Origin of the sequence: Flavobacterium chungnamense, assembly GCF_039539165.1 — a bacterium.
Classification (GTDB): domain Bacteria; phylum Bacteroidota; class Bacteroidia; order Flavobacteriales; family Flavobacteriaceae; genus Flavobacterium; species Flavobacterium chungnamense.
In genome coordinates this window covers 57,672-173,014 of record NZ_BAABCS010000020.1, presented here as the reverse complement: position 1 = coordinate 173,014, position 115,343 = coordinate 57,672, and the positions used below count along the sequence as shown (strand labels likewise).

Genomic DNA, 115,343 nt, shown 5'->3' with positions numbered 1-115,343 from the left:
CAATATTTATGAAGCACCAAGAGATTTAATTCAAAAATTGGATGCCGAATTGGTTGAAATGAAACGTTCTAAAGCCAACGGACTTTGTTGTGGAGCAGGTGGTGCTCAAATGTTTAAAGATGCCGAAATAGGAAATAAAGAAATCAACATTGAAAGAACAGAGGATGCTCTTGAAACCAAACCAGATATTATAGCAGCAGGTTGTCCTTTTTGCAATACTATGATGACTGATGGAGTTAAAAACAAAGAAAAAGAAGCTGAAGTAAAAGTTCTTGACATTGCCGAATTAATAGCAAACGCTCAAGATTTATAAATTTCAAAATTGTCTCACAGTTCCAAAAATTTGGGAGTTCGAAGTGCTAATATCTAAAATCTGAATTCTAATATCTAATATCAATCATGTACATACCATTTGAAAATTTACCTCAAGAATCTAGAATTTGGATTTACCAATCCAATAGAAAATTTTCTGATGAAGAAGTTGCTGAAATTGAAAAACATTTGATGCAATTTATTGAAAATTGGTCAGCTCACGGAACTTCACTAGAAGCTTCCTTCACTATTAGATACAATCGATTTATAATTCTCTCAGTCAATCAAGAATTTCATCCTGCAACTGGATGTTCTATAGATTCATCGGTTGGATTTATTCAAAATTTAGAACAAAAATACAGTGTAGATTTATTAGATAAAATGAATGTTGCTTTTAAACAAGGTGAATTTATCACTTACAAAACACTTTTAGAATTTAAAAAACTAGCAAAAGATAAATCGGTTTCTGAAAACACAATAGTTTTCAATAATCTCGTTAATACTATTGAAGAGCTCAATGAAGGTTGGGAAATTCCTGCATGTGAAAGCTGGCACAGTAGATTCTTTTAATCTTTATCTCCTTTCATGAAAAATATAAGTAAGCTACTTTTATTATTTGTAATAATAACTTTTGTAACCAACTGTGGACCTACAAAGGGAAAATCTTCTGTTGGTGTAATTAAAAAACCTGAGTTAGTAATTGAGGAAGACCTTTATATTCCTGTTCCAAAATCAGAGCGTAAAAATTATTTTAAAGAAACTTCATTAGAAACAAAATGGGTTGATAGTATTTATACTCAAATGACTTTTGAAGAAAAAGTAGGACAATTGTTTATGGTTGCTGCTTATTCTAATAAAGATACTGTTCATTTTAATGCAGTTGAAAAGCTAGTTACTCAGAATAAAGTTGGTGGTTTAATCTTTTTTCAAGGTGGTCCAGTTCGTCAAGCCAAATTAACTAATCGTTTTCAATCAAAATCAAAAGTGCCTTTGTTTATTGGAATTGACGCTGAATGGGGATTGAGTATGCGTTTAGATTCCACTTACAAATATCCATGGAATACGACACTTGGAGCAATAAAAGATTTACGACTTATAGAAAAAGTGGGTAGGAATATGGCTCAAGAAGCCAAACGAATTGGAGCTCATTTCAACTTCGTTCCAGTTTTAGATATTAATACCAATCCTAAAAATCCTATCATTGGACACCGTTCTTTTGGTGAAAACAAAGTAAATGTTACTGAGCACGCCATTGCTATTATGGAAGGAATTCAAAGCGAAGGTGTATTTTGTACAGGAAAGCATTTTCCGGGACATGGTGATACTGCTTTAGACTCGCATTATGCTCTGCCTTTGGTGAATTTTACAAAAGACCGATTAGAAAAAGTTGAATTGTATCCTTACAAGAGAATGTTTGATGAAGGATTAGTTTCTGTTATGGTAGCCCATTTGAACATTCCAAGTATTGAGCCACGAGATAATTTTCCGACTTCTGTTTCGTATAATGTTGTAACTAATTTGCTTCAAGAAGAATTGGGATTTGACGGTTTGATTTTTACCGATGCTTTAAATATGAAAGCGGCAAGTAAGTTCATGAAACCTGGTGATATTGATTTGGAAGCTTTTATGGCTGGAAATGATATTTTACTTTTTGCAGAAAATGTTCCTTTGGCTTATCAAAAAATTTCAGAAGCTTATAATAACGGATTAATTACAGAAGAACGTTTAGCAAAATCGGTTAAAAAAATATTGGCTCATAAATTCAAAATCGGTTTAAACCACTACAAACCAGTTGATATAAAAAATATAGCACCTGATTTAAATACTACTTTTAAAGATGCGCTACAATATCAACTTTTCGAACATGCTACAACGGTTTTAAAAAATAAAGATAATGTCCTTCCAATCAGAAATCTTGACCAGAAGATTGCTTATGTAAAGTTGGGTGATGATGTTAATTCTTCTTTTGTTTCTACATTAAAAAAATATACTGAAATAACAGAAATTTCAGAAGATAACATTGACTCACTTAAAGTAAGACTTAAAGACTATAATACTGTCATAGTAGGTTTTCACAAATCGGATAGAGCTTGGAAAAAGCATGATTTTTCTGAAACTGAATTGGTTTGGCTTCAAGAAATTTCTAAAAATAATGTAGTAATTTTAGATGCATTTACTAAACCATATTCTTTGTCTGCAATTACGAGTTTTGATGATATTGAAGGTGTGGTAATGTCTTATCAAAATGGTGATATTGCTCAAGAAGTTAGTGCTCAATTACTTTTTGGAGCTTTTGAACCTCAAGGAAAATTACCAGTATCAATCAACGAAGAGTTTAAAGAAGGTTTCGGATTGAGAACTGAAAAATTAAATAGATTAGGATTCACTGCACCCGAAAATGTTGGGATGAGTCCAAGTATTTTATCAAAAATTGATACTTATGCTAAAAAAGCTATTGATGGTAAAATGGCTCCTGGAATGCAAATTTTAGTAGCAAGAAGAGGTAAAGTTATTTTTCAAAAATCCTATGGTTATCACACTTATGATAAGCAAACAAAAGTATCGAATTCAGATATTTACGATGTTGCTTCGATTACGAAAATGGTTGCTACTTTGCCTAACGTAATGCAACAATATGATAAAGGAATAGTAACTTTAGATTCTAAATTAGGAGATATGTTGCCAATGTTTCAAGGAACCAATAAGCAAGATATTATTTTTAAAGATTTGCTTTCTCATTATGCAAAATTGCAAGCGTGGATTCCTTTTTACAAAAACACTTTAGATGCTGAGAAGTGTCCTTCTGATAAAATATATAGCTTATATAATAAAGAAGGATTTAATTATCAAGTTGCTGAGAATCTATACATCAGAAATGATTATCAAGATAGTATTTTAAAACAGATTGCCGATAGTAAACTTTTGGACAAAAAAGAATACAAATACAGTGATTTTACTTTTATTATTTTAAAAGAATATCTCGAAAAAGCGACTGGAAAAACTCTTGATAAATTAAGTACAGAGAATTTCTATAAAACTTTAGGCATGAATAATACCATGTTTAATCCACTTAGAAAGTTTGATTATAGTGTAATTCCTCCAACAGAAAACGATAACTATTTTCGTCATACTATAATTCAAGGTTATGTTCATGACATGGCAGCTGCAATGCAAGGTGGTGTCGCAGGGCATGCAGGAATTTTTTCAAATGCTATGGATATTGCCAAAATGATGCAATTGTATCTTCAAAAAGGTAATTATGGAGATAAACAGTATTTTTCTACAACAACATTTGATACTTTCAACACTTGTCATTTCTGTTCAGAAGGAAATAGGAGAGGTTTAGGATTTGATAAACCTCAATTAGGAAAAGAAGGACCAACTTGCGGATGTGTATCCATGTCGAGTTTTGGACATACTGGTTTTACAGGCACTATTGCTTGGGCAGATCCAGAAACTGAAATTGTATATGTGTTTCTGTCAAACAGAACCTATCCTGGTAATACAGAGGTTAATAAACTTTCTAAAGAAAATATTAGAGAAGATATTCAGAAGATTATTCAAGAAGCTATTTTAGATAAATAGATTTTTAATTTTTTGTTAACGAATTTCATTAGGATTTTCAGTAACTTCGTACTTCTAAAAATCAGCAATGAAAATAGCAATCGTTTGTTATCCAACTTTTGGTGGAAGTGGCGTAGTAGCTACAGAACTAGGCCTAGAATTAGCACATCGCGGACACGAAATTCATTTTATTACCTACAAGCAACCAGTTCGTTTGGCACTTTTAAACTCTAATGTGCATTACCATGAAGTAAATGTTCCTGAATATGCTTTGTTTCACTATCAACCATATGAATTGGCTCTTTCGAGTAAATTGGTAGATATGGTAAAGTTGTATGGAATTGAATTATTACACGTTCACTATGCAATACCTCACGCTTATGCAGGTTATATGGCTAAGCAAATGTTGAAAGATGAAGGAATTAATATACCAATGGTTACGACACTTCATGGTACTGATATTACCTTAGTAGGAAAACATCTATTTTATAAAACGGCTGTTTGTTTTAGTATAAATAAATCGGATGTAGTTACTTCTGTATCACAAAGTTTAAAAGAAGATACCTACAAACATTTTGATATAAATAAAGAAATTCATGTTATTCCTAATTTTATCGAGTTAGAAAAGCATCGCAATGAACCCTTGATATCTTGTCAACGTTCTGTCATGGCAGAAAAACATGAACGTATTATTACTCATATAAGTAATTTCAGAAAAGTTAAGAGAATTCCAGATGTGGTTAAGATTTTTTATAAAATTCAACAACAAATTCCAGCCAAATTAATGATGGTAGGTGATGGTCCAGAACGTGAAATTGCCGAAAAAATATGTTATGATTTAGGTATTCAAGAAAAAGTAATTTTCTTTGGCAATAGTAACGAAATAGATCAAATTCTTTCTTATTCCGATTTATTTTTATTGCCTTCTGAAACCGAAAGTTTTGGTCTAGCAGCTTTAGAAGCTATGGCTTGGTCGGTTCCTGTTATTTCAAGTAACTCTGGAGGTTTGCCAGAAGTCAACTTTGATGGAGTCTCAGGATATTTGAGTAATGTTGGCGATATAGATGAAATGGCTGAAAATGCTATAAAAATTTTAAGCAATATTGATACCTTAAATACGTTTAAAGAAAATGCTTTATCGGTAGCAAAACAATTTGATATAAAAAACATATTGCCAATTTATGAAGAAATCTACCATAAAGCAATTGAAAAATCTAAACAAATAAATTTATCATGATAAAAAAAATCGGTGCAATTTTATTAGTTATAACACTTTTTTCTTGCTCTTCATCAAAACCTCCAATGATTTCAGAACCCATGTATGATGTGCTTTTTGGAAGTGATTATGGTGGAGCCTCATTTCAATTTTACGAAATTGTTTCTGATGAAAGAGAATTTAATATTCTTCTTACAGATGATATGATAAAACCTTATGTCAAAAAGGAAGATATAGAAACTTGTAATTTTATATTAGTTAACATGGGAGAAAAAAAATCAGGCGGTTATACACTTGAAGTTCAAAAAGTTGAAGAATTAGCTGACAAAGTTATTGTCACTTTAAAAGAAATTGAGCCTAAAGGAGTAGCCACAATGGCAGTTACTAAACCATGTTATGTAATAAAAATAAAATCTAAAAAACCTATAGAAATAAAATAAAAAAATCCCGATTGAAAAATCGGGATTTTTTTTATTAGAATTTGTATCTAATTCCTAAGGCTAAATCTGGACCAAAATTATCTTCTCTATAATTATCAGAATTAAAATAGAGTTCAGGTCTAATGTCTAAAGATAATTGAATAGGCACTTCATTAAAGTTATATTCAATACCTAAATCACCAGCTACAAAAACAAAGGTTCCATTGTCTTTGTATTGATTTCCATTAGCTCTATAATCATAACTCCAACTTCCTAAACCACCACCAACACCAGCATACCAGTTAAAACCACCATCAATATTCCATACCCATTGATAAACACCTGTGAGTTTAAAGGCATCTACATCATTACTATTTCTAAAACCCAAATCAAGCTCTAAACGATTGTTTTTAGATAAACCTCTTTGATACGAAACTTCTCCACCAAAACCATCATTGTCTCCAAGTCGCAAACCTAATGCGTTTTTTGAAATGTCTTGTGCTTGTGCAGTAAATGCTAATCCAATTAACATCAGCGCTGATAGAATTACTTTCTTCATAATATTGTTATTTAAAGTTTATATTATAACAACCTTAAATGGTCAATTATTGTGCCGTTAGTTGTTAAAACATTCTAAATGTGAGTTTGTATTCATTAAGTCATTGGTTATAAGACAAAAAAAGTGACAAATTGGAATAGCCTATTTGTCACTTTATCTAAAATTTTAAAAGAATTCTTAGTTTATAAGAAACGATTTTATGCTTTCTGTTTGCGTTTGGTTGAAAGTTGAAGGAATCGGTAAAGTAACATTTGGGATACTATTCAATTGATAATTCAAAACAGTATTTGCATATATCATACCAACATTTTTACTATAATATTGATTAGAAACAATTACATCTTGTGCAGGCATAATAGTTATAGTTACAGGTATTCCAGAAACAGTTTGTACCGTTGTAATTTTTAAATTTAATACAATTTTTGTTTTTCTAATATCTGCATAATCATCTCCATTAGGAAAAAGATAAGATGCTTGGCTACCATTATATACCGATTTTAAGGTATAATCAATTGTTAAAGGATAAGTTTGGACTGTTTGGTTGATTGTACCTGAAGTAGTACTTAAAACTTGACCAACAATAGCACTTTCTTTAAAGAAAATAAAATCTGTTACATTTAAACTGATAGGTGAAGTTAATCCAAAATCAAAACTAAAATTCCCAGTCATAAGTAATTTACTTCCGTCAATTTTTATTCCATTATTTCTTAAAGTCGAACTGAAAAAACCAGTTGGTATATTTAATGTTTTTAATTTTTTATAGGTTACCGAATTGATTAATGTATCATTAGCAACATAAATTGAATCTCTTGTTAAAGGGTTAGTAGTACTACTTAAATCACTATCAATATCATAAGTCCAATAATTATTGTTTTTTAATGGTAAAAACTCCGTTGGTGATTCATTTCCATTGTCAGAATTATTATCGTTATCACTTGAACAAGATGTTAAAAAAATCAGTAACAATGATGTAATTAAAAATTTAGTTTTCATATCAAAATTTATTTATTTGGGCTAAAATAATAAAAAAGTTTTTATCTTTCATAAATATATAAAATCATTTAACAAATAGAATTCTTACTTAAATTTAAACTGTAAACTTTTAAACTTTAAACTAATCGACTATATTTGTTCAAAACTAATATAAAAATGGCTGGGAATAGCTACGGAACACTTTTTAGGGTTACAACTTTTGGAGAATCTCATGGTGATGCTCTTGGTGGTATAATTGATGGATGTCCTGCAGGAATTGAATTAGATTTTGATTTTATACAAAATGAAATGCAACGCAGAAAACCAGGACAATCCTCTATCGTTACTCAACGTAAGGAAGAAGATGAAGTTCAATTGTTATCAGGCATTTTTGAGGGAAAAACTACCGGAACTCCTATTGGTTTTATGATTCCAAATACTAATCAAAAATCAGATGATTACTCGCATATAAAAAATTCTTATCGACCAAGTCATGCCGATTATGTATATGAAAAGAAATACGGAATTCGTGATTATCGTGGAGGCGGAAGAAGTTCAGCAAGAGAAACAGCAAGTAGAGTAGTTGCTGGAGCTATTGCTAAACAAGTTTTAAAAGATTTTAAAATCAATGCTTTTGTTTCATCGGTTGGTGAAATTTTTATTGATAAACCTTATCAAGACTTAGATTTTTCTTTAACCGAAACCAATGCTGTTCGTTGTCCAGACCTAGCTTCAGCTGAAAAAATGGAAGCCTATATAAAAGAAATAAAAAAACAAGGTGATACTATAGGTGGAACAATAACATGCGTTATTCAAAATGTTCCAATCGGATTAGGTGAACCAGTATTTGACAAACTTCATGCTGAATTAGGAAAAGCAATGTTATCGATTAATGCAGTAAAAGGATTTGAATTCGGAAGTGGTTTTTGTGGCGCCAAAATGAAAGGTAGCGAACATAACGATTTGTACAACGACGATGGAACTACAAAATCAAATCTTTCCGGTGGAATTCAAGGCGGAATTTCTAATGGAATGGATATTTATTTTAGAGTTGCTTTCAAACCAGTGGCAACTTTAATTCAAAAGCAAGAAGTGTTAACTAACCAAAATGAAATAATTGAGCAACAAGGCAAAGGCCGTCATGATCCTTGTGTTGTGCCAAGAGCAGTTCCAATTGTCGAAGCAATGGCTGCTATCGTTTTAGCCGATTTTTATTTACTAAACAAAATTTATCAAGCAAAATAATGACATCACAAGTAGAACAAAAAAAATCAATTTTATCAAATCTTACAGTTCAAATATTAATTGCTGTTGTTTTAGGAGCAATTTTAGGAGTGTTTGTTTTTAAAAATTTTGATGAAGCATTTAGAACAACGTTTAGTAAAAACATAAAATTGTTGGCTACAATATTTATTAGATTAGTTCAAATGATAATTGCTCCATTAGTTTTTACAACATTAGTTGTTGGAATTGCTAAGCTAGGTGATATTAAGTCAGTTGGTAGAATTGGTGGTAAAGCTTTAGGATGGTTTTTTACAGCTTCATTTATATCTCTTTTGATTGGAATGTTTTGGGTAAACATATTAGAACCTGGTAAAAATATAGTATTGACTGATGTTAATGTTGAATCCGCATCAGAAATAGTTGCAAAAACCGAAGGATTTTCAGCACAAAATTTTGTTGAGCATATTATACCAAAAAGTATTTTTGAAGCAATGGCAACTAACGAAATATTACAAATTGTAATTTTTTCAATTTTCTTTGGATTGGCTGCCGCTTCTATAGGAGATCATGCTAAGCCTGTAGTAAATGCTTTAGATAAAACTTCACATATTATACTTAAAATGGTTACTTATGTAATGAAATTTGCTCCATTCGGAGTTTTTGGTGCAATTGCAAGTGTTTTGGCATTAATTGACTTTTGGGAATTAATCAAAACTTATATATACTTTTTTGGATCATTTTTAATTGGTATTGCTTCTCTTTGGGTAGTTTTGTTACTTATAGGTTTTATATTTCTGAAAGGAAAAATGATAGTTTTGCTCAAGCACATCACTTCTCCAATGGCAATTGCATTTGGAACTACAAGTAGCGAGGCTGTTTTCCCAAAATTGACAGAAGAATTAGAACGATTTGGCGTAAAAGATAAAATTGTTTCATTTATGCTTCCACTTGGATATTCATTTAATCTTGACGGAAGTATGATGTACATGACTTTTGCAAGTATTTTCATCGCACAAGCTTATGGTGTACCTTTAGATTTGGGAACTCAAATGACGATGCTTTTGGTTTTAATGCTTACAAGTAAAGGAATTGCTGGAGTTCCAAGAGCTAGTTTGGTGGTAGTTGCGGCTACTTGTGGAATGTTTGATATTCCAACTTTAGGTATTGCATTAATTTTACCAATTGACCATTTTTGTGATATGTTTAGAAGCGCAACCAATGTTTTAGGAAATGCTTTAGCTACGTCTGTAGTAGGAAAATGGGAAAAAGAAAGTTAAAAAATTAAAAAATTAAAAATTAATAACTAAATTTGAATTCGAAAAAAACTTTAAATCATTTTTATGAAAAAAATTACTTTATTATTTGTGTTATTGCTCTCTGCAATTTCTACAGAAATTTATGCTCAAACGGATTACTTGCCAGTAGGTGCTGGTAATAGTTCAACACAAGTTCGTGGACCTCAAGGTACTAATAGATACCATAGAAGTGTTTGGATTTTGACTGCTGCAGAAATGACAGCTGCAGGATTTACAACAGGTAATACTATCAATGCTTTAGGATTTAATTTTATTAATGGTCTTGATATTGCTACTACTGGTAACATTCAAATTTATTTGCAAAACTCTACGGATACAGCAAATACAAAAGGTACTGCATGGACTTCGGTTATTACCGGTATGACAAGTACATACAATGGTTCAGTTACTTTGCCAACAGCTTCAGGAGATTTCTACATGCCACTTTCAACAAATTTTAATTATACAGGTGGTTCTCTTTATGTTGCTTTTGATTATCAAAATGCTGCAGGTAATCTTGCTACTGTACCAAGTACTATTCCTGCAAATACTGCTGTTGCTAGTGGTACAAGAACAGCAACTAGTGCTACTGCTGCTCCAACTACATTAGGAGCTTTTTCAACTTTCAGACCACAAACTATTTTAGGAAAATTAGTTGATTGTGCTCGTCCATTGGATGTAGCTGTACCAAGTACAACTTTAAACTCAGCAAATATTACCTTTACTTCAAGTAATCCTGTTAATATCCAATATGGAGCTTATGATTTTGATCCAGCAACAACTGGAACTTATGCTAATGGAGTTTCTTCTCCTTACACTTTGAATGGCTTACAACCGAGTACAGCTTATGAAATCTATACTAAGTCTGATTGTGGTGGGTTTTTAGGAACTAGTGCTAATACAGTACCAGTATCATTTCATACTACTTTCCAACCAGCAACTCCTAGCTACAACACAAGTTTTGAAATAGATAATCACCCAAATATTGGATGGGTAGCTGATGAAGAACCAAATGGTACTGATTGGTTTATGGTTTATGGAGGAACTGGAAGTGCTTTAGTTCAAAATGGATTATACTCATGTGTTTCTCTAGGAAGTGCAACAGCTCAAGCTTCAGGAATTATGTATTCAAGAGGTATAAATTTACAAGCAAGTGGTAATCCAGTAACGATTACATTTCAAGCAAGTAATTATCAAGCTACTGGAGCAACAAACACTTCAACTTTTACTATAACTGCAGGAACTAGTCAAACTGCCGCTGCTCAAACTATTGCAGTTGGTACTGGAACGGCAACAACTTCTGCTTTTGCTTTGAAAACATTTACATTTACTCCTCCAACAACTGGAGTATACTACATTGGTGTTAGAAATACATCTCCTATAAATGGTGTTGCAAACTCAACTCACGCGTTAATCATTGATAACTTCACAGTTTCTCAAACATTAGCTAATAATGAAGTGTTAGAATCTAAATTCTCTACTTATCCAAATCCAGCTAAAAACGTAATTAACGTTGCTAATACTACAGATGCTTTAATTTCTGGAATTGAAATTACTGATATCAACGGTAGAGTTGTTAAAAACCAACAATTCTCAAATGTAGCTGAAGTTCAAGTAACTGTTTCAGATTTAGCTCAAGGTATGTATACAATGAAAATAGTTTCTGATAAAGGAATTGTTACTAAAAAAGTGATTAAAGAATAATTACTATTCTTTACTAAATAAAAAAAAGACTAAGCAATTTGCTTAGTCTTTTTTCTTTTTATCACTTCCCATCATGAGGAAAACGGCTCCAACTAATCCAATGATAACTAAAGAAAAGACTCCAATCATAATGAAAGTTCCATTATCATGAGAATAAAGAGGTAACAATAAGTTGTTCATGATTTCAATTGTTTAGGATACTCAAAAGTATTTCAAAAAAGTTAATTGAAATATGACAATTATCATACTAAAGGAATTTTGATTTCAACTCTGGAGTTGGTATCATGCAGCTATCTTTTTTGCCATACCATTTGTATCTATTTTTTGCAACAAAATCATATCCAAAATTTTTTATAAAATTTGGAAGTATAGAGAGGTAACTTGTAAAACTAATCAATCCTCCTAAATCTTTCGCAATATTAAAAGCTGCATCCGCTTTTACAAAATAAGCCATACCAGGAATATAAAGAATGATACTATCCGTTTGAGAAGTATCAACCTTAATGTAATCAATAATTTTTTGACCAAGTTCAGATTGTATAGCAACAAATCTAAAGACATCATTAACATCCTTTTTTATCACATATTGTACAGTGGCATCACACAAATTGCATACACCATCAAAAAGAATAATTTTTTTATCTTTTGGTAATTCTTCCATATTATTTTGGTCTTTCAACAAATTCTAAAGCATCCAAACTTACTTTTGATGTAAATACTCCATAATTTACAGTTGCTTTGTTTTTTTCAATACCATCAAGTGTTCCAACTGCTTTACCATCAAACATTCTAACTCGATCACCAATTTTAAGTGCAATTTTAGGTTTTTCTGGAACTTCTTTTAATTTTAATTTTTTCTCTTTCTTTTCTTGTCGAATTTCCTCAACTTTAACTTTAACTTCTTCAGCAACCTTTTTTTGAATAACTTCTTTTTCCTTTAACTCTTTGGCTGTTGCTTTTTTCCGTTTGGAATTTTCAATTTCTACCACTTTTAAAAATTCACCAATAAGTGTTTTTCTGTCTTTATTGTTAAAATAAGTAGAAGAAATTTCATCAATCTTTTGTCCCATATAAATCAATCGCTGATTGGCATCATACAATTCTTGGTAACGTTCTAATTTATCTTTTATCTTAGCATTAATAGATTCCATTTTTTTACTTTCCTCGCGTGCTTTTGATTCTTCCTCTTTCAAATTTAAAGAAGTTTTTTCCATTTTGGAGCGTTCTTTTTGCAAAGTAGCTATGGTTTTATCAAATCTTACTTTGCCACCTTCAATTTTCTTTTTGGCTCTGTTAATTAACCCAAATGGGATTCCATTTTTTTGTGCCACTTCAAAAGTAAAAGAACTTCCAGCTTGTCCTAAATGCAACTTATACATTGGTTCGAGTGTTCTTTCATCAAATAACATATTGGCATTTGTGGCATTGGGTAATTCATTTGCCAATATTTTTAAATTAGTATAATGCGTTGTAATAATACCAAAAGCTTCTCTATGATAAAATTCTTCCAAGAAAACTTCTGCCAAAGCGCCACCTAAATCAGGGTCGGAACCAGTACCAAATTCATCTATTAAAAATAACGTTTTAGAGTTACATTTTTTTAAAAAGTAATTCATGTTTTTTAAACGGTAACTATAGGTGCTTAAATGATTTTCAATAGATTGATTATCTCCAATATCGGTCAAAATTCTGTCAAAAAGAAAGGTTTCGCTACGTTCATGAACTGGAATCAAGATACCACTTTGTAGCATTAATTGAAGTAACCCTATTGTTTTAAGTGAAATTGTTTTTCCTCCTGCATTTGGTCCAGAAATAACTATAATGGTACTCTCAGGATTCAATTCTATTGTTTGAGGATGAGTAATTTCATTTTTTAATTTATTATTCAAATATAGTATAGGATGGTAGGCATCTCTAAAATACAAACGTTTTTTATCGGAAATATTTGGTAGAATTCCATTGATTTTATTGGCATATTTTGCTTTAGCAGCAATAACATCAATATCACTTAAAAACTCTTGATAGCTAACAATTAATTCATGAAACGGACGAATATCATTGGTAAGTTGTTTCAAAATTCGTGTAACTTCTTCTTTTTCTTCATATTCTAAGTTATTCAATTCTCTAGAATATTTTAATGTAGCTTCTGGCTCAATATAGGCAATACTTCCTGTTTTAGAACTTCCTAAAATCGAACCTTTTACTTTTCTTCTGTACATTGCTAAAACAGCTAAAACTCTTCTGTTTTCTACAAAGCTTTCTTTGATGTCATCCAAATATCCTAAAGAATTGTATTGGCTCATTGCCATACCAAAGCTTTGATTTACTTTTCCGCGAACGACATTCATATCACGCCGAATATTCAATAAATCTGGCGATGCATTATCTCTTACTTCACCATGTTTATCAATTACTTCATCAATATATTTGACAATCTCTTTGGTAACTTGAATTTGACTAGCTTTCTCATTAAGTTTGGAATAATATTCTTGAAATTTCTTGAAAAATAAAATCAAAGTATTTGCGGTTTCTGAAACCGTTGCTATTTTTCTAAATCCAGAAACTTCTAATTGACTTCCATCAATGGACAAAAACTTTAACTCATTATTTATAGAATCAAAACCATGATTTGGAATAGCATTATTATTTGAGTAGGAGGAAACGTACTCAGAGGTTTGCAACAAATTATTCATCAAAAGATTTTTCTCTTTAAATGGAGTAATTTCAAGTGCTTTTATTTTGCCTAATTCGGTATTACATCGCTCTGATATAGTATTTAGTATAGTGTCAAATTCTAAATCCTGAAGCGTTTTATTGGTTATTGAAATCATTCTAATATTTTGTGAATTCAAAGTTACGAATGTTGACAAGCATATTGCAATAGATTTTTATATTTTTGGTAAAAAATTAAGATATGTTGATTGAAATTAGCTCGTCATGGAAGGAAAAATTGAAAGATGAGTTCGATAAGAGCTATTTTGTCAATTTAGTTGAATTTGTTAAAAATGAATATGCAACTCACACATGTTTTCCTAATGATAATCTAATATTTTCAGCTTTCGATTATTGTCCTTTTGAGGATGTAAAAGTTGTAATTATTGGTCAAGATCCTTATCACGGATTTGGTCAAGCCAACGGATTGTGTTTTTCTGTAAACGATGGCGTAATTTTTCCTCCATCACTAATCAATATTTTTAAAGAAATTGAACAAGATTTGAAATTACCAATTCCAATATCAGGAAATCTTGAAAGATGGGCTAGTCAAGGAGTACTTTTGCTAAACGCAACCTTAACAGTTAGAGAGAGTGAAGCAGGAAGTCACCAGAAAAAAGGTTGGGAAGAATTTACGGATGCAGTTATCCAAAAAATTTCTGATGAAAAAGAAAATGTTGTTTTCCTTTTATGGGGTGGGTTTGCCAAGAAAAAAGGAGCAAAGATTGATAGATATAAACATTTGATTTTAGAAACCGGTCATCCATCTCCGTTGAGTGCAAATAGAGGTTTCTGGTTTGGAAATAAACATTTTAGTGCAACAAATTCATTTTTAAAAAGTAAAAATTTTAAAGAAATTGAGTGGTAAAATAAATCCATCACTTAGGATGAATTTATTATTTTAATTTACGGTAAAGTTATAATAACCCTCACCATCTAAATTACTTACATTAGAAAAAATGGTAAGAGATATGCTTTCAGAACTACTATTGGAACGTAATTCAACTTGACTTGTAGAAGAACTATTGTAACCAAAACTTAAACGATATTGACCTGAAGAAGGTAATTTTATTCCACATAAAAATTCATATCGATCATTGGCAACATTAAATTCTGCTGTGGCATTATAAAAACCACCTGTTACAAATTTACCCAAATTTAAATCAATATTTGGAAAGCTTGCATCAACTAATATCCATTCTTCTCCAACTTTTTTTTCTAATAAATAACTAAAAGCAAATGAAGGCGCATTGTTGGTCGTTTTTCTAATATCTAATAAATTTGTTTGATTAGGTTCAGCTAAAAGGCGATTGATATAAGAATTTACATAAAGATAATCACCAACATTATAATTAGCTTGAGTTTGAATTGAAACTAAATTTGGAACAGAAATATATTCTGTATTATAAAAATCATCATCATTTGTATCACATGAATTGAATGTCGTTACAAATAAAATTAATAGCGCTATTTTTTTAATTGTTTTACTCACAATTTTAAAATTGTTTTTTTGGTGTTCGTGAATCGTTGATTTCATAATGCTATTGTTTTAAAATCTATAACCTAAATTAATTCCAACTCGTGATATTACATTAGGGCTTTGCTCTCTTTTTGTCAAGTTAGAGCCAAAACCAACTAAAAATTCTAATGCCCAAGATTCTTTAAAATACATTTTATATCCTAAACTTCCACCAAGTCCAAAATCGGTATATTTTGATTTTTTTATAGTATAAAATCCATTTCCATTGGAATCGGTATCCCTTATTATTTCTTTGAAATCACCACCATTGGTAGAAGCAAAAATTTCAGCAAAATAATAACGCGATTTACTTTTAGACAAAGCATATCTTACATAAGGATTGATTTCATATTTGGGTAAGTTATTTCTAAAACCATCATTAAAATCGTCTTCAATTTTTTGGCTATTAGAAAAATTAGTATTCACTCCAACAGAAAAATCTTTTCCAAGAAAACGTTCGTAACTAAAACTCAATTTTCCATAAGCAATAGCTGATAGCACATCAACACGAAATTCATTTTTTTTATGGTCAAAAGGACTACTTTCTTGTGCAGAAACAAAAAATGTTCCTAACAAGAATAAACCTATTATTTTTTTCATAGAATTCTGATTTTAAATAGCTAATATACTATTTTATTTGATGTGTTTTGAAAAATTAATTTAAAGTAAGTGCACTCAAAATTTCTTCATTCATGAATGGTCCTCCAGGATATTTAGCTGTATAATCTAAATTTAGCCAAATATTGCCACGCTCATCAATATGATAATGCAATGATTTTCCTTTACTTTCTTCAGGAAAAAGTACTTTTTTTATTACATAATTGATGGTTTCTAAATCGACTTTATTTCCAATTAATATTTCTGGATAAATATGTCCGTCAGTGTGAATAAGTCTTGGTATTCCACCAATAGAACGAATACAGGCTGCCATTAAAATTGAATGATCATCACAATCTCCAGACAAATACTTTACTGATTCACTTGCACTAGAAATATATTCTCTGCCTTTTGGATCACTAACATAATTCCAATTATTATTTATTTCCTTAAATACTGAAAAACATTGAATTATAGTTAAATAATCATTGTAACCTTTAGCATCTTTAAAATGTTTATTAACTGCCATTAAGGAAAAATTTCTAACTTTAGGATTAGTATAATCTATTGCATTTGTAACTTTTGATTTATTTGGAAAAGGGAGTAATCTATCAATAATAATATCTTGAGGATAAGGATTATAACTCATTGTGTAAAGCATTGATTGATAATCTTCAAAAACAGTTTGAAAACCATAACCGCCAAAAAGAGTCCCATAAATTAAAGCAATTAAATAGAGAAAAATACTTATTAATGTAATTTTTCTCATGGCTCTCAGTATAAGTTGTATTAAAACTAACAAAACAATAAAAAGAAGTATTCTATCTATGTGCAAAGACCATTCTAATTCAATAATATTTTGATGTAAAATGATAAAAATTGGTATGGTTATAAGTACATTCAAAACAAAAATAATTACCATATCCCACGGTTTTTTTACCGTAAGTTTGTCTTTTAAGTACAAATAATAAAGTTTTGTTTTTTCTATCATTTTAAGAATTTGCAAAAAGCTAGATGGCCTTTACAAGTTCTGCAAAAGTACCTTTTTTCTCAATAATTTTGAGGTCAAACAGTTGATTTTGAATTTTGTTTAACATATTTTCTGATAATGGCTTTTGGGACCATTCTGTTAAACGCAACCATTCTTGAATATCTTCTATTTTTTGATGGTATTTTGTTGCTAAAGTTCTATCAATACTCGGAATTTCTTTGAACTCTTGCGTTGTGATGTTTATGATTTCAAGAATTTGCGCAATGGTGTTTGGATGTTTTTTCAAAATTTCTTCACGAATAGCAATAACAAAACATGGCCAAGGCGTTGGACAATCGGCAACTTTTCTAAAAATGCCTTTGTCTACCAATGGTTTGGTCATGAATTTTTCCCACATAAAATAATCAGATGTGCCTTTTGACAAACTTTCAACAGCACCATCAAGGGTATTTACAATTTCAAATTCTAAATTATCGGTATTCCAACCTTGATTATTAGCATTTACATACGCCATTAATTGCGAACCCGAACCCAAACGTGAAATAGCAACTTTTCCATGTTCTAAATCACTTAAAGTTTCATATTTCGATTTTGCATCGACATGAATTCCCCAAATCAATGGACTTTCAACATAAACCTGAACTATTTTAGAAGGATTTCCAGCATTGATGTCCTTTACAATTCCTTCCGATAAAATTACAGCAATATCCGTTTCGCCATCTCGAAGCATTTGGCACATTTTTCCAGTTCCTTCAGGAACATCAGTCCATTGTAAATCGATTCCAACGTCTTCAAACGCGCCATTTTCTATACACAAATGCCAAGGAAGATTGAAATGCTCTGGAACGCCTGCTATTTTTATAGTTTTCATTTAGTAGTATTAAGATTGGAGTAGTAAGTAGTGAGTCTATTCAGAGAGTTTTTGAATACATTGTTCTCTAATGTCCCAAATTTCATCAAAGGTATAATTTTGATTGGTTTCTTCAATCCATTTTTTCAAGAAAACTTTGTGATAGTCAACTTTAAAATCACTAACCTGTTTAGGAATTATCTCGATTTCTTTTAGGATTTCCTCTTTTATTCTATCGTAAAATGATTCCGAAGTTGTAACATCTAACGGAGTGCCATTAATCGTTAAATAACAATGCGCCTCTGGAAGGTAATCTATAGCATTTTTTGAAAGTAAATCTTCTAATTTAGGCGTATTTACTTCGTTCATTTTAAAAATTCCAATGTATAATTTTACGTTTTCAATGTCATTTTTATCTGCAAAATCCTTTAAAAAAGCATGTTTTGAGCTACAAGTTCCTTTATTTTCAGTTAAGATTAATGAAAAATCATACCTATTAGAATTTCTTCCATAAGGAATATGCCTTACTTTTTCTATTAGTTCTTCAAAATTCATTTTTACTTCATACTTCTATTTTCATATTTCGTACGTTCCAATTGCCACCATTTCCAAATAACACCATCTTTGTCTGGGTAATCTTCAATGAATTTCATGCCTACTTTTTGCAAAACATGATTGGATGCGCCATTTTCAGCATGCGTATAGGCATTCATTTTATCAATGTTCATATCTTTGAAACCATAATCTAGCCAAGCAATAGAAGCTTCGGTTGCAAAACCTTTATTCCAAAACTTCTCATCTAATCGATAACCATAATCATAGAAATTGGTATTGCCGTTTTCTACGTGATCGTTGATGTATTTGATTCCTGTCCAACCAATAAATTCGCCAGTTTCTTTTAAGATGGTTGCAAAACGACCAATGTTGTTGTCAACATATTGTTTTTGAACCATTTCAATTATTTTGATGGTTTCTTCAATAGTTTGAGTTGGTGTTTGCCATAAATATTTATGCACAATCGGATTGTTATCCATTGCAAACATGGCTTCAGCATCCGATAATTCTAACGGACGAAGAATAAGACGTTCTGTTTCTAATATTAAATCCATTGTTTTTATTTTTATGAACACAGATTGAAGAAATTAAAATAATTTAAAAAATTTCTCCAATTTCTCAAATTTCTCAAATCAGTGTTCCATAATTTAACTTAGCTACTATTCAAATATTATTTTTTATGAACACAGATTGAAGAAATTAAAATAATTTAAAAAATTTCTCCAATTTCTCAAATTTCTCAAATCAGTGTTTCATAATTTAACTTAGCTACTATTCAATTATTATTTTTTATGAACACAGATTGAAGAAATTAAAATAATTTAAAAAATTTCTCCAATTTCTCAAATTTCTCAAATCAGTGTTCCATAATTTAACTTAGCTAATATTCAATTATTATTTTTTATGAACACAGATTAAAGAAATTAAAATAATTTAAAAAATTTCTCTATTTCTCAAATTTCTCAAATCAGTATTCCATAATTTAACTTTATGTAATGTTAAAATGCGATATAACAATCCCAAACCCATCAGGATCCAAAAACTGAATCCCATTTTCGCTCCAATACGGATTTTTAGAGATCACAAATTGAACGGAATGGTGTTCTAACTTCTCTTTAAGCAAGTCAAACTCCAATTTACTATTCGGATAAAAAACCAAAAGATCATCGTCATCAAAAGTATGATTCGGAACTTCATCAGATTGTGTAAATTCTAAATGCCAATTCTCCTCTTGTTTTCCAATAAAAACACCATCATAACCATTATGATTTTCAAAACCACCAAGCAATTCCAATCCCAATACATCAATGTAAAAAGATTTTAATTGCTCTAAATTATTGGTATGTCTAGCGTATCTGAAGGTCATTTTTTTATTTTTTTTATTCAAAATACTCAATTGCCATTATAATGAAAACAAAGACAAATATTCCAAGCACAAAATTCTTCTTGTTAGAATCCATTCCACTATTGTCTGGGGTCTCAGCTTCAAATAGATAATACCCAATATTTTTTTCGTAATTTTTATCAAAAAAAATATTCATAAACATATAATAAATCCATCGAGCAAAACCTCCTAAAGCGAAAAATAATTTTTGAATTAAATGCCCCATAAACTACTCCGCCAATTTATCTAAAGCATATGCAATCAATTCATCAACAGCTTTATATGGATCTTCACTGAAAGTTCCTGTTGCACGATTGGCAATAATGGCATTCAATGATAAACATTGGTGTCCAAGTAATTTTCCTAGACCATAAATAGCTCCAGTTTCCATTTCAAGATTAGTCATTTTGATGCCATCGAATTCAAATTTGTCCATTTTACTGTTCAATTCTGAATCTTGAATGTCTAATCTTAAAACTCTTCCTTGCGGACCATAAAATCCGCCAGCCGTTCCTGTAAATCCTTTGTAGATTTTGTCACTTTCAAAACGTTTTTCAAGAATTTCACTTCCTTTGATTACGTACGGACGACCTTTTTTCATATCCCAATCGGTTTGTTTGATGAACGCATCTTCCATTTCGGTTTCAGAAATTTCATCAATCAAATAGGAGCGAAGCATGTTGTCTAATCCCAATCCGTATTGACTCATTACAAAACTATCGCAAGGAATATCTTCTTGTAACGAACCTGAAGTTCCGATTCGGATAATGTTCAACGAAGTCAATTCTGCTTTAATTTCACGAGTTTCCAAATCGATGTTCACCAACGCATCCAATTCGTTCATCACAATATCAATGTTATCCGGACCAATTCCAGTAGACATTACAGTAATTCTTTTTCCTTTGTAAATTCCAGTTTGCGTTTTAAACTCACGTTTTTGTTGTGAAAACTCAATGCTTGAAAAATGTTTAGTAATTTTCTCGACACGATTTTGATCACCAACAAAAATAATGTCGTGCGCAATATGTTCGGGTTTCAGATTTAAGTGATACACACTTCCGTCTGGGTTTAATATTAATTCTGATGATTGTATCATTTGTTTTTTTGTTTAAAAGTTTAAAGGTTTAAGAGTTTAAAAGTTTACTCCACATCTCGTACCTCGTACCTCGTACTTCGTGTTTCGTACTTCGTGCTTCGTACCTCGTTTCATCCTCCAACACGTTTTGTTTTAAATCCTTTCTCCTGCAAAAGTTTCATAATCCTATCGCGGTAATCGCCTTGAATAATGATTTCGCCATCTTTAAAAGTGCCACCAACAGCGAGTTTATTCTTCAATTCTTTGGCTAATAGTTTGAAATCTTCATCTTCGCCTTCATAACCAGAGATTATAGTAGTTGGCTTTCCTTTTCGTTTTTCAAATTTACAAATCATTGGTTCTTTTTGAACGTATAATTCGTGGTCTTTTTCCTCAACAGCTTCTGGTTGGTTAGAAACTACATGGTCTGGGAATAGGTTTTTTAATTGGTCTTGTAGGTCCATTTTTTATTTTTTTGAACGCGGATTTTAAATATTTTTTTTGAACACAGATTTAAGAAATTGGAATAATTTAGAAAATTTCTCAGATTTCTCGAATTTCTCCAATCAGCGTTCCTTTCTAATTATTTTTTTTGGACACAGATTGAAGAAATTAGAATAATTTTAAAAATTTCTCAGATTTCTCGATTTCTCCAATCAGCGTTCCTTTCTAATTATTTTTTGGACACAGATTGAAGAAATTGGAATAATTTAGAAAATTTCTCGAATTTCTTCCATCAGCGTTCTTAATTCCTTATTTATTAAAAGAAAATTTAATGTCTGTTATGTTTTTTGAATTCGTTAGTAAAAATTTTTCTAATGAATTGCGGGTCTTTTCCAAAATTCAACAATAATCCTACTTCACAATCGGTTGCTTTTAAATAATTTAATAATTGGCATTCGTGAGCTTCTACAAAATATTCAACACATTTTAATTCAATAATCACTGAATTATTAACTATTAAATCTGGAAAATATTCACCAACTATTTCATTTTTAAAAAAGACATTTAGTTCCTTTTTACTTTCAACTTCAAATCCTCTTGATTTTAATTCTATTATCATTGAGTTTTGGTAAACTTTTTCTAGAAATCCATAACCTAATTCGTTGTATACATCATAGTAAACTCCGATTAATGCTTTTGTTAGTTCTTGGTGCGGAAAGTTTTTCATATTTTTTTCTGTTTGGCGTTTAATTTATTCTAATTTATATTTTTGAGGAAAGATTTTAAAATTTCTTTGATTTCTCGAATTACTCCAATCTGCGTTCCTTTCTAATTATTTTTTTTGAACACAGATTAAATTAATATAATTTCTCCAATCAGCGTTCCTAAACCAAAAATCCAAACCCCAAAATTAATTGGAATTTGGAATTTATACAGTTTGAATTTCATTCCTTTATTTCTTAATCAATCCCAAATCAACCAATCGTTCATACAAGAATTCTCCTGCCGAAATATCATCATATAATTTTGGATTATCTGCATCAATACAATTCTCTAAAACGTCCAAACGCATATCGCTTACCGGATGCATGAAAAACGGAATAGAATAACGCGATGTGCCCCAAAGTTCTCTTGGCGGATTCACCACTTGATGTATCGTAGATTTCAATTTATTATTAGTGTGACGCGACAACATATCGCCCACATTAATCACCAATTCGTCTGGTTCTGCAATAGCATCAATCCATTCGCCATCGTGGTTTTGAACTTGCAAACCGCGACCTTGCGCACCCATTAAAAGAGTAATCAAATTGATATCACCGTGAGCAGCAGCACGAATAGCATTCTCAGGTTCTGAAGTAATTGGCGGATAATGAATCGGTCTCAAGATAGAGTTGCCTTCTTTACCGTAATTATCAAAATAAAATTCGTCCAAACCCAAGTGCAATGCCAAAGCACGCAACACATAAATACCTGTTTTTTCAAGCATTTGATAGGCTACTTTTCCAACTTCGTTAAAACGAGGTAATTCTTTTACTTCTACGTTATCAGGATATTCTGCAGCGTATTTGGAATCTTTGTCTACGTACTGACCAAAGTGCCAAAACTCTTTCAAATCGCCTTCTTTGCGACCTTTTGCATGTTCTTTTCCGAAAGAAACATAACCACGCTGACCTCCAATACCTGGAATCTCATAGCTGTATTTTGTTTCTAAGGGAAGAGAGAAGAAATTCCTAATTTCTCCATACAATTCATCCACCAATTTGTCATCCAAAAAATGACCTTTTAGCGCCACGAAGCCAATATCTTCGAAAGCTTTTCCGATTTCATTTACAAATTTTTGTTTACGTGTCGGTTCATCCGACAGGAAATCACGCAAGTCAACACTAGGAATGTTTTGCATTGTACTAAAACTTTTTTGTTAATAACTAAAATTGGATAAATACCAATCATATCTACAAATGTATGAAAATTTTATTTTGTTGGTATGGAAGTTATTAACAAATATTTTATCCAATTAGAAAAATTGTTTCAAATAATTCAATGAATTTTTAAAATTATTTTAATTTCTTCAATCTCTTTTCTGAGAAAAACGTTTCATTTTGCGCAATTCTTGAAAAACTTTAAAAACCGCAAACAATTCCGCAAAAAGTATAGTACAAACGTGTTCTTTTTTTATATTTTTGCAATCGTAAATAAACAATCTCATGAACTTTGATAGAAAAGAATTATCCAATATTCAATTATTAGATTTATATAAAAGACTACTAAAACCAAGGCTTATAGAAGAAAAAATGCTTATTCTTCTGCGTCAAGGAAAAGTATCCAAATGGTTTTCTGGAATTGGACAAGAAGCCATTTCGGTAGGAATCACAGCCGCTTTAGACCAAGACGAATACATTTTACCAATGCACAGAAATTTGGGTGTTTTCACCGGTCGTGACATTCCGTTGCACCGTTTGTTCTCACAATGGCAAGGCAAGAAAACCGGATTCACAAAAGGTCGCGACAGAAGTTTTCACTTTGGTACGCAAGAGTTCCACATCATCGGAATGATCTCGCATCTTGGTCCGCAATTAGGTGTTGCTGACGGAATCGCATTAGCAAACAAATTAAAACAAAACGGAAAAGTAACCACAGTTTTCACTGGAGAAGGAGCAACCTCTGAAGGTGATTTTCACGAAGCATTAAATATTGCTGCTGTTTGGGAATTACCAGTTTTATTTGTAATTGAAAACAATGGTTATGGACTTTCAACACCAACTAACGAGCAATATCGTTGCGAAAACCTTGCTGATAAAGGCATTGGTTACGGAATGGAAAGTCATATTATTGATGGAAATAACATCTTAGAAGTTTATACTAAAATTGCCGAATTGAAAGCGTCTTTAGCTGTAAATCCGAGACCAGTTTTATTGGAATTCAAAACCTTTAGAATGCGCGGTCACGAAGAGGCGAGTGGTACAAAATATGTTCCGCAAGAGTTAATGGACATGTGGGCAATTAAAGATCCTATTGCAAATTATAAAGAGTATTTGGTAAATGTAGGCGTACTTTCGGAAGAATTGGACACCGAATATAAAGCAAAAATAAAAGATGAAATTGACGAACATTGGGCAATTACACAAGCCGAACCAGATATTATTGCAAATTTAAGCGAAGAGTTAAATGATGTTTATAAACCGTATCAATTTGAGGAAGTTAACCCTTCTGATGAAGTAGAAAATATTCGTGTGGTGGATGCTATTTCTCATGCGTTGCGTCAGTCAATGGAACGTCACGATAATTTGGTTATTATGGGACAAGACATTGCCGAATATGGTGGTGCATTCAAAATTACAGAAGGTTTCGTAGCACAGTTCGGAAAAGAACGCGTTAGAAATACGCCTATTTGCGAAAGTGCCGTAGTTTCTGCCGGAATGGGATTATCAATTAACGGACACAAAGCGATTGTTGAAATGCAGTTTGCCGATTTCGTTTCTACAGGATTCAATCCGATAGTGAATTTATTGGCAAAACAACACTACCGTTGGAACGAAAAAGCGGATGTAGTAGTAAGAATGCCTTGCGGTGGTGGCACACAAGCTGGACCATTTCACTCGCAAACGAACGAAGCTTGGTTTACCAAAACACCAGGTTTGAAAGTCGTTTATCCAGCATTTCCTTATGACGTAAAAGGACTTTTGAATACTGCCATTAATGATCCAAATCCGGTGATGTTCTTTGAGCACAAACAATTGTATCGTTCGGTTTATCAAGATGTTTCTAAAGATTATTACACCATTCCGTTTGGAAAAGCGTCGTTGGTTAAAGAAGGAACTGATGTTACTATAATTTCGTTTGGAGCTGGAGTGCATTGGGCTTTAGAAACTTTAAACAAAAATCCAGAAATCAAAGCTGATTTAATCGATTTAAGAACCTTGGTTCCAATGGATACCGAAGCGATTTTGGCATCAGTTAAGAAAACAGGAAGATGTATTATTTTGCAAGAAGACACTATTTTTGGTGGAGTTTCAAGTGATATTTCATCGTTCATCATGGAGAACGCCTTCCAATACCTTGACGCACCAGTTAAACGCGTAGGAAGTTTAGAAAGTCCGATTCCATTTGTGAAATCATTGGAAGATCAATATTTGCCTAAAGTTAGATTTGAAGAAGCCTTGAACGAATTGTTGGCGTATTAAATTACAGCATTGAAGATTTGGAACACAGATTGGAGAAATTAGAGAAATCAAAGAAATTTTTATAATTATTCCAATTTCTTAAATCTGTGTTCAAAAAAACAAAAGGAACGCATATTAAAGAAATCAGAGAAATTTCTAAAATTATTCCAATTTCTCAAATCTGTGGTCAAAAAAATAAAGCTTTAAAATGAAATTGAAACCTTTAACCGAAAAATTGTTGTTGGAAGATGCCACTGTTCACAAAGTTCAATTTGATAAAGAATGGTTTTACAATTTGGACGATATGAAATTTTATTTAAACGAAGACTTGTCGGCAGTGGAATACATCCATTTACCAATGTTAGTTTTCGGTGAAGAAGAAATTGTAAAGTGCTGTACTTTAGAAGATATTTTGCGTGGTAGAAAGGAAAAAGAATAGTTAGATGTTTTCTACCAACTTTTTGAAATTATTAAGAATAGCTTGCCAACCAAATTGTTGTAATTCAACTGTGTTTTGAGTTTCTGCTTCAAAAGTCTCTACAATCTCAACCATATCTCCAATAGCGATAAAATCGACGCTGACTTCTCTTTCATCGTCTAAAACATATTTGATAGATTTGTTTTCTATTACTTCAGTGTAAGTTCCTTCAAAATCAAAACTAAAACTTCCATCTTTAGCTGCCATAGTATACAAAAAGCGTCCGCCAACTTTTAAATCATTACTAGATTTTGGGCAGTACCAATCATCTGAAGCGTTATTCCATAACATTATTTGCTCAGGTGTCGTCCAGTAATTCCATACTTTATCTATGCTACTTTTGATAGTACATTCTACGGTTATTTTTGTTTTATTTTCCATTTATCGAAACTAAAAATTAACTATTGTTTGAGCAAATTTAGAAAAATTACTATCTAGATGGGTTTTCTCATTAAAAAAATAGTTTTTGTTTTTAACAATTAGCTTATATTTGTTTAAAATAAAATTGCTCGTTTGTGAATCCTACCAATAAACTCAAGATATTCAATGATCCAATCTACGGATTTATAACCATACCAAATACCTTAATTTACGATTTAATTCAGCATTCTTATTTCCAACGTTTGCGACGTATTTCTCAAATGGGAATGTCGTATTTGGTTTATCCAGGTGCACATCATACTCGTTTTCATCATGCTTTGGGGTGTATGCATATAATGCAAAAAGCCATTCAAACACTTCAATTTAAAGGTATTGAAATTTCAAAAGACGAAGAAAATGCTTTGCTAATTGCTATTTTATTGCACGATATTGGTCATGGACCTTTTTCGCATGCTATGGAAAATAGTATTGTAGAAGATGTACATCATGAGGAAATTTCATTGCTTTTTATGAATGAATTGAATGAAGAATTTGATGGTAAACTGTCATTAGCAATTAAAATATTTAAAGGAGAGTATCATAGAAAATTCATGTATCAATTGATATCAAGTCAGTTGGATATGGATAGAATGGATTATTTGCGTAGAGATAGTTTTTATAGTGGCGTTGCTGAAGGAAATATCAATAGCGAACGTTTAATTCAGATGATGAATGTTCAAGATGATTTTTTAGTAATTGAAGAGAAAGGAATCTATTCAGTAGAAAAATTTTTAGTAGCCAGACGATTAATGTACTGGCAAGCTTATTTGCATAAAACAAGTGTTGTTGCCGAAATTATTTTAATGAAAATTTTAAAAAGAGCTAAAGAATTAACTCAAAAAGGAATTCAATTGGAATGTAGCAAACCACTTTTGTTTTTTATGGAAAATAAAATTTCATTAGAAATATTTGATAAAGAAACGATTAAGACTTTTGCTTTGTTAGATGATCATGATGTAATGGGAGCAATAAAAGCATGGCAATTCAATGATGATTTTGTTTTGAGTTCTTTGTGCAAGATGATAATTAATAGAGATTTATTGAAAATTCAAATGTCTGATGAAAAACCTGAAAAAGAGAATTTGGTAGTTTTGAAGCAAAAATTCATGAAATTACATCCAATTTCTGAAAAAGAAGCAGATTACTTTATTTTCAAAGGAAAACTTAAAAATCAGGCTTATAGCAAATCAAGTGAGCCTATTCGAATTCTAAAAAAAGACAGAACAATAGAAGATGTTGTAGAAGCTTCAGATCAATTGCATTTGAAAGCATTGTCAAAACCAGTGACCAAATATTTTATATGTTTTCCAAAAGTGTTGCTAGATACATAGTATTTCATTAAAATTTAATATTTTTGCAGCAATGAAATTTACAGCTGAACAAATTGCAGGTATTCTAGAAGGTGAAGTAATAGGTAATCCTAATGCTGAAGTTTTCAAATTGTCCAAAATAGAGGAGGGAACTATTGGTTCGCTTACATTTTTGTCCAATCCAAAATATCAAAATTTTATCTATTCCACAGAAGCATCTGTTACAATTGTAAATAAAACTTTTGAACCAGAGCAAGCTATTTCAACGACATTGATTAAAGTTGAAGACGCTTATCAAGCATTTTCTAAATTGTTGGAATATTACAATCAGGTAAAGTTAATGAAGTCCGGTATTGAACAGCCTTCTGTGCTTTCTGAAAATGTTACTTATGGTACTGATTTGTATTTAGGAAGTTTTTGTTATGTTGGAAAGAATGTCAAAATTGGAAATAATGTAAAGATTTATCCAAATACCTTTATTGGCGATAATGTAGTTATTGGTGATAATTGTGTGTTTTTTGCAGGAGTTAGAGTTTATTCAGAAACAGAAATTGGAAATAATTGTGTAATTCATTCTGGAACTATTGTTGGTTCTGATGGATTTGGTTTTGCTCCACATGAAGATGGAACTTACAGCAAAATTCCACAAATCGGAAATGTAATTCTTGAAGATAATGTTGAAGTTGGTTCGTGTACTACAATTGATAGAGCAACAATGGGTTCAACAATAATAAGAAAAGGAGTGAAGTTGGACAATCAAATCCAAATAGCTCATAATGTTGAAATCGGAGAGAATACTGTAATTGCCTCTCAAACAGGTATTGCTGGTTCTACTAAAATTGGTAAAAATTGTATGATTGGCGGACAAGTTGGTATTGTTGGACACATCACAATTGGAAATAATGTTAGAATACAAGCTCAATCTGGAATTGGAAAAAGTATTGGAGATGGAGAAGTAGTTCAAGGAACACCAGCCTTTAATTATGGTGATTTTAGCAAATCGTATGTGCATTTTAGAAATTTACCTAAAATTGTTTCTGACATAGACGATTTAAAAAAGAAAATTAAATAACAAACATAAACTAGATTGAATATTATGGTTAAGCAAAAAACCATCAAAAGTGAAATTTCACTTGTAGGTGTTGGATTACACACAGGAAAAGAAGTTAAAATGACTTTTAAACCTGCGCCTATAAACAACGGTTTTACATTTGTAAGAGTTGATTTAGAAGGAAGTCCAATTATTGAAGCAGATGCTAATTATGTAGTCAATACACAAAGAGGTACAAACTTAGAAAAACTGGGCGTTAAGATTCAAACTTCTGAGCACGTTTTAGCTGCTTTTGTAGGTTGTGATGTTGACAATGCAATTATAGAATTAGATGCTTCTGAGCCACCAATTATGGATGGTTCATCAAAGTATTTTGTAGAAGCAATTGAAAAAGTAGGTGTTGAAGAGCAAGATGCTGAACGTAAATATTATGTTGTAAAAGAGGTTATTTCTTTCGCAGATGAAGCTACAGGAAGCGAAATACTTGTAATGCCAAGTGATGATTATCAAGTAACAGCAATGGTTGATTTTGGAACCAAAGTTCTTGGTACTCAAAATGCTACAATGAAAAATCTTTCTGAATTTAAAACTGAAATTGCCAATTGTAGAACTTTTAGTTTTCTTCACGAGTTAGAAAGTTTATTGGATAATGGTTTAATTAAAGGTGGTGACTTAAATAATGCTATTGTATATGTAGATAAAGAGATTTCTGCAAATACAATGGAGAACCTTAAAAAAGCATTCGGAAAAGATTCTATTTCTGTAAAAGAAAATGGAATTCTTGATAACTTAACGTTGCATTATCCAAACGAAGCTGCACGCCATAAACTATTAGATGTTGTAGGTGATTTGGCTTTAGTCGGAATTAGAATTAAAGGTAAAGTTATAGCTAACAAACCAGGGCATTTTGTTAATACTCAGTTTGCTAAGAAATTATCAAAAATCATTAAGATTGAGCAAAAAAATCATGTTCCATGTTATGATTTGAATTTACCACCATTGATGGATATTCATCAAATTATGAATATTTTACCTCACAGACCACCATTTTTATTAATCGATAGGATTATTGAAATGTCAGAAACACATGTGGTAGGTATGAAAAATGTTACAATGAATGAAAACTTCTTTGTTGGACATTTTCCAGATGCTCCAGTTATGCCAGGAGTTTTAATTGTGGAGGCTATGGCTCAATCAGGAGGAATATTAGTTTTGAGTACTGTTCCAGATCCAGAAAATTACCTTACTTATTTCATGAAAATTGATAATGTAAAATTCAAGCATAAAGTGTTGCCTGGAGATACCTTATTATTCAAATGTGACTTAATTTCACCAATTAGAAGAGGAATTTGTCACATGCAAGCCAATGCTTATGCTAATGGAAAGTTAGTTGCAGAAGCTGAATTAATGGCACAAATAGCTAAAAAGCAATAAAAATATAAAGTATGAATCAACCACTAGCATACGTACATCCAGGAGCAAAAATTGCAAGAAATGTTGTAATTGATCCTTTCACAACTATTCACAATAATGTTGAAATAGGAGAAGGAACTTGGATTGGTTCTAATGTTACCATAATGGAAGGAGCAAGAATTGGCAAAAATTGCAATATTTTTCCTGGCTCGGTTATTTCAGCAGTTCCACAAGATTTAAAATTTGGAGGTGAAGAATCACTTGCAATAATTGGAGATAATACTACTGTAAGAGAATGTGTTACAATTAATAGAGGTACTGTAGCTTCAGGTCAAACTAAAATTGGAAAAAATTGTTTGATTATGGCAACAGCTCACATTGCTCACGATTGTCATATTGGTGATAATGCAATTATTGTTAATGGAGTTGCTTTGGCAGGTCACGTTATCGTTGGTAATTATGCCATAATAGGTGGATTGGCTGCAATACATCAATTTATTCATATTGGTGATCATGCCATGATTTCTGGTGGTTCATTGGTTAGAAAAGATGTTCCTCCATACACTAAAGCTGCAAAGGAGCCTTTATCTTATGTTGGAATCAACTCAGTTGGTTTAAGAAGAAGAGGTTTTACTTCTGAAAAAATTAGAGAAATTCAAGATATTTATAGAATTTTATATCAAAAAAATTACAATACTTCTCAAGCGGTTGGAATCATTGAAGCCGAAATGGCTGCATCTCCAGAACGAGACGAAATATTAGATTTTATAAGAAACTCATCACGCGGAATCATGAAAGGTTATTCAGGTTCTTATTAATTAAAAATATAAATAAAAAACAATAAAAATGGCATCTACATCAGATATTAGAAACGGATTATGTATTAAATTTAATCACGATATTTATAAAATTATCGAGTTCCTTCACGTTAAACCAGGCAAAGGTCCAGCTTTCGTGAGAACTAAATTAAAAAGTTTAACTAACGGAAAAGTTTTAGACAATACTTTTTCTGCAGGTCACAAAATTGAAGACATACGTGTTGAAACTCAAACATTTCAATATTTATATGCTGAAGGTGATCAATTTCACTTCATGAATACTGAATCTTACGAGCAAATTACTTTAGATAAAAAAATCTTAGACGCTCCAGATTTATTGAAAGAAGGAACTAATGTTATGGTTCAAATTAATACTGAAACTGACATGCCACTTTCAGTTGATATGCCAGCTTCAATTGTTCTTGAAGTTACTTATGCTGAACCAGGAGTTAAAGGAAATACAGCTACAAATGCTACTAAACCTGCAAAAGTAGAAACAGGTGCTTCTGTAAATGTTCCTTTATTTATTAATGAAGGAGATAAAATCAAAATTGATACAGCTACAGGTTCTTATATGGAACGTGTAAAAGAATAATTTTAGTGAACAAAACCAGGTAAAACTGAACACTGAATACTGAACACTAAAAATATGAAGTTTTCAAAAACACATACTCTTAAAGAAATTGCAGAAATCATTGGTTGCCAATATGTTGGTGCCGATGATTTTCCTGTTTATGGCATGAACGAGATTCATGTGGTAACTTCAGGCGATATCGTATTTGTAGATCATCCAAAATATTATGATAAAGCATTACAATCAGCTGCAACAATTGTTTTAATTAACAAAGAAGTTGAATGCCCATTAGGTAAAGCATTATTAATTTCTGATGATCCGTTTAGAGACTTTAATAAATTAACCAATCACTTTATACCTTTTACTTTTGCAAATGTTTCTATTTCGAATTCTGCAATAGTTGGAGATGCAACGGTTATTCAGCCCAATTGTTTTATTGGCCACAATGTTCAAATTGGTAAAAATTGTATAATTCATTCTAATGTTTCAATTTATGATAATTGTATCATTGGTGATAATGTAATTATTCAAGCAGGAACTATTCTAGGAGCAGATGCATTTTATTATAAAAAACGTCCAGAAGGTTTTGATCAATTACTTTCTGGAGGAAGAGTTGTTATAGAAAATAATGTTGGAATTGGAGCTCTTTGCACTATAGACAAAGGAGTAACAGGTGACACAACTATTGGAGAAGGTACAAAAATTGACAATCAAGTTCATGTAGGACACGATACAGTAATTGGTAAAAAATGTCTTATTGCTGCTCAAACTGGAATTGCAGGTTGTGTAATTATTGAAGATGAAGTAACACTTTGGGGACAAGTTGGAACAACAAGTGGAATAACGATAGGAGCAAAGGCAGTGGTTCTTGGGCAAACAGGTGTAACAAAATCAATAGAAGGTGGAAAATCCTATTTTGGTACTCCAATTGAAGAATCTCGAGAAAAATTGAAGCAATTAGCTAATATAAAACGTATTCCAGAAATAATAAAAAATCTAAAGTAATGACAGCTAAAGAATTAGTATTGGATTTTTATAAGAATGATTTGCTTTTACATAAATCAGAAGTTAATGAATTTCTACACGAAGATTTAATCATCGAGTGGAATAGTAGCAAAGGTTTTGTTCAAATGAAAAAGCAAGATGTACTAAATTTATCAGATGAATTGAGTAAAGCCTATGTACGTTCTAAAATGAGAATTACACATGTAGTTGAAGAAGGAAATATGGTTTCTATACGCTATTCTCATTTTGTGAAAACAATTGAAAATCCTAGAGAAGAAATGCTTTTAGCACACTTTTTTGTAATTTGGGAAATAAAAGACGGAAAATTATATCGAGGTTATCAAATGAGTCAATTCTCATAGATGAATGTAATAACTAATTTGAAAGTAAATCTTATTCTTAAAATAACAATATTTTTTTGGTTAGTAACTAAAATAATATCCTTTAAATTATGGACTTCCGATAGATTATTTCCAGTAATACCAACATTTAATTTTTTAGAAAATTGTCCAAATTGGTTTCATTTAACATTATACTTATTTGGAATTTGTACTTTGGTTTTTGTATTTTTTTATCCAAATAAAAAAAACATTATCGGATTAACTATTCTTTTAGAAATAACATCTTGTTTATTAGACCAAAATAGATGGCAACCTTATCAATATCATTTTATTTTAATTTTTTGTTTTGCCTTTTTCCTAAGAGATAATAAAAACTTTATAAACTATTTTATTTTTTTACTTTTTGTAATTTATGTAAACAGCGGATTGCATAAATTAAATGGAGGTTTTTTATATTATATTTGGGAAAATTTAATGTTAAAACAGTTCTTTGGATTAGAAAATTATCAAATTAATAATATTATCATCCATTATTTAGGATTATTCATAGGATTGTTTGAGTTTTTCTGTGGATTAGGATTATTGTTTTCCAAGTTTAAAAAAATTGCTGCCGTTCTTTTAATAGCAATGCATTTCTTTATTATTATATTGCTTTCTCCTATTGGCATTGCACACAACTATGTAGTTTTACCTTGGAATTGTGCAATGATATTATTTTTATGGGTTATCTATTTTTCCAATATAAATAATACTTTTAATTTTTGGGTATTAGTCAAGGGTTATCATATCATCTTTTTTGTCCTTATTGGATTAATGCCAATATTTAATTTTTTTGGTTTATACGATAATTATTTATCTTTTAAATTATACTCAGGAAATTTGCAGAAAATGTATATTTGTGTACATAATGATAAGGATGCATCTAGGTACAAATCTTATTTCTTAAAAGATAGAAAAGAAATTAATTGTCAAAATATCATTTCAATCTCCTATTGGTCTTTGAAAGAAATGAATGTTTTAGTCAATCCAGAAAAAAGAGTTTTTATAAAAATTGCACAAAAATGGAAGGAAATAAATCCTAATATTGAAGCCACTTTTTATTTGGTAGATTATCCATATCAATCAAAAAATTTTGTACAAATTTCTGAATCTGGAAATAATTAAAACATTTCAACTTTACCTCTATATTATTGCATTAGTTAAAAAATAAATGAAAGGTATAGCAAAAATAAATTTCATCTTTTCAAAGAATATATATTTAACAATAATGACTATTTGTATATAAAATTTGCAAATATGTAGAAAAAAACTAATTACTAATCACTAATTACTAATTACTATTTTATACTTTTGCAACACAAACAATAAAACTAAATAAAAAAACATAATATGAGCGTTTTAGTTAACAAGAATTCAAAAATAATAGTTCAAGGATTTACAGGAAGTGAAGGTACTTTTCACGCATCTCAAATGATTGAATATGGTACAAATGTTGTTGGTGGAGTTACTCCGGGAAAAGGTGGTTCTACTCATTTAGATCGTCCTGTTTTCAATACTGTTAAAGATGCTGTTGAACAAGCAGGTGCTGACACAACAATCATTTTCGTTCCGCCAGCTTTTGCTGCTGACGCTATTATGGAAGCTGCTGATGCTGGAATTAAAGTTATTATTTGTATTACAGAAGGAATTCCAGTTGCAGATATGATTAAAGCGTATTCATACATAAAAGATAGAGATTGTAGATTAATTGGTCCAAATTGTCCAGGAGTAATTACTCCAGAAGAAGCTAAAGTTGGTATCATGCCAGGTTTTGTTTTCAAAAAAGGTAATGTTGGAATCGTTTCTAAATCAGGAACTTTAACTTACGAAGCTGCTGACCAAGTTGTAAAGCAAGGAATGGGAATTACTACAGCTATTGGAATTGGTGGAGATCCAATCATTGGAACTACAACTAAAGAAGCAGTTGAATTATTGATGAACGATCCTGAAACTCATTGTATCGTTATGATTGGTGAAATTGGAGGTCAATTGGAAGCTGATGCTGCAAAATGGATTAAAGCTGATGGAAACCGTAAACCAGTTGTTGGTTTCATTGCTGGTGAAACTGCTCCAAAAGGAAGAACAATGGGTCACGCAGGTGCAATTGTTGGTGGTGCTGATGATACAGCTGAAGCTAAAAAACGCATCATGAGAGAAAACGGAATTCACGTTGTAGATTCTCCAGCAGAAATTGGTAAAAAAGTAAAAGAAGTAATGGGATAATTTAAATCTCGTTTATAGATAAAAAAGAGCTTTCATCATTGAAAGCTCTTTTTTTATTTAAATAGTTTAATAATTTAATTCAAAAATGGATTAGACCATTTACTATCAACATATACATTTGTTCCAGAAAGTGTTTTTAAGAAAGCTATGATAGCATTAACTTCAGGAGCGGTTAAATGTAACTGTTGACCAAAACCATTTGGTCGTAATCTAGGATCTAAATTGGTATTTCCAGCTGCAAGGTTTATCGTACCATAATGTCCAATAGCAGCTTGTAGAGTTGTAATAACTCCTGTGTGCATCATAGGACTATTTGTGGTTCCATCAGTTTTGACTAAATCTCTTAATGATGGTGCACGAGTATTAGTAATATCAATTCCAATACCACTAATAGTTCCAATTATTCCATTATTTCTTGTATTTGGATCAATATCAAATTCAGGTGCAGCATGACAACCAGCGCATCCTAATCCTCCAGAAGTCCTATTTCCAGTAGCATCAAAAACTGGTGCAGTTAAAAATAAATTCTTTCCTTGATTTTCTTGTGCTGTAAAATTGGTAAAAGGTTGTCCGTCATTTGCTGCCAATGCTCTTCCTGCATCGTATTTTGAGTCAAACGATTGGATACTTTTAATAAATTGAGCTAAAGCTAATTGCATTTTATTTTCAGTAATTTCTTCTGTACCATAAACAAATTTGAATAATTCCTTATAATATCCAATAGCCGATAATTTGGTGATTAATCCTGAAAATGCTTCATCTCCATTTGCTCCACTATAACCCATTTCACCATGATCTTTTATAGGCATCGTAGTTTGAGTTTCTAAATTAATCGCTCTTTCGTCCCAAAAGAATTTATTTTCAACTGCAAATCTATTATTAACTAATCGCATAGAATGTCTACCTGTTGTTCCGTTTACACCTTGACTCGCTACTGCAACATCACTAAAAGCATTAGCTTGTTGGTGACAACTTGAACATGAAATGGTATTATTTGAAGAGAGCTTTTTATCATAAAATAAAACTCGACCTAAAGTAGCTCCTTTGTCTGTAATCAAATTGGCACCTACATTACTTTTTGTAATATAGGAAGGTATTGTTTGGTTAGCATAATTTGCAAGATTAGATAAATTGATATTATTTCCAAATGCAGCTATAGCATTGGGATAAGTATCTATGGAAACATATTCTTCTTTATCATTTCCACATGAAAATGAGATTGAGATTATTAATAAAGCTGTGATTTTTTTTAGCATATCAATATATTTACTTTTTTATAATTATTTTGTAACTTTTAACTTCATTTTTGCTCGAAATCCTAATAAAATAAATTCCATTATAAATATTATCAGTTTCAACTATACTTAATGTACTGCCTTGTAAAATTTTAGTTGTCTTTACAACTTTTCCTAATTCATCTATTAATTCAACATTCAAATCATTTTCAGTTGTTTGTGTTTGAATAGCAATAAAATCCTGAGATGGATTAGGTGCAATAATTACTTTAAAATCTTTATTAATAAAATCATTTGTATTTAATGTAGTATAACTTACTGTATTTTCAGTAATTAAAGTAACCTTAACAGCCGATTTTACTCCATAATAAGTAGGTCCAACAGCATAGGGATAAGTTGAATTGTAATTCTCATCAACTGTAGTAAAATAGCAATATATGCCATTAGGGTATTCTGGTGTTTTACAAAATCTTCCATTGTGTTCATCTAAATATGTAGGATCATTTGAATGTACTATGTATTCATAATCTTCACGATACCAACCTAATGGAAAGTTAGTATTAATTGCTGGTCCATCAACTACATCTGTTCCATCAGCATAATGTGTTCTAGCGGTTATATTTCTTAATTGATAACTAGATTTCATCCTTGAAACTCCATTTGAATCATCGATACCGTTTGTATAGGCATAAGCACCATAAATTGGAAAACCATCATAAGCAAAACCTAGTAATGGAGAGTGTTCAGATGGGTTTATGGTATATAATCCATCGGAAGAATATAAATTGCATATTGTTGAAAGTTGAATTAAATCAAAATTAAATGCACTTGGATTTTGGTGATGATGGTAATTTCCTTGAGCTGCTGGATGAGCTTTTGAACAATCAAAACCAATTATTTCTGCCTTTACAGCATCACGTCTCCAAATTGCACTACCAGTTGGAGCATCAGAATTAGTTGCAGGATTGTATGAAAAGCCATCACCATAACTAAATAAACCTACACCATTTTTAAAAATTCCAATATTCCCGGCACCTGTAAAGATTGGTGCACCTAAATTTTGTGTTGGATTTAAAGGAAATTTATAAATAGCATTTGTAGCAGTAATAACGGTATTTGGATTAGCAAAAAAAGGACCCGTTATAAAGGATGGAACTCCTTGAGTAGTTACATAAACCCAATTAGGTGAATATTGTGCAGTTTGAATGTTTGCTAATGCAGCATCAATAATTGGAGTTGGATTACCATTTAAATAATGTCTTCCAGTAATTCCAGTTGTGTTTTGTAACCAACTTGTAATTATTGGATTAGTTTGTCCTAATACTAAGGAATTACTAATTAAAAGAAATGTGTATAAATAATTTAATTTTGTCATAAATTTAGTAAGGTATCGTTTTCCTTTTTGAAATAAAAACAGTAAGGTTTTCCTTAATTTTATTTATTTATTACTACTTTATAGTTTTTAATTTTTTCTCTATCAGAAATTCTTATAAAATAAATTCCATTGTATAAGGTATCTGTTTCAATTATACTTAATGTACTTCCTTGTAAAATTTTACTAGTTTTAACAATTTGACCAAGTTCGTTTATCAATTCAACTGTCAAATCATTTTCTACCATTTGAGCTTGGATAGCAATAAAATCTTGCGAGGGATTTGGTGCAATAACAATTTTAAATTCTGAGTTTTCAAATAAACTTGAATTTAAAGCAGGATTATAAAGTGAACTACCAGAGGGAACAGATGTAACTGTTGTAGCTGTTTTATTACCATAAAATGTAGGACCTACAACATATGGATATGCTGAATTGTGATTAGCATCTACTGTGGCAAAATAACAATATATTCCAGATGGATATTCTGGTGTTATACAAAAACGGCCATTATGTTCATCTAAATAAGATGGATCTGATGGATGAGCTACATATTCATAATCTTCTCTAAAATAACCATTAAACATAGTTTGTGTTCCAACTACTTGATTGATTGATGGACCATTTGATCTTAAACCAGTTGGATATGATTTTAATTGATAGCTTGATTTCATTCGAGTAATTGCACCAGTTCCATTTGTATTGGTGTAAGCATAAGCACCATATATTGGAAATCCATCATAAGCAAAACCTAGTAAAGGTGAATGTACTAATGGATTTATTGTATATAATCCGTCAGATGGATAAGTATCACAAATGTTGGACAAAACTGTTAAGTCTAAATTAAAAGCACTCGGATTTTGATGATGATGATAATTACCCATAGCTGGATGTGCTTTGGCACAATCAAAACCAGCTCTTTCTGCCGGAATTGCATCTCTGTTCCAAGCTTGGGTTGTACCTGGACCGCCTGCACATGGTGGATTTCCTGGGCCTCCACATAATGCATTTGTTGTTGAACTCCAAGCAACACCATCTCTATAATCAAATAAAGCTACACCGTTTTTAAAAATACCAATATTTCCACCAGTTGTAGCAGTAGGTGTTCCTGTATTTTGAGTTGGGCTTAATGGAATTTTAAATATTTTATTTTGTGCTGTAGCCAAAGACGGATTTCCATCTAGAAATGGTCCTGTAATATAAGTAGGAATTCCAGTTGCTGAAACATAAACCCATGTACCATCGTAATGAACCGTTTGAACATTAGCCAAAACAGCATCGTTGATGGGTGTGGAGTTACCAGCTACATAATGACGACCTGTTATTCCTGTTGTGTTTTGCAACCAGCTTGTTATGGCAGGATTGGTTTGTGCAAAAGATACTGCACTAAAAATTAAAATTAAAAATAGAAATTTTCTGATCATAATGGTTATAGTTTAATTAATTCATTTTTTGTTTCTCACCTCTAAAAAAAATTTTGCATCCAAAAGATTCTGATTTTGGTAAAGTAACTTCTTTTCCACTCAACAATTCTTGTAACGCATCAATAAGGAAATGATTTTTGGCTTTTTGTGGTTCAGCGGCATTGTCATCAATAGCACCTTGATATTTAATAATTAATTTATCATCTTTATTCTTCCAAATTATAAATGATTGCGGTGTGTGGGTAGCGTTAAATTGTTTAGCAACTTTTTGTTTTTTATCTTGCAAATAAGGCACAGAAAGGTTCTCTTTTTTAGCTTTTTTTTGCATTAACTTAAATGACTCTTCCGCATAAGCTACTGTATCCATAGAGTTTATAGCTAACAAATAAATTTGTTGCTTCTTAAATTTATCATTTATTTGATTAAGACGTTCAGTGTACAATTTTGCCATCGGACATTTATTACATGTAAACACAATTACAAACCCTTTTGCATCTTTGTAATCGTTCAATGAAATTGTTTTATTATTCACACTTTTTAAACTAAAGTTTTTTATTTCCTTTTCTTTATCAATTATATTGGTAAATGAAAAACAAAGGAAAACAACAATTGTAACAATAATTGAATAAAAGCATTTTAATGTCTTCATTATTTAATTTTTAATAAACTTTCTTGAAGTAGTACTCTTCGTTTCCTTATCCATCATTTGCAATACATAAACACCTGATTCTAAATTGGAAATATCAATTCCATTTTGCCATTGAGGTTGAGGCAACATCATAACTACTCTTCCTTGCATGGTGGTAATGGTTATATAATAAATTTCAGTTGTAGTATCTTTTAATTTAATAAAAAGTTTATCATTTGTAGGATTTGGAAATAAGCTAAAAGAAGTAGTCGATGAGTTTTCAGCTACACTTAAAGGTCCTGTAACCACAAATTGTCCCATCATACCATCATCTTCATGTTGTGCAAAATGGCAATGGTACATAAATGGATGTGTTGAATCTGAGTAGTCAGCAAATCGTGCCACAAACGCTACAGATTCATTTCTACTTATAAAAAAAGTATCTTTCCATCCCGATTCATGAGCGCCAACTGTACCAGAACTTCTCGTTAAAATTTTAAATTGTACATCATGTATGTGAAAACTATGTCCAAAAACAGCGTTTGGTGTATTTGCAATTGTCCATTTTTCAGTAGTATTTACAGTTAAGGTTTTATTGATTGATGCAATATTGAAAATAGTATTATCAAATGTAAAAGGAACCGCACCACCATTTTGCCCTCCTGTTATAGAAACACTTCTATTTACTGTTGCATCTGCAGCAGTTAAATAAGTATTTGTAGTTAATGTTGTGGGTATTGTTGTAATTGGGTTTGCAGTTACTGTACCAATATTTATATGCAATACATTAAAAGTGGTGTTATTCAATAAGCTTCCAAATTGTCCTGAAGTACCTGGTTCTCCACCCGGAAAACTATTAGATTGACCAGAATTATAAGCTTTTAAATCAATACTTGATCCAACTGTATCATTTGTTAAGTTAACTAATATTTCATAACGTTCACCAACATGAATAGGTAATCTTGTCACTGCAACTGGAGTATTTAAAAGGCCACCATCATTTGTGATTACATAAAAAGTTCTATTATCACTAAAGCCTAAATTATAACCTCTTTCAATTTCTGCGTTTAAAATTCGCAAACGAACCACTTGTTTAGGCAACGTTATTTGTCCATTTAAAGTTCCATTTGTCAACATATAATCACCATAGGCTCTTCCTACAGTAAATTGATTTGAAGCATTAAAATTTCTACTGGTCAAAATTATCGGGATATCATCAGTACCATAAGTTCTTGGTAATGGAAGTGCTGATTCAATAGGATCATTAACAATCATTAATCCTCCAACTCCTTTGGTAATTTGCTCTTCAGTTGTTTCATGTAAATGAGGATGAAACCAATAAGTACTTGCGTTATTTTGCATTGTCCAATAAGGTTGCCATACTGTTCCAGATGGAATAACTTGATGAGGACCACCATCCATTACAGCCGGAAGATGCATTCCGTGCCAATGTATAGTTGTAGATTCATTTAAATTATTGGTGATATTAAAATTTACAGCCGCGCCCTTATTAATAAATAGTGTTGGTCCCCAAAAGGTTTCATTATTTATAGAACCTGTAACAGTTTGATTACCTGTTCTTATTTGTCTTATTGATTCATGTATGTTAAGATTAAATGTTGTACCATACAAAGCTTCTGGTATTGTAATGTTGTTGTATTGCGCATTGGAATTGACAAAACAAAAAATAAACATAATGATAGTTGACTTAATTTTCATATCCTAGAAGATTGATTTATATACTTAGACGAATGTATCTTTTAATTCTTGCACCAATTTTAATTATTTTTTCGGAAAACCATATTTTGGATTAAATAAAAACTCTTTATCGGTTAATGTTTTCAAGAATGAAACTAATTCAACTCTTTGATTGTCTGATAAATTAAGTGGTGTTTCTAATTCTTTTGATAAAGTTTTGCTTTTTTGAATTCTAAAATTATAATGTTTGACAACTTCAGTTAATGTTTTAAATCTTCCGTCGTGCATGTAGGGAAAAGTAAACTCAATGTTTCTTAGGTTTGGAACTTTAAATAATAATGAATCTTTTGGGTTTTGGGTAACTTTCATTCTACCAAAATCATTCAAAGTTGTATCAATTTGTAAACCATTATTTTTAAAATTATGATTTGTAAACAAAGGTTCTGTATGACAAGAAGCGCAATTTTGTTTGAATAAATCATATCCTTTTTGTTCCATTTCAGTGAATTTTTCTTCCTTTCTAATTACTCGATCATACTTAGAATTTGATGTTGTCAACGAAACGACAAACTGCGAAATAGCTTTTAAAGTCAGTTGACCTGTGATTTTTTTGGTGCCAAAAGCTTTTTGAAATAAATCTTTATATTCTTGATTTCGATTTAATTTATTGATAACATTTTCAAAATTTTCATTCATTTCAACCTCACTTGTAATGGGTGCAATTGACTGAACGTCAAGATGATTTACGCCGCCATCCCACATAAACGTTTTGCTCCAAGCTAAATTTTGCAATGTCAACGAATTTCGAGTTCCAATTTTGCCATCAATTCCGTGACTTAAATCATGATCAACATGCGTAAAACCTGTTTGTTGTAAATGACAACTTGCACATGAAATAGTTGAATCTTTTGATAACATTGGATCATAAAATAATTTTCTACCCAATTCGAAACCTTCTTCAGTTAATGGATTGTTTTTGAAATCATAAGTAGGTTTTGGAAATCCTTTTGGTATATCGAAATAAATAGGAGTGAAGTAATCTTTAGAAAATGATACCATTCCAAAAAATACAATTCCTAAACCTAAATAGTATATGATTTTTATTTTCATTCTATTGAAAATATTTTAGTAGTTACATCGGCTAAATGCATTGCTTTTTCTCCAGGAATCATTATTGAATTTATCTCTGAAAGATTTATTTCTTCAAATAATTTTGACAAATCCATAACTAAATCAATTTGATTTTTATCATTGAAATTGCCATTGATATTTATAGTTCTCCTTGCATAATTGGGTTCAATATAACCGCCAATATGAAATTGAAATTGATTTTTTCTTGTTTTACAACTGTTACTTTTACCCTCAATTTTCATGTTGATGTAACCACTTTGCCATGCCCAATACATTCCGTTTTGTAAATCTAAATCGCCACCATTTGCTCCAGAAACACATGCTGTGCTATCAACTCCAATATTAAAAACTATATTCTCTATTGTTTTATTTTCAAATTTAGATATTGTAAAAGGCTTGAAATTTTCAATATCAACCAAATGATAACTGTTTTTTTCTCTGTAAAAAGTGCCATTATTATACTTTATTTCAATTCCAGAAATGTAGAATTTTAAAACATTCAATTGCAAAGTGTCACTTTTGGAAATGTAATTTTTATTTAAATCTAAAGTTTCTGTTTTCCATTTAAAATGTATTTTAAAAAACAAAGAATCCTTTTCTTTTTGAGCCCAAAGATTCAAAGAGAAAAGGAAACTTAAAAAGAAATAAATTAGTTTTTTATTCATTTCTAGGTTTTCTTCTATTGCTGAATATTTTACTTAATTCTTGTGTTAGCTCATTATAATTAGATAGTTGAACTTTTTTACAAATCTTTTTTATTTCTAAAAAATGATTAAAATGTGTGGTTTCAATTTGCTTTTGATAAGAAGCCAATTCTAAAAGTAAACTATCTTTTTTTAAAGTATCTATTTTATCTGAATTCAATAATTGATACAATTCGTTTTTGGTTTCTCTTATGGAATCATCCAAATCACGAATGGTATTTTGGTGAATTTTAATAATTTTTTCATAATTAACAATCTGATTTTCATCAAAATGAAGTTTCTCAATTACTATTTCTCGAGGCATTTTTCTGCCATTTGGACTTTCTTTATCTTTGGATAAAAATATAAACCCAAGAATTCCAAAATTCAATAAAAGCAGAGCAATTACTGCAAAGCTTAGTAGTTTTGTTTTGTTCATAATCATTTGTATAATTGATTACTTTTATTAATTGAATGCTCTAAACTTGCCATTTCCGATTGATTTGGATTGGTTTTACCATTCAATAATAGAATATTAAAAGAAACTAAAACAGCAATTGATGCAGCTACAAGCCACATTGTTCTTGGCGAAATTGTAGTTTCATTAATTTGATTTTCAATGCGCTGGAAAACAACATCGCCAAGAGTTACCTTGGTAATTCCATCAACGCTATTTAAAACTTTATTTATAAAATTTTCTCTTTCCATAATTAGTTAGACGATAATTGCATTTATTTCTTGCGGTACTTTTCAAATTTTATACTCAATTTTTCTTTTAAAGTTGTTTTTGCTCTAAAAATCAATGATTCTACAGCGGAAATACTAACATTCATAATTTCAGAAATTTCAGGATTACTCAATCCATCTAACTTTGATAGAATAAAAGCGGTTTTTTGATTTTCTGTTAATTCATTAATTACTTTAAAAAGAATTGCTGCATTTTCTTTGTTTTCAAGAGCAATTCCAGGATGTTCAAAACTGGAAATATTATTTAATTCTGATTCATTTTCTGAATTTTTGCCAAAAATAAAAAAGCGCTTAACACTATTTTTATGTTTTATAAAATCTAAACTTTTGTTAATTGTGATTCGATAGATCCAAGTTTTGAGTGACGAATTTTCTTTAAATGAAACTAATGAATTGTGGATTTGAACAAAAACATCTTGAGTAATTTCTTCTGCATCTTCCACATTTTGAAGGTAATGCAACGCAACATTATAAACCAATACTTTGTATTGATTGTAAATGGCAATAAAATCACTATGGTTTTTACTCATTATTTTAAAGTATCACTTTAAGACTTTAACTTGTTAAAAAGGTTTAAATGTACTCTAATATTTTAGAAATAGTAAATTAGTCTTATATTTGGCTTTTATTTAATAGACAAACAAAATACCTAACTATTATGAAATTACTTGAAGGAAAAGTAGCTATTATTACAGGTGCAAGCCGTGGAATTGGTAGCGGAATTGCAAAAGTATTTGCACAACATGGAGCAAACGTAGCTTTTACATACAGTTCATCTGTCGAATCAGCTTTGGCTTTAGAAAATGAACTATCAGCTTTAGGAATTAAAGCAAAAGGATATAAATCAAATGCAGCAGATTTTAACGAAGCTCAAAAATTAGTTGACGATGTTATGGCAGAATTTGGAAACATTGATGTTTTAATCAACAATGCAGGAATTACAAAAGATAATTTGTTGATGAGAATGAGTGAAGAGGATTTTGATAAAGTAATCGAAATTAACTTGAAATCAGTTTTCAATATGACTAAAGCGGTTCAAAAAGTAATGTTGAAAAACAGAAAAGGATCAATCGTTAATATGAGTAGTGTAGTAGGAGTGAAAGGAAATGCTGGACAAGCAAATTATGCTGCTTCAAAAGCTGGAATGATTGGTTTTACTAAATCTATTGCGTTAGAACTTGGTTCAAGAAATATTCGTTGCAACGCAATCGCACCAGGATTCATAGAAACCGAAATGACTGCAAAACTTAACGAAGATGTTGTTCAAGGTTGGAGTGATTCAATTCCTTTAAAACGAGGAGGGACGCCTGAAGATGTAGCTAATGCTTGTCTTTTTTTGGCATCAGACATGAGTGCTTATGTTTCTGGACAAGTACTTAATGTTTGTGGAGGAATGTTAACGTAAAATTATTTTTATCTAAAAAATGAACAAATCCACTTTAGCATTAATAATCTTGTCAGTTATAGTAGCTGGTGGTTTGTCTTATTTTCAATATTTTTATAAAGCTAAAAGTAAGTCCAATATGATTAAACTCTTAGCTTTTTTACGTTTTATAAGCATCTTTGGTATACTACTTTTATTAATAAACCCAATCGTAAGTAGAAGTACTTTTGAAACTGTAAAAACTCCTTTACCAATTGTAGTGGATAATTCAAGTTCAATTGTAGATTTAAAATCGAATCAAGTTGCAAAAGAACTTTATGAAAAAATAAGTTCTAACTCAAAACTGAAAGATAAATTTGATGTTCAAACTTATAGTTTTGATTCTGAATTTCAACCTATTGAATCTGCAGATGATTTAAATTTTAAAGGAAAACAAACTAATCTTGATGAAGTTGCAAAAAACTTAAAAAGCATCAATAAAAATCTTTCTTTTCCAACGGTTTTGATATCAGATGGAAATCAAACTTCTGGTTCAGATTATGTTTTTAGTTTTGATGCAAATAATAAAGTTTATCCCTTGGTTGTTGGAGATACAACCACTCATTTAGATTTAAAAATAAGTCAGATAAACGTAAATAAATATGCTTTTCACAAGAATAAATTTCCTGTGGAAGTATTTCTTCAATATGCAGGAACGAAATCGGTAACAGCTAATTTTGCTATTTCTCAAGGAAATAATGTTTTAAATAAGCAAAGTATTTCATTTTCTCCTTCAAATAAATCGGCGGTTTTAAATATTTTATTGCCTGCTGATAAAACTGGATTGCAGATTTTTAATGCAAGAATTTCTTCTAACGAATCTGAAAAAAACACCTACAATAATTCAAAGAAATTTGCTGTAGAAATCATCGATCAGAAAACAGAAATAGCTATAATTTCTTCTATAAATCATCCAGATTTAGGTGCTTTAAAACGAGGTATTGAAACTAATGTACAACGTAAAGTAACTATTCTTAAACCTAATAAAATCAATGATTTAAACAGGTATAATGTTTTAATTTTATTTCAACCAAATGCTGAATTTAAGCAAGTGTTTGAAGCCAACAAAAATTTGAAAATAAATACTTGGATTATAACTGGTAATAACACCGATTTTGGGTTTTTAAATCTTCAACAAAATCAAATGAACTTTAGAATGTCATCCCAAAAAGAGGATTTTCTAGCAAATTTTAGTTCAGATTTTAATTTGTTTGCTGCTGAAAATATTGGTTTTGAAAATTTTCCACCACTTGAGAATGCCTATGGAACTATAACTCCTAATGAAAATGTTACCGTTCTTTTATCTTCAAGAATTAGAAATGTAGAAACAAATCAACCTTTACTAGCTTTTTCTGATAATCAAGGTAGGAGAAGTGCTTTTTTGATGGGAGAAAACATTTGGAAATGGCGTGCACATAGTTTTATAGAGAAAAAATCATTTGAAGAGTTTGATGTTTTTTTAGATAAAACCATTCAATTTTTAGCTTCAAATGACTCAAAAAAATCACTTATTGTTAATCATGAACGTTTTTATAATTCTGGAGATGCTTTAGAAATTACGGCACAATATTTCAATAAAAATTATGAATTTGACGAGAAAGCTCGTTTGACAATTGCTGTAACAAATTCTAAAACAAAACAAGTAAAACGCTACGATTTGCTAAAAACGAATAATAGTTTCAAAGTAAATCTTGATGGTTTGGCAGCAGGACAATATTCGTTTACTGTAAAAGAACTTAATTCAAATGCAAGTTATTCTAGTACTTTCGAAATATTAGATTTTGATATCGAAAAGCAATTCGTAAATCCGGATATGGCTAAATTGAAACAATTGGCTTCACAAACAAAAGGTGCTGTTTTTGTTCCAAATCAAGTAGATGATTTAATTAAAATATTACTTGAAAACGAAGATTATAAAGCCATTCAGAAAGATATTGTAAAGAAAACGCCTTTCATTGATTGGATTTGGCTACTCGTTTTAATTGCGATTTCACTTGCAGCAGAATGGTTTATTAGAAAATATAACGGATTGTTGTAAAACACGTAAAACTACGTATAGCCATTATAAAAATGAGCTATATCTTTGTAATAGTTAAGTTAGACTTTAACTCTTTTTAAAACTCCACAAATGCAATTGACTGTACTGTGGAGTTTTTATTTTTCGTACTTCTTATTCTTTAATATTGAACTTGCAGTTTGATAGTATGAAATAGTTTCATTAACCAACTTTGTATTCTCTTTTGCAATTGGAATTTGTTCGTAGTGAATTTGAAAATCTGCAGCTACATTATCTTTGGGTTCTAATTTTAGATTAAATTGTTTTACTTTTTGTTTTGGAGAAAGAATGGTTAAAACATTGTCTTTCAGCAATCCTAAATCTTGATATGTTGCGATGAGTGCTCTAGGTTGATAATCCGTTTTCAAAACATCTTGTCCAAAAAATTTGGTTTTGTAATTAAAGTTTAGCAAACCAAATAATGTAGGCATTAAGTCAATTTGTGAGACCATTTTATTATAAACAGCAGGTTGAATAAACCCAGGAGAATAAATTAATGCTGGAATTCTATATTTATCTAATGGTAATTGTGTTTTACCAGAGCTCGATGCGCAATGATCTGCAACAATTATAAAGACTGTATTTTTAAACCAAGACTGTTTTTTAGCCATTTCAAAAAATTGTTTCAATGCATAATCGGTATATTTTACGCCACCTTCACGAGATTTAGAATGTGAATCAATATCTATTTTTCCATCAGGATAAGTAAAAGGACGATGATTGCTAACGGTCATCCAGTGGTTGAAGAAAGGTTTTCCAGTTTTTGATTCTTCGTTCATCACTTGTATTGCCTTTTTAGCCATATCCTCATCACAAACTCCCCAAACATTTGAAAATGTAATTTCTTCTGGTTTTAAAGTTTTTTTGTCAGTTATTTTATAACCATTTCCTCCGAAAAAATCTTCCATATTATCAAAGTAAGCATCACCTCCATAAAGAAAGTTGACTTGATATCCTTTCGATTTAAAAATAGATGCAGTTGAAAATTTATTTTTATTGTCTTTTCGTTTTACAACACTTTCTCCAGCAGTAGGAGGAAGACATAAAGTAACTGATTCTAAGCCTCTAATTGTCCTATTTCCAACAGCATAAAGATTTGAAAATTGCAAGCTTTGACTTGCTAAGCTATCAAGAAAAGGAGTAATGTTTTGATCATTTCCATAAGCTTTTAAAAAATCAGCGCTCAAACTTTCAATGGTAATTAATACAACATTTTTTCTATTTTCAGGATTTATACTTGATATAGTTCTTGTTGAAAAATTTTGAGAAATTCCAGGTACTAATTTTTCAATAGTCGCAAAAGCTTTATCATCAGGTAATGTTTTGTAAAATTTATTATAATCCAATTCACTATTCATAAAGGCTAAATAAAAACGATGTATACCATTAGATTGTAATTCGTTAGTAAAAACATTATGCGAAGTTTCTTGTTTTGCTAAAAATGGTATAATGTATATTGCACCAACAAAAATGATAGAATATAGAATAGATGATTTGACTTTCTCATTGAATGAAGGCAACTTATTTAAAAATGATTTAGAGCGTTTTACAATAAGCAAGGTAATAAGTAATGTTAATATACCAACTCCTGTAAACAAAGGAATCACAGGATAAGATTCCATGATGTTTTTAATTACTTCATTAGTGTAAACTAGATAATCTACAGCTATAAAGTTGTATCTAACGCCAAATTCATTCCAAAAAAAGTATTCACTAACAGCATTTTGTATAATTATCAAAACAAAAATGAAGATAGTAACAGAGAATAATATCAATCTAATTTTACTTCTATATCTTGGTAAAGAAAGCATCAATCCAAATAAAATGGCCTTCAAAGAGACGAAAGCAATTCCAATTTCTGGTAAGGAACCTCCATATTCATGTAAAATGGATTTACCAGATAGAAGGTATAATAAAAGTAAAATTAGGAATCCAAAAATGATATAACCCCAGGGTTTTTGGTATTTAGAATTGGATAAAAACAATATGTAAATCCAAAGAAAACAACTTGATAGTATAAAAATAAATACATCGGATAATAATCCTAAAGAAAATATTTTTACTATGTCAACAAATGAAAAGCTAGATTGGGTTATAGGATGACATAACAATATAATTCTTGTTATAAAACTAACTAACAAATAAAGAAGCCCTAAATTTATTATTGGTGAACGTTTGTTGAATAATTGCATTACAAAAAATTTAAACAAACCTATTTTATTTACATTGAATTTTGTTTAAGGATAACTTAATATCAACTTAATATTAGCTTAAGATTAAAATTCGCTTAAGAAAACTAAATAATCAATCGTTACATGAATATTATGAATAATTTTGCGTTATAGATTTGAATTAAATTTGTAAATTGTACTTAAAATAAACTTCTATGAAAAAAGGTATTGTTCTTATTATGCTAATCATTAGTGCAATTGGCTATTCACAAGATTGGAAAACTAATTTTGAAGAGGCAAAAGCAGCAGCAGCTAAAGAAAACAAAAATATATTATTAGTTTTTTCAGGTTCTGATTGGTGTGCACCATGTATAAAATTAGAAAAAGTAGTTTGGAAATCTGAAGTTTTTAAACAATATTCTGAAAAAAAATTAATCTTATTAAGAGCAGATTTTCCAAATAAACGAGCTAATCAATTGCCAAAAGAAATTGCAGAAGGAAATAAAAAATTATCTGAAAAATATAATAAAGAAGGTAATTTTCCACTTGTTGTTCTTATAGATAAATCTGGAAAAGTTATAGGAATGACAGGTTTTAAAAACGTTACCGCTGAGGAGTATGTTAAGCTAATAGAATCATTAAATAAATAATGAAACAGTTCTTATTACTATTTATTTCACTAATTACTATCAATTCTTTTGGGCAAATTGTGCATAAAAGAAAGTTGTCAATGTTAGGAAGTCCGTTTGAAATTACTGTAGTAGCTAAAGATACTATTCAAGGTAACTATTTCATTGACAAAGCCGTTGCTGAAGTTAAAAGAATTGAGAATTTGATTTCTGATTGGATTCCAACCACACAAATTTCTGAAGTCAACAAAAATGCTGGAATCAATCCTGTAAAAGTTGATGATGAAGTTTTTCAATTGGTAACAAGAGCAAATAAAATTTCAAAACTAACCAATGGAGCTTTTGATATTTCATACGCTTCGATGGATAAAATTTGGAAGTTTGATGGTAGCATGAAAGAAATGCCAACTAAAGAAGCAATTAAAAGTTCTGTTGAAAAAATTGGTTACGAAAAGATAATAATGAATGACTCAACCAAAACAATTTTCTTGAAAGAAAAAGGAATGAAGTTGGGTTTAGGAGGAATTGGTCAAGGATACATTGCAGATAAAGTAAAGGCATTATTGCAAAATGAAGGATGCAAATCAGGGATTGTAAATGTTTCTGGCGATATAAATACTTGGGGAAAACAAATAGATGATAAGCCTTGGGCAATCGGAATTATAAATCCGATGAATAAAAATAAGGTTTTTGCAACATTTCCACTTGAAGATAGTGCAGTGGAAACTTCAGGAAGCTATGAAAAATTTGTAATGTTTAATGGTGTAAGATATTCGCATATCATTGATCCGAGAACAGGTTATCCAGCAACAGGGATTGTTAGTGTGTCTGTATTTGCAAAACAAACTGAAATAGCAGATGCTTTAGCAACTGGAATTTTTGTATTAGGAATAGATGTTGGATTGGATTTAGTAAACCAACTTAAAGGAATAGAATGTATTATAGTTGATGACAAAGGAAAAATACATACATCAAAAGGAATTGATATTCAAAAATATAAATCTTAATTAATTACGCCATGTTTAAGAAAATAGCATTAGTAGTTTTTTCTGTAATTGTTTTACAATCATGTAATACAGTGAAGCAATATGAAAAAGCTAAAGTTAACAGTACAGAAATGAAGCTTTCAGCAAAATCGACTGAACGATATGAAACTGCTTTTCAAGTTTATAGAGAAGCTGCAGCAGGAGCAAATGGGGGAAAATCTGGTGGTGGTTGTGGATGCAATTAATTTTCAATAAATCATGCAAAATAAATTAGTAATAGTATTTTTTCTTTTTTCAGCCTTGGTCTTTTCACAAGAAACCGAAGTGGTAAAAGATACTACAGTAACTTTCAAAAAAAGAGTATTAGAGTCAACAGAAGTTGATTTTATGCTCAGTTATTATAATCAAGATGGAGTTCATTCATCTGTATCAGGAGGAATTGGTTCAGAAAAATTGACCGATATTGCATCTAATATTGTTGTAGCAATTCCTATGAATGATGATGATATTCTTACCATAGACGCAGGAATTTCAGCTTATACATCAGCTTCATCAAGTAACATTAATCCTTACGATTCTAAAAATCCAACGCCATGGCAAAGTTCTTCTGGTGCTTCAGAGCAAGATGCTTTAGTTTCTTTGGTTGCTAATTATAGTCATAGCAGTAATGATAGAAATTTTATTTGGAATGCCGATGTTTCATTTTCTAACGAATATGATTATACTTCAATAGGTTTTGGAGGAGGAATTTCTAAGTTATTCAACGATAAAAATTCTGAAGTTTCTGTAAAAGTAAACGCTTACCTAGACCAATGGAGACCTATATATCCTGGTGAATTGCGTAATGGAAATTATCCTAGTTATAATCCATTATTTAGCCCAAATTTTGTTGCTTGGGATAGTACAGCTCGTAATTCTTATTCAGCTTCAATAAGTTTTTCACAAGTTCTTACTAAGAAAACGCAATTTTCTATTTTCTTCGATTTAGTGCAACAAGATGGAAAACTTTCAACGCCTTATCACAGAATTTATTTTGCAGATAAACCTGATTTTTTTTACGGGAATATTAGTGTTGCAAATTATGAAAATAGTTCTAATTCAGTTGGATACAGATTAGCTGATGCCATAGAAAAATTACCAAGTTCTCGTTTCAAATTGCCTATTGGTTTGCGTTGGAACTACTACATAAATGAAACATTTGTCGTTCGAACATATTACAGATATTATACAGATAATTGGGATATTACAGCACATACAGCATCTATAGAAGTGCCTATTAAATTGACAGATAAATTCACTTTATCTCCAATGTACCGTTATTATACACAAACACAATCTAAATATTTTGCTCCGTTTGAAAAACATTTATCAACAGAAGAATTCTATACTTCAGATTATGATTTATCATCATTTAATGCCAATCAATATGGGCTAGGAGTATCTTACACGGATATTTTTACAAGCTCAAAAATTTGGAAATTTGGTTTAAAAAATATTGATTTTAGATTCAATCATTATGATAGAAGTGATGGTTTAAGTTCAAATATAGCTAGTTTAGGATTCAAATTTGTAATGCAATAGTAATGAAAATTTTAATAGTTGAAGACGAAAAAGGAATTTCAGATTTTCTAAAACAAGGTTTAGAAGAAGAAAGTTATGAAATAATCGTAGCACCAGATGGTTTGTCGGGTTTGAATTTAGCTATTACAAATAAGCCAGATTTAATTTTGTTAGATTGGATGTTACCTAAAATGTCTGGTATTGAAGTTTGCAAAGAATTTAGAAGAACAGATTCAAAAACACCAATTATATTTCTTACTGCAAAAGATACTATTCAAGAAACTATTGAAGGATTAAAATCAGGTGCTAATGATTATATTAAAAAGCCTTTTAGCTTTGAAGAATTATTAGAGAGAATAAAAATTCATTTTAGAACTATTGATGAAGTTAAACAATTGGTACTTTCAAATATTAAAGTTGATTTAAGTAAATATCAAGTTTTTGTTGATGATAAAGAAGTTTCTCTAACACAAAGAGAATTTGAATTATTGGTTTATCTAATAAAAAATAAAGGAAATGTTTGTACAAGAGCCCAAATTATTGAAGATGTTTGGGATATTCATTTTGAATATGATACTGGAGTAATAGATGTTTTTATGAATGCTATTCGAAAAAAACTTAACTTAAGTAAAGAAAATGATTGCATTAAAACAATAAGAGGCGTTGGCTACATTGCCAATGACATTAGCTAAATATGTTCACATTTTCATTCAGAAATAGAATTGCCTTCAATTATATTATTAGTACTGCTTTACTAATAGCCTTTGTATTTATTGTAATTTATCAAGTCATTTATTATAGTGTTGATAATCATATCAATGATGATATAAATGATGAAGTCAAAAAGCATTTAGGTGAAATAGAAATCGATAGAAATAATACTTATTTAATACAAGTTGATCAATGGCGGGCAAGAGAGCATAATACTGTTGATGTTAATCCAGTATTTGTTCAGTTTCATGACATTAACGACCAACTTATTGACAAGTCACCCAATCTTAAGGGAATTTTATTAAAATTAAATGGTAAAGAAAAAGATAATGTTCTGGTAGATAACTATTTAAATAATAAACCAATAAGACAAATTCAAGTTCCACTTGTAGACAATAATAAAATAATTGGTCACGTTATAGTAGCAATGTCACTCGATGATGCCACTATGATATTATCGAATTTAAAAAAAATACTTTTAATTGCTTTTCCTCTAATATTAGTTGTTTTATTCTTGATTGCAAGACTTATTGCAGGAAGAAGCATCAAACCAGTAACTTCAATAATTGAAACGTCTAGTACTATAACTAGAGATAATTTAAAATCTAGAATACAACTTCCAAATAATAAAGATGAATTGTACACACTTTCTGAAACGATAAATAATCTTTTAGATAGAATTGAAAATGCAATTGAACGTGAGAAACAATTTACCTCAGATGCTTCACATGAACTTCGAACTCCATTGGCTGTAATAAAAGGAACAATGGAGGTATTAATAAGAAAGCCTAGAGAAAAGAAAGAATATGAAGATAAAATCAATTTTTGCATAACAGAAGTTGATAGATTAAATAATCTAGTTGATCAGTTACTTTTATTAGCACGTTTTGAAAATCAAAAGCAAAATATCAGAAGTGAGCAAGTATATCTTAATTCATTAATTCTTGATGCAACAGCTAGATTTTCTGAAAAAATTAAAGAGAAAAAAATAACAATTGTTGCCAATTTTCAAGAAGATTATTATATAAAATCAGATTCCTATTTAGTCTCTATTATTTTTAGCAATATAATTTCAAATGCTATAAAATATTCTAATGATAATGGTAAAATAACTATTCATTTAAGTAATGAAAATGATATAATTATTTGTTCAGTGTCTGATAATGGTATAGGTATTAGTTCAGAAGATTTAGATAAGATATTTAATTCTTTTTATCGTTCCGATGTTTCTAATCATCCTGAAATCAAAGGAACTGGACTTGGTCTATCAATTGTTAAAAGATTATGCAATTTACTTTCTATAGAATTAAATATTAAAAGTATAAAAGAGGAAGGTACTTCTGTAAATTTAAGAATTTCCTAATTAGATATTAAGTTTTTACTAAGTTTTAATTTTTATCAATTGACTATCTTTGTTAAAAGAAAATTGAAAGAAAATGCTTGAAAAAATCATCGCTTTTAGCTTAAAAAACAAACTAATAGTTTTATTGATTACTATAGGAATTTTCGGATTCGGAATATATTCTGTCTTTCAAATCTCAATTGGTGCAGTTCCAGATGTAACCAACAATCAGGTTCAAGTAATTACAACTTCAAGAAATCTTTCCACTCAAGATATCGAACAATTCATTACTTATCCAGTAGAAATTGAAATGGCAAACTTGCCAGGCGTAAAAGAAATTCGCTCCATTTCTAAATTCGGACTTTCTGTAGTAACCATTGTTTTTGAAGATGATATGGGTTCATATCTTCCAAGACAATTGATAGCAGAAAAAATAAAAACAGCTTCAGAAAAAATTCCACAAGGTTTTGGAACTCCAGAAATGGGTCCAATCACAACTGGTTTAGGTGAAATTTATCAATATGTTTTAGATGTAAAACCTGAATATAAAAATCAATATTCTGTAACCGATTTAAGGACTATTCAAGATTGGGTTGTAAAACGTCAATTATCTGGAATAAAAGGTGTTGTCGAAATAAATACTTGGGGTGGCTATTTAAAACAATATGAAGTAGCCATAAATTCATCTAAACTTAAAGCGATGAATATTTCAACTATTGATGTTTTCAATGCTTTAGAAAATAACAATAGCATTGCTGGTGGCGCTTATATTGAAAAAGTAAATCAAAGCTATTTTATTCGTGGCGAAGGAAAAGTAAAATCGCTTGAAGATATTGAGAATATTGTTGTTAAAAATGATAACGGAATTCCAATTTATGTAAAAGATGTTGCACAAATTGGTTTTGGAAGTGCCAATCGTTTTGGAGCAATTACAGGAAATGGTGAAGGCGAAAAAGTACTTGGTCAAGTAATGATGCTAAAAGGAGGAAACTCTAAGCAAGTAATTGGTGATGTGAAAGCAAGAGTTGCCGAAATCGAAAAAACATTACCCAAAGGAGTTTATATCAACCCATTTTTAGAAAGAAGTGAACTAGTTGGAAAAACTACGTTTACCGTTGCTGAAAACCTAATTTTAGGTTGTTTAATAGTAATTTTTGTAGTCGTTCTTTTGTTAGGAAATTGGCGTTCAGGATTGGTTGTAGCATCAGTAATTCCGCTATGTTTGTTGTTTGCAATTTCATTTATGAACATCTTTGGAATTGATGCTAACTTAATGAGTTTAGGAGCAATCGATTTCGGGATTATAATTGATGGAGCCGTAATTATTGTAGAGTTTATCGCTTTTCAAATTGCTCACAAATCAAGACATTTAGTTAATTTATCCAAAGAAGAACGTCAAATTCAAATTGACGAAATCACTTATAAAAGTGCTTCCAAAATGATGAATTCTGCTGTATTTGGCCAGTTAATTATTCTAATAGTTTTCATTCCAATTCTTTCACTATCTGGTGTTGAAGGAAAAATGTTCAAACCAATGGCAATGACCTTTAGTTTTGCATTAGTAGGAGCAATGCTACTTTGTTTCACTTATGTTCCAGTAGTTTCTTCATTGTTCTTAAAACCTAAAGAAGAAAATCCAAATTCTTTTTCTTCTCGATTAATCAGCAAGATGAATTCGTGGTATTTGCCTGTAATCAATTGGGCTCTAAGTAATACTAAGAAAGTAATTTATGGAGCATTATCATTATTAGTATTTGCAATCGTACTTTTTACAACAATGGGTGGCGAGTTTATTCCAACTTTAGATGAAGGTGATTTTGTAATTCAACCGGTTTTAAAAACAGGAACTTCACTAACTAAAACAATAGAAACTACAACAAAAATTGAAAAGATTATTCTAAAAAATTTTCCAGAAGTAACGCAAGTTGTAAGTAGAATTGGAGCTGCCGAAGTGCCAACCGATCCAATGAGCATGGAAGAATCAGATATTATTGTAAAACTAAAACCAAAAGGCGAATGGGTTTCTGCGGATTCTAAAGATGAATTGGCCGATAAAATTAAATTTGAAATTGAAGAGCAAATTCCAAACATGGAAATTGAATTTACACAACCAATAGAAATGCGATTCAACGAATTAATTTCGGGAACTAGGAGCGATGTTGCTATTAAAATATTTGGAGAAGATTTGAATGTTTTAGCAAAAAGAGCAGAACAAATAAAATATGCTATTGCAGATGTAGAAGGTGCATCCGATATTATTATTGAAAAAACGGAAGGTTTACCACAAATGAGTGTGGTTTACAATCGTTCGAAAATTGCTCGTTACGGATTAAATATTGCTGATTTGAACGAAATGATAGCTCTTGGTTTTGCAGGAAAAACGGTTGGAACTGTCTTTGAAGGCGAAAAACGTTTTGATATGGTAATTCGTTTAGAAAAAACCAACCGTCAAGATATTGATAATTTGAGAAATCTATATGTTCCAACTCCAAATGGAGAACAAATTCCGTTACAAGAATTGGCACAAATTGAGTATACAGAAGGTCCAGCGAAAATTTCAAGAGACAATACTCGCAGAAGAATTGTAGTAGGAATAAACGTTAGAAACCGCGACTTGCAAAGTGTTGTAACTGATGTTCAAAAAATTGTAAATGAAAAAATAAAATTACCAGAAGGTTATTATGTAACTTATGGTGGTCAATTTGAAAACCTTCAAAGTGCTAAAGCGCGTTTATTGATTGCAGTTCCAATTGCTTTATTTCTAATCTTCATTCTATTGTATTTTGCGTTTGGTTCTGTAAAAGAAGCTTTGATGGTTTATTCGGCAATTCCACTTTCAGCGGTTGGAGGAATATTATTTCTTTGGATTCGTGATTTGCCATTTAGTATTTCGGCAGGTGTAGGATTTATTGCACTTTTCGGAATCGCAGTTCTTAATGGAATTGTACTTATTGAACATTTTAAAGAACTAAAACACCAAGGAATGAAAGACATAAACGAACTAATTTTGAAAGGTACAACCGATAGATTACGTCCAGTTTTACTAACAGCAGCTGCTGCAGCTTTAGGTTTTTTACCAATGGCAATTTCGTCATCAGCAGGAGCAGAGGTGCAACGTCCGTTAGCGACAGTTGTTATTGGAGGACTTTTTACAGCAACCATTTTAACCATGATTGTACTTCCAATTTTATACAAACTTTTAGATAAAAAAGAAGGTAAAAAACCTAAGTTTAAAATTCATACCAATGCTACAATTATCTTGTTATTATTGAGTTCCTCACTTGCATTTTCGCAAAATAATAATCCTGAATTGGATAGTTTAATTGCTAAAGCGCATCTAAATAATAAATCAATCAAAGTTGCACAGTTGCAAATTGATAAATCAAAAGCAAATATAAAAACAGCTTATTCGTTTGATAAAACGAATGTTTATTATAGCTACGATCAAAATAATTTGGCTTTAAATAATTTACCTTTAAAAGTATTCGGAGTACAACAACGATTTTCATTTCTAACAGTATATGGTGCTCAAAAGAAATTATATTCTGCTGAATATGAAAGAGAAAAATCAAATTTTGAAATCACCAAAAATAGATTGTCAAATGAAGTTGCAAAAGTTTATAACCATATTGTTTATTATCAAAATCAAGAAAAATTATATAAGTATTTAGATAGTTTGTATCAAAACTTCTCTAAAGCAAGTGATAGACGTTTTGAATTAGGAGAAACCAATTACCTTGAAAAAATTACAGCTCAAAGTAAGTTTAGACAAATCAGAACTAAATTATTGCAAATTGAAAAAGACAAATTGGCTAATTATGAAATGCTAAAAGGGTTGTTACAATCGGATGAAAATACAATCATAAAAAATGACAAATTAATTCCAAATAATACAATAATTGAAAGTTCAAGTAAAGACTTATATAATTCTTATTTTGAGAATATTACAAAAACATTTCAATCTAATACTAAACTTCAAAAACAACATTATTTGCCTGATCTAAATTTAGAGTATTTTCAAGGAAAAAACAATGGTTTATCGCAGTCTTTATATGGATTTCAATTAGGTTTATCAGTTCCAATTTTGTTTGGAGGAACAAAAGCTAAAATTAATGTTGCCAATTTAGAGTTACAAAGTTGGGAACAACAAAAACAAAACGAGCAAACTAAAATGGAGCAATTCATTTCGCAAAAGAAAAATGAATTAATCAAACATGAAGAAGGAATAAAATACTATAAAGAATACGGAGAAAAATTGGCTAAAGAAATTATAAAAGTAGCAGATATGAGCTATAAACATGGAGAAATAGATTTTTTTCAATACATTACCTCTTTAGAAAACGCCACATCAATTCAAGTGGATTATCTTGAAAATGTGTTACAATACAACAAAACCCAATTTGATTTACACTACCTTAATTACTAATTTACGATGAAAAAAATACTATATATATTTGCAGCGACTACTTTACTAATTTCATGCAAAGATGCCAAAACAGAAGCTCCAGCAGAGAAAAATGACGGTTTAACTGTGATTTCTACAAATCAATTTAAAACTATGGCAATGGAAGTTGGAACTCCAATAGAACAAGATTTTGATGTAACAGTAAAAGCTTCAGGAAGGATAGATGTTCCGCCACAAAATAGAGCTAAAATCACTTCATTTATTGGAGGATATGTAAAGTCTACAAGTCTTTTGGTTGGAAATAAAGTTGTAAAAGGACAAGCACTTTTAACAATGGAAAACACAGAGTTTTTAGATATTCAGAAAGATTATCTTGAAGTTGCTGAACAAATCACTTACTTAAAATCGGAATTTGAAAGGCAAAAAACGTTATATGATGAGAAAATCACTTCTCAAAAAAATTACCTAAAAGCAGAAAGCGATTATCGAAGAACCAAAGGAATGTATCAAAGTTTAAGAGCTAAACTACTTTTGTTAAACATCAATCCCAGTAATGTTGAAAAAGGAAAATTGACTTCTATTGTAACTATTTATTCGCCAATTTCCGGTGATATTGTAATTATGAATGCTAATGTTGGGATGTATATAGCAGCTTCTGATGTAATTTTAGAAATTGTTGATACGAGTCATTTACATTTAGAATTAGCAGTTTTTGAAAAGGATATTTTGAAAATCAAAGTTGGTCAAAAAATAAAATTCACTGTTCCAGAAGCTTCAAAGGAACTATTTGATGCTGATGTACATTTAGTTGGAAAATCTATTGAAGGTAATGACAGAACAATTAATGTTCATGGACATCTTGATGATGCTATCAAACAAAGATTGTTGACAGGAATGTTTGTTGAATCTCAAATTATAACCGATTCTAAAAAAGGATTAGCCATTCCAATAGACGCTTTAATCTTTGAAAACCAAAAATATTTTGTACTTTTATTAAAGAATGAAGATGCTAAAGGATATTCATTTGAAAAGGTTCAGATTCAAAAAGGAACTTCCTCTGAAAATTTTGTTGAAATACTGCCAAATGAACAAATAAATAATAATTCTAAACTTCTTGTAAAAGGTGTTTTTGATATTATAAATTAAAAGGATTAATTATTCAACTAAAATACAATTTAAAGATGATTAAATCTAAAAAAGAAAAAGAAACAATTACAATAGATAATTATCTAGACAGTCATTACATACATAGAAGCAATTGGTTGCGAGCTGCAGTTTTAGGAGCAAATGATGGAATAATATCTATTTCTAGTCTTGCTATTGGAGTTGCTGCAGCAAGTTCATCAAGAGAGCCAATTATTTTAGCTACAGTAGCCGGACTAGTTGCTGGTGCTTTATCGATGGCTGCTGGAGAATATGTATCTGTGAGTTCTCAAACAGATACTGAAAAAGCAGATATTGAAAGAGAAATAAAAGAATTGGAAGATATGCCTGAAGAAGAGTTGAAAATATTAGCTCAAATATATGAAAAAAGAGGATTAAAAAAAGAAACAGCTATGCAAGTAGCCATTGAATTCACTGAGAAAGATGCTTTAGGAGCTCATATCAGAGATGAATTAGGAATAAATGAGATAAGTCAAGCAAATCCAATACAAGCTGCTATTTCTTCAGGTGCTGCATTTACTGTTGGTGGAGTATTGCCATTACTTGTTATTCTTTTTGCACCTATAAAAAACATGGAATACTGTTTGTATGCTTTCACAATAGTTTTTCTTATGGTTTTGGGAAGTATTGCTGCAAAAACTGGTGGTTCAAGTGTTAAAAAAGCAATTTTACGTATAACTATTTGGGGAACAATTGCTATGGCATTATCTGCGCTAGTTGGATATATCTTTGGAGTTAGAGTTTAAATCTTAATCTATAAGATTTATGAGAATTTTGTAATTTATTAAAAGTGTTTTACAAAAATTAAAGTTAAATAAATGACTATTTTAGGCTAAACAATAGAATTAAATAAAAATTTTAAAAATTAAATTATGAACGACGCACATTTGCACATGGTAGTAAACCATTTTCCAATTATTGGAATAATTCTTGGTTTTGGGGTTTTAATTGCAGGAATTGTTTTTAAAAATGATTCTGTAAAAAATACAGCTTATAGCTTGTTTATCGTAGGAGCTATTTTTGCTGCTTTAAGTATGGCAACAGGAGAAGGAGCTGAGGAAATTGTTGAGGATATGCCTTCTGTTGGTAAGAAAATTATTCATGAACATGAAGAAATGGCCGAAAAATTAGCAATAGTATTATACCTTTTAGGTGTAGTTTCAATTGCTGGATTGTATACAAATATCAAAAAGCACTCACAGGCTAAATTAGTGTCATTCTTAGCATTAACGATTGCTGCTGTTGGAATCTTTTTAGGAAAACAAACCGGAACAACTGGAGGAGAAGTTCGTCATACTGAAATTAGAGTAAATGTAGGAACAAGTTCAGACACGATTCAAAATGAAGAAGAAGGTGATGAAAACGAAGAGTAAATTGTATTGAATTTTTTAAATACAATTTTTAAACACAGATTAGAGATTTTTTATAATTTCTTCAATCTGTGTTTCTTTTTTTAATTAGCTTTATAATAAAATTTTATAAAATGAAGAAAATCCTTTTCATCGATCGTGACGGAACAATTGTAAAAGAAGCAAAAGCATCAGATTATGTTTTAGATTCTTTTGAAGAATTAGAATTTTACCCTGAAGTTTTTCGCTATTTAGGAAAAATTGTTCGAAAATTAGATTTCGAAATTATAATGGTTACCAATCAGGATGGGTTGGGAACAAAAGCTCTTCCTACAGAAACTTTTTGGAACATTCACAATAAAATCATGAAAGCATTCGAAAATGAAGGGATTGTTTTCAGTAAAGTTTTTATTGATGATTCTTATCCCGATGATAAAAAGCCAACTCGTAAGCCAGGAATAGGTATGGTTACCGAATATATTGATAATCCTAATTACAATTTAAAAAAATCTTTCATGGTAGGTGATAGATTAACCGATATGGAATTTGCAAAAAACCTTAATGCTAAAGGAATTTTTATCAATAATAATGAAGCATTGGGAGCAACCGAAATCAATTCTAAAAGAGAAGAATTAGATACATTTATTGCTTTGAAAACTACAAGTTGGAGGGAAATCTACAAGTTTTTGAAAAACTAAAGGAATAGATTATCTAAAAGTATTATTAAGTTGTTTATTAAAATTAAAACTTAAACCCATTCTATGATTTGATAATCCAGAAATGTCTGATTTATTAAGGCTAATCCCATAACCATAAGTTAAACAAAAACTTCCGCCTAAACTAACACCAATTTTTGGCAAAATTCTAAATTCAGAATTTTTATTTTGAAAATAATTAATCCCTGACAACCTTACTGTAAAGTAAGTCATAGAAATATCATAACCTATTTTTGGTGCAATAATAAATTCCCTATCGTATTTAAAATTAGATTCAATCCCTAATCTCCAACCAACGATTCCTACAGTCCAATTCTCTGTTGAAATCTTACCAATGGTCAAATTAAGCTCATTAAACGTATTTCCTTGCAAAATGATTCCGGGTGAAAAAGCAAAATCATATTTTTTGGTAGGTTTTATTTCTTGACAATAGGAGTACAGGTTTATTAAAAAAAGGAAAACTAAAAAATACTTTCTCATAGGTGATTTTATCTTCTTCGATTTTACATCGTCACATTTTCAAAAACTTGAATCTGACTTTTCAATCTTTCTATTAACATGTTCATCATTCTCTTATTCAAATTAGAGGAATTTTTAGTGTAAGTGTTGTATTCCTCTGTTGTAAATAAACCGAATACCATTCCTTTTAGTGAGTTTCTAAATTTTATGTCGCGTTGTATAGTATTTTCTATATAAGCCATCTTTTTATCAGGTGAAAGCGTGAAGAAAACACCTTTTTGCTTAACAGCATAATTCATAAAAACTTCAATAAATAAATCATTTTGAAATTTTAGTATTGGTCTCAAGGTCTTGTTTTGAAAAATTTCTTCTGATGAAGATTGCTCAGTAATGTTTCCTATTGAAGAACCACGTAATTCTAAAATTGATATATCTCTAGCTTCCATATTTTTTATTTAAAGTTATAAAAAAACCTCTGTCGTAAAACAGAGGTTCATTTATATTTATTAAGAACTAATTGTTAATTATTCTTTGATTTTGAAAGTTACTCTTCTAACAAGTTTTCTAGCTCCATCAGAATCAACATCTACTGATGTATCTTCACCTGAACTAACTATATTAAGTCTTGAAGCATCAATTCCTGCTTTAACTAAAATTGCTTTAACAGCTTCTGCACGTCCTTTAGACAATGCATCATTACGCTCGTTAGATCCAATTTCGTCTGCATGACCAATAATGTCTACTGATGCCGTAGGGTTGTTTTTCAAATAAGTTCTAATAAAGTCAATTCCTTCAGTTGAAACATTTGTAGGTTTAACCTTAGCTGTATCAAAATACGTTGTTACATAACCTTCGTTTACTAAACGCTTAATCATGTCAGAATTAGATTTTTCTGAAGTTTCTTTAGATGATTTGTCAATATATCTTTCTAATTCATCTGGAACACCATTTCTGTTAATATCAACCATTTTACCTCTTGTATCAACAGCAACACCAGCTACAGAATTGTTTTCTTGATCTAAATAATCAGCTACACCATCTTTATCTGTATCATTCATTAAAGTTTCTACATCACCAATTCTCTTGTTAAGTGTTTCAATTTCTTCAATGTTCTTGTCTTTTAAGATAGTATAATCTCCATGAAGTTCATTTCTTCCGAAAGAATAAGTTAATCCCAATGAAGAAGTAATTAATTGACCATTTAAGTTATTCTCAATTTCTGAATAGGTTCCATCCCAATTGAAGTGTTGTCTGTAGTTATTTTGAACAGTTACATCAAGAATAACAGACATTTTTTTAGTAATTCTAAATTCAGGAGTTACACCTATCAATAAACCACCATTGTATTCAGTTACATTATAGTTGTGATCGTGTTCAATGATATTTGGAGTTTTAGATGTCATCGCATCGATTTTCAAACCACCATGTATTAAAATTGCAAGTCTACCCATTGGTTCTTGAATTTTGAATAAACGATTAGCATTTACAACACCTTGAAATGAAACACCAATTTGTTGCATTTTAAAAGGTAAACTACCATTGTTTTTAATATTTTTTATTTCTTCAAAATGTAAACCTCCTTTAATACCAAAAACTGGACTAAACATATATCTAGCACCTAATGAGAAGCTATTTGCTTGTGGTTTACCTAAAAAAGTACCTGGGTCACTTGAAAAATATCCAGTAGAATATGGTCGAACTCCTTTTGCTTGACCAGCAGTTGCTTCAATTGTCCATTTGTTATATTCAGAAGACGCTGTATCTTTCTTAACTTCATTATCTTGCGCAAGAACTGACATAGAAGAAGTCAACAATAAAGACAATAATGTAATTTTTTTCATATTGTAAAATAGGTTATATATACTATTAATTTGCAAATATAATGGTTTACACGTAATTAACAACTTTTTTTGAAAACAAAAAGTAATTTGTTTAAATAATTTTACTAGATAAAACAATTTAATTTATAATCAATTTATCATAATGCAAAAACGAAATCCCTAAATTTGCTAAATAAATTATTTTTCAAATGAGATTTCATACAAGAAAATGGGTTAAACCCGAAGATTTAAATCCAAATAGCACTTTGTTTGGTGGACGTTTATTGGCTTGGATTGACGAAGAAATCGCTTTATATGCCATAATTCAACTAGAAAGCCCTAGAATTGTAACCAAACATATGTCGGAAATTAATTTTAGAGCATCAGCAAAACAAGGCGATATTGTTGAAATTGGAATTGACGTAGTGAAATTTGGTACAACTTCTTTAACTTTAATGTGCGAAGTAAGAAACATGATGACCAAAGAAACCATCATTACCATTGACACCATAACTATGGTAAGTGTAGGTTTAAACGGAAAACCTCAAGCACATGGCAAAACAAAAATTGAATACGTTGAAGATCGATTGAAAAAATAATTATTCTTCTAAAGTCATTCTATCGGTCGGCATTTCGTAAATTTCTAAATCAAAATAGGCTATTGATGCTATAATATGATCAAAAATATCGGCCATGATATATTCGTATTGCTCAAATCGTTGGTCTTTAGAAAAAACATAAATTTCTAAAGGCATTCCGTGAGGAGTAGGTTGCAATTGACGACAAAGCAGAATCATATTTTTATTAATTCCAGGATAATGTTCTAAATAATTTGTAATATATTTTCGGAACAAACCAAAATTTGTCATGTTTCTACCATTAATGGATAGCGATTTATCTACTTTATAAGTTTTGTTATACTTATTTATTTCTTCTTGACGAACATCAATATAATGCGAAATCAATTGAATTCGCTTCATTTTTTGCAAATCGTCATCATTCAAAAATCGGATACTTTTTGCTTTAACTAAAATATATCTTTTAATTCGTCGTCCATCAGAATCTAACATTCCTCTCCAATTTCTAAAAGAATCTGAAATTAGACTATACGTAGGAATAGTAGTTGTTGTGTTGTCAAAATTACGAACTTTTACTGTTGCTAAATTTATTTCTATTACATCACCATCAGCTCCATATTTATCAAAAGTAATCCAATCTCCAATTCGAACCATATCGTTTAAAGAAACTTGAACACTTGCTACAAATCCAAGAATGGTATCTCTAAAAATCAAAATCACGATGGCCGAAATCGCTCCTAAAGTTCCAAATAATGTATTCGTTGTTATATCAAATATCTTTGAAATAATAACACCAACTCCAACAATCCATAACACAATCATAATTACTTGAATGTAACTATCTATTGGTTTGTCACTATATTTTGGTTGGTCTTTTAAATAGTCACGAATAGCTTTTAATAGACTTCGAACAATCCATAAAGAAAGTAAAATGATGTATATACCAACCAATTTTCCGAAAACAGTTTCCCAATAAACATAAGCATCAAGTATTACAAGAACCGATTTGTAAATAAATAAAAACGGAATCAGATGAGCAATATATTTTGCCGTTTGATTGGAAACCAACAAATCATCAAAATGAGTTTTAGTTTTTTTAGCTACAACTGCCATAATTGTTACCAAAACAAGTCGGAAAACAACATAAATTAAATAGGCTAAAACACATAAAATAATGATGTTTAAAACCAAACTTATATAGGATGCAAGTGTATCACCAAAACTCATTTTACGAAGTAATGGATACAACCAACCAAATATTTTCTCAATTATTTTATGCATTTTTTACATACTTTTTTTCAATATAGAATGTACCAAAAGGCAATAATGAAGCCAATTGTACGACAAATAAATCTTTGAAAGACCACTTTTGGCTTTTCATAATTAAAAATGCTAAAACAACATAACCAATAAATAAAACACCATGAGCCATTCCAATTGGATATAATAGTTTTTTGTATAAATCGATATTATTTGGCTTGATAAGTAGCATGTTAGCAAATAAAACCAAATAAGATATTCCTTCTGCAATAGCCGTAAATTTGAAAATCTTTATCATTGAACTTTTTTTGGGATGTAAAATTAAGCATATCATTATTTAAAATCCTACAAACTAAGTTACTTTTGCAATAATTTAGCATTTATTATGAGCAAACGCGATTTAAAAAAGTATTTATCCGAATTGAATAAAGAGCAATTGGAAGAGCAATTGATAGAGCTTTACGACAAATTTAAAGATGTAAAGGTGTATTATGATTTTGTTTTTAATCCAAATGAAAGAAATTTAGTTAAAGATGCTAAACTCAAAATCTCAAACGAATATTACCCAATTCGTGGCAAAAAACCTAAAATGCGTCGCTCTACAGCTCAGAAATTCATCAAACATTTTATTACACTTGGAGTAGATTCTTTTATAATTGTTGATGTCATGCTTTATAACATAGAAATTGCGCAAACCTTATCATCTGAAAAGCAAATTAATCAAGAAGCATTTTATAAAAGTATGCTCAATTCCTTTGAACAAGCCATTAGTTTTATGATTGAGAAAGGAATTTTAGACGAATTTAGAAGTAGAGTAGTGGCTATAAAAGAAGAAAGTATCAAACAAAATTGGATAAACAAATACGAATTCAACGCAATTGTGGAACGATTTGATTATTAAATTTTCTATATATTTCTAAAAACATAGCGTTCAAACTCTTTTTTAGATGTATTTTTGCAAAATTGTAAAAATCGCTATGTCAAAAAAAGATATTCTTGCAGAAATTGAAGATAAAAAGGAACTTTACGGTTACCAGAAAGGCGATATCGACAAAATTTTTAAGCGATTAGATAATGCGCCACACAACTATCATTTACTTTATCAATTGCCTACAGGTGGCGGAAAAACAGTAATATTTTCAGAAATCACAAGACGTTATTTAGAACAACATAATAAGAAAGTTGTTGTTTTAACACATCGAATTGAGCTTTGTAAGCAAACTTCAAAAATGCTTAAAGCTTTTGATGTTAAAAATAAAGTCATCAATAGTGCCATAAAAGAGCTTCCAGACCAAGAAGAATATTCATGTTTTGTAGCGATGATTGAGACACTTAAAAACCGTCTTAATGATGAAAAATTAGAAATACAAGATGTTGGTTTAGTGATAATTGACGAAGCTCACTTCAATTCATTTAGGAAGTTATTTAGTGCTTTTGAAAATGCATTTATTCTTGGAGTTACAGCAACGCCATTGAGTTCAAATATCAAACTTCCGATGTATGAAAATTATAGCGAATTGATTGTTGGAGATACAATTCAAAACCTTATAGATAAAGGATTCTTGGCTAAAGCAACAACGTATAGCTATGATGTTGGACTAACTTCGTTAAAAGTTGGAATAAATGGTGATTATACTGTAAAATCTTCAGACGATTTGTACAGTAATATGGTAATGCAAGAGAAATTATTGCATGCTTATACAGAAAAAGCCCTTAGGAAGAAAACTTTGATTTTCAGCAACGGAATCAATACTTCACTGCATGTTTATGAGAGTTTTAGACATGCCGGATACAACATCAGACATCTTGATAATACAACTAGTACAGAAGATAGAAAAGATATTTTACAATGGTTTAAGAAAACTCCAGATGCTATTTTAACTTCAGTTGGAATCTTAACCACAGGATTTGATGAGCCCACAGTCGAGACCATTATTTTAAATCGTGCAACAAAGTCGTTAACGCTTTATTTTCAGATGATTGGACGTGGATCAAGACGTTTACCAAATAAAGACAGTTTTACTGTTATTGACTTAGGAAACAACGCATTACGTTTTGGTTTGTGGAATAATCCTGTAGATTGGCAACATATTTTTAAATCTCCAGAATATTATTTAGAAAGTCTTCGTGATGATGCTGATATAGAAAGTAATTTCAAATATGTAATGTCTGACGAACTTCGCAAGAAATTTTCAAAATCAGTTGATATTTCTATGGATATTCATGAGGAATTCAAATTTACAGTAAAAAATAATTTGAAAGCCAAAACCATTATTGAAAAATCTCTAGAACAACACGCAACAATGTGTGTGGAAAATACCGAAGAATTGGTTGATGCCAGAAAACTTTCAAAAGAATTAAACGACGATATTGAATATCGAATTAAACAATATTGTATTTGCTTAGGAAACGTTACTAAAAACTATAGAAGTTGGTTAATAGAAGATTACACGTTAAAACTAACAATTGCAATTGGTAGAATATATCGAATAAAAATCATGTCAGAGCTTTAAATCAAGTGCTTTCTGCTGTTTTACAATAATTATCTATTTGCACTATAATTTATATTATGTAAAATAGAATATTTCAAAAGTACTACACTTTTTCATAATAAATCATCTGAATTATAGTTTTAAAACTACAAACAAAAGGTTGATTGAATCTTTATCTTTATTACTTTTGCACATTGATTGATTTTTTATATTTTTATAAAAATAACTTATACTATGAGTAATGCTATTTCTGAACGTGTTGCAAATTTTCTAAAAGAATACGAACCTTTTAATTATTTATCATTTGATGATTTAATTAAAATTGCCAATACCATTCGTGTTATTAATTTGGAAAAACACAAATCGTTGTTTCAAATTAATGATAAACTTCATGATTCTTTCTATGTTGTAGCTTCTGGTGTTATTCATTTAACCGTTATTTCAGATGCTGAAGAAACGTTATTAAATAAATGTTATGCTGGTGATATCTTTGGTTTACGTCCGTTTTTTGCTAAAAATAATTATCAAATGACAGCCAAAGCTCGTGAAGAAAGTATTGTTTATGCTATTCCTATCGCGACTTTTAAACCTTTTGTGGCTCAAAATACCGAAGTTTTAAATTTCTTATTAGAAAGTTTTGCTGCCAACACCAAAAATAACTTTGATAATCAAAGTCATGCTTCGCTTTCTGATAATGTTGGATATACTGACAATCAATCCGATATGTTGTATTTTCAATCATTGACTTACAATAAAACGCCTTTAAAAATAAGTAGCACCACTCCTATCAAAGATGCAGCATTGTTGGCCACTGAGAATATGATTGATAGTGTATTAATTACCGATGAAGGTCTACCTGTTGGAATTGTTACTGATAAAGATTTTAGATCGAAAGTTGCTACTGGTCGTTTTTCATTATCAAATACTATTGATAAAATTATGGCTTCTCCGGTGATAACTGTTACTGAAAACATTTCGGTTGCTGAAGCACAGTTAGTTATGCTTAAACACGGAGTCACTCACCTGTGCGTAACCCAAGACGGAACCGATAAATCGGAAGTGAAAGGTATTATTTCTGAACATGATTTAGTGGTTGCACAAGCTAATAATCCTGGTGTACTTCTTAAAGAAATTAAACGTTCGCAAACGGCCAAAGAACTTAAATTAGTTCGTGATAAATTAACCGATATCATTCAATCTTCATTAAATAAAAACATTCCTCTTACACATATTAATAGTATTGCTGGCGAAATTACTCTAGCAATTGTAAAAAGAGCTGTAGAACAATCCATTTTAGATTTGGGGTCACCTCCTGCTCGATTTGCTTGGTTAAGCATTGGTAGTCAAGGTCGTAAAGAGCAATTGTTATTGACAGATCAAGATAGTATTTTGGTTTTTGAAGATGTTTCTGCAGAAAAATACCGCGATGTAAAAGATTACTTTCTAAAATTAGCTAAAAAAGCTACTACTATATTAGAAAAAGTTGGATTTGTATTCTGTCCGCAAGGTCATATGGCTAGTAATATGCTTTGGTGTAAGTCATTGACAGACTGGACAAAACAATACAATAGTTGGATGAATACTCCAGGTGAAAACTCCAACGAAATTAGTAGCGTTTTCTTTGATTATGAGATGGCTTTTGGTGAACAAAAAATTGAAGATGCTATCACAGAAACTATTTTCAAAAATGCTAAAAACAATGTACTTTTCTTCGATTATTTAGGAAATGATGCCATAAAAAAGCCTACGCCTTTAAACTTCTTCAAAAAATTCAATTTAGAAGAAGAAGGCGAACATAAAGGGAAGTTTGACATAAAAACAAGAGCTTTAATGCCACTTGTTGATGGTGCAAGAATGTTGACGTTGAGCAATGGCATCAAAGGAATAAACAGTACTTATTTAAGATACAAACAATTAGCAATTGTAGATTCTAAATTCTCAGAAGTATATTTGAATTGTGCCGATGCTTATTTGGTTTTATCAAAATTTAAAGCTGTAGAAGGATTAAAAAACGATAATTCTGGTCAATATATTAATCTAGATGAGATTAATAAAGTAGATAGAGAAAAACTGAAAAATGCACTCAATCCTATGCGTGACTTAGAAGAATTAATAAAAGATCGTTTTCAACTGACTCAATTTTCATAGTATATGCTCGACTGGCTTAAAAATATCAACAAAGAACATCCAGAATTTTGGAAAACTTATTTATCCAAATTTGATAAAAAATCAAATAGATATGTTGTATTATCTACCGAAACAACTGGACTTAATCCTAAGAAAGATGTGATCTTATCTTTTGGAGCTGTTGGCGTTGTAAATGATAATATTCTTATTGGTGATGTTTTTGAAGTAGTCATTCCACAATATAAATTCCTTCACGACAACGATTTATCTAATGATATTCTCTTAGAAAGCTCACAACCTAAATTATCTGAAATTCAAGCTATTGAAATGTTTATCAACTTTATTGGTAATGCCACTTTGGTAGGACACCGTATACATTTTGATATAGAAATGATTAACGAAGTATTAGAAAAATATTCTTGTGGTAGACTTAAAAATGAAGCTTTAGATATTGAAATTATGTATAAAAAACTCCATGATATCAATGACAAAAACTTTTCGTTAGATGAGTTAAGTCACCTTTTTAAAATCGCTAAAACGGAGCGTATCTCAACAACCGACGATGCTTACACTATTGCTTTATTGTTCTTAAAACTAAAAAGCAGATTAGGATTAAAGTAAAATCTTATTCTAAATACAATAAAGTGAGTACTATGGATTGGGCTAATCTTAGAAAATATCAAAATGACAACCTTGCTTTAATTCAATCGGGCTTCACTCCTATTGTTTTTATGGGTGATTCCATAACTGAGTTTTGGTCTAATTACAATAATTCCTTTTTTACAGAAAATGGATTCGTCAATCGTGGCATTAGCGGACAAACAACCTCTCAAATGTTGTTGCGTTTTCGTCAAGATGTGATTCAATTGCAACCTTCGAAAGTTGTTATTTTGGCAGGAATTAATGATATTGCCGAAAATACTGGACCCATTTCAATTGAAAATATCATGGGAAACATTATTTCTATGGTAGAATTGGCAAAAGCAAATCACATTGAAGTAGTTTTATGTTCAGTGCTTCCAGCAAATAAATTCGATTGGAATCACAAAATTCAACCAGCTGATAAAGTGATGGAATTGAATAAATTAATTCAAAAATTTGCTAAAGAAAATGCCCTGAACCATATTGATTATTACTCGAAAATGATAGATGATAATAAAGGTTTGAAGAAAATATATGGAGATGACGGCGTTCATCCCAACAAAGAAGGATATAAAATAATGGAACAATTGCTGTATAAAGCGATTTTATAAAATTAAACTATGACTAAAGAAGAAATTTTAGAACGAGTAATTGAGCGTATCAAAGAAAACGAATACGATTACGAAATAGAAACCTTTTTGAAGCGTAAAGAAGTAAATCCAGACGAGTTTAAATCTATTATTGAAACGGCTCGTGCTCTAGTCCTTGAAGAACGTCTTAAAACTATGCCCAAAAAAAATCTAGCAGTGTTTATAGGGCTTGTAGCTTTGATTATAGCTACCATTTACCTGTTTGCTTTCTACTTACCAAATACCAACGTTTCTCAAAACAAAACCTTTTTATCTATTTTAGGAACGGCTGCGTTTTGCTTTGTAAGTTTCTTGGCAATAGCCTATTACGGAACATGGAAGCCACAGTTTCTAAAAATAAGAGATACACCGAGAATTGATTTTACGTTAATGACATTAATGCTAATTCCGGCGGTGATTGTTTACTTTATTTTTTCAGAATGTTTTTCTAATGGTGCTGATAGAATTCTAAAAGCTACACAAGTTGATGCTGTTGGAACCGTTGTTGATGGAGGTGTGACCGAAGTAAAAAGAGTACTTCGCTCTGGTGGTGCTTCTTTTGCATCGATAACTGTTGAGTTTGAAACTAAAGAAGGAAAAACCGTAAGAGCTACCGAAGATATTTCGAGTTACCAATTTAAAAACTTCTATTTAGGTCAACAATTAAACATTGTTTATTCGAGTGAAGATCCTTCTAACATTGATTTGTTGCTTGACGACGAAAGCATTAAAGAGTTGAAAAACACCCAACAAAGAGATTTTACTCCTAATGATTTACTAACCTTAATGACTACCAAAAAAGAGAACATTAAAGCTACATTAGAAAACATTTCTTTCGGTTGGGAGCAAAAAAGCGATGCTTGGATGAACGAGAAAAACAATACAGCAGTTATGATTACTGACAATGAAGTGCGATTGATAACTACTTTTGGTAAAGCTCATAGCTATCCTGAGACTTTAGAAAAAATGGGATTTAAGAAAATTGAAACTAATAATGGCAAAAAAGCCGACAAAATGGAAATCCTTTTTGGCGATAAATTGTATGAAAACGATAAATACTATTTTCAAATTAAAACTCTTATTACTGGTGGACAACAAATGAGTGTGGTTTTGGTGAATAAAAAGTAATGGTTTTTTGAAAAACAGGTAATTTTACATAGTTTTTATTTGTAGGAAATGGTTACATTTGGGAAGATTTATCAGACTAATCATGTATTTATAGGTTGTCTTAGGATGATAGTGTCATACTTATATACAAAGTTAGCTGTAATTATAAAACCAAAAATTCCGTACAATAATTATATGAAAAAAATAATACTCTTTATATTAATAATTCTGACTTTAAATTCTTGTTTTTTAGCAATTACTGGTGCTCCTCACAGTCATTCTTATAAAGAAATTAATGGAATTAATGATTTGATTCTAAATGTTCATTGTATGTATCTGAACAAAACATTTGAAATAAGGAATGCTAATCCGAATGATTCACTTTATATTAAATCTTCAAGTTTCAAAAAATCTAACGAAAAAAAATCCCTAAATGGAAAAACACAAACTGATTCAATTAGATTTTATAATTGGAGAATTGGTGATATGAAATATCATAAAAACATTTTGAAAGATACAATAGAAATTATAAAAATTAGAAATCAGAAAATTGAAAAAGTATATATTTTTGTAGCTGAATCTGAAAATAATACGAAATAAAAAAAATAATAACTACAGCTAACAGCGGTTTGCTTCAATGACGAGGCTCAGGATTTATTTGAAATCGGAAAGGTTTTTAATTTAAAGTTTTATATTTATATTTATATTTATGAAGGCTTGGTCTTGGTTCATCGTCACTTCTGCAATATCCAAAACGTTGATAAAATAATTTGAATACTATGAAAAAACTATTTATCGTTTTGTTCTTATTGTTTTTTAGTGTCAACTCATTATTTGCGCAAAATAAAGCACTTAGTGATGGTAAATATCTTGTAAAATTAGATTCCATAAGTAAAAAATCGGGATTTAAAGACTATGAGGTTTACATAGAAAAAGAAAGTGTTTACCTCATTTTAGCCAATAAAATGGAAAGGTTAGAAATAGTTTGGATAGATGATAAATCATTCAAAATACTAGGTCTTACCGAACCTTTAAACCCAACAGAACTTCAAAAGAAAATTTTAAAAGACACGAATATTTGCTTCGAAATTATTACTATTGTTGGCAATGAGTGTTCTTTTAAATTAGAAGACAAAAAAAACAATAGAATACTAAATTCTGGAACGTTTGTAAAAATATAAAGTATCGAATAATTCAGTGAACAAAACAATTGTTTAACCTTAAAATATACTATATGAAACTAATAATTCTATCCCTTTTTACTTTTTTAAGTTTTTCCTTTATTGGTCAAGAAGATATTAAACTAAGTTTTAAAAATGACTATGAAGATGTTTATCATCTTTCATTGATTATATTCACTCCAGATGGAAAAGGTCAAACAAGAGTAAGCAATGTTGATCCAAATACAATTAAAGAATATAATTTTCCCATTGGCACTGAAATTTATGTTGCTGACAATAAGCAAGAGGAATTTGCAATGAAAGGAAATGACATAAGAAAAACAAATGTAAAACCATGGTTAGTTGTATCTAAAACGGATAATAATAGAATTGTTTTATTAACTAGTTTTAAGCCATAGAAAATTTATTATTTATGTTAAACGCTGCTCATAATTGATCTTAGCCACTAAAGTTTGAAGTAAATTTTAAGTTACAAAAAGTGAAAAAAAACACCCAAAAAATAATTTTATCTCTAGTCCTATTGTGTTCAGCAATATTATTATTGAAAGAATATTATAAAAGTAAGAGTAACGAAAAGAACATTGTTGAAATTGGAACTGATGATAAACTTTTTGAGAAAGGTAAAAAATTATTTATCAGAAATTGTACAAGTTGTCATTATATTGGAATGGATAAAGTCGCAACCGCACCAGCACTTGGTGGAATAACCAAAATCAGGAAAAAGGATTGGTTGTATAATTATACAAGAAATTCCTATCAAATGTTTGAAAATGGAGACAGTATTGCAAAAAAAATAAGAGAAAAAGATTGGGGTTTGATGACCTCATTTCCGAACTTAACTAATTCAGATTTAGACGCAATTTATTATTTTGTAGAAAAAAATCATGAATTACCTGAAAATAAAAAAATTCGTAAATAGTAAAACTACTGCTACTAGGTATTTGGCAAGAAACTTTATCTTCAACAGAAAAAATTGGTTTTGAAGTTTGCAACCTCATAAAGATTAGGAACTTTAGCAATAATTTTAAGTAACATAATAAGACTCAGAGAATATATGAGAAAAAATATCTACATAATTTCGATAATTTTATTTGGACTATTTAGTTGTAAAAATGAAAAGATTGATAAAAAAAATCCACCAAAAGCAAACTCTCCAAAAATTGCAGATAAAAATAGTAATCCATTATTTTCAGAAAATGATTACTTATTGGTTTATAAATATTCACAAGGAGAAGACTCTCAATTAATCGGAATAAATATTGTAGACAAAAAACTATTAAATTCCATATTGTGACTGTAACTCTTCCTTGTGATACAGAATATTGGGGAATAGCGGAAAATAAAAATTGGAATAACGATGGCGAAGTCGATGAAGATGAAAACGGTGGTTATTTTTCAAATGAATATATCAAAGAAGAAAAAGAATATCTAGTTGGAATAAGATTAGCTGAGGATTTGAGTAAAGTGAAAATAAAGTACATTCAAAAAGACAGCTTAGAAACAGATTGTCTTCCAATCACGGAACAAATAATGAAACGAATAAAATAACGTTTACTAACAGCAATTTTAAGAAACTAAGATTTAAGTCTCCTACTCCAACCCATCAATTCCCAAAAGCAATAATTGTGCTGTAGCTTCATTGGTGGCTAAAGGTACATTGTGAACATCACACACACGAATCAACATATTGATATCTACTTCATGAGGATGATTCGACATAGGATCTTTGAAGAATAAAACCATTTTTGTTTTTCCTTCGGCAACTCTTGCAGCAATTTGAGCATCGCCACCAAGTGGTCCAGAAAGCATTTTCTTAACTTTAAATCCAGCAGCTTCTGCCTTTCCTCCTGTAGTTCCGGTGGCAATTAGCTTGATGTTTTCTTTTATAAGAATTTCTTTGTTCTTGTTTAAAAACTGAACTAAATCGGCTTTCTTTCCGTCGTGCGCTATTATTGCAATTTCCATGATATACTATTTGATGTAAAAATAAAAAAACCTGACGTGATTGTCAGGTTTTTCTAATTATTTATTTAAAATATGATAAGCTATCAATCCGTCAATTGGTCTTCTAAGAACATTACCTATTTTTATGTTATAGTGTTCTAAAACTTCTTCCAATTCCTCTTTTAGGTAGAAGGCTATTGAACCTACAAAGTGAACTAAAACATCATGACAGTTATCAAATTGCATGATATAATTTTCAACAAAGTCTTTCATTTCTGCTTTGATTATTTCTTTGCAGAAAGCATCATCTTTATGTTTGATTAAGAACTTGGCAAACGTAGCTAAATAGGCATTTGGGTTGGGCTCTTTATATAAATTATTCTTAATGTAATCAGCATCAAGGTTGTATTCTTCTTCAAATTCTTTGGCTAATTCCTTAGGCATTTTATTAAAATAATATCCACGCAATAAATGACGTCCAAAGCGATTTCCTGAACAATCGTCCATAGCTATATAGCCAAGAGATTGCACTTTTTGATGCAACACTTTTCCGTCAAAAAAACTACAATTAGAACCAGTTCCTAAGATGCAAACAATGGCTTTTTCATCTTTTGGTGTAGTTGCATAAACTGCAGCATAAGTATCTTCATGTACAGAAATAGCAGCATTTGAAAAATATTCTTTAAATACAATAGTAAGAAAGTCTTTCATTCTATCAGTTCCGCATCCGGCACCATAAAAGAATAAATGAGTAGCTTTTTCTTTATTGTGAGAAATATCAAATTTATCATCAAGACGATTGATAATTTCTTCTTTGTCTAAAACTTCAGGGTTTAATCCTAAGGTTTGTGTTGTGAACAATACTTTTCCGTTTTCGTCTATTGCTATCCAATCGGCTTTAGTAGATCCACTGTCAACTAATAATTTCATTGGTTTGTTTTGGTTTGTTTGTGTTAGAAATAAAAATCCCGACAACTAGTCAATAGTCATCGGGATTTTTTTATTATTATAAACCAGCTACGTGAACTGATAAATCAATTAATTTACTTGAATAACCATATTCGTTATCGTACCAAGAAACTAATTTGAAGAAAGTTGAATTCAATCCAATTCCAGCTTTAGCATCTACTATAGAAGTTCTTGAGTCTCCAACAAAATCTTGAGAAACTACGTCATCTTCTGTAAATCCTAAAATTCCTTTCAATTCATTTTCAGAAGCTTTTTTCAAAACTGACATAATTTCATCGTAAGAAGTTTCTTTAGCAACTTTAACTGTTAAATCTACAACAGAAACGTCAACCGTTGGAACACGGAATGACATACCAGTTAGTTTACCATTCAACGCAGGAATTACTTTTCCTACCGCTTTAGCAGCACCAGTTGAAGATGGAATAATATTTACACTAGCAGCACGACCACCTCTCCAGTCTTTTCTTGAAGGACCATCAGCTGTTAATTGAGTAGCTGTTGTAGCATGAACTGTTGTCATTAATCCTTCAACAATTCCGAAATTATCATTGATAACTTTTGCTAATGGAGCCAAACAATTAGTAGTACAAGAAGCGTTAGAAACGATTGTGTCAGTAGCTTTTGCTTCGGTATGATTTACACCCATAACAAACATAGGAGCATCTGCCGATGGAGCTGAAATAACTACTTTCTTAGCACCACCATCAATGTGATATTGAGCAGTTTCTAATGTTGTGAAAATTCCAGTACATTCTGCAACTACATCAACATCAACGTCTTTATCATCCCATTTGATTAGTTTTGGATCTCTTTCTGCGGTAACTCTAATAAATTTATCGTTTACATAAAGTTGTCCGTCTTTAACTTCTACTTTTCCATTAAAACGACCGTGAACTGAATCATATTTTAATAAGTAAGCCAAATGATCTACATCTAATAAATCGTTGATAGCTACTACTTCTACATTATCTCTGTTAAATGTTTCTCTGAAAACGATTCTTCCAATTCTTCCGAATCCGTTAATTCCTAATTTTACTTTAGACATTTTATTTTAATTTTATATTTTATTATTAATTATTGAAGTTGACTTTTGAAGTTGACTTTTGAAATTGTATTAAGTTGTCATAATATCAGAAACTCTCAATAGTTCTCTATCAATTTCTGAATGACCTTTTATAGCTTGTTCTAATGGTGTTAAAGCAACTTTATCGTTCAACATACCTACCATAAAGTTAGATTTACCCTCTAAAATGGATTCAACCGCTTTTACACCTAACCTACTTGCAAGAACTCTATCAAAACAGGAAGGCGAACCACCACGTTGCATGTGACCAAGAACAGAAACACGAATATCATATTCTGGGAAATTTTCTTCGATGTAATCTTTTAATTCGAATACATTTTTTCCAATTTTATCGCCTTCTGCAATTACAACAATACTTGATGATTTACCCGAAGCTTTACTTTTACGAAGAGAATCTAAAAGTCGTTCTAATCCTAAATCTTCTTCTGGGATAAGAATTTCTTCTGCTCCTGCACCAATTCCTGCATTAAGAGCGATATGACCTGCATCACGTCCCATAACTTCTACAAGAAACAGACGATTATGTGAACTGGCAGTATCACGAATTTTATCAATACAATCAACAACGGTATTCAATGCTGTGTCAAATCCTAAAGTATGACTGGTTCCAAAAATATCATTATCAATCGTACCAGGAATTCCCATTACTGGATAACCAAATTCGTTATTAAAAATTTCGGCACCTGTAAAAGAACCATCTCCACCGATTACTACTAAAGCATCAATACCAGCAGCAACAAGGTTTTCGTGAGCTTTTTTACGACCTTCTACCGTCATAAATTCTTTAGAACGAGCTGATTTCAAAATTGTTCCACCTTTGTTTACAATATTGTTTACAGAACGTGGTCCCATTTCTTTAAAATCACCTTCTATCATTCCTTGGTAACCTCTATAAATTCCAACACATTCAATGTTGTGATAAGCACAAGTTCTAACAACAGATCGAATAGCTGCATTCATTCCTGGAGAGTCACCTCCTGAAGTAAGTACACCTATTTTTTTTATCGTTTTTGACATATTTTTATGTTTTAAAATGTAAATTTAACAAAGAATAAGCATATAAGTGATGAGATTTTTACCAATTCGATAAAATTCGTAAAATTCAATCGTTTTCGTTGATAAGTTTTAAGTTATTAAGAACCTAAATTGAGAATTGCATAAAAAAACCTGAATTATTCATCTTCAGGTTTTGCTTCATTATTAGGTTTGTTTTCAGGTTCTGATTTTTTCTTTTCTTCCTTTTTTTCTTTTTCCATTTCAATATAACCTGGAAGAACATCAGAATCATCTTGGGTTTCAACAAGATTCTTTTTCTCTCTATCTATTTTAGATTTGAAAATTTTATTGATTAATTCCTTGAAAGTATCAAAGTCAACTTCATAGGAAACTCCAGCTCCTTGAGTATAACCAATTCCTTGTCCGATATAATTGATATCGTTTTCACGATTGAAAATTCTTAAATTTAAAGTACCATCTTCGTTAACGCGATATTGTGCTTCAAAATTTCCAACAATAGCCGTTTCAGAAACACCTCCAGTTGGTACACCTACTTTTCCATTAATGGTAATTCGTTCATTAATTTGGGTAGTAACAGAAGCAACTACTCTACCATCAGTTGGATTTAAAGCGGTTCTATCACCTGATGTATAGGAAACGTCAACTATCATTTTACCATCTTTGTCATTAAATAAGTCTCCAAATAAGGCTCCAGCTTTTTCGTAAAAACTATTAGTAATTTGCGATTGGCTTATTCCTTCCGGACTTAAAAATCCACCTGTAGAAAGTAAATACAAAGCTTGTTTTTGTCGCGTATCTTTATCACTAAGCTTGGTCTCAATTTCAGATCTTAAAACAGAACTTACGTTTGGAAAATTAATATTAAAATCGGGCTCTGGATTAGTAATTGTTCCTTTTAGATCTATTATAACTTCAACTGGAATTTTTCTATTGAAAGAAGCGTTATCAATTAATACGGCCGGGTTTGCAGTAATGTTTCTTGAAACAGCTTCAAGGTTTAATGTTGCATTAAATGGATTTCCTGTCCAAACGATAGAACCAAATTTTTTGACATCAAATTTCTTATCGATTAAACCTCCATATTTAAAATTATAGGAACCTTCCCAAACTTGAAAGTCACCATTCATTTCAAACTTACCTAGAGTATTAATGTTCATATAAAGAGTTCCTACTCCTTTTCCTTTCATACCGTGTTTAGAATCTCTGTCAAGAATAACTTCAATGCTTGCATCTGTAGTGATATCAAACTCAAAATTCATTTGAAGTCCGTTGTAGTTTCTAATAAACTCTGCTTGTTTGTTATTAAGACCTAATTTTTCATTTTTAGATATAAACTGTATGTAGTTATTCTCACTTACGGCATCGGCATCATTAATAGGAATTTTAATATCGGTTCCTTTATTAGATTTAGCATTAACATTTATTTCTAATCCATTCGTTGGACCCTTAATCGTTGCATAGCCATCTATGAATGCTCTTCCAAAATAGGCTACATCTTCTTTATCGTCTGTATCTAAAGCTAGAATATTTTTGGAACCAATTGTTAAATCCAATTCCCAATCACCAAATTGTTTGTGCTTTATAAATCCTTGCAAATCACCTTCAGTATTAAACTTAGTGTCATTTACTTTAGTTTTTTGTATGATAAATTTATTTTGTGTTATATCAACAATTGAATTATCTTTAAGCTCATAATCAACATTCAAATATGGAATTGTTACACCTGCATCATTAACAAATAATCTACCATTATAATCAATATTATTAACATCACCACTCAAACTAGCTTTACCTGAAACAAAGCCTCTAATATTAGATAATACTTCACCTCCAAGATTGCTTAATACTCCCAAATTAAATTTTTGAAAATTTAAATCCAAGTCAATGACTGTTGATTGATCAACTATTTGCAAATTACCATCAGCCTCAAAAGACTTAAAGTTTTCGTTTTCTATCTTAGATTCAATATCAAATCTGCTAAAATCATTATTTCCTGCAATATCTAAGTTTAAGTTTCCTAATTCATTATCGTTTATCAAAAGATTACTTATTTCAACAGTTGCAGTAGGTTGATATATGGCATTTTTTTGCTTCAAGTAAACCTCTCCATTCAAATTTCCATCAAACTTAAATTGTTTTACATCTGGAGTAACTTTATTAAGGTTTACATCATGAAATGTTAGTTGAATATCTTTCTCTGTTTTTCCACTCAGTAATCCTTTCAGTGCGATGGATTGATTTTCATGAGAAACAACAATATCATCAAAAGAAAAACTACTCAACTTTTTATCAAATATGATTTTATTTTTGTCGTTTTCTTCTTCATTTATATACCAAAGAAAGTCCTTAAACATCATTTCTGATTTGTTAAATCCGACAATGTTTTGTTTGTTTTTATCAATAGTGTGATATAAATTCAAATTATAAAAGTCATTTCCTTTTTCGCCTCCTTTAAATTCTGTTCTAAACGATAAAGTATCTTTGGAAGTAGCATTAATAAGTGAAAAATCTCTTATTTTATAGTTTTTAACCTTGATACTATCCATTTGAACATAAGTATTATACAATGGGTTTTTATTATCTACCTCAAGTAAAACTTTATCTAAATGTGTTCCAAAAGCATCAATAGTTTTGGAGGTGAAATTCAATTTAAAATCATTATTATCCGACTTAATAATTCCGTTAATAACGGCATCATCACTGAACGATATATCAGGATTTATAATCTCTATAATTTTATTAAATTCTGTAAATTGAAATTTTAAAAATTGACCTTTTCTTAAATTATTAGGTTTATAATTGGTGTATAAACTTCCTAACGAATTTTCAATCATACCTGGTATTTGATTGATGTCAAACTTACCCTCTACTTTTCCATTAACTTCATTAGGCGAATACAATAAAATTGTTCTAATATTTTCAGCATCAAAGCTAGAATTAACAGTCAAATTATCAAAGAAATAAATATCTTTTGGATTTTGATAGGAAGCATTAGTAATGATAACATCACCTCTCATATTATTTAGATTACTTCCAGTAACTTTCATGATAACATCACCTTTAAAAACGGATACTGCATCATTCATGAAGTTTAAATTTTTAAGATTTGCATAATCTACCTTAGCATGAAAATCATATATATTTTCTTTTTTACTTAAGTCAACTATTCCACTGAAATCAAAAAATAAATTAGGATCATTAACATTAATGTTTCCTTTAAAAATTGGTTTTTTAAAACTTCCATCTGCCAAAATATTCTTGTAAGTATAGCCATTATATCTAACGCTTTTAACTTCACCTGAAAACTTTGTGTCTAGATATTTTTCAACGAATCCTTTTCCATCTACATCAACATCCATAGAAACTTTTCCAACATCCTTTCTGTTTAAAAAACTACCTACATCAAAGTTGTCTAAAACTATATTGCCAAAATAAGAAGCATTGTCAATGTTATCAATATTAGTCATTAAAAGTTTTGAAGAAACATTACCTAACCTTGTTTGTAAATCAAAATCGGCATCGATACTTTTAGTAGTAATCTTGGCATCTCCTTTCAGATTAAATTGTCCTAACTTTTTCAAGGATGATGGCAATTTTTTACCTAAAACATTAGGCAAAATCGACACTAGATTCTCATAACTAGAAGTCACTTTGTCAAATGAACCATTCATGTAAAACTCTCCTTGTCCTTTTTTAGCAAAAAGATTTTTAAAGTTTACATCTCCAACAATCTCTGAATTTCTTGTATCCTTTAATTTTAATTTTTTAATTGTGAAATCATTTAAAGTACCATCTACTTTACCTTTAAAATCGAAGATTTGATTTTTACCTAATTCATTATAAAAATACCGAATATCATTTGTGGCGATAGTTGCTTTTTTTGAATTAACATCAAAAATTACTTTGTTATTAAAATCGGCAAAATCTTTTCTATCATATTTTAATATAACCTCTCCTTCAAAATCAGACTGATCGGTTTTAATGATAGTTTCTTCTAATCTAATGTTCTTTTTTGTGTAAGTAAATTTAGATTTTAAATTTTCTACAAACAATCCTCGATGGTCTTTGAAAGACATTTCTTTTATGTTTGTAGTAACGTCAGGTCCTTGAATTTTAAAATCTGTTGCAAAAACATTGAGTTTTGTAAAATCAACATCTTTAGGATTTTCTCTGTTGTAATCATGCAGAATAAAACGACTATTTACTAAAGTAATTTTATCTGAAGTCATTAAAAACTTTCCAGAAGAAGTTTTACCATCATCAAAAGCTGCTACAAATTTATCAAGATTGGTATCTTTATCGCCTTTGTATGTTTTTACATTTAAGGTTAATTCATCGGCTTTAATAGCTCCAAAAATCAAATCACCATCTAATAATCTTTTAGAATCTAAAATGTTTGTAATTATTCTTTTAGCAAAAATTAAAGTATCTTTTTGCTCATCTTTAACCATAACATCTTTAAGCTGAACACCACCAAATATTGTAACTTCAACTTGATCTATGTATATATTTGTCCCATATTGTTTATTGAGTTCCTCTGTGTAATAGTGTGCAATTCTAGTTTGAACTGAAGGCAACGAAAGAGCAATACCCGTCAACAGAAGTAAAAATAAAAGAGCAAGAAAAATTCGAAAAATTATTTTCCTGACTTTTTTAAAACGAGTATTTACTTTTTTTTCTTTCAAAATTTAATTTTGGCATTGAATAAGAAACCCCGAAAATAGTTACTTTTGTATTCGTTGTAAAAATAATCGTTTTATAATGGTTATTCAAATATAATTCAAAAATTGTGCCCAATGTTAGATAAGGATGTTTTTATTCTCGCAATTGAGAGTTCGTGTGATGATACTGCCGCTGCTGTTTTAAGAAATAATAAAGTTTTATCGAATGTTGTTGCTGGTCAAAAAATACACGAAGAGTATGGAGGAGTTGTGCCTGAATTGGCTTCAAGAGCACACCAACAAAACATCGTTCCAGTAGTTGATATGGCTTTAAAAAGAGCTAATGTCAATAAAAAACAACTAAGTGCAATAGCTTTTACTCAAGGTCCTGGCCTTATGGGTTCGCTTTTAGTGGGAACTTCTTTTGCAAAATCTCTTTCGCTTTCACTCAATATTCCATTGATAGCTGTCAATCATATGCATGCTCATATTTTGGCTCATTTTATTGATGAAGAAGGTTTTGACAAACCAGAGTTTCCTTTTTTAGCATTAACTATTTCAGGAGGACATACGCAAATTGTTAAAGTAAATAGTTTTTTTAATATGGAAATTATCGGCGAAACAACCGATGACGCTGTAGGAGAAGCTTTTGATAAATCTGCAAAAATAATGGGACTTCCCTATCCAGGTGGACCTTTGATTGACAAATTTGCTAAAGAAGGAAATCCGAAGAAATTTCAGTTTACAAAACCAAAGGTTGATAGGTTAAACTTCAGTTTTTCTGGACTGAAAACACAAATTTTGTATTTTATTCAAAGAAATGTTTTAGAAAATCCAAACTTTATTGAAGAAAATAAAGCTGATATTTGTGCTTCTATTCAACACACCATTATTGAAATATTAATGGAAAAATTAAAAATGGCTGTTGCAGAGACAGGAATTACACAAATAGCTATAGGTGGTGGTGTTTCTGCAAATTCAGGAATCAGAGAAACTTTGAAAAATGCTGAAGGAAAATATGGCTGGAAAACATTTATACCAAAATTTGAATACACAACCGATAATGCAGCCATGATTGGGATTGTTGGTTATCAAAAATATCTAGAAAATAGGTTTAATGATGCTTCTATAGTTTCTAAAGCAAGAATAGAATTTTAATATGCAATTATTTTATAATCCAACTATTTCAGAGAAAGATACTTCTTTTGTTTTTGACAAAGAAGAGAGCAAACACGTAATTAAAGTATTACGCAAGAAAGAGAGTGATATTTTATTTGTAACCAATGGATTAGGTTTTTTATTTAAAACTGAAATAGCTCTGGCTTCTGATTCAAAATGTACAGTTACAATACTGTCTTTTGAAAAAGAAGAACCATCTAAAGTACAATTACATTTAGCCGTTGCTCCTACTAAAATGAATGAACGTTACGAATGGTTTTTGGAAAAAGCTACAGAAATTGGCATTCAAGAAATAACACCAATAATCTGTGAACATTCTGAAAGAAAAGTTATAAAAAACGATCGATTTCAAAAGATTATTGAATCAGCAATGAAGCAATCTTTACATTATTATATACCAAAATTTAACGAACCAATTACATATAAAGAGTTTGTAAAAAAGGATTTTAATGGTCAAAAATTCATTGCTCATTGTGAAGAAACAAACAAAAAATCATTGAAAGAGGCATTAATTCTTAATGAAAACATTACTTTATTAATTGGTCCAGAAGGTGATTTTTCTACAAAAGAAATAAAATTAGCATTGGAAAATAATTACATTCCTGTATCTTTGGGTAAAACAAGATTACGAACAGAAACGGCAGCTGTAGTAGCTTGTCATAGTGTAGCACTATTAAACGAATAAATTCAATGAAGAAAGTTTTTTTAATCATAGTCTTAATTTCCTCTTTTTCTTATTCCCAAGAAATTGCTTTGTTGAAGTATAATGGAGGTGGTGATTGGTATGCTAATCCTACTTCATTACCCAACTTAATTAAGTTTACTAATCAGAATATTAATACTAAAATCAAATCTAAACCAGCGACTGTTGAACCTGGTAGTCCTGATTTATTTTCTTATCCATTTGTCCACATGACTGGTCACGGAAACGTTTTTTTTAATGATGCCGAAATATTGAATTTAAGAAACTATATGATATCTGGAGGTTTTCTCCATATTGATGATAATTTTGGTATGGATGAATTTATAAGAAAAGAAATCAAAAAAATCTTTCCAAACAATAACTTGATTGAAATACCAGCAAATCATGCTATCTTTCAAGGTCCTTTTGTTTTCTCAAGTGGTTTGCCAAAAATTCACGAACACGATGGAAAAAGACCACAAGCCTTTGGAATCTTTGAAAATAATAGATTAGTGTTGCTTTATACTTTCGAAAGTGATTTAGGTGATGGTTGGGAAGACCCGGATGTTCATAATGACCCTAAAGAAGTTAGAGAAAAAGCATTGAAAATGGGAGCTAACATTCTAAATTATATATTCAGCAATTAATTTCAATGTATTTCATCGATTATACAAAATAAACTACTAAAAATATTTTTATATGTAATTAATATGTTATAAGATTGCATAACTATTAATTAACCCTAAATTTATTTTTATGAAAAAAATCCTTTTATCAGCATCATTATTAGCGATGCTTTTCTCTTGTCAAAGTGAAGATTCAAAAGTTGTTGCAGAGAATAATGCAGCTCAAAGACAATGTGCCTCTCAGGAAGTATTGGAAAGACAATTGAGAGAAGATCCTGAAATGGCTTTGAGAATGAATAAAATTGAAGAGTTTACTGAAAATTTTACGAAAAGTAATCCAAACTATAGACTAGTAAATGGAAAAATTCAAATTCCTGTTGTGGTAAACGTTTTATACAAAACTACTGCTGAAAATATTTCTTTAGCTCAAATTCAATCTCAAATTGATGTTTTAAATAAAGATTTCAATGCTACAAATTCTGATTATGGTCAAGTTCCTGCATTATTTTCTGGTGTAAAAGCTAATGTTGGTATTTCTTTTGTATTAGATCAAGTAATCAGAAAATCTACAACTAAAACGTCTTGGGGAACAAATGACGCTATAAAGAAAACAAACCAAGGCGGTTTGGCAGCAGTAACTCCTACAACAAAACTTAATCTTTGGGTTTGTACAATCGGTGGAGGAATTCTTGGATATGCTCAATTTCCTGGAGGTGCTTCTGCAACAGATGGTGTTGTAATAGATTCTAAATATTTAGGAACAACTGGTAGAGCAACTTATCCTTTCAACTTAGGAAGAACTGCAACTCACGAAGTCGGTCACTGGATGAATTTACGTCACATTTGGGGTGATGCTACTTGCGGAAGTGACTTAGTAGCTGATACGCCTACTCACAATACTGCTAATTATGGAGTTCCAACTTATCCTCATTTAAGCACTTGTTCTGGTACTCCAGTAGAGATGACAATGAACTATATGGATTATACAGACGATAGAGGAATGTATATGTTCTCATTAGGACAAAAAGCTAGAATGGACGCAGTATTTGCTGTTGGAGGTTCTAGAGCTTCTTTTAGAAACTAAAAAATAAAATCAAAATATTCTAAAAACTCGTTTACATTTGTAAACGAGTTTTTTATTTTTACATAAAATCTATTCAAATGATAACATCAAAGAACATAGCAAATGGAATTCTTAGAGCAATAGGCGTTTTAGCGCTAGTTTGTCTATCAATCTATTTTATATATCAAATTCAGACAGTTATTGTTTATCTTATTGTTGCGGTAATTTTTTCAATGATTGCTAATCCTATTGTTGAGTTTTTAAGAAGAAGATTAAAGTTTTCCAATAGCTTAGCGGTTGTATCCACTATGATATTTTTTTTGTTATTAATTACAGGTTTAATTATGCTTTTTGTACCCTTGATAACATCACAAAGTACAAACCTTTCACTTTTAGACACAAAATCAATTGAAAATAGATCAATTGAACTTTATAATCAACTAAACATTTACCTTAGTAGTCATAACATAGAGATTGAAAAAATATTTAAAGAAACAGATATTACTTCAAGACTGAATTTTAATTTTTTAACTGATTTTTTTAATTCAATAATTGGAACCATAAGTAGTTTTGGAATTGGTTTAGTTTCTGTATTTTTTATTAGTTTCTTTTTCTTAAAAGACAAAGTGCAATTTATTGTTGGAATAAAAAAAATTCTTCCAAATGATCACGAAGAACAAATTTTAAATTCTATTGAAAAAACAAGACTTTTACTTACAAGATATTTTCTTGGATTGTTATTGCAGCTTACAATAATTTTTATTTTATATCTAATTGTACTCTTAATTTTTGGTGTTGAAAATGCCATTGTAATTGCCTTTTTATGTGGACTTTTAAATGTAATTCCATACGTTGGTCCTTTTATTGCGTCAATCTTAGCTGGAATTTTAACAATGTTAAGTAATATTGGAAACGATTTTCAAGATGTCATTCTACCAACAACAATATATGTTTCCATTGGTTTTTTTATTGTACAATTGATTGATAATAATATTTCCTCTCCAATTATTTTTTCAAAAAGTGTAAATTCACATCCTTTAGAAATATTTTTGGTAATTCTAATTATCGGAACACTTTTTGGAATCACAGGAATGATTATAGCAGTTCCTCTATACACAACTTTAAAAGTAATAGGCAAAGAGTTTTTTCCTGAAAATAAAGTAATTAAAATTCTAACCAAAAATTTATAATATTTAGATTTAAAATGAACTTTAATGAAATTTTAAAACCAGAAATTCAAAAGTTTATAATTGAAAACACTGGATTGGACACCAATAAATTGGCTCTTAAAAAAAATCCGTTTTCTCAAATTGAGTTTAAAATTTTGTTAAATCAAATTGAATCTCGAACAAAATCTAAAAACAAACTTCCTACTTGGTTTAATGGTAATAATATTATTTATCCAACAAAGATTTCAATTGAGCAAACATCATCAGAAGCTACTGCAAAATATAAATCTGAAATTGTTTCCGGTGAAAGTTTAATTGACTTGACTGGTGGGTTTGGCATTGATGATTATTATTTTTCAAAAAAAAATGACACAATCATTCATTGTGAAATTAATCCCGAATTATCTAAAATTGTTTCTCATAATTTCAAACAATTAAACGCTTTAAATATCAATTGCATTGAAGGTGATAGTCTTAAAACTTTAGAAAAATTAAATCAAAAATTTAGTTGGATATACATAGACCCATCAAGAAGAAATGATGCAAAAGGAAAAGTTTTTATGCTGAAGGATTGCCTACCAAATGTTCCGGATTTACAAGATACTTATTTAGAGTATTCCGATAATATTTTGATAAAAACAGCTCCAATACTAGATATTTCAGCAGGATTACAAGAACTAAAGAATGTAAAACAAATACATGTTGTTGCAGTAGATAACGAAGTTAAAGAACTTCTATGGATTATTGAAAAAAAATACAATGGTGAAATATCGATTAAAACAGTAAACTTTACTAAGCAAAATAAAGAAGTTTTTGATTTCAATATAAATTCTGAAAGCAAAGTAAATTATGACTTTCCAAAAAAATATCTTTATGAACCCAATAATGCAGTTATGAAATCTGGTGGATTTAATCAAATTGCAAGTTTTTTTTCTGTATACAAATTGCATAAAAACTCTCATTTATATACTTCTGATGAATTAATTGATTTTCCAGGAAGGGCTTTTCAAATTGAAAAAAAAGTTAATTTTTCTAAAAAAGATATGATTGAAAACTTTAGCAATCAAAAAATGAATGTCACGGTTAGAAATTTTCCCGATACCGTTGAAAATATTAGAAAAAAATGGAAAATAAAAGATGGTGGAAATCAGTATTGTTTTTTCACAACCGATAAAAATGAAAATAAAATAGCTTTAATTTGCACCAAAATAAATTTTTAAATGAAAAAGATAATTTTAATTGCATTGTTTCTAACACTTTCCTTGAATACATTTGCTCAAACTGATTGTGAATTTAGTTCAAATGTTACAGATAGCATAGGTACCTATAAATCAACTAAAGAATATTTAATGCATGAAAGAGTTTTTGGAAACAGTCAAACATCAATTTTCTTTTCATTAATTAATGCTGATGGGCTTTTGTCACTAAACATTCAAATGATAAGTAAAAGTTCTGAATTTATTGCTGCAAAATGTTTTGATAAAAGTTCAAAAATTTACATCCAACTTACAAACGGCAAAATTGTTACCTTAATTTCACCAGAAACAGAAACATGTGGAAACGCAGTTATTAATGATAAAGAAAATATCCGAATTCTAAATGGTTATTTTCTATTCGTAAAAGATAATTTTGAAGAGTTAAAAACTTCTCCAATTTCATTTATTAGAATAAAATATGCAGGAGAAGCAATTGATTATGTTTGTAAAAGCGAATTGTTTTCAGAAGTAGATAAAAAGACCTATGCTCCTGATAATTATTTTATGAATTATTTAAAATGTGTTCAATAATTTAGTTGCAATTCCACTTAAAATTGGCTAAATTATCTTTGGTACTATCAATTAAATTGTAATGCCACCATTCAGAATCAAACGATTTAAAATTGTGTTTAAGCATAATCGATTTAAGTAAAGCTCTATTCTTTCTTATTTTTCTGGAAATATCTTGATAATTATGACTTGCTTCAGGACCGAAAAAATCAAATGAAGTTCCCATATCAAGTTCAATCCCATTTTCATCTATCAAAGTAACATCGACTGCTCCTCCTCTATTGTGAATTGAACCTTTGGCTGGATTTGCTACATAATCTGCATTAGGCATAATAACCCACATTTTCTTTTGAATATCTAAAGGTCTGTAACAATCAAAAAGTTTTATTCTATAACCTAAAGATTTGAATTCTTCGTTAGCTTCGACAAGACTTTTTACAGTTTTCAATCTTAAATAGCATTCATCGCATTCATAAACTTTGCTTTTAAGAAAATTGTCATCTGTTGCATATTTCATTTCAAAAACAAAATCTGAGCTAAAGTCTTTTAATTTCACAAATGTTGTGTCATCAATTCCGTCATAAATAGCAATTGAATTTCCAGTTAAATAGTTATTAGTTAACGCTTTTCTACTTTTTAAAAAAGAAGTTTCAGTCGATTTACAACTTATAAAAATAATCAAAGTGAAGATTGATAAAAAATAACTCTTGAATTTCATCGAAAAATATTTATTTCGAAATTTACGAAATATATTAAAACAAAAAAACCTTCTTTTTCAAGAAGGTTTAAATTGTGATCCCAGAAGGATTCGAACCTTCGACCTACGCATTAGAAGTGCGTTGCTCTATCCAGCTGAGCTATGGAACCAATTTTAATATAAAATATTAAAAGTCGGGGTGGCAGGATTCGAACCTGCGGCCTCCTGCTCCCAAAGCAGGCGCGATAACCGGGCTACGCTACACCCCGAAAACAAAAAAAGCGGAGAGTAAGGGATTCGAACCCTTGGTACAGTTTCCCATACGCATGTTTAGCAAACATGTCCTTTCGGCCACTCAGGCAACTCTCCAAAATTCAATATATAATATAAGAACTTTTCTCTTTAAGCGGTTGCAAATGTAAGCTTTCATTATAATATTTACAACATTTTAAACTCTTTTTTTTGATATAATTCTCACATTTCAATGAAATACTTAAAAATCAAATAAATAGAAATTAATATTTTATTAATATTGAATTAATAAACGAATATCTTGCAATGTAAAATGAATTTTCCCTAAAAAATAGTAAATTTGCATTACAAACTAACAAACTAATCCCAACTTTGGGGAAATAATAAATATTATGAATAAAAAAATTGTAATTGTTTCTGCAGTAAGAACTCCTATTGGAAGTTTTATGGGTTCATTATCAACTGTACCTGCACCCCATTTGGGTGCTGCTGCTATCAGAGGAGCTTTAAATAAAATCAATCTTGATCCAAACTTGGTTGATGAAGTTTTTATGGGTAATGTAGTTCAAGCTGGCGTTGGTCAAGCACCAGCAAGACAAGCTGCTATTTATGCAGGATTGTCAAATGAAGTAGCTTGTACAACTGTTAACAAAGTATGTGCTTCTGGAATGAAATCAATTATGTTTGGAGCTCAAGCTATTATGGCTGGCGATGCTGAAATTGTTGTAGCTGGAGGAATGGAAAATATGAGTATGATACCACATTATGTTCACATGAGAAATGGTGTGAAATTTGGACCAACATCAATGCAAGACGGAATGCAAAAAGACGGACTTGTTGATGCATACGATAATAACGCTATGGGAGTTGCTGCTGATTTATGTGCTTCAGAATATAAAATTACTCGAGAAGAGCAAGATGCGTTTGCAATTCAATCTTATGAGCGTTCTGCAAAAGCCTGGGATGCAGGAAAATTTGATTCAGAAATTGTTCCTGTTGCAGTTCCGCAAAGAAAAGGAGATCCAATAATGGTAACGAAAGATGAAGAATATACTAACGTAAGATTGGATAAAATTCCAACATTAAACGCTGTTTTTACCAAAGAAGGAACTGTAACTGCGGCAAATGCTTCAACTATTAACGATGGTGCAGCTGCAGTTATATTGATGAGTGAAGAAAAAGCAATAGCAATGGGATTAAAACCATTAGCTTACATAAAATCATACGCAGATGCTGCACAAGAGCCAAAATGGTTTACGACCGCTCCTGCAAAAGCATTACCAAAAGCGTTAACAAAAGCTGGCTTATCAATATCAGATGTTGATTATTTTGAATTTAATGAAGCATTTTCTGTTGTTGGCTTGGCAAACGCAAAAATTTTAGGATTATCAAATGACAAAGTTAATGTTAATGGTGGTGCCGTTTCATTAGGTCATCCTCTAGGTTGCTCTGGTGCAAGAATAGTAGTTACACTAATAAATGTTTTACATCAAAACAATGCAAAAATTGGAGCTGCAGCTATCTGTAATGGTGGTGGTGGCGCTTCTGCTATCGTTATAGAAAAAGCATAATTAAAAATTTTAAACCTAAAAAAATTGCATGTTTGCCATTTGTAATTTATCAACAATTCCTTTACGAATAGAACCAAGTGACAGAAGTGAAATTGTCTCTCAAATACTTTTTGGAGAACATTTTGAAGTTCTTGAACACAATAAACAATGGTCTAAAGTAAGATTACAGTTTGATGATTATGAAGGTTGGATTGATAGTAAACAATATCAGATAATTTCGAAAGAAAATTATGAAATGCTTTGCAAAGAAGCTATTATTTTGAATTCTGATTTGGTTGAATATATTTCAACAAAAAACAATGTTTTAATACCAGTTACACTTGGAGCTTCTCTATCCTTTTTAAATCATAGCGATATAAATACAGAAAACTATGAGTTTGAAGGATTAAAAATAAGTGGAATAAAGTCTAAAGCAAGTTTGATAAACACAGCTTATATGTACTTGAATGCACCGTATCTTTGGGGTGGAAAAACTCCATTTGGTATTGATTGCTCAGGTTTTACCCAAATGGTTTACAAATTAAATGGATATAAATTGCTTCGTGATGCTTCGCAACAAGCCAGTCAAGGTGAAGTATTAAGTTTTATTGAAGAAAGTGAACCAGGAGACTTAGCCTTTTTTGATAACGAAGAAGGTAAAATAATTCACGTAGGCATTATGTTGGAAGATAACTATATCATTCATGCAAGTGGCAAAGTTAGAATTGACCGATTAGATCATTTAGGAATTTATAATGCTGAACTCAACAGACATACTCACAGATTAAGAGTTATTAAGAAAATCATATAAATAAAAAAAGCGTTCAAATTTTGAACGCTTTTTTTTAAGTTTAAAAACAATACTAATTCATTGCTTTTATTTTATCATTTAATTCTAGAAAACTATAAACTGATTTTAAATTGCTTTTAACAATTTCATTTGTTGGATCTAATTCATAAGCTTTTTCTAAAACAGGCATTGCTTTGTTAAATAATTTTTGACGTTCTGACTTTAAAACTTCATACTGTTTTTGATCTTTAGCACTAACACCTAAATTATTCATATCCTTAACAATTTTAGCGTCTGGTTTTAAAATGATATCTGATAAATTAAGATAAGCATCAGTATATTTAGGATCAATTTCAATTACTCTTTTGTAATATTTTTCAGCATCTTCCAATTGATTTGCGTTTCCACTTGTAACTCCTAAATTAAATAATAAAACTTTATCGTTAGGACTTTTTTCCAATGCTTCGTTTATTAATCTTTTATAATTTTCTGTATCATTCATTTTTAAATAAATGTCAGCTTCATATGTTATCAAATTAACATCATCTGGATTTTCTTTTCTAGCATCTGCAAGTGCTGCTTTAGCTTCATCTTTTCTGTCTAACTCAACTAAAATTAACGCAATATTCTTAGTGATTTCTCCTTTCTTTGAAGGCTCTTTCTCTTCTTTTGGGTTGATATGAGTTCCTAATTTCACAAGATTATCTCTATCTTCTTTCTTAGTATAATTTTCTTCTTGACCAGTTACTTTATTTTTTGCTATGTATAAAGTTTTTTCTCCAGAGTAATTAATACTTTTTAGTTCTCTATAATATTTTAATGAATTTTCATAATCTTGACCATTAACCGCATAATTAGCAGCATAGTATAGATTATCAGTATCTTTTTTATCTAACTGATATATTGCATATAAAACTTCTGAAGCTTCTTTTTGCTTTTTTTCATTACCTAAATATATTGCATAATTCAATAAGGTTGGTTTGAATGCTGTAATAGTCTCATTGATATCATCTGTTTGAATCTTTTTACCAACTTTTTTCTCATATTCAAGCGTAGCATTTAAACCTTTAGACAATTCAGAAATAGTTTTTGGAGTTACTGCTTTAGCCATTTTCATTTGAACTTGAAGAGGTGTTAACGTTACATCTTGTGCTAATGCATTCATATCCAAAATTGGAATCATACTTTTGTAGAATTCAGAATAAACTTTATCACCTTCTTCAATTGCTAATGGGGCAACTTTTGTAACTAAATTTTTATATTCTACTAAATCTTCACCTTTTAATACTTCTTTTGCATATAATTTTTTTAACGCTTTCAATTCCTCTTTTTGAGAAAAAGAAGCAACAGAAACTAATAATGTGCTAGCAATTATTATTTGTTTAATTTTCATAATGGTATTATTTAATTGTTGTTTTTCGTGTTAATTAACAAAAGCTATGCCACCAAATAAATTTATTAGGAAAACATAGCTTTATCAATTTATTTAAATTTTAAAAAATTATTCTTCAGAATCGTCTTCAACATCATCTGCTTCGTCATCTTGATTTTCTGCAACATCGTCATCATCAGCATCATCTTCGATTACCGCATTTGGATCGATTTCTAATTCTTCGCCGTCAATTGCAATAGCTTCTTCCTCTTCGTCTTTCATAACTTTAGTTACTGCTGCAATAGAATCACTTCCCTTTAAGTTAATCAATCGAACACCTTGTGTAGCACGTCCCATAACTCTTAAAGTAGAAACATCCATTCTGATGGTTAAACCAGATTTGTTAATAATCATTAAATCATCTGCATCGGTAACTGTATTGATAGAAACTAAAGCACCAGTTTTTTCAGTAATGTTCAATGTTTTAACACCTTTTCCACCTCTGTTTGTAATTCTATAAACTGATTCACCTTCATCTTCAAGTTTTGTTCTTTTTCCGTAACCATTTTCTGTTACACATAATAATTGTGTTTCATTAATGCTATTTTCATCAACAGAAACCATTCCAACTACTTCATCTTGTTCATCTCTCAATCTAATTCCTCTTACTCCAGATGCTGTTCTTCCCATAGGACGAGTTTTAGCTTCTTCAAAACGAACTAACTTACCAGATTTAACTGCAATTAAAACTTGGCTACTTCCGTTTGTTAGTTCTGCTGCAAATAATTCATCATCTTCTTTAATTGTAATGGCAGCAACACCATTTACTCTTGGTTTTGCATATTTTTCTAAAGATGTTTTTTTCACTTGACCTTTTTTAGTAGCCATAATGATGTAATGATTTTTAACGTATTCTTGATTTTTCAAATCTTGAGTACATATAAATGCTTTTACTTTATCATCACTTTCAATGTTGATAAGGTTTTGAAGCGCACGACCTTTACTTTGTTTATTTCCTTCTGGAATTTCGTAAACACGCATCCAATAACATTTTCCTTTTTGAGTAAAAATCAATAAGTAATTGTGATTCGTCGCTACAAATAAATGTTCTAAGAAATCTTGATCTCTTGTTCCAGCACTTTTTTGTCCAACTCCTCCTCTATTTTGAGTTTTGTATTCTGTCAAAGATGTACGTTTGATATAACCTGCATGCGAAATTGTAATTACTACATTTTCATCGGCAATTAAATCTTCGATACTGACATCACCACCTGCATATTCAATTACAGAACGACGCTCATCTCCATATTTATCTCTAATTTCAATCAACTCTTCTTTAATTAAAGCCATACGCATTTCTTTGCTAGCTAACAATTCTTTTAAATGATTGATTAATTTCATGATTTCTTCATACTCTGCACGAAGTTTATCTTGCTCAAGACCTGTTAATTGTCTCAAACGCATTTCAACAATAGCACGAGCTTGAATATCTGACAAACTAAATCTTTCGATTAACTTGGTTCTTGCTTCTTCACCATCTTTAGAAGCACGAATTAATGCAATTACTTCATCAATATTGTCTGAAGCAATGATTAAACCTTCTAAAATGTGAGCTCTTTCCTCAGCTTTTCTTAATTCAAATTGAGTTCTACGAACCACAACATCATGACGATGTTCCACAAAATAGTGAATTAAATCTTTCAGATTCAACATTTGAGGTCTTCCTTTTACTAATGCAATATTATTTACACTGAAAGAAGATTGTAATTGAGTATATTTATATAAGGTATTCAAAACTACATTGGCAACAGCATCACGTTTTAAGATATAAACGATACGCATACCATTTCTATCCGATTCATCACGAATATTGGCAATACCTTCAATTTTTTTCTCATTAACCAAGTCAGCTGTTTTTTTAATCATTTCAGCTTTGTTAACTTGGTATGGAATTTCAGTAACAATAATCGATTCTCTTCCGTCAACTTCTTCAAAGCCAACTTTAGCACGCATTACAATTCTACCTCTTCCTGTTTTGAAAGCTTCACGAACGCCTTCATAACCATAAATCACACCACCAGTTGGAAAATCTGGAGCTTTGATATGGTTCATTAATTCGTCAATTTCTATTTCTTCATTGTCAATATAAGCTAATGTTCCGTCAATAACTTCTGTTAAGTTATGAGGCGCCATATTGGTAGCCATACCTACTGCAATTCCTGATGCTCCATTTATTAATAAATTTGGAACACGTGTTGGCATTACTGTTGGCTCATATAAAGTATCATCAAAATTCAATTTGAAATCAACAGTTTCTTTATCGATATCTGCCATAATGTCTTCCGACATTTTTTTCATTCTTGCCTCAGTGTAACGCATCGCTGCTGGACTATCACCATCAACTGAACCAAAGTTACCTTGACCATCAATTAACAAATAACGTAAACTCCATTCTTGAGCCATACGAACCATTGCATCATATACGGAAGTATCTCCGTGTGGATGGTACTTACCTAAAACTTCTCCAACAATTCTTGCGGATTTTTTGTGAGCTCTATTAGAAAAAACTCCTAAATCATACATTCCATAAAGTACTCTTCTGTGTACTGGTTTTAAACCATCACGTACATCTGGCAATGCTCTTGATACAATAACTGACATCGAATAATCGATGTAAGCTGACTTCATTTCGTCTTCAATGTTAATAGGAATTAACTTTTCTCCGTCAGACATATTTATAAATTTTTAAAATAAATTAATTTAGAATTCAAACGTGCAATATACATCTTTTTGATATTTTTAAAAGCATTTTCAAACACTAATTTCAATGATTTATTAACAAATTTGACTAATAAAATGGTTAATAAATTACCAAATTGTTAGCATTATATTTAAATATTTTTTTGTCAATTTACTGACAAGTGTTTTACACGGAATGATATTTGTAATAATTCAAGTAATTCACTAAATTTACCTCAATAATACAATTATAGATATGGATGATAATTTTTCTCCAAGAGTTAAAGATGTTATTACCTACAGTAAGGAAGAAGCTTTACGTTTAGGTCACGATTTTATTGGCACTGAACACCTTATGCTTGGAATTTTGAGAGATGGAAATGGAAAGGCAATCAATATTTTGAATAATCTTTCTGTTGATTTAGACCATTTACGACGTAAAGTTGAAGTTTTAAGTCCTCCAAATCCTAATGCAGAAACTAGCATCGAAAAGAAAAACTTACACTTAACAAGACAAGCAGAACGTGCTTTAAAGACTACTTTTCTTGAAGCAAAAGTTTTTCAAAGCACCTCAATTAGCACGGCACATTTATTGTTGTGTATATTGAGAAACGAAAATGATCCCACAACAAAGCTATTAAATAAGATGAAAATCGATTATGAAATAGCCAAAGAACAATATTTAGATATGACACCAAAAGACGAAGATTTTTTAGAAAATTTACCAAGAAACGAATCGTTCAATGAAGATTCAGGTCAAGATGACAGCATGAAAGGCGATAGTTTTAACACACCTGCCAACAAATCTAACAAAAAATCTAAAACTCCTGTTTTGGATAACTTTGGTCGTGATTTGACAGAAATGGCAGAAGAAGGAAAACTGGATCCAGTTGTAGGTCGTGAAAAAGAAATCGAAAGAGTTTCTCAAATTTTAAGCCGTAGAAAGAAAAACAATCCTTTATTAATTGGTGAACCTGGAGTTGGTAAATCAGCGATTGCTGAAGGTTTGGCCTTGAGAATTATCCAAAAGAAAGTTTCAAGAATCCTATTTAATAAAAGAGTCGTAACTTTAGACTTAGCAAGTTTAGTTGCTGGAACAAAATACAGAGGACAATTTGAAGAGCGAATGAAAGCTGTAATGAATGAGTTAGAGAAAAACGACGATATCATTTTATTCATTGACGAAATTCACACCATAGTTGGTGCTGGTGGAGCAACAGGTTCGCTTGATGCTTCTAATATGTTCAAACCTGCTTTAGCTAGAGGCGAAATACAATGTATTGGAGCTACAACATTAGATGAATACAGACAATATATTGAAAAAGATGGTGCTTTAGAAAGACGTTTCCAAAAAGTAATTGTGGAACCAACTTCTGTTGTAGAAACGATTACGATTTTAAATAATATCAAAAACAAATATGAAGACCATCATAATGTAACATACACTGATGAAGCTATTGAAGCATGTGTAAAGCTTACAGATAGATACATGTCAGAGCGTTTTTTACCAGACAAAGCAATTGATGCTTTAGATGAAGCTGGATCAAGAGTTCACATTACAAATATTGATGTTCCAAAGCAAATTTTGGATTTAGAACGCCAGTTAGAAGAAGTTCGTGAGCTTAAAAATTCAGTTGTAAAAAGACAGAAATATGAAGAAGCAGCCAAACTTCGTGATGACGAAAAGAAATTAGAAAAAGAACTTGCTATTGCTCAAGAACAATGGGAAGAAGATTCTAAAAATAATCGTATTCAAGTTACAGAAGATAACGTTGCTGATGTTGTTTCGATGATGACAGGAATTCCTGTAAATAGAATTGCGCAGACTGAAAGTAATAAGTTAGCCAATTTACCTGAACTACTTCAAGGTAAGGTGATTGGGCAAAACGAAGCGGTGCTAAAAATTGCTCGTTCTATCCAAAGAAATCGTGCTGGATTGAAAGATCCAAATCGTCCTATTGGTTCGTTTATTTTCCTTGGTTCCACTGGAGTTGGAAAAACACAATTAGCTAAAGTTTTAGCAAAAGAATTATTCGATTCTGAAGATGCGTTAATTCGTATTGACATGAGTGAATACATGGAAAAATTTGCGATTTCTCGATTAATTGGTGCGCCTCCAGGATATGTTGGTTATGAAGAAGGTGGACAATTAACAGAAAAAGTAAGAAGAAAACCTTATTGTGTGGTTCTTTTAGATGAAATCGAAAAAGCACATCCAGATGTTTTCAATATGATGTTACAAGTTCTTGATGATGGTTATTTAACTGATAGTTTAGGTCGTAAAATTGACTTCAAAAATACTATCATTATTATGACTTCTAATGTTGGTGCACGTCAACTGAAAGACTTTGGACAAGGAGTTGGTTTCGGAACGGCTGCTAAAGTAGCTCAAGCCGATGATCATTCTAAAGGAATTATTGAAAATGCCTTGAAGAAAACTTTTGCACCTGAATTCCTTAACAGAATTGATGATGTAATTGTATTCAACTCATTAGAGAAACATGATATTGACAAAATCATCGAAATCGAATTGAAAAAATTATATGCACGTGTAGCTGATTTAGGATATACATTAAATTTATCTGATAAAGCCAAAGCCTACATCGCTGAAAAAGGATTTGATAAACAATTTGGCGCAAGACCGTTAAAAAGAGCTATTCAAAAATATGTTGAAGATACGCTTGCCGAAGAAATTATCACTTCTAAAATCAATTCTGGTGACGAAATTTTTATGGATATCGAAGATGGCGCTGACGAATTGAATGTAAGAGTTCAAAAGAAAGAAAAACCAACAAGTTAAAAATATAAACCTCAATATTTCAGCCACGAAATACTTGAATTACTCTAAATAATTAGTGAAAATTCGTGTAATTCGTGGCTTAACATTTAAATAAAATGCCACAAAACAAAATCATATTAGGTTCAGAAGAATGGTGTTCTTTTCCCGAACTTGGAATTCCAGCAATTAAAGCACGTGTTGATTCTGGTGCAAAAACATCTGCATTGCATGCTATAAACATTGCACCTTTTGTAAAAGAAGGAATCAATTGGGTAAAATTTGACATCAATCCTATCCAAAACAATCTCAAAACCGTTATTCATTGCGAGGCATTACTAATTGACAAACGTGTAGTAAAAAGTTCTAGCGGTTTTCGTGAACAACGTTATGTCATTCAAACCGAAATAAAACTCGGAAATGACTCTTGGAAAATTGAAATGACACTAACCAATCGCGATTCAATGGGATTTCGAATGTTACTTGGTCGTGAAGCCATGAGCGGAAGAATTCTAGTAGATCCAGAACAAAAATATCTGTTAGGTCAAACTACTACAGAGAATTTGAAAGACTTATATGTAAATGCTATTCCAAATAAATCGGGCTTGCGTATTGGTTTATTGGCTAGTAATCCAGAGTTATACAGCAATAGACGAATTATGGAAGCTGGTGAAATGCGTGGTCATGAAATGCATTTCTTAAACATCAAAGAATGTTACATGAAACTCGATGCAGACCAACCCGAAATTCATTATCGTGGTGGAAAAGTTTTGGATAATTTTGATGCTGTAATTCCTAGAATCCGACCAAGTATAACTTTTTATGGTTGCGCTTTGACTCGACAATTTGAAGCCATGAAAGTCTATTGTTTGAATTCAGCTGCAGCAATAACACAATCACGAGATAAGTTATTTTCGTTACAATTATTACTTAGAAATGGAGTTGATATTCCAACAACCGGATTTGCCAACTCACCTTTAGATACTGACGATTTGATAAAAATGGTTGGTGGTTCTCCATTAATTGTAAAATTATTAGAAGGTACGCAAGGAAAAGGAGTCGTTTTAGCGGAAACCAAAAAAGCTGCTGAATCGGTAATTAATGCTTTCAAAAGTTTGAATGCCAATATCTTAGTCCAAGAATTTATAAAAGAAGCCAACGGAAAAGATTTACGATTATTTGTAGTTGATGGAAAAGTTGTTGCTTCAATTCAACGTGAAGCTGCACCAGGAGAATTCAGAGCCAACATTCACATGGGTGGAACGGCATCAATTGTAAAACCAACAGCCGATGAAAAACGAATTGCAATAAAAGCAGCAAAAGCTATGGACTTAAGAGTTGCAGGAGTTGACATCATTCGTTCTTCAAAAGGACCACTTTTATTGGAAGTAAATTCATCTCCAGGATTAGAGGGAATTGAAGGTGCAACCAATAAAGATATTGCAGGTGAAATGATTAAAGCAATTGAAAATAATATTAAGAAGAAGTAATTAGTAAAAAGTAATTAGTAAATAATTTAATACCATAAATATGAACATTACATCACAAATCATCGTCGGATTTATTGCTTTTATTCACTTATATATTCTTAGGTTAGAAATGTTTGCTTGGACAACTCGTGCCAAAAAAGTATTCAAAACTATACCCGAAGATCAATTTGAAAAAACCAAAGTCATGGCTGCCAATCAAGGTTTATACAATGGATTTCTTGCCGCAGGATTGATTTGGTCACTCTTTATTTCAGATGCCATTTGGAGTAAAAATGTAGCGTTATTTTTTCTAATCTGCGTTTTAATAGCTGGAATTTATGGAGCCATTACAGCTTCTAAACGGATTTTGTTTGTACAAGCTATTCCTGCAGCTTTGGGGATTTTAAGTTTGGTATTATAATACCCTGTCGCTCCCAACCTTTTAACTACAATAGCTCTCTATATAAATAAATAGCTTCTTATGCACCATAGAGTAACACAAATTGCAATCCTCTTCCTTTTATTAATTACTGAACTATCCTATAGTCAAGACAATAACTACATTCCCATTGTTGATGGTGGCTTAGTTCAAAGGGAAGTATATTTATTTAAAACTAAAAATGGTTGGACTTTTACCAATAATAAAGGTAAACAATATCCGTTTTTTTTTAAAGAAATCTCTAGCATTAAAAATGGCGTAGTCGCCTATTGCAACAAAAGAACTATTGGAAAAGGAGATTATTTTCCATGTCAAGACGAAGGTACGATTCATGTTTTTCAAATAATGAAAGAAATGGGAATTATTGACAAGCACTACTTGCAAGACATGAGCTCTTTTGACGAACAAGAATTTGAAATAATGCAAATAGGAGAATTTGGTTATGCCACTAAAAATGGAAAATACGCAAAAGTAAGTCGATATGGTAGTATTCTGACTGAATTTAAATATGATAATGAAAATCTAAATTCGTATACTGAATTAACTAAGAAAAAGAGGCACATAATGGTAGTTATTGATGCTTTTAGTGGACAAGAAATATTCCAAACAAAAGATAGCTTAGTTACCTATTGGAATCCTAATAACTATTTAGTTAAAAATATCAAAACCAAAACTTACTATTTGACCTATAACTCTAAAACATACAAAGTATCAGAGAATTTTAGTCGATTGAACGGACTTCCTATTGATAGTAATGTTTTTACTTATAAAAGTAATGACCAAAAATTTAATTATGGTTTTGCTACATTAGATGGAGGAAAAATTAAAAGCAGCTTAATTCCCTTGACTAACTTCTACAAAGGACATTGTATAGCACTTGAAAAGATAAAAGAACCTGACTCCAAAAACTATTATGGAGAAAAAATTAATGGTAAAGTCATTACTACCTTTATTCTTATCGATGAAAAATTGGAGACCATTAAAATCTTAACCAATTTCAAATATCTTGATGGAAATTATTTCAATAAATATGGAAACATTATTGTTGATAACAATACCTGTAGATTTGTAATTGATTATAATGGCTCTATTGTTATTCCGCCTGTAAAATTTGATAACAGAATGAAAGAAGTATATGAAGGTCTTTATGATGTTCAAGATTACAGCTATACTAAAACAAAAGAAAGCGAGGAAATTATAAATTACTACAATCAAAAAGGAGAAAAAGTAGTTGACCCTAATTGGGGATATGCACCAAAATATCTAGATTTTAAAGTCGGTAAAAACGCTAACTATATCATGTATGGTAAGCACCAATTAATAACTTTAGACAAAGAAAATAGAATTATTAGCAAAAACTTTTAATTCAATACTATTAATTTTGAAAAATCTTTAATCCTCCAAATCAATCAAAAAAGTATTTAAAAACGCTACCGATTTTTCAATATCATAGTGTAAAATTCGATCTTCTTTAACAAAAGGAACTTCTTCACGATATGATTTTAAAAACATTTCAATAAAAGCACTTGATTTTAATGGTCTTCTAAATTCTATGGCTTGAGATGCATTCATCAATTCAATTGCTAAAATGCGCTCTAAATTTTCCATTATTTTTAAGCATTTAGTTGCAGCATTTGCTCCCATCGAAACATGATCTTCTTGACCGTTACTCGAAACAATGCTGTCAATACTTGCTGGTGTTGCCAATTGTTTGTTCTGACTAGCGATACTAGCAGCAGTGTATTGTGGAATCATAAAGCCTGAATTCAAACCAGGATTGTCCACTAAAAAAGCAGGCAAACCACGCAAACCAGATATCAACTGATAAGTTCTTCTTTCCGAAATACTTCCTAATTCTGATAAAGCAATAGCTAAGAAATCTAAAGCCAAAGCTAAAGGTTGACCATGGAAATTTCCACCAGAAATAATCACATCTTCACCTACAAAAATATTTGGATTATCCGTAACCGAATTGATTTCTGTCTTGAAAACTTTCTTTACATAATCAATAGTATCTTTCGAAGCACCATGAACTTGCGGAATACATCGGAACGAATAGGGATCTTGAACATGTTGCTTTTCTTGAGCAATAATTTGACTATCTTCTAACAACTCTGTCATGCGTTTAGCCGTAACAATCTGACCTTTGTGAGGACGAACATAATGTATCAATTCATTAAAAGGTTCGATTCTCCCATCAAATCCTTCAAGCGAAATCGCCGAAATTACATCAGCCAAATACGAAAATTTCATCGCTTTTAGCAAAATATAACTTCCATACGAACTCATAAATTGTGTGCCGTTCAGCAAAGCCAAACCTTCTTTAGATTGCAAAACGATTGGTTTCCAACCCATTTTTTCCAAAACCTTCTTTGCAGGTTGACGAAATCCTTCATAATTCACTTCGCCTTCTCCTAACAATGGCAATGACAAATGAGCCAACGGAGCCAAATCTCCACTTGCACCAAGCGAACCTTGAGTATAAATTACTGGTAAAATATCATGGTTATAAAAATCAACTAAACGCTCAGCCGTTTGTAATTGTACACCAGAATTTCCATAACTCAAACTCTGAATTTTAAGCAACAACATGATTTTAACAATCTCTTGTGGCACTTCATCTCCAGTTCCACAAGCATGTGATTTCACCAAGTTTTCTTGTAGTTGCGATAAGTTTTCATCAGATATAATCACATTACACAACGAGCCAAAACCTGTATTGATTCCGTAAATCGGTTTGTCGTGCGAAGCCATTTTTTTGTCCAAATACTCACGGCATTTTTGAATATTGATTTTAGCTTCTTCCGATAAGGCAATTGGTTTGTGTTGCGATATAATGTCTTGCAAAGTCTCTAATTGCAACACTTCCGAACTGATGTAATGCGAATGCTCCATTTTTGAATGTAATTTGAGCTCAAAATTCAGCAAACAATTGTTAAAATACAACTATTTTAACTTCTATTTTATTATCAAATCAATAATTTTTAGCTTTTATAAGTATTCAAATAATTTATTTCAAATACGATAACGATGTAAAATTGTGATATTCATAAAAATACAAGTAACATTTTTTTGATTAACAAAAAATACTACTTTTGAAATGTATGATGAACAACAAAAATAATATCACTTCACTTTTCACAACCACTTCTTTGGTTGCGACTTTTGTTGGCACAACATCTACAACAACTACAACCCCATTTGGGGTATAATTTTCACATATAATCCAATTTCTATGGGCTTTCAATTGAGAGCTGTCAATCCTTATTGAGGACTAATAACTCATATCCTATGATTAATAACTAAACTATGATAACACTAAAATTCGGTGGCACTTCGGTAGCCAATGCCCAAAACATAAAACTCGTAATCGAAATTGTCAATGAAAAAGCCAAGGGAAATAAACTCGCCGTAGTAGCTTCTGCATTGAATGGTGTAACTGATATGCTAATAAATGCTTCTAAAAAAGCAGCTGCAAAAGATGAATCGTACAAAATTGCAATTGATGAAATCAAGCAAAAACACTTTGATACTATTACTGATTTAGTTGATAATTCAAATCAAAATCAATTACTAATCAAGATAAATAGTCAAATTAATCAGCTACAAACCTTGCTTGATGGCTGTTTTCTTTTGGGCGAATTATCTCCAAGAACTGCTGATGCGATTGCTAGTTTTGGTGAATTATTATCCTCGCAAATTATTGCAACGGCTTTGCAACAAACCATTCCAAACAGTGCTTTTAAAGACAGTCGTGAGTTAATCAAAACCAATTCTAACTTCGGAAAAGCATCAGTTGATTTTGAATTAACAAATAAATTAATTGCCTATTATTTTGGTTCTAATAAATCGCAAGTCGTTCTTTTACCTGGTTTTATTGCTTCTGATGAACATCAAAACACTACAACTCTTGGACGAGGTGGTTCCGATTACACAGCTGCTATAATTGCAAATGGAACAAAATCGGAAGCTTTAGAAATTTGGACTGATGTCAATGGAATGTTTACTGCCAATCCAAAAATTGTAAAACAAGCACAACCTATTGAATTTATTTCCTACCAAGAAGCCATGGAATTGTCGCATTTTGGTGCTAAAGTATTGTATCCGCCAACGATTCAACCGGTTTTTAATTCTCAGATTCCAATTTGGATTAAAAACACTTTCGAATCTCAAGCACTTGGAACTTACATCTCTAGTGAAAATAAAGCTTCCAACAACCCAATAAAAGGAATTTCTCATATCGATAAAATTGCTTTGTTAACTTTAGAAGGTTCGGGAATGATTGGTGTTGCTGGTTCTTCTAAACGCTTATTTTCAGTGCTTTCGCAAAATAATATTAACGTTATTTTTATCACACAAGCTTCATCGGAACATTCTATTTGCATTGGAATTCAAAACCAAGATGCTGATTTGGCAAAAAAAGCAATTGAAACAGAATTTGAATTAGAAATTAGTCAAAATAAAATCGATCCATGTCTTGTAGAAAAAGACTTGTGCATTGTAGCTTTAGTAGGTGAAAACATGAAAAATCATCAAGGTTTGAGTGGCAAAATGTTCAGTACTTTAGGAAAAAATAACGTTAATATTAGAGCCATTGCGCAAGGAGCTTCTGAAAGAAATATTTCGGTGGTAATCAACGAAAATGATGTTAAGAAAGCTTTGAATACTTTGCACGAACGTTTCTTTGAAGATAACACCAAACAGTTGAATTTATTTGTAATGGGTGTTGGAAATGTGGGCGAAAAATTCATTGATCAAATCAACCAACAGAAGAAATTTTTGAAAGAAAATCTAAAGATAAATGTTCGAGTAATTGCACTTTCCAATTCACGCAAAATGTTTTTTGATGAAGATGGAATGAACTTAAAAGATTGGAAATCAATTATAGAAAATGGAGAAAATGCTAACGTTTCTGAATTTATTACAAAAGCAAAAAGTCTGAATTTACGCAATAGTATTTTTGTAGATATTACTGCTAATCATGACATTGCATCGATTTATGACCAATTTTTAAAACAAAATATTGCAGTCGTTACTTGTAACAAAATTGCTTGTTCTTCCAAATTTGAAAATTACAAATACTTAAAATCTTTATCAAGAAAATACAACGCTCCTTTCCTTTTTGAAACAAATGTTGGAGCAGGTTTACCAATTATTGATACATTAAAACATTTGATTGCTTCAGGTGATAAAGTCAATAGAATCAATGCCGTTTTATCAGGAAGTTTGAACTTTATTTTTAATAATTTTAGTGATTCCTATAACTTTCATGATGTGGTAAAAGAAGCTGGAGTACAAGGTTTTACCGAACCCGATCCAAAAATAGATTTAAGTGGTGTTGATGTGGCTAGAAAAATTTTAATTCTAATTCGCGAAAGCGGTTACGAAATGGAAATGGAGCATATAGAAAACAATTGTTTCTTACCACAAGAATGCATGGAAACTACCAATAATGAAGATTTCTTCAAATCGCTAACCAAACATTCAAACCATTTTGAAAACCTTTTAGCGGAGGCAAAAGCGAAAGATTCTCGATTAAAATTCGTAGCTTCGTTTGATAACGGAAAAGCGAGTGTTAGTTTGCAATTTATTCCGAAAGAAAGTCCGTTTTACAATTTGGAAGGAAAAGACAATATCGTCGAATTTTACACCGATAGATACATCGACCAACCACTAATTATAAAAGGCGCAGGTGCTGGAGCAGCCGTAACCGCATCAGGAATTTTTGCAGATGTGATTCGAATTGGAAATGTATAATAAGCCACAAAGTCACTAAGCCACGAAGAATTTAGCTTTTTAGCAATAAAGATTTAAAAATAACTTTGCGCCTTAGCGTCTTTGCGGCAAAAAAATAGCGTCTTAAAATATGAATGAAATAAAAATATTCTGTCCAGCAACAATTGCCAATCTCAATTGCGGATTTGACGTAATGGGAACTTGTTTAGAAGGAATTGGTGACGAAATGATTATCAGAAAGACACCTGAAAAAGGCATTAGAATTACCAAAATAACAGGTGCCGATTTACCGACAGAAACCGAAAAAAATGTGGCTGGTGTTGCAGCTTTGGCTATTATAAAAAACTTGGGAATTGATTTTGGCTTCGAAATTGAAATCCATAAAAAAATCAAAGCTGGAAGTGGCATTGGAAGTTCTTCTGCAAGTGCGGCTGGAGCGGTTTTTGGAATTAATGAATTGCTTGGCAAACCATTTTCAAAACACGAATTAGTTGATTTTGCTATGAAAGGCGAAGCAATAGCTAGTGGTTGCGAACATGCCGACAACGTTGCTCCTTGCCTACTCGGTGGTTTTACTTTAGTTCGAGGTTACAATCCTTTAGATGTGATTCGAATTGAAAGTCCGAGTGAACTTTACGCTGTAGTCTTACATCCGCATATTGAGGTAAAAACAGCTGATGCTCGTGCCGTTTTACAACCTATGATTCCATTAAAAGACGCCATTACACAGACAGGAAATCTTGGTGGTTTAATTGCTGGTTTGTACACTTCCGATTATGAATTAATTGGACGTTCGCTGAAAGATGTAATTATCGAACCTTTAAGAAAACATTTAATTCCTAATTTTGATGAAGTGAAAAATGCTGCTTTGCTTAATGACGCTTTAGGATCAGGAATTTCTGGTGCTGGACCTTCGATTTTCGCACTTTGCAAAGGTCAAGATAAAGCCGAAAAAGTTGCCTTTGCCATGAGTGAAAGCTATCAAAATACTGGAATTGCATTTGATATGCACATTTCAAAAATAAACCCAAATGGAGTAAAAATTTTAGAAGTACGAAATTAGAAATACGAAATAAGAGGTATTGCAATCTCGTAATTATTTCTCACTTTCGTACTTCGTACATCGTAATTCGTACCTTTTATGAAGTATTACAGTTTAAACAATAAAGCAATCAAAGTTTCTTTTCAAGAAGCCGTTATTCAAGGACTTGCACCTGATAAAGGTTTGTATTTTCCTGAAACAATTAATCAATTACCGCAATCCTTTTTTGAAGATATTGAAAACCTATCTAACGAAGAAATTGCTTTTAAAGCCATTCAGCAATTTGTAGGCGACGACATTCCTGAAGCTGAGTTAAAACAAATCATTTCCGAAACCTTGTCGTTTGATTTTCCATTGGTTCAAGTAGAAGAAAATGTCTATTCGCTGGAGTTATTTCACGGGCCAACAATGGCTTTTAAAGACGTTGGTGCCCGATTTATGTCGAGATGTTTGGCCTATTTTAATAAAGATAAAGATCAAAAAAATACTGTTTTAGTGGCAACTTCTGGAGATACTGGTGGCGCAGTGGCTAGTGGTTTTCTTGGTGTAAAAGGCGTTAAAGTAGTGATTCTTTATCCTTCAGGAAAAGTTAGTGATATTCAAGAACGACAATTGACCACTTTAGGACAAAACATCACTGCTCTTGAAGTTGATGGCGTATTTGACGATTGCCAAGATATGGTCAAAAAAGCGTTTTTAGATGCCGATTTGAATTATAAAAACCTTACATCAGCAAATTCTATAAACATTGCTCGTTGGTTGCCACAAATGTTTTATTTCTTCTTTGCTTACAAAGAACTGAAAAAACACAACAAACCTTTAATCGTGTCTTGCCCAAGTGGAAATTTCGGAAATATTTGCGCTGGAATTATGGCTAAAAAATTAGGCTTGCCTCTAACCCATTTTGTAGCTTCAACGAATGCCAATGATACAATTCCAAGATTTTTAGAAAACGGATTTTATGACGCAAAGGTCTCTATTGCTACAATTTCAAATGCTATGGATGTTGGAAATCCAAGTAATTTTGTACGTATTCAAGAAATGTATAACAATGATTTATCTGAATTTGAAAAGGATTTTTCATCTTATACTTACACTGATGAAGAAACCAAATTTGCTATGAAAAATATTCATACCAATTCAGGATACATAGCCGAACCTCATGGTGCTGTTGGTTATTTGGGTTTGAAAAAGGAATTAGAAGAACAACCAAACTCAATTGGTTTCTTCCTTGAAACAGCACATCCTATCAAGTTTTTAGACATTGTTGAACCTGTTTTGAATGTGAAATTAGCTATTCCGAAGCAGATTGAAAGTGTTTTAGGAAAAGAAAAAGTTAGTATTAAAATTAAATCATTTGATGATTTAAAATTTTTTTTAAACCATAAATAGTTATGAATATTCAATTAGAAAATAAGATTTTTTCAATTTCAATAAATACTAAAGGTGCTGAATTAAATTCATTTAAAAATCAAATAGTTAACAAAGAATATATTTGGGAAGGAAATCCGGAATTTTGGGGTAAACATTCACCTATTTTATTTCCTATTGTAGGTGGATTAAAAAACGATTCTTATTCTTATAATGACAAAAAGTATAATTTATCTAGGCATGGTTTTGCAAGAGATTTTGAATTTGAAATCATTGAAAAAACTGATGTAAGTGTAATTTTTTCTTTAAAAGAAAATGATGAAACATTACAGAAATATCCATTTCATTTTGAGTTACAAATTAAATATGTGTTAACTGAAAATAAGTTAGTCATCATTTATCATATTAAAAACAACTCTAAGGCAGAAATGCCTTTTAATATTGGAGCACATCCAGCACTTTCTCTACCAAAAAACTTTACTAATTATAGTTTAGAATTTGAAAATCAAGAAGAATTAATAACTCATGAATTGGAAAATAATTTATTCTCTGGTGCTACTCGTACTATTGCACTTGATAAAGCCAATTTGCCGTTAAATTATTCTCTTTTTGAAAAAGATGCTTTAGTTTTTAAAACATTGGAATCAAAATCAGTTAAAATTTTGGATAATGGAAATCCGTTTTTGAAGGTGAATTATGAAGATTTTAGCAGTTTAGGAATTTGGACTATCAAAAACGCACCATTTATTTGTATTGAACCCTGGATAGGCTTTGCTGATGATATGTCTAGTAATGGAAATTTATTCGATAAAAAAAACATACAAATTTTGGAAGAAAATTCAAGTTTTGAAGCTTCGTTTTCTATTGAAATTTTATAATTTTTAGAATGGTATTTAAACAACTTATTTAGGTAATTGTGTAAAAGTTTATTCAAATTAAATGAAGAGTTTTGCACAAACCTGAACTTATGAAATCTAAAATTCTTCTTTTAACAATAATTTCAATTGTAACTTTAATTTCTTGTAAACAAAACAGAACTTCGGTACATCTAGCAAAAGAGATTGTTAGAAAACAACCCAAAGTAGTTTCTTATACAATGGAAAACACTAAAATGTGGTTGAAACAAAATGCAACTGACAGCTCAAAAATAGAAATTGTAACAGCTATAAATCGAACGGACAGAGCCAATTTATCTAAACTGGATTCCCTTGTGATTCCAAGTGATTTTGATGGTGATGTGGTTTATTATTTACCATTTCCATTGCAAGTTGACTATTTGAAAGACGTTGCTAAAGTTTTAATTTTCTCTTATCCAACGCAAACATTTGGTGCCTATAAAAACGGAGTCCTAACCTATTCTGGACCAACCAATATGGGTAGAAAAAAAGATAAAACACCTTTAGGATTGTTTTTTACCAATTGGAAAGCTGAAAAAACAACAAGTACTTTTGATGATGAATGGGAACTAAAATGGAATTTTAATATCGAAAATAAACTAGGAGTTGGCTTCCATGAATATAGTTTACCTGGATTACCTTTTTCACATTCTTGTTTACGATTGTTGGAAAAAGATGCCAAATTCCTTTATGAATGGGCAGATGAATGGATTTTGGATGATAAAGAAGAAATTAAAGTAAAAGGAACTCCAGTTATTGTATTTGGAAACTATACATATGATGAACCTAAACCTTGGTTACAATTGATTAAAAATCCAAAAATAATATCTATTTCAGTAGATGAAATTGAAAAGCAAACCACTCCATTTCTAAAAGAAATTTTAGAACAACAGAAAATTAGAGAAGATTTTACAGAAACCGCTACAAAATAAATTTAATTTTCTAAACTCAGATAAACTTTTCCTAAATATGAAATTATATCACTAGCAACAAACGCTTGATAACTCATTTCAGGTGCAGCAATATCAGCAGTTAATCCGTGAAGGTAAACACCTAAAATTGCAGCGTTTATTGGATTGTAACTTTGAGCAAGTAAACTAGTAATGATTCCTGATAAAACATCTCCGCTTCCAGCTGTTGCTAAGGCTTGATTTCCTGTAGTGTTTTGGTAAATTTCTGAATGGTAAATTACTAAAGTTGGTGCGCCTTTCACAACAACAACCAAATCATGATCCAAAGAAAACTGGATGACTTTTTCCAACTTTTCTTCCTCAGATTGCCATGTTCCAATTAGTCGTTCTAGCTCTTTTTTATGTGGTGTGATGATGGTTTTTTGTGGTAAAAGCGACAACCAGTTATTGTTTTTTGACAAAATATTCAATCCATCGGCATCAATAACCAAATTGGTTTTGTTCTGGAGTAAAAAATTGTAAAATGCCTTTTCGGTAATCACATCTTGTCCTATTCCCATGCCAATTCCGATGGCATCTGGTTCAATAGTGTATTCTATATTTGAAAGTACCTTTTCATTTTCATCGATCAAAACCATTGCTTCTGGAAATGCAATTTGAACAATTTCATAACCACATTTAGGTACAAATGCTGTAACCAAACCACAACCCGATTTCAAAGCGGCTTTACTTGACAAACACACCGAACCCATTTTACTATAACTGCCACCAATTAATAGCGCGTGACCTTGAATTCCTTTGTGAGTGTCGTTTACTATTGGTTTATAAATATCTAAAATAAAAGCTTTGTTTACTTTAATCATGCTATCTATTCTTTACATAAAGTTACTCAAAAAATCGACTTATTCCTAATGAAAACCATCTTTATTTTATTAAATTAGCCTTAATAAAAACTTTACAATGACTATGCTCAAAAACTTTTCAGTAATCCTATTAATATGCTCCTTTACTTTGACTAATCTTGTGGCACAGACGGCATCTAAAACGGAATTAGCAGCTCCAATCTATACACTTTATTATCCAACCAATCAATGGGAAGTTAGTGCTACAAATGCTTCTTTTTTGGATAATAATATTATTGATAAATTTGAAACAGAAAAATCTTCAAAATTCATTATTTATTTAGAAGGATACACCGATGATGTAGGAACTGAAATAAACAATCTTGAACTTTCTAAAAAAAGAGTTCAAGCTATAGCCGATTATCTTATTAGCAAAGGAATTACAACCGACCAAATGCAAATAAGTTATTTTGGTGAAACAAAACCCGAGAAAAGAAAAATTGCTATTTCTAAAAAACTAAAAGACATTCGTTACGCGAACAGAAGAGTTGTCATTAGAATCGAAAAAGTTCTTTAGCAATAAATGATCATGATGATGCATCAAAAAAACACATTCTCTATTTCAAAGTAAAATTATAACGGCCAACTAACTCATCTCTATCAAAAATATTGACAAAATACACACCTTTTTCGAAGTCTTTTTTAGCAAACTCTATGGTGCAATCCATTTGTTGGTTGTTGTAATTTAGGGTTTTACTTAAGCTGTATGTCAACGATTCATTATCAAAATACTCAGTGATGCGTTTGCCTAAAACATTGTTTTTTCCGTCAATAATCTGAATGTAGTAATTCTTTTCTCCACTTTTAGCCGTTGGATTATCATTGAGTGTAAAAGTAATTTTAATCAAATCGGCTTTTCCAGAAACGTTGGTTTCTATTTGTTTCGCAACAGATTTGATTGAGTACGCACCAGCTTTTACATTCGATAAAGTAACTTTAGAAAATTTCTCAAATCGAACTTGTGGTGAAGTTTTTTTAACTTCTACAACTTCTTGCTTAGGCAATTCTTTTTTAGTAAAAAAATCATCCGATTTAGGTTTTATAGATTCTGTTTTAGTTACAGCTAATGCCTCTTTCTTTGAAGGAATAGTCACTGGTGTAACTGTATTTTCTATTTTTGGTTGGTTTACTTTTTTGGCAACTTGAGCTTTTTCTTGCTTAATCGTAATATTTGTCTTCTTGTTTTTCAAAACTACAATCTCATCTACCAAAAGTCTCATTTTAGATTCTAAAGATTGGTATTGTGTTTTGTATTTTACTAAAGCTTGAGCATCATTTTTAGTTTTTTC

110 protein-coding genes and 3 tRNA genes (2 of these 113 cut by a window edge) are annotated in these 115,343 nt (G+C 30.6%); 65 read left to right on the top strand and 48 right to left on the bottom strand.

Annotated elements, in window-relative coordinates; genetic code table 11:
• From ABD771_RS11265 to ABD771_RS11245, 5 genes are all read left to right on the top strand, one after another.
• A protein-coding gene (locus ABD771_RS11265) for a (Fe-S)-binding protein (RefSeq protein WP_345094583.1) crosses the window boundary here: on the top strand, positions 1-313 show its 3' portion. Its footprint begins 479 nt before the window's first position; 313 of the gene's 792 nt are visible here — the last part of the coding sequence; its start codon lies beyond the left edge, outside the window; its stop codon occupies positions 311-313.
• A gap of 86 nt (positions 314-399) precedes the next feature.
• A complete protein-coding gene (locus ABD771_RS11260; protein ID WP_345094581.1) occupies positions 400-882 on the top strand; it encodes an ABC transporter ATPase in 483 nt (160 codons plus the stop codon).
• A 15-nt stretch (positions 883-897) separates the two neighbouring features.
• A complete protein-coding gene (locus tag ABD771_RS11255) occupies positions 898-3,897 on the top strand; it encodes a serine hydrolase domain-containing protein (protein WP_345094579.1) in 3,000 nt (999 codons plus the stop codon).
• 67 nt (positions 3,898-3,964) lie between these two features.
• Positions 3,965-5,113: an N-acetyl-alpha-D-glucosaminyl L-malate synthase BshA gene (gene bshA, locus ABD771_RS11250; RefSeq protein WP_345094576.1), complete on the top strand. Its 1,149-nt coding sequence runs from the start codon at positions 3,965-3,967 to the stop codon at positions 5,111-5,113.
• A complete protein-coding gene (locus ABD771_RS11245) occupies positions 5,110-5,532 on the top strand; it encodes a protease complex subunit PrcB family protein (protein ID WP_345094574.1) in 423 nt (140 codons plus the stop codon). Before bshA ends, ABD771_RS11245 begins: the two co-directional genes overlap by 4 nt.
• 34 nt (positions 5,533-5,566) lie before the next feature.
• On the opposite strand, the gene ABD771_RS11240 is transcribed toward ABD771_RS11245, so the two are convergent.
• Together ABD771_RS11240 and ABD771_RS11235 are read right to left on the bottom strand one after the other, a co-directional pair.
• A complete protein-coding gene (locus ABD771_RS11240) occupies positions 5,567-6,070 on the bottom strand; it encodes an outer membrane protein (protein ID WP_345094571.1) in 504 nt (167 codons plus the stop codon).
• Between the two features lie 177 nt (positions 6,071-6,247).
• The gene (locus ABD771_RS11235) at positions 6,248-7,063 is read right to left on the bottom strand and encodes a hypothetical protein (protein ID WP_345094569.1); all 816 of its coding nucleotides are present in this window, start codon (positions 7,061-7,063) and stop codon (positions 6,248-6,250) included.
• Positions 7,064-7,219: 156 nt separating this feature from the next.
• Here ABD771_RS11235 and aroC point away from each other — a divergent pair, with 156 nt between their 5' ends.
• The 3 genes from aroC (at position 7,220) to ABD771_RS11220 (ending at position 11,265) form a co-directional block, all read left to right on the top strand.
• Positions 7,220-8,287 (top strand): chorismate synthase, encoded by a 1,068-nt coding sequence (gene aroC, locus ABD771_RS11230; RefSeq protein ID WP_345094567.1) that lies wholly within the window; start codon positions 7,220-7,222, stop codon positions 8,285-8,287.
• A complete protein-coding gene (locus ABD771_RS11225) occupies positions 8,287-9,543 on the top strand; it encodes a dicarboxylate/amino acid:cation symporter (protein ID WP_345094565.1) in 1,257 nt (418 codons plus the stop codon). Before aroC ends, ABD771_RS11225 begins: the two co-directional genes overlap by 1 nt.
• A gap of 63 nt (positions 9,544-9,606) precedes the next feature.
• Positions 9,607-11,265 carry a T9SS type A sorting domain-containing protein gene (locus ABD771_RS11220; RefSeq protein ID WP_345094562.1) on the top strand — a complete coding sequence of 553 codons (1,659 nt, stop codon included), beginning with the start codon at positions 9,607-9,609 and terminating at the stop codon, positions 11,263-11,265.
• A 42-nt stretch (positions 11,266-11,307) separates the two neighbouring features.
• On the opposite strand, the gene ABD771_RS11215 is transcribed toward ABD771_RS11220, so the two are convergent.
• From ABD771_RS11215 to ABD771_RS11205, 3 genes are all read right to left on the bottom strand, one after another.
• Positions 11,308-11,445 (bottom strand): hypothetical protein, encoded by a 138-nt coding sequence (locus ABD771_RS11215; protein WP_345094559.1) that lies wholly within the window; start codon positions 11,443-11,445, stop codon positions 11,308-11,310.
• Positions 11,446-11,512: 67 nt separating this feature from the next.
• Positions 11,513-11,926, bottom strand: a complete 414-nt coding sequence (locus ABD771_RS11210; RefSeq protein WP_345094557.1) for a thiol-disulfide oxidoreductase DCC family protein — start codon at positions 11,924-11,926, stop codon at positions 11,513-11,515.
• Position 11,927: 1 nt separating this feature from the next.
• Entirely contained in the window at positions 11,928-14,096 is a 2,169-nt protein-coding gene (locus tag ABD771_RS11205) for an endonuclease MutS2 (protein WP_345094555.1), read from the bottom strand.
• A gap of 83 nt (positions 14,097-14,179) precedes the next feature.
• On the opposite strand from ABD771_RS11205, the gene ABD771_RS11200 reads away from it, so the two are divergent.
• On the top strand, positions 14,180-14,845 hold the full coding sequence (locus tag ABD771_RS11200) for a uracil-DNA glycosylase (RefSeq protein ID WP_345094552.1): 666 nt from the start codon (positions 14,180-14,182) through the stop codon (positions 14,843-14,845).
• 33 nt (positions 14,846-14,878) lie between these two features.
• Here the strand turns inward: ABD771_RS11200 and ABD771_RS11195 are convergent, their stop codons facing one another.
• The 12 genes from ABD771_RS11195 to ABD771_RS11140 all read right to left on the bottom strand — a co-directional run bounded on the left by ABD771_RS11195 (position 14,879) and on the right by ABD771_RS11140 (position 23,295).
• Positions 14,879-15,514: a hypothetical protein gene (locus ABD771_RS11195; RefSeq protein ID WP_345094550.1), complete on the bottom strand. Its 636-nt coding sequence runs from the start codon at positions 15,512-15,514 to the stop codon at positions 14,879-14,881.
• Positions 15,515-15,526: 12 nt separating this feature from the next.
• Positions 15,527-16,096 (bottom strand): DUF3575 domain-containing protein, encoded by a 570-nt coding sequence (locus ABD771_RS11190; RefSeq protein ID WP_345094547.1) that lies wholly within the window; start codon positions 16,094-16,096, stop codon positions 15,527-15,529.
• A gap of 55 nt (positions 16,097-16,151) precedes the next feature.
• Complete coding sequence (locus ABD771_RS11185; protein WP_345094545.1) at positions 16,152-17,084, bottom strand: transglutaminase-like domain-containing protein; 933 nt, start codon at positions 17,082-17,084, stop codon at positions 16,152-16,154.
• Positions 17,085-17,103: 19 nt separating this feature from the next.
• Positions 17,104-17,955, bottom strand: a complete 852-nt coding sequence (locus tag ABD771_RS11180) for a substrate-binding domain-containing protein (protein ID WP_345094543.1) — start codon at positions 17,953-17,955, stop codon at positions 17,104-17,106.
• A gap of 36 nt (positions 17,956-17,991) precedes the next feature.
• The gene (locus ABD771_RS11175) at positions 17,992-18,489 is read right to left on the bottom strand and encodes a hypothetical protein (protein ID WP_345094541.1); all 498 of its coding nucleotides are present in this window, start codon (positions 18,487-18,489) and stop codon (positions 17,992-17,994) included.
• A gap of 2 nt (positions 18,490-18,491) precedes the next feature.
• On the bottom strand, positions 18,492-19,043 hold the full coding sequence (locus tag ABD771_RS11170) for a GNAT family N-acetyltransferase (RefSeq protein WP_345094539.1): 552 nt from the start codon (positions 19,041-19,043) through the stop codon (positions 18,492-18,494).
• Positions 19,044-19,477: 434 nt separating this feature from the next.
• On the bottom strand, positions 19,478-19,855 hold the full coding sequence (locus ABD771_RS11165; RefSeq protein ID WP_345094537.1) for a VOC family protein: 378 nt from the start codon (positions 19,853-19,855) through the stop codon (positions 19,478-19,480).
• 13 nt (positions 19,856-19,868) lie between these two features.
• On the bottom strand, positions 19,869-20,099 hold the full coding sequence (locus ABD771_RS11160; protein WP_345094535.1) for a hypothetical protein: 231 nt from the start codon (positions 20,097-20,099) through the stop codon (positions 19,869-19,871).
• 3 nt (positions 20,100-20,102) lie between these two features.
• The gene (locus tag ABD771_RS11155) at positions 20,103-20,969 is read right to left on the bottom strand and encodes a nucleoside phosphorylase (RefSeq protein WP_345094533.1); all 867 of its coding nucleotides are present in this window, start codon (positions 20,967-20,969) and stop codon (positions 20,103-20,105) included.
• A gap of 110 nt (positions 20,970-21,079) precedes the next feature.
• Complete coding sequence (locus ABD771_RS11150) at positions 21,080-21,412, bottom strand: translation initiation factor (RefSeq protein ID WP_345094531.1); 333 nt, start codon at positions 21,410-21,412, stop codon at positions 21,080-21,082.
• 308 nt (positions 21,413-21,720) lie between these two features.
• On the bottom strand, positions 21,721-22,119 hold the full coding sequence (locus tag ABD771_RS11145; protein WP_345094529.1) for a GxxExxY protein: 399 nt from the start codon (positions 22,117-22,119) through the stop codon (positions 21,721-21,723).
• Between the two features lie 225 nt (positions 22,120-22,344).
• Positions 22,345-23,295, bottom strand: coding sequence for an isopenicillin N synthase family dioxygenase (locus ABD771_RS11140; protein WP_345094527.1), 951 nt, complete (start codon positions 23,293-23,295; stop codon positions 22,345-22,347).
• 304 nt (positions 23,296-23,599) lie between these two features.
• Between ABD771_RS11140 and ABD771_RS11135 the strand changes: the two genes are divergently transcribed.
• The gene (locus ABD771_RS11135) at positions 23,600-25,576 is read left to right on the top strand and encodes an alpha-ketoacid dehydrogenase subunit alpha/beta (RefSeq protein ID WP_345094526.1); all 1,977 of its coding nucleotides are present in this window, start codon (positions 23,600-23,602) and stop codon (positions 25,574-25,576) included.
• Positions 25,577-25,763: 187 nt separating this feature from the next.
• Entirely contained in the window at positions 25,764-25,994 is a 231-nt protein-coding gene (locus ABD771_RS11130; protein WP_345094525.1) for a hypothetical protein, read from the top strand.
• Here ABD771_RS11130 and ABD771_RS11125 read toward each other — a convergent pair whose 3' ends face one another.
• Positions 25,995-26,414, bottom strand: a complete 420-nt coding sequence (locus ABD771_RS11125; protein ID WP_345094523.1) for an SRPBCC family protein — start codon at positions 26,412-26,414, stop codon at positions 25,995-25,997. It abuts the gene before it with no gap.
• A gap of 134 nt (positions 26,415-26,548) precedes the next feature.
• On the opposite strand from ABD771_RS11125, the gene ABD771_RS11120 reads away from it, so the two are divergent.
• The 9 genes from ABD771_RS11120 (at position 26,549) to sucD (ending at position 35,227) form a co-directional block, all read left to right on the top strand.
• The gene (locus ABD771_RS11120; RefSeq protein ID WP_345094521.1) at positions 26,549-27,784 is read left to right on the top strand and encodes an HD domain-containing protein; all 1,236 of its coding nucleotides are present in this window, start codon (positions 26,549-26,551) and stop codon (positions 27,782-27,784) included.
• A 31-nt stretch (positions 27,785-27,815) separates the two neighbouring features.
• Positions 27,816-28,835: a UDP-3-O-(3-hydroxymyristoyl)glucosamine N-acyltransferase gene (gene lpxD / locus ABD771_RS11115; RefSeq protein WP_345094519.1), complete on the top strand. Its 1,020-nt coding sequence runs from the start codon at positions 27,816-27,818 to the stop codon at positions 28,833-28,835.
• 24 nt (positions 28,836-28,859) lie between these two features.
• Positions 28,860-30,248 (top strand): bifunctional UDP-3-O-[3-hydroxymyristoyl] N-acetylglucosamine deacetylase/3-hydroxyacyl-ACP dehydratase, encoded by a 1,389-nt coding sequence (locus tag ABD771_RS11110; protein WP_345094517.1) that lies wholly within the window; start codon positions 28,860-28,862, stop codon positions 30,246-30,248.
• A gap of 11 nt (positions 30,249-30,259) precedes the next feature.
• The gene (lpxA, locus tag ABD771_RS11105; RefSeq protein ID WP_345094515.1) at positions 30,260-31,045 is read left to right on the top strand and encodes an acyl-ACP--UDP-N-acetylglucosamine O-acyltransferase; all 786 of its coding nucleotides are present in this window, start codon (positions 30,260-30,262) and stop codon (positions 31,043-31,045) included.
• A gap of 28 nt (positions 31,046-31,073) precedes the next feature.
• Positions 31,074-31,640, top strand: coding sequence for an elongation factor P (gene efp, locus ABD771_RS11100; RefSeq protein WP_344816388.1), 567 nt, complete (start codon positions 31,074-31,076; stop codon positions 31,638-31,640).
• 54 nt (positions 31,641-31,694) lie between these two features.
• Positions 31,695-32,624 carry a UDP-3-O-(3-hydroxymyristoyl)glucosamine N-acyltransferase gene (locus ABD771_RS11095; RefSeq protein ID WP_345094513.1) on the top strand — a complete coding sequence of 310 codons (930 nt, stop codon included), beginning with the start codon at positions 31,695-31,697 and terminating at the stop codon, positions 32,622-32,624.
• The gene (locus ABD771_RS11090; RefSeq protein ID WP_345094511.1) at positions 32,624-32,986 is read left to right on the top strand and encodes a nuclear transport factor 2-like protein; all 363 of its coding nucleotides are present in this window, start codon (positions 32,624-32,626) and stop codon (positions 32,984-32,986) included. The genes ABD771_RS11095 and ABD771_RS11090 overlap by 1 nt, the downstream gene beginning before the upstream one ends.
• Positions 32,987-34,129, top strand: a complete 1,143-nt coding sequence (locus tag ABD771_RS11085; RefSeq protein ID WP_345094509.1) for a hypothetical protein — start codon at positions 32,987-32,989, stop codon at positions 34,127-34,129. It begins immediately after the preceding gene.
• A gap of 225 nt (positions 34,130-34,354) precedes the next feature.
• Positions 34,355-35,227 (top strand): succinate--CoA ligase subunit alpha, encoded by an 873-nt coding sequence (gene sucD / locus ABD771_RS11080; protein ID WP_298177966.1) that lies wholly within the window; start codon positions 34,355-34,357, stop codon positions 35,225-35,227.
• Positions 35,228-35,301: 74 nt separating this feature from the next.
• Here sucD and ABD771_RS11075 read toward each other — a convergent pair whose 3' ends face one another.
• The 10 genes from ABD771_RS11075 to ABD771_RS11030 form a co-directional block, all read right to left on the bottom strand.
• On the bottom strand, positions 35,302-36,483 hold the full coding sequence (locus ABD771_RS11075) for a cytochrome-c peroxidase (RefSeq protein WP_345094504.1): 1,182 nt from the start codon (positions 36,481-36,483) through the stop codon (positions 35,302-35,304).
• A 10-nt stretch (positions 36,484-36,493) separates the two neighbouring features.
• Positions 36,494-37,837, bottom strand: a complete 1,344-nt coding sequence (locus ABD771_RS11070) for a YHYH protein (protein ID WP_345094502.1) — start codon at positions 37,835-37,837, stop codon at positions 36,494-36,496.
• A 59-nt stretch (positions 37,838-37,896) separates the two neighbouring features.
• Positions 37,897-39,258: a YHYH protein gene (locus tag ABD771_RS11065; protein WP_345094500.1), complete on the bottom strand. Its 1,362-nt coding sequence runs from the start codon at positions 39,256-39,258 to the stop codon at positions 37,897-37,899.
• A 16-nt stretch (positions 39,259-39,274) separates the two neighbouring features.
• The gene (locus tag ABD771_RS11060; protein ID WP_345094497.1) at positions 39,275-39,907 is read right to left on the bottom strand and encodes a thioredoxin family protein; all 633 of its coding nucleotides are present in this window, start codon (positions 39,905-39,907) and stop codon (positions 39,275-39,277) included.
• 3 nt (positions 39,908-39,910) lie between these two features.
• Entirely contained in the window at positions 39,911-41,605 is a 1,695-nt protein-coding gene (locus ABD771_RS11055; protein WP_345094495.1) for a multicopper oxidase domain-containing protein, read from the bottom strand.
• Between the two features lie 63 nt (positions 41,606-41,668).
• Positions 41,669-42,694, bottom strand: coding sequence for a cytochrome-c peroxidase (locus tag ABD771_RS11050; protein WP_345094493.1), 1,026 nt, complete (start codon positions 42,692-42,694; stop codon positions 41,669-41,671).
• Positions 42,691-43,380, bottom strand: coding sequence for an MbnP family protein (locus tag ABD771_RS11045; RefSeq protein ID WP_345094491.1), 690 nt, complete (start codon positions 43,378-43,380; stop codon positions 42,691-42,693). The genes ABD771_RS11050 and ABD771_RS11045 overlap by 4 nt, the downstream gene beginning before the upstream one ends.
• Positions 43,373-43,837: a hypothetical protein gene (locus tag ABD771_RS11040; RefSeq protein ID WP_345094489.1), complete on the bottom strand. Its 465-nt coding sequence runs from the start codon at positions 43,835-43,837 to the stop codon at positions 43,373-43,375. Before ABD771_RS11040 ends, ABD771_RS11045 begins: the two co-directional genes overlap by 8 nt.
• A 2-nt stretch (positions 43,838-43,839) precedes the next feature.
• Positions 43,840-44,106 carry a hypothetical protein gene (locus ABD771_RS11035; RefSeq protein ID WP_345094487.1) on the bottom strand — a complete coding sequence of 89 codons (267 nt, stop codon included), beginning with the start codon at positions 44,104-44,106 and terminating at the stop codon, positions 43,840-43,842.
• Between the two features lie 23 nt (positions 44,107-44,129).
• Positions 44,130-44,675, bottom strand: a complete 546-nt coding sequence (locus ABD771_RS11030) for an RNA polymerase sigma factor (protein ID WP_345094485.1) — start codon at positions 44,673-44,675, stop codon at positions 44,130-44,132.
• A gap of 128 nt (positions 44,676-44,803) precedes the next feature.
• Between ABD771_RS11030 and fabG the strand changes: the two genes are divergently transcribed.
• Both fabG and ABD771_RS11020 read left to right on the top strand, forming a co-directional pair.
• On the top strand, positions 44,804-45,550 hold the full coding sequence (fabG, locus tag ABD771_RS11025; protein WP_345094483.1) for a 3-oxoacyl-[acyl-carrier-protein] reductase: 747 nt from the start codon (positions 44,804-44,806) through the stop codon (positions 45,548-45,550).
• A gap of 19 nt (positions 45,551-45,569) precedes the next feature.
• A complete protein-coding gene (locus ABD771_RS11020) occupies positions 45,570-47,606 on the top strand; it encodes a hypothetical protein (RefSeq protein ID WP_345094481.1) in 2,037 nt (678 codons plus the stop codon).
• Positions 47,607-47,722: 116 nt separating this feature from the next.
• Here ABD771_RS11020 and ABD771_RS11015 read toward each other — a convergent pair whose 3' ends face one another.
• Positions 47,723-49,816, bottom strand: a complete 2,094-nt coding sequence (locus ABD771_RS11015) for an LTA synthase family protein (RefSeq protein WP_344816401.1) — start codon at positions 49,814-49,816, stop codon at positions 47,723-47,725.
• Positions 49,817-50,010: 194 nt separating this feature from the next.
• On the opposite strand from ABD771_RS11015, the gene ABD771_RS11010 reads away from it, so the two are divergent.
• The 11 genes from ABD771_RS11010 (at position 50,011) to hisB (ending at position 62,639) form a co-directional block, all read left to right on the top strand.
• Positions 50,011-50,445 (top strand): thioredoxin family protein, encoded by a 435-nt coding sequence (locus ABD771_RS11010; protein WP_344816402.1) that lies wholly within the window; start codon positions 50,011-50,013, stop codon positions 50,443-50,445.
• The gene (locus ABD771_RS11005; RefSeq protein WP_344816403.1) at positions 50,445-51,431 is read left to right on the top strand and encodes an FAD:protein FMN transferase; all 987 of its coding nucleotides are present in this window, start codon (positions 50,445-50,447) and stop codon (positions 51,429-51,431) included. The genes ABD771_RS11010 and ABD771_RS11005 overlap by 1 nt, the downstream gene beginning before the upstream one ends.
• 11 nt (positions 51,432-51,442) lie before the next feature.
• Positions 51,443-51,655 carry a DUF4266 domain-containing protein gene (locus ABD771_RS11000; RefSeq protein WP_345094478.1) on the top strand — a complete coding sequence of 71 codons (213 nt, stop codon included), beginning with the start codon at positions 51,443-51,445 and terminating at the stop codon, positions 51,653-51,655.
• A 13-nt stretch (positions 51,656-51,668) separates the two neighbouring features.
• On the top strand, positions 51,669-52,991 hold the full coding sequence (locus ABD771_RS10995) for a DUF3570 domain-containing protein (protein WP_345094476.1): 1,323 nt from the start codon (positions 51,669-51,671) through the stop codon (positions 52,989-52,991).
• Positions 52,992-52,993: 2 nt separating this feature from the next.
• On the top strand, positions 52,994-53,662 hold the full coding sequence (locus ABD771_RS10990) for a response regulator transcription factor (RefSeq protein ID WP_345094474.1): 669 nt from the start codon (positions 52,994-52,996) through the stop codon (positions 53,660-53,662).
• Positions 53,663-53,664: 2 nt separating this feature from the next.
• Positions 53,665-55,044 carry a sensor histidine kinase gene (locus ABD771_RS10985; protein WP_345094472.1) on the top strand — a complete coding sequence of 460 codons (1,380 nt, stop codon included), beginning with the start codon at positions 53,665-53,667 and terminating at the stop codon, positions 55,042-55,044.
• A 73-nt stretch (positions 55,045-55,117) separates the two neighbouring features.
• The gene (locus tag ABD771_RS10980; protein WP_345094469.1) at positions 55,118-59,449 is read left to right on the top strand and encodes a CusA/CzcA family heavy metal efflux RND transporter; all 4,332 of its coding nucleotides are present in this window, start codon (positions 55,118-55,120) and stop codon (positions 59,447-59,449) included.
• A 6-nt stretch (positions 59,450-59,455) separates the two neighbouring features.
• Complete coding sequence (locus ABD771_RS10975; protein WP_345094467.1) at positions 59,456-60,574, top strand: efflux RND transporter periplasmic adaptor subunit; 1,119 nt, start codon at positions 59,456-59,458, stop codon at positions 60,572-60,574.
• Positions 60,575-60,609: 35 nt separating this feature from the next.
• On the top strand, positions 60,610-61,338 hold the full coding sequence (locus tag ABD771_RS10970) for a VIT1/CCC1 transporter family protein (RefSeq protein ID WP_345094465.1): 729 nt from the start codon (positions 60,610-60,612) through the stop codon (positions 61,336-61,338).
• Between the two features lie 126 nt (positions 61,339-61,464).
• Positions 61,465-61,965: a DUF2231 domain-containing protein gene (locus ABD771_RS10965; RefSeq protein WP_345094463.1), complete on the top strand. Its 501-nt coding sequence runs from the start codon at positions 61,465-61,467 to the stop codon at positions 61,963-61,965.
• 110 nt (positions 61,966-62,075) lie between these two features.
• Positions 62,076-62,639 (top strand): histidinol-phosphatase, encoded by a 564-nt coding sequence (hisB, locus tag ABD771_RS10960; RefSeq protein ID WP_345094461.1) that lies wholly within the window; start codon positions 62,076-62,078, stop codon positions 62,637-62,639.
• Positions 62,640-62,648: 9 nt separating this feature from the next.
• Here hisB and ABD771_RS10955 read toward each other — a convergent pair whose 3' ends face one another.
• The 3 genes from ABD771_RS10955 to ABD771_RS10945 all read right to left on the bottom strand — a co-directional run bounded on the left by ABD771_RS10955 (position 62,649) and on the right by ABD771_RS10945 (position 64,957).
• The gene (locus ABD771_RS10955) at positions 62,649-63,137 is read right to left on the bottom strand and encodes a hypothetical protein (RefSeq protein ID WP_345094459.1); all 489 of its coding nucleotides are present in this window, start codon (positions 63,135-63,137) and stop codon (positions 62,649-62,651) included.
• Positions 63,138-63,160: 23 nt separating this feature from the next.
• A complete protein-coding gene (locus ABD771_RS10950) occupies positions 63,161-63,562 on the bottom strand; it encodes a glyoxalase (protein WP_345094457.1) in 402 nt (133 codons plus the stop codon).
• Between the two features lie 78 nt (positions 63,563-63,640).
• Positions 63,641-64,957: an OmpA family protein gene (locus tag ABD771_RS10945; protein ID WP_345094455.1), complete on the bottom strand. Its 1,317-nt coding sequence runs from the start codon at positions 64,955-64,957 to the stop codon at positions 63,641-63,643.
• A 188-nt stretch (positions 64,958-65,145) separates the two neighbouring features.
• Here ABD771_RS10945 and ABD771_RS10940 point away from each other — a divergent pair, with 188 nt between their 5' ends.
• Positions 65,146-65,535, top strand: a complete 390-nt coding sequence (locus tag ABD771_RS10940) for an acyl-CoA thioesterase (RefSeq protein WP_345094453.1) — start codon at positions 65,146-65,148, stop codon at positions 65,533-65,535.
• On the opposite strand, the gene ABD771_RS10935 is transcribed toward ABD771_RS10940, so the two are convergent.
• Together ABD771_RS10935 and ABD771_RS10930 are read right to left on the bottom strand one after the other, a co-directional pair.
• On the bottom strand, positions 65,536-66,795 hold the full coding sequence (locus ABD771_RS10935; protein ID WP_345094451.1) for a mechanosensitive ion channel family protein: 1,260 nt from the start codon (positions 66,793-66,795) through the stop codon (positions 65,536-65,538).
• On the bottom strand, positions 66,788-67,072 hold the full coding sequence (locus tag ABD771_RS10930) for a DUF3817 domain-containing protein (RefSeq protein WP_345094449.1): 285 nt from the start codon (positions 67,070-67,072) through the stop codon (positions 66,788-66,790). Before ABD771_RS10930 ends, ABD771_RS10935 begins: the two co-directional genes overlap by 8 nt.
• Positions 67,073-67,159: 87 nt before the next feature.
• On the opposite strand from ABD771_RS10930, the gene ABD771_RS10925 reads away from it, so the two are divergent.
• From ABD771_RS10925 to ABD771_RS10870, 12 genes are all read left to right on the top strand, one after another.
• Positions 67,160-67,675 (top strand): DUF6155 family protein, encoded by a 516-nt coding sequence (locus ABD771_RS10925; protein WP_345094447.1) that lies wholly within the window; start codon positions 67,160-67,162, stop codon positions 67,673-67,675.
• Positions 67,676-67,751: 76 nt separating this feature from the next.
• Entirely contained in the window at positions 67,752-69,287 is a 1,536-nt protein-coding gene (locus ABD771_RS10920) for a DEAD/DEAH box helicase (RefSeq protein WP_345094445.1), read from the top strand.
• Between the two features lie 213 nt (positions 69,288-69,500).
• Positions 69,501-71,414: a DUF294 nucleotidyltransferase-like domain-containing protein gene (locus tag ABD771_RS10915; RefSeq protein ID WP_345094443.1), complete on the top strand. Its 1,914-nt coding sequence runs from the start codon at positions 69,501-69,503 to the stop codon at positions 71,412-71,414.
• 3 nt (positions 71,415-71,417) lie between these two features.
• Entirely contained in the window at positions 71,418-72,014 is a 597-nt protein-coding gene (locus ABD771_RS10910) for a 3'-5' exonuclease (RefSeq protein WP_345094441.1), read from the top strand.
• Positions 72,015-72,046: 32 nt separating this feature from the next.
• Positions 72,047-72,646: a GDSL-type esterase/lipase family protein gene (locus tag ABD771_RS10905; RefSeq protein WP_345094440.1), complete on the top strand. Its 600-nt coding sequence runs from the start codon at positions 72,047-72,049 to the stop codon at positions 72,644-72,646.
• Positions 72,647-72,655: 9 nt separating this feature from the next.
• Positions 72,656-73,792 carry a hypothetical protein gene (locus tag ABD771_RS10900; RefSeq protein ID WP_345094438.1) on the top strand — a complete coding sequence of 379 codons (1,137 nt, stop codon included), beginning with the start codon at positions 72,656-72,658 and terminating at the stop codon, positions 73,790-73,792.
• A 174-nt stretch (positions 73,793-73,966) separates the two neighbouring features.
• The gene (locus ABD771_RS10895; protein ID WP_345094436.1) at positions 73,967-74,371 is read left to right on the top strand and encodes a hypothetical protein; all 405 of its coding nucleotides are present in this window, start codon (positions 73,967-73,969) and stop codon (positions 74,369-74,371) included.
• Positions 74,372-74,550: 179 nt separating this feature from the next.
• Positions 74,551-74,952 (top strand): hypothetical protein, encoded by a 402-nt coding sequence (locus ABD771_RS10890; RefSeq protein ID WP_345094434.1) that lies wholly within the window; start codon positions 74,551-74,553, stop codon positions 74,950-74,952.
• 53 nt (positions 74,953-75,005) lie between these two features.
• Positions 75,006-75,350 (top strand): hypothetical protein, encoded by a 345-nt coding sequence (locus tag ABD771_RS10885; RefSeq protein WP_345094432.1) that lies wholly within the window; start codon positions 75,006-75,008, stop codon positions 75,348-75,350.
• A gap of 80 nt (positions 75,351-75,430) precedes the next feature.
• Positions 75,431-75,871: a c-type cytochrome gene (locus ABD771_RS10880; RefSeq protein WP_345094430.1), complete on the top strand. Its 441-nt coding sequence runs from the start codon at positions 75,431-75,433 to the stop codon at positions 75,869-75,871.
• A gap of 135 nt (positions 75,872-76,006) precedes the next feature.
• Positions 76,007-76,246, top strand: coding sequence for a hypothetical protein (locus ABD771_RS10875; RefSeq protein WP_345094428.1), 240 nt, complete (start codon positions 76,007-76,009; stop codon positions 76,244-76,246).
• Entirely contained in the window at positions 76,243-76,500 is a 258-nt protein-coding gene (locus ABD771_RS10870; protein WP_345094426.1) for a hypothetical protein, read from the top strand. The genes ABD771_RS10875 and ABD771_RS10870 overlap by 4 nt, the downstream gene beginning before the upstream one ends.
• Before the next feature lie 42 nt (positions 76,501-76,542).
• Here the strand turns inward: ABD771_RS10870 and ABD771_RS10865 are convergent, their stop codons facing one another.
• From ABD771_RS10865 to ABD771_RS10845, 5 genes are all read right to left on the bottom strand, one after another.
• Positions 76,543-76,917 (bottom strand): methylglyoxal synthase, encoded by a 375-nt coding sequence (locus ABD771_RS10865; protein WP_298304044.1) that lies wholly within the window; start codon positions 76,915-76,917, stop codon positions 76,543-76,545.
• 57 nt (positions 76,918-76,974) lie between these two features.
• Positions 76,975-77,826, bottom strand: a complete 852-nt coding sequence (locus ABD771_RS10860; protein ID WP_345094423.1) for a BadF/BadG/BcrA/BcrD ATPase family protein — start codon at positions 77,824-77,826, stop codon at positions 76,975-76,977.
• 76 nt (positions 77,827-77,902) lie between these two features.
• On the bottom strand, positions 77,903-78,910 hold the full coding sequence (gap, locus tag ABD771_RS10855; RefSeq protein WP_345094421.1) for a type I glyceraldehyde-3-phosphate dehydrogenase: 1,008 nt from the start codon (positions 78,908-78,910) through the stop codon (positions 77,903-77,905).
• Positions 78,911-78,979: 69 nt separating this feature from the next.
• Positions 78,980-79,966: a 6-phosphofructokinase gene (gene pfkA, locus ABD771_RS10850; RefSeq protein ID WP_345094419.1), complete on the bottom strand. Its 987-nt coding sequence runs from the start codon at positions 79,964-79,966 to the stop codon at positions 78,980-78,982.
• Between the two features lie 155 nt (positions 79,967-80,121).
• Entirely contained in the window at positions 80,122-84,651 is a 4,530-nt protein-coding gene (locus ABD771_RS10845; protein WP_345094417.1) for a translocation/assembly module TamB domain-containing protein, read from the bottom strand.
• Positions 84,652-84,762: 111 nt separating this feature from the next.
• On the opposite strand from ABD771_RS10845, the gene tsaD reads away from it, so the two are divergent.
• The 7 genes from tsaD to ABD771_RS10810 all read left to right on the top strand — a co-directional run bounded on the left by tsaD (position 84,763) and on the right by ABD771_RS10810 (position 91,133).
• Positions 84,763-85,785: a tRNA (adenosine(37)-N6)-threonylcarbamoyltransferase complex transferase subunit TsaD gene (tsaD, locus tag ABD771_RS10840; RefSeq protein ID WP_345094415.1), complete on the top strand. Its 1,023-nt coding sequence runs from the start codon at positions 84,763-84,765 to the stop codon at positions 85,783-85,785.
• A 1-nt stretch (position 85,786) separates the two neighbouring features.
• Complete coding sequence (locus ABD771_RS10835) at positions 85,787-86,491, top strand: 16S rRNA (uracil(1498)-N(3))-methyltransferase (protein ID WP_345094413.1); 705 nt, start codon at positions 85,787-85,789, stop codon at positions 86,489-86,491.
• A 5-nt stretch (positions 86,492-86,496) separates the two neighbouring features.
• Entirely contained in the window at positions 86,497-87,135 is a 639-nt protein-coding gene (locus ABD771_RS10830; protein ID WP_345094411.1) for a DUF4159 domain-containing protein, read from the top strand.
• Between the two features lie 109 nt (positions 87,136-87,244).
• Positions 87,245-88,198, top strand: coding sequence for a zinc metalloprotease (locus tag ABD771_RS10825; protein WP_345094409.1), 954 nt, complete (start codon positions 87,245-87,247; stop codon positions 88,196-88,198).
• A gap of 77 nt (positions 88,199-88,275) precedes the next feature.
• Positions 88,276-89,367, top strand: coding sequence for an AI-2E family transporter (locus tag ABD771_RS10820; RefSeq protein ID WP_345094407.1), 1,092 nt, complete (start codon positions 88,276-88,278; stop codon positions 89,365-89,367).
• A 14-nt stretch (positions 89,368-89,381) separates the two neighbouring features.
• Positions 89,382-90,566, top strand: a complete 1,185-nt coding sequence (locus ABD771_RS10815) for a class I SAM-dependent methyltransferase (RefSeq protein ID WP_345094405.1) — start codon at positions 89,382-89,384, stop codon at positions 90,564-90,566.
• The gene (locus tag ABD771_RS10810) at positions 90,567-91,133 is read left to right on the top strand and encodes a hypothetical protein (RefSeq protein ID WP_345094403.1); all 567 of its coding nucleotides are present in this window, start codon (positions 90,567-90,569) and stop codon (positions 91,131-91,133) included. It begins immediately after the preceding gene.
• A gap of 1 nt (position 91,134) precedes the next feature.
• Here ABD771_RS10810 and ABD771_RS10805 read toward each other — a convergent pair whose 3' ends face one another.
• From ABD771_RS10805 to ABD771_RS10790, 4 genes are all read right to left on the bottom strand, one after another.
• Positions 91,135-91,830: a M15 family metallopeptidase gene (locus tag ABD771_RS10805; protein ID WP_345094401.1), complete on the bottom strand. Its 696-nt coding sequence runs from the start codon at positions 91,828-91,830 to the stop codon at positions 91,135-91,137.
• Positions 91,831-91,905: 75 nt separating this feature from the next.
• Positions 91,906-91,979, bottom strand: a tRNA-Arg gene (locus tag ABD771_RS10800).
• A 24-nt stretch (positions 91,980-92,003) separates the two neighbouring features.
• Positions 92,004-92,078 (bottom strand) — tRNA-Pro (locus tag ABD771_RS10795).
• A 13-nt stretch (positions 92,079-92,091) separates the two neighbouring features.
• Positions 92,092-92,178: transfer RNA gene (locus ABD771_RS10790), tRNA-Ser, on the bottom strand.
• A gap of 275 nt (positions 92,179-92,453) precedes the next feature.
• Between ABD771_RS10790 and ABD771_RS10785 the strand changes: the two genes are divergently transcribed.
• Positions 92,454-93,632, top strand: a complete 1,179-nt coding sequence (locus tag ABD771_RS10785; protein ID WP_345094400.1) for an acetyl-CoA C-acyltransferase — start codon at positions 92,454-92,456, stop codon at positions 93,630-93,632.
• A gap of 28 nt (positions 93,633-93,660) precedes the next feature.
• Positions 93,661-94,422, top strand: coding sequence for a C40 family peptidase (locus ABD771_RS10780; protein WP_345094397.1), 762 nt, complete (start codon positions 93,661-93,663; stop codon positions 94,420-94,422).
• A 52-nt stretch (positions 94,423-94,474) separates the two neighbouring features.
• Here ABD771_RS10780 and ABD771_RS10775 read toward each other — a convergent pair whose 3' ends face one another.
• Both ABD771_RS10775 and gyrA read right to left on the bottom strand, forming a co-directional pair.
• The gene (locus ABD771_RS10775; protein WP_345094395.1) at positions 94,475-95,794 is read right to left on the bottom strand and encodes a tetratricopeptide repeat protein; all 1,320 of its coding nucleotides are present in this window, start codon (positions 95,792-95,794) and stop codon (positions 94,475-94,477) included.
• Between the two features lie 108 nt (positions 95,795-95,902).
• Positions 95,903-98,506 carry a DNA gyrase subunit A gene (gene gyrA, locus ABD771_RS10770; RefSeq protein ID WP_345094393.1) on the bottom strand — a complete coding sequence of 868 codons (2,604 nt, stop codon included), beginning with the start codon at positions 98,504-98,506 and terminating at the stop codon, positions 95,903-95,905.
• A gap of 262 nt (positions 98,507-98,768) precedes the next feature.
• On the opposite strand from gyrA, the gene ABD771_RS10765 reads away from it, so the two are divergent.
• The 4 genes from ABD771_RS10765 to ABD771_RS10750 all read left to right on the top strand — a co-directional run bounded on the left by ABD771_RS10765 (position 98,769) and on the right by ABD771_RS10750 (position 104,561).
• Complete coding sequence (locus ABD771_RS10765; protein WP_345094391.1) at positions 98,769-101,312, top strand: ATP-dependent Clp protease ATP-binding subunit; 2,544 nt, start codon at positions 98,769-98,771, stop codon at positions 101,310-101,312.
• A gap of 95 nt (positions 101,313-101,407) precedes the next feature.
• The gene (gene rimK / locus ABD771_RS10760) at positions 101,408-102,778 is read left to right on the top strand and encodes a 30S ribosomal protein S6--L-glutamate ligase (RefSeq protein WP_345094389.1); all 1,371 of its coding nucleotides are present in this window, start codon (positions 101,408-101,410) and stop codon (positions 102,776-102,778) included.
• Positions 102,779-102,818: 40 nt separating this feature from the next.
• The gene (locus ABD771_RS10755) at positions 102,819-103,178 is read left to right on the top strand and encodes a DUF1304 domain-containing protein (protein ID WP_345094387.1); all 360 of its coding nucleotides are present in this window, start codon (positions 102,819-102,821) and stop codon (positions 103,176-103,178) included.
• A 60-nt stretch (positions 103,179-103,238) separates the two neighbouring features.
• Positions 103,239-104,561, top strand: coding sequence for a hypothetical protein (locus tag ABD771_RS10750; protein ID WP_345094385.1), 1,323 nt, complete (start codon positions 103,239-103,241; stop codon positions 104,559-104,561).
• Between the two features lie 27 nt (positions 104,562-104,588).
• Here ABD771_RS10750 and hutH read toward each other — a convergent pair whose 3' ends face one another.
• Positions 104,589-106,091 carry a histidine ammonia-lyase gene (gene hutH, locus ABD771_RS10745; RefSeq protein WP_345094383.1) on the bottom strand — a complete coding sequence of 501 codons (1,503 nt, stop codon included), beginning with the start codon at positions 106,089-106,091 and terminating at the stop codon, positions 104,589-104,591.
• Positions 106,092-106,505: 414 nt separating this feature from the next.
• On the opposite strand from hutH, the gene thrA reads away from it, so the two are divergent.
• The 5 genes from thrA (at position 106,506) to ABD771_RS10720 (ending at position 113,173) form a co-directional block, all read left to right on the top strand.
• On the top strand, positions 106,506-108,953 hold the full coding sequence (thrA, locus tag ABD771_RS10740) for a bifunctional aspartate kinase/homoserine dehydrogenase I (RefSeq protein ID WP_345094381.1): 2,448 nt from the start codon (positions 106,506-106,508) through the stop codon (positions 108,951-108,953).
• 109 nt (positions 108,954-109,062) lie between these two features.
• Entirely contained in the window at positions 109,063-109,995 is a 933-nt protein-coding gene (locus tag ABD771_RS10735; RefSeq protein ID WP_345094379.1) for a homoserine kinase, read from the top strand.
• 78 nt (positions 109,996-110,073) lie between these two features.
• Positions 110,074-111,366, top strand: coding sequence for a threonine synthase (gene thrC / locus ABD771_RS10730; RefSeq protein ID WP_345094377.1), 1,293 nt, complete (start codon positions 110,074-110,076; stop codon positions 111,364-111,366).
• 2 nt (positions 111,367-111,368) lie between these two features.
• Complete coding sequence (locus ABD771_RS10725) at positions 111,369-112,223, top strand: aldose 1-epimerase family protein (protein WP_345094375.1); 855 nt, start codon at positions 111,369-111,371, stop codon at positions 112,221-112,223.
• Between the two features lie 89 nt (positions 112,224-112,312).
• Complete coding sequence (locus ABD771_RS10720; RefSeq protein WP_345094373.1) at positions 112,313-113,173, top strand: L,D-transpeptidase; 861 nt, start codon at positions 112,313-112,315, stop codon at positions 113,171-113,173.
• Between the two features lie 2 nt (positions 113,174-113,175).
• On the opposite strand, the gene ABD771_RS10715 is transcribed toward ABD771_RS10720, so the two are convergent.
• Entirely contained in the window at positions 113,176-114,015 is an 840-nt protein-coding gene (locus ABD771_RS10715) for an NAD(P)H-hydrate dehydratase (RefSeq protein ID WP_345094371.1), read from the bottom strand.
• 103 nt (positions 114,016-114,118) lie between these two features.
• Between ABD771_RS10715 and ABD771_RS10710 the strand changes: the two genes are divergently transcribed.
• Positions 114,119-114,571 carry an OmpA family protein gene (locus ABD771_RS10710; RefSeq protein ID WP_345094368.1) on the top strand — a complete coding sequence of 151 codons (453 nt, stop codon included), beginning with the start codon at positions 114,119-114,121 and terminating at the stop codon, positions 114,569-114,571.
• 40 nt (positions 114,572-114,611) lie between these two features.
• On the opposite strand, the gene ABD771_RS10705 is transcribed toward ABD771_RS10710, so the two are convergent.
• Positions 114,612-115,343, bottom strand: the 3' portion of a protein-coding gene (locus ABD771_RS10705) for a coiled-coil domain-containing protein (RefSeq protein ID WP_345094366.1). The gene runs 261 nt beyond the window's last position; 732 of the gene's 993 nt are visible here — the last part of the coding sequence; its start codon lies off the right edge, out of view — the gene reads right to left on this strand; its stop codon occupies positions 114,612-114,614.

Bases quoted from the DNA above. Each gene is read 5' to 3' on its own strand.
- ABD771_RS11260 (WP_345094581.1), top strand. From the start codon at position 400: ATGTACATACCATTTGAAAATTTACCTCAAGAATCTAGAATTTGGATT.
- ABD771_RS11255 (WP_345094579.1), top strand. From the start codon at position 898: ATGAAAAATATAAGTAAGCTACTTTTATTATTTGTAATAATAACTTTT.
- bshA (WP_345094576.1), top strand. From the start codon at position 3,965: ATGAAAATAGCAATCGTTTGTTATCCAACTTTTGGTGGAAGTGGCGTA.
- ABD771_RS11245 (WP_345094574.1), top strand. From the start codon at position 5,110: ATGATAAAAAAAATCGGTGCAATTTTATTAGTTATAACACTTTTTTCT.
- ABD771_RS11240 (WP_345094571.1), bottom strand. From the start codon at position 6,070: ATGAAGAAAGTAATTCTATCAGCGCTGATGTTAATTGGATTAGCATTT.
- ABD771_RS11235 (WP_345094569.1), bottom strand. From the start codon at position 7,063: ATGAAAACTAAATTTTTAATTACATCATTGTTACTGATTTTTTTAACA.
- aroC (WP_345094567.1), top strand. From the start codon at position 7,220: ATGGCTGGGAATAGCTACGGAACACTTTTTAGGGTTACAACTTTTGGA.
- ABD771_RS11225 (WP_345094565.1), top strand. From the start codon at position 8,287: ATGACATCACAAGTAGAACAAAAAAAATCAATTTTATCAAATCTTACA.
- ABD771_RS11220 (WP_345094562.1), top strand. From the start codon at position 9,607: ATGAAAAAAATTACTTTATTATTTGTGTTATTGCTCTCTGCAATTTCT.
- ABD771_RS11215 (WP_345094559.1), bottom strand. From the start codon at position 11,445: ATGAACAACTTATTGTTACCTCTTTATTCTCATGATAATGGAACTTTC.
- ABD771_RS11210 (WP_345094557.1), bottom strand. From the start codon at position 11,926: ATGGAAGAATTACCAAAAGATAAAAAAATTATTCTTTTTGATGGTGTA.
- ABD771_RS11205 (WP_345094555.1), bottom strand. From the start codon at position 14,096: ATGATTTCAATAACCAATAAAACGCTTCAGGATTTAGAATTTGACACT.
- ABD771_RS11200 (WP_345094552.1), top strand. From the start codon at position 14,180: ATGTTGATTGAAATTAGCTCGTCATGGAAGGAAAAATTGAAAGATGAG.
- ABD771_RS11195 (WP_345094550.1), bottom strand. From the start codon at position 15,514: ATGAAATCAACGATTCACGAACACCAAAAAAACAATTTTAAAATTGTG.
- ABD771_RS11190 (WP_345094547.1), bottom strand. From the start codon at position 16,096: ATGAAAAAAATAATAGGTTTATTCTTGTTAGGAACATTTTTTGTTTCT.
- ABD771_RS11185 (WP_345094545.1), bottom strand. From the start codon at position 17,084: ATGATAGAAAAAACAAAACTTTATTATTTGTACTTAAAAGACAAACTT.
- ABD771_RS11180 (WP_345094543.1), bottom strand. From the start codon at position 17,955: ATGAAAACTATAAAAATAGCAGGCGTTCCAGAGCATTTCAATCTTCCT.
- ABD771_RS11175 (WP_345094541.1), bottom strand. From the start codon at position 18,489: ATGAATTTTGAAGAACTAATAGAAAAAGTAAGGCATATTCCTTATGGA.
- ABD771_RS11170 (WP_345094539.1), bottom strand. From the start codon at position 19,043: ATGGATTTAATATTAGAAACAGAACGTCTTATTCTTCGTCCGTTAGAA.
- ABD771_RS11165 (WP_345094537.1), bottom strand. From the start codon at position 19,855: ATGACCTTCAGATACGCTAGACATACCAATAATTTAGAGCAATTAAAA.
- ABD771_RS11160 (WP_345094535.1), bottom strand. From the start codon at position 20,099: ATGGGGCATTTAATTCAAAAATTATTTTTCGCTTTAGGAGGTTTTGCT.
- ABD771_RS11155 (WP_345094533.1), bottom strand. From the start codon at position 20,969: ATGATACAATCATCAGAATTAATATTAAACCCAGACGGAAGTGTGTAT.
- ABD771_RS11150 (WP_345094531.1), bottom strand. From the start codon at position 21,412: ATGGACCTACAAGACCAATTAAAAAACCTATTCCCAGACCATGTAGTT.
- ABD771_RS11145 (WP_345094529.1), bottom strand. From the start codon at position 22,119: ATGAAAAACTTTCCGCACCAAGAACTAACAAAAGCATTAATCGGAGTT.
- ABD771_RS11140 (WP_345094527.1), bottom strand. From the start codon at position 23,295: ATGCAAAACATTCCTAGTGTTGACTTGCGTGATTTCCTGTCGGATGAA.
- ABD771_RS11135 (WP_345094526.1), top strand. From the start codon at position 23,600: ATGAACTTTGATAGAAAAGAATTATCCAATATTCAATTATTAGATTTA.
- ABD771_RS11130 (WP_345094525.1), top strand. From the start codon at position 25,764: ATGAAATTGAAACCTTTAACCGAAAAATTGTTGTTGGAAGATGCCACT.
- ABD771_RS11125 (WP_345094523.1), bottom strand. From the start codon at position 26,414: ATGGAAAATAAAACAAAAATAACCGTAGAATGTACTATCAAAAGTAGC.
- lpxD (WP_345094519.1), top strand. From the start codon at position 27,816: ATGAAATTTACAGCTGAACAAATTGCAGGTATTCTAGAAGGTGAAGTA.
- ABD771_RS11110 (WP_345094517.1), top strand. From the start codon at position 28,860: ATGGTTAAGCAAAAAACCATCAAAAGTGAAATTTCACTTGTAGGTGTT.
- lpxA (WP_345094515.1), top strand. From the start codon at position 30,260: ATGAATCAACCACTAGCATACGTACATCCAGGAGCAAAAATTGCAAGA.
- efp (WP_344816388.1), top strand. From the start codon at position 31,074: ATGGCATCTACATCAGATATTAGAAACGGATTATGTATTAAATTTAAT.
- ABD771_RS11095 (WP_345094513.1), top strand. From the start codon at position 31,695: ATGAAGTTTTCAAAAACACATACTCTTAAAGAAATTGCAGAAATCATT.
- ABD771_RS11090 (WP_345094511.1), top strand. From the start codon at position 32,624: ATGACAGCTAAAGAATTAGTATTGGATTTTTATAAGAATGATTTGCTT.
- ABD771_RS11085 (WP_345094509.1), top strand. From the start codon at position 32,987: ATGAATGTAATAACTAATTTGAAAGTAAATCTTATTCTTAAAATAACA.
- sucD (WP_298177966.1), top strand. From the start codon at position 34,355: ATGAGCGTTTTAGTTAACAAGAATTCAAAAATAATAGTTCAAGGATTT.
- ABD771_RS11075 (WP_345094504.1), bottom strand. From the start codon at position 36,483: ATGCTAAAAAAAATCACAGCTTTATTAATAATCTCAATCTCATTTTCA.
- ABD771_RS11070 (WP_345094502.1), bottom strand. From the start codon at position 37,837: ATGACAAAATTAAATTATTTATACACATTTCTTTTAATTAGTAATTCC.
- ABD771_RS11065 (WP_345094500.1), bottom strand. From the start codon at position 39,258: ATGATCAGAAAATTTCTATTTTTAATTTTAATTTTTAGTGCAGTATCT.
- ABD771_RS11060 (WP_345094497.1), bottom strand. From the start codon at position 39,907: ATGAAGACATTAAAATGCTTTTATTCAATTATTGTTACAATTGTTGTT.
- ABD771_RS11055 (WP_345094495.1), bottom strand. From the start codon at position 41,605: ATGAAAATTAAGTCAACTATCATTATGTTTATTTTTTGTTTTGTCAAT.
- ABD771_RS11050 (WP_345094493.1), bottom strand. From the start codon at position 42,694: ATGAAAATAAAAATCATATACTATTTAGGTTTAGGAATTGTATTTTTT.
- ABD771_RS11045 (WP_345094491.1), bottom strand. From the start codon at position 43,380: ATGAATAAAAAACTAATTTATTTCTTTTTAAGTTTCCTTTTCTCTTTG.
- ABD771_RS11040 (WP_345094489.1), bottom strand. From the start codon at position 43,837: ATGAACAAAACAAAACTACTAAGCTTTGCAGTAATTGCTCTGCTTTTA.
- ABD771_RS11035 (WP_345094487.1), bottom strand. From the start codon at position 44,106: ATGGAAAGAGAAAATTTTATAAATAAAGTTTTAAATAGCGTTGATGGA.
- ABD771_RS11030 (WP_345094485.1), bottom strand. From the start codon at position 44,675: ATGAGTAAAAACCATAGTGATTTTATTGCCATTTACAATCAATACAAA.
- fabG (WP_345094483.1), top strand. From the start codon at position 44,804: ATGAAATTACTTGAAGGAAAAGTAGCTATTATTACAGGTGCAAGCCGT.
- ABD771_RS11020 (WP_345094481.1), top strand. From the start codon at position 45,570: ATGAACAAATCCACTTTAGCATTAATAATCTTGTCAGTTATAGTAGCT.
- ABD771_RS11015 (WP_344816401.1), bottom strand. From the start codon at position 49,816: ATGCAATTATTCAACAAACGTTCACCAATAATAAATTTAGGGCTTCTT.
- ABD771_RS11010 (WP_344816402.1), top strand. From the start codon at position 50,011: ATGAAAAAAGGTATTGTTCTTATTATGCTAATCATTAGTGCAATTGGC.
- ABD771_RS11005 (WP_344816403.1), top strand. From the start codon at position 50,445: ATGAAACAGTTCTTATTACTATTTATTTCACTAATTACTATCAATTCT.
- ABD771_RS11000 (WP_345094478.1), top strand. From the start codon at position 51,443: ATGTTTAAGAAAATAGCATTAGTAGTTTTTTCTGTAATTGTTTTACAA.
- ABD771_RS10995 (WP_345094476.1), top strand. From the start codon at position 51,669: ATGCAAAATAAATTAGTAATAGTATTTTTTCTTTTTTCAGCCTTGGTC.
- ABD771_RS10990 (WP_345094474.1), top strand. From the start codon at position 52,994: ATGAAAATTTTAATAGTTGAAGACGAAAAAGGAATTTCAGATTTTCTA.
- ABD771_RS10985 (WP_345094472.1), top strand. From the start codon at position 53,665: ATGTTCACATTTTCATTCAGAAATAGAATTGCCTTCAATTATATTATT.
- ABD771_RS10980 (WP_345094469.1), top strand. From the start codon at position 55,118: ATGCTTGAAAAAATCATCGCTTTTAGCTTAAAAAACAAACTAATAGTT.
- ABD771_RS10975 (WP_345094467.1), top strand. From the start codon at position 59,456: ATGAAAAAAATACTATATATATTTGCAGCGACTACTTTACTAATTTCA.
- ABD771_RS10970 (WP_345094465.1), top strand. From the start codon at position 60,610: ATGATTAAATCTAAAAAAGAAAAAGAAACAATTACAATAGATAATTAT.
- ABD771_RS10965 (WP_345094463.1), top strand. From the start codon at position 61,465: ATGAACGACGCACATTTGCACATGGTAGTAAACCATTTTCCAATTATT.
- hisB (WP_345094461.1), top strand. From the start codon at position 62,076: ATGAAGAAAATCCTTTTCATCGATCGTGACGGAACAATTGTAAAAGAA.
- ABD771_RS10955 (WP_345094459.1), bottom strand. From the start codon at position 63,137: ATGAGAAAGTATTTTTTAGTTTTCCTTTTTTTAATAAACCTGTACTCC.
- ABD771_RS10950 (WP_345094457.1), bottom strand. From the start codon at position 63,562: ATGGAAGCTAGAGATATATCAATTTTAGAATTACGTGGTTCTTCAATA.
- ABD771_RS10945 (WP_345094455.1), bottom strand. From the start codon at position 64,957: ATGAAAAAAATTACATTATTGTCTTTATTGTTGACTTCTTCTATGTCA.
- ABD771_RS10940 (WP_345094453.1), top strand. From the start codon at position 65,146: ATGAGATTTCATACAAGAAAATGGGTTAAACCCGAAGATTTAAATCCA.
- ABD771_RS10935 (WP_345094451.1), bottom strand. From the start codon at position 66,795: ATGCATAAAATAATTGAGAAAATATTTGGTTGGTTGTATCCATTACTT.
- ABD771_RS10930 (WP_345094449.1), bottom strand. From the start codon at position 67,072: ATGATAAAGATTTTCAAATTTACGGCTATTGCAGAAGGAATATCTTAT.
- ABD771_RS10925 (WP_345094447.1), top strand. From the start codon at position 67,160: ATGAGCAAACGCGATTTAAAAAAGTATTTATCCGAATTGAATAAAGAG.
- ABD771_RS10920 (WP_345094445.1), top strand. From the start codon at position 67,752: ATGTCAAAAAAAGATATTCTTGCAGAAATTGAAGATAAAAAGGAACTT.
- ABD771_RS10915 (WP_345094443.1), top strand. From the start codon at position 69,501: ATGAGTAATGCTATTTCTGAACGTGTTGCAAATTTTCTAAAAGAATAC.
- ABD771_RS10910 (WP_345094441.1), top strand. From the start codon at position 71,418: ATGCTCGACTGGCTTAAAAATATCAACAAAGAACATCCAGAATTTTGG.
- ABD771_RS10905 (WP_345094440.1), top strand. From the start codon at position 72,047: ATGGATTGGGCTAATCTTAGAAAATATCAAAATGACAACCTTGCTTTA.
- ABD771_RS10900 (WP_345094438.1), top strand. From the start codon at position 72,656: ATGACTAAAGAAGAAATTTTAGAACGAGTAATTGAGCGTATCAAAGAA.
- ABD771_RS10895 (WP_345094436.1), top strand. From the start codon at position 73,967: ATGAAAAAAATAATACTCTTTATATTAATAATTCTGACTTTAAATTCT.
- ABD771_RS10890 (WP_345094434.1), top strand. From the start codon at position 74,551: ATGAAAAAACTATTTATCGTTTTGTTCTTATTGTTTTTTAGTGTCAAC.
- ABD771_RS10885 (WP_345094432.1), top strand. From the start codon at position 75,006: ATGAAACTAATAATTCTATCCCTTTTTACTTTTTTAAGTTTTTCCTTT.
- ABD771_RS10875 (WP_345094428.1), top strand. From the start codon at position 76,007: ATGAGAAAAAATATCTACATAATTTCGATAATTTTATTTGGACTATTT.
- ABD771_RS10865 (WP_298304044.1), bottom strand. From the start codon at position 76,917: ATGGAAATTGCAATAATAGCGCACGACGGAAAGAAAGCCGATTTAGTT.
- ABD771_RS10860 (WP_345094423.1), bottom strand. From the start codon at position 77,826: ATGAAATTATTAGTTGACAGTGGATCTACTAAAGCCGATTGGATAGCA.
- gap (WP_345094421.1), bottom strand. From the start codon at position 78,910: ATGTCTAAAGTAAAATTAGGAATTAACGGATTCGGAAGAATTGGAAGA.
- pfkA (WP_345094419.1), bottom strand. From the start codon at position 79,966: ATGTCAAAAACGATAAAAAAAATAGGTGTACTTACTTCAGGAGGTGAC.
- tsaD (WP_345094415.1), top strand. From the start codon at position 84,763: ATGTTAGATAAGGATGTTTTTATTCTCGCAATTGAGAGTTCGTGTGAT.
- ABD771_RS10835 (WP_345094413.1), top strand. From the start codon at position 85,787: ATGCAATTATTTTATAATCCAACTATTTCAGAGAAAGATACTTCTTTT.
- ABD771_RS10830 (WP_345094411.1), top strand. From the start codon at position 86,497: ATGAAGAAAGTTTTTTTAATCATAGTCTTAATTTCCTCTTTTTCTTAT.
- ABD771_RS10825 (WP_345094409.1), top strand. From the start codon at position 87,245: ATGAAAAAAATCCTTTTATCAGCATCATTATTAGCGATGCTTTTCTCT.
- ABD771_RS10820 (WP_345094407.1), top strand. From the start codon at position 88,276: ATGATAACATCAAAGAACATAGCAAATGGAATTCTTAGAGCAATAGGC.
- ABD771_RS10815 (WP_345094405.1), top strand. From the start codon at position 89,382: ATGAACTTTAATGAAATTTTAAAACCAGAAATTCAAAAGTTTATAATT.
- ABD771_RS10810 (WP_345094403.1), top strand. From the start codon at position 90,567: ATGAAAAAGATAATTTTAATTGCATTGTTTCTAACACTTTCCTTGAAT.
- ABD771_RS10805 (WP_345094401.1), bottom strand. From the start codon at position 91,830: ATGAAATTCAAGAGTTATTTTTTATCAATCTTCACTTTGATTATTTTT.
- ABD771_RS10785 (WP_345094400.1), top strand. From the start codon at position 92,454: ATGAATAAAAAAATTGTAATTGTTTCTGCAGTAAGAACTCCTATTGGA.
- ABD771_RS10780 (WP_345094397.1), top strand. From the start codon at position 93,661: ATGTTTGCCATTTGTAATTTATCAACAATTCCTTTACGAATAGAACCA.
- ABD771_RS10775 (WP_345094395.1), bottom strand. From the start codon at position 95,794: ATGAAAATTAAACAAATAATAATTGCTAGCACATTATTAGTTTCTGTT.
- gyrA (WP_345094393.1), bottom strand. From the start codon at position 98,506: ATGTCTGACGGAGAAAAGTTAATTCCTATTAACATTGAAGACGAAATG.
- ABD771_RS10765 (WP_345094391.1), top strand. From the start codon at position 98,769: ATGGATGATAATTTTTCTCCAAGAGTTAAAGATGTTATTACCTACAGT.
- rimK (WP_345094389.1), top strand. From the start codon at position 101,408: ATGCCACAAAACAAAATCATATTAGGTTCAGAAGAATGGTGTTCTTTT.
- ABD771_RS10755 (WP_345094387.1), top strand. From the start codon at position 102,819: ATGAACATTACATCACAAATCATCGTCGGATTTATTGCTTTTATTCAC.
- ABD771_RS10750 (WP_345094385.1), top strand. From the start codon at position 103,239: ATGCACCATAGAGTAACACAAATTGCAATCCTCTTCCTTTTATTAATT.
- hutH (WP_345094383.1), bottom strand. From the start codon at position 106,091: ATGGAGCATTCGCATTACATCAGTTCGGAAGTGTTGCAATTAGAGACT.
- thrA (WP_345094381.1), top strand. From the start codon at position 106,506: ATGATAACACTAAAATTCGGTGGCACTTCGGTAGCCAATGCCCAAAAC.
- ABD771_RS10735 (WP_345094379.1), top strand. From the start codon at position 109,063: ATGAATGAAATAAAAATATTCTGTCCAGCAACAATTGCCAATCTCAAT.
- thrC (WP_345094377.1), top strand. From the start codon at position 110,074: ATGAAGTATTACAGTTTAAACAATAAAGCAATCAAAGTTTCTTTTCAA.
- ABD771_RS10725 (WP_345094375.1), top strand. From the start codon at position 111,369: ATGAATATTCAATTAGAAAATAAGATTTTTTCAATTTCAATAAATACT.
- ABD771_RS10720 (WP_345094373.1), top strand. From the start codon at position 112,313: ATGAAATCTAAAATTCTTCTTTTAACAATAATTTCAATTGTAACTTTA.
- ABD771_RS10715 (WP_345094371.1), bottom strand. From the start codon at position 114,015: ATGATTAAAGTAAACAAAGCTTTTATTTTAGATATTTATAAACCAATA.
- ABD771_RS10710 (WP_345094368.1), top strand. From the start codon at position 114,119: ATGCTCAAAAACTTTTCAGTAATCCTATTAATATGCTCCTTTACTTTG.